Annotated in this window: 102 protein-coding genes, 3 tRNA genes and 1 pseudogene (1 of these 106 running past the window's edge); 75 read left to right on the forward strand and 31 right to left on the reverse strand. The window is 49.4% G+C overall.

Annotation, left to right across the window (positions count from 1 at the left end):
* The coding region (locus ACR0QV_RS03860) for a hypothetical protein (protein ID WP_432634718.1) at positions 1-1291 on the forward strand (1291 nt) is incomplete at its 5' end.
* 251 nt (positions 1292-1542) lie between these two features.
* On the opposite strand, the pseudogene rplS reads toward ACR0QV_RS03860, so the two are convergent.
* From rplS to fmt, 7 genes and pseudogenes are all read right to left on the reverse strand, one after another.
* Positions 1543-1878, reverse strand: a pseudogene (gene rplS / locus ACR0QV_RS03865) (50S ribosomal protein L19); the annotation flags it as partial.
* Between the two features lie 5 nt (positions 1879-1883).
* Positions 1884-2603, reverse strand: coding sequence for a tRNA (guanosine(37)-N1)-methyltransferase TrmD (gene trmD / locus ACR0QV_RS03870; RefSeq protein WP_432634720.1), 720 nt, complete (start codon positions 2601-2603; stop codon positions 1884-1886).
* Positions 2603-2833 carry a KH domain-containing protein gene (locus ACR0QV_RS03875; protein ID WP_428053608.1) on the reverse strand — a complete coding sequence of 77 codons (231 nt, stop codon included), beginning with the start codon at positions 2831-2833 and terminating at the stop codon, positions 2603-2605. The genes trmD and ACR0QV_RS03875 overlap by 1 nt, the downstream gene beginning before the upstream one ends.
* Positions 2834-2848: 15 nt before the next feature.
* Positions 2849-3097, reverse strand: a complete 249-nt coding sequence (gene rpsP, locus ACR0QV_RS03880; protein WP_177745989.1) for a 30S ribosomal protein S16 — start codon at positions 3095-3097, stop codon at positions 2849-2851.
* Positions 3098-3141: 44 nt separating this feature from the next.
* On the reverse strand, positions 3142-3837 hold the full coding sequence (rpe, locus tag ACR0QV_RS03885; RefSeq protein WP_428059663.1) for a ribulose-phosphate 3-epimerase: 696 nt from the start codon (positions 3835-3837) through the stop codon (positions 3142-3144).
* A complete protein-coding gene (locus ACR0QV_RS03890; protein ID WP_432634723.1) occupies positions 3834-4829 on the reverse strand; it encodes a PASTA domain-containing protein in 996 nt (331 codons plus the stop codon). The genes rpe and ACR0QV_RS03890 overlap by 4 nt, the downstream gene beginning before the upstream one ends.
* A gap of 1 nt (position 4830) precedes the next feature.
* Positions 4831-5781, reverse strand: coding sequence for a methionyl-tRNA formyltransferase (fmt, locus tag ACR0QV_RS03895; protein WP_432634724.1), 951 nt, complete (start codon positions 5779-5781; stop codon positions 4831-4833).
* A 37-nt stretch (positions 5782-5818) separates the two neighbouring features.
* On the opposite strand from fmt, the gene ACR0QV_RS03900 reads away from it, so the two are divergent.
* The 5 genes from ACR0QV_RS03900 (at position 5819) to ACR0QV_RS03920 (ending at position 10187) form a co-directional block, all read left to right on the forward strand.
* Positions 5819-6103: a DUF4491 family protein gene (locus ACR0QV_RS03900; RefSeq protein ID WP_432634726.1), complete on the forward strand. Its 285-nt coding sequence runs from the start codon at positions 5819-5821 to the stop codon at positions 6101-6103.
* Between the two features lie 86 nt (positions 6104-6189).
* Positions 6190-7233 carry a tryptophan--tRNA ligase gene (trpS, locus tag ACR0QV_RS03905; protein ID WP_432634728.1) on the forward strand — a complete coding sequence of 348 codons (1044 nt, stop codon included), beginning with the start codon at positions 6190-6192 and terminating at the stop codon, positions 7231-7233.
* 92 nt (positions 7234-7325) lie between these two features.
* Positions 7326-7829, forward strand: a complete 504-nt coding sequence (locus ACR0QV_RS03910; RefSeq protein ID WP_432634729.1) for a methylated-DNA--[protein]-cysteine S-methyltransferase — start codon at positions 7326-7328, stop codon at positions 7827-7829.
* A gap of 95 nt (positions 7830-7924) precedes the next feature.
* The gene (locus ACR0QV_RS03915; protein WP_432634731.1) at positions 7925-9049 is read left to right on the forward strand and encodes a type IV pilin protein; all 1125 of its coding nucleotides are present in this window, start codon (positions 7925-7927) and stop codon (positions 9047-9049) included.
* 175 nt (positions 9050-9224) lie between these two features.
* Complete coding sequence (locus ACR0QV_RS03920; RefSeq protein WP_432634733.1) at positions 9225-10187, forward strand: glycoside hydrolase family 3 N-terminal domain-containing protein; 963 nt, start codon at positions 9225-9227, stop codon at positions 10185-10187.
* Here the strand turns inward: ACR0QV_RS03920 and ACR0QV_RS03925 are convergent.
* On the reverse strand, positions 10181-11752 hold the full coding sequence (locus ACR0QV_RS03925; RefSeq protein ID WP_432634734.1) for a hypothetical protein: 1572 nt from the start codon (positions 11750-11752) through the stop codon (positions 10181-10183). The genes ACR0QV_RS03920 and ACR0QV_RS03925 overlap by 7 nt on opposite strands.
* Before the next feature lie 87 nt (positions 11753-11839).
* Between ACR0QV_RS03925 and ACR0QV_RS03930 the strand changes: the two genes are divergently transcribed.
* Positions 11840-12064 (forward strand): hypothetical protein, encoded by a 225-nt coding sequence (locus ACR0QV_RS03930; RefSeq protein ID WP_432634736.1) that lies wholly within the window; start codon positions 11840-11842, stop codon positions 12062-12064.
* Here the strand turns inward: ACR0QV_RS03930 and ACR0QV_RS03935 are convergent.
* Entirely contained in the window at positions 12061-12306 is a 246-nt protein-coding gene (locus ACR0QV_RS03935; RefSeq protein ID WP_432634738.1) for a lipoprotein, read from the reverse strand. The genes ACR0QV_RS03930 and ACR0QV_RS03935 overlap by 4 nt on opposite strands.
* A gap of 50 nt (positions 12307-12356) precedes the next feature.
* Here ACR0QV_RS03935 and ACR0QV_RS03940 point away from each other — a divergent pair, with 50 nt between their 5' ends.
* The 8 genes from ACR0QV_RS03940 to ACR0QV_RS03975 are packed head-to-tail and all read left to right on the forward strand — an operon-like array spanning position 12357 to position 18983.
* Positions 12357-13100: a hypothetical protein gene (locus ACR0QV_RS03940; protein WP_432634740.1), complete on the forward strand. Its 744-nt coding sequence runs from the start codon at positions 12357-12359 to the stop codon at positions 13098-13100.
* Entirely contained in the window at positions 13097-15646 is a 2550-nt protein-coding gene (locus ACR0QV_RS03945; RefSeq protein ID WP_432634742.1) for a hypothetical protein, read from the forward strand. The genes ACR0QV_RS03940 and ACR0QV_RS03945 overlap by 4 nt, the downstream gene beginning before the upstream one ends.
* A gap of 2 nt (positions 15647-15648) precedes the next feature.
* Positions 15649-17151 carry a hypothetical protein gene (locus ACR0QV_RS03950; protein WP_432634744.1) on the forward strand — a complete coding sequence of 501 codons (1503 nt, stop codon included), beginning with the start codon at positions 15649-15651 and terminating at the stop codon, positions 17149-17151.
* Complete coding sequence (locus ACR0QV_RS03955; RefSeq protein ID WP_432634746.1) at positions 17151-17492, forward strand: hypothetical protein; 342 nt, start codon at positions 17151-17153, stop codon at positions 17490-17492. The genes ACR0QV_RS03950 and ACR0QV_RS03955 overlap by 1 nt, the downstream gene beginning before the upstream one ends.
* Positions 17492-17722, forward strand: coding sequence for a hypothetical protein (locus tag ACR0QV_RS03960; protein ID WP_432634748.1), 231 nt, complete (start codon positions 17492-17494; stop codon positions 17720-17722). Before ACR0QV_RS03955 ends, ACR0QV_RS03960 begins: the two co-directional genes overlap by 1 nt.
* On the forward strand, positions 17722-18138 hold the full coding sequence (locus ACR0QV_RS03965) for a glycoside hydrolase family protein (protein WP_432634750.1): 417 nt from the start codon (positions 17722-17724) through the stop codon (positions 18136-18138). The genes ACR0QV_RS03960 and ACR0QV_RS03965 overlap by 1 nt, the downstream gene beginning before the upstream one ends.
* A gap of 37 nt (positions 18139-18175) precedes the next feature.
* Positions 18176-18481 (forward strand): hypothetical protein, encoded by a 306-nt coding sequence (locus tag ACR0QV_RS03970; RefSeq protein ID WP_432634752.1) that lies wholly within the window; start codon positions 18176-18178, stop codon positions 18479-18481.
* A complete protein-coding gene (locus ACR0QV_RS03975) occupies positions 18465-18983 on the forward strand; it encodes a hypothetical protein (RefSeq protein ID WP_432634754.1) in 519 nt (172 codons plus the stop codon). The genes ACR0QV_RS03970 and ACR0QV_RS03975 overlap by 17 nt, the downstream gene beginning before the upstream one ends.
* Positions 18984-19277: 294 nt before the next feature.
* Here ACR0QV_RS03975 and ACR0QV_RS03980 read toward each other — a convergent pair.
* Both ACR0QV_RS03980 and ACR0QV_RS03985 read right to left on the reverse strand, forming a co-directional pair.
* A tRNA-Thr gene (locus ACR0QV_RS03980) sits at positions 19278-19350 on the reverse strand.
* 66 nt (positions 19351-19416) lie between these two features.
* The gene (locus tag ACR0QV_RS03985) at positions 19417-21663 is read right to left on the reverse strand and encodes an O-antigen ligase family protein (protein WP_432634756.1); all 2247 of its coding nucleotides are present in this window, start codon (positions 21661-21663) and stop codon (positions 19417-19419) included.
* 706 nt (positions 21664-22369) lie between these two features.
* Here ACR0QV_RS03985 and ACR0QV_RS03990 point away from each other — a divergent pair.
* On the forward strand, positions 22370-23617 hold the full coding sequence (locus ACR0QV_RS03990; protein ID WP_432634758.1) for a hypothetical protein: 1248 nt from the start codon (positions 22370-22372) through the stop codon (positions 23615-23617).
* Positions 23618-24210: 593 nt separating this feature from the next.
* Here the strand turns inward: ACR0QV_RS03990 and ACR0QV_RS03995 are convergent.
* The 3 genes from ACR0QV_RS03995 to uvrA all read right to left on the reverse strand — a co-directional run bounded on the left by ACR0QV_RS03995 (position 24211) and on the right by uvrA (position 28537).
* A complete protein-coding gene (locus ACR0QV_RS03995) occupies positions 24211-25047 on the reverse strand; it encodes an RDD family protein (RefSeq protein WP_432634760.1) in 837 nt (278 codons plus the stop codon).
* Between the two features lie 71 nt (positions 25048-25118).
* Complete coding sequence (gene ybaK / locus ACR0QV_RS04000; protein WP_432634762.1) at positions 25119-25601, reverse strand: Cys-tRNA(Pro) deacylase; 483 nt, start codon at positions 25599-25601, stop codon at positions 25119-25121.
* Positions 25598-28537: an excinuclease ABC subunit UvrA gene (gene uvrA, locus ACR0QV_RS04005; RefSeq protein WP_432634764.1), complete on the reverse strand. Its 2940-nt coding sequence runs from the start codon at positions 28535-28537 to the stop codon at positions 25598-25600. Before uvrA ends, ybaK begins: the two co-directional genes overlap by 4 nt.
* A 108-nt stretch (positions 28538-28645) precedes the next feature.
* Here uvrA and ACR0QV_RS04010 point away from each other — a divergent pair, with 108 nt between their 5' ends.
* From ACR0QV_RS04010 to ACR0QV_RS04030, 5 genes are all read left to right on the forward strand, one after another.
* Positions 28646-29698 (forward strand): lysylphosphatidylglycerol synthase transmembrane domain-containing protein, encoded by a 1053-nt coding sequence (locus tag ACR0QV_RS04010; RefSeq protein ID WP_432634766.1) that lies wholly within the window; start codon positions 28646-28648, stop codon positions 29696-29698.
* The gene (locus tag ACR0QV_RS04015) at positions 29695-30210 is read left to right on the forward strand and encodes a gamma carbonic anhydrase family protein (protein WP_428053337.1); all 516 of its coding nucleotides are present in this window, start codon (positions 29695-29697) and stop codon (positions 30208-30210) included. Before ACR0QV_RS04010 ends, ACR0QV_RS04015 begins: the two co-directional genes overlap by 4 nt.
* 1 nt (position 30211) lies before the next feature.
* Positions 30212-30577: a response regulator transcription factor gene (locus tag ACR0QV_RS04020; protein ID WP_428053338.1), complete on the forward strand. Its 366-nt coding sequence runs from the start codon at positions 30212-30214 to the stop codon at positions 30575-30577.
* A 96-nt stretch (positions 30578-30673) separates the two neighbouring features.
* The gene (locus ACR0QV_RS04025; RefSeq protein WP_432634768.1) at positions 30674-30958 is read left to right on the forward strand and encodes a GIY-YIG nuclease family protein; all 285 of its coding nucleotides are present in this window, start codon (positions 30674-30676) and stop codon (positions 30956-30958) included.
* A gap of 71 nt (positions 30959-31029) precedes the next feature.
* Positions 31030-32115, forward strand: a complete 1086-nt coding sequence (locus ACR0QV_RS04030; protein ID WP_432634770.1) for a tetratricopeptide repeat protein — start codon at positions 31030-31032, stop codon at positions 32113-32115.
* 67 nt (positions 32116-32182) lie between these two features.
* Here the strand turns inward: ACR0QV_RS04030 and ACR0QV_RS04035 are convergent, their stop codons facing one another.
* Positions 32183-32599 (reverse strand): FKBP-type peptidyl-prolyl cis-trans isomerase, encoded by a 417-nt coding sequence (locus ACR0QV_RS04035; protein WP_428061509.1) that lies wholly within the window; start codon positions 32597-32599, stop codon positions 32183-32185.
* Between the two features lie 822 nt (positions 32600-33421).
* Between ACR0QV_RS04035 and ACR0QV_RS04040 the strand changes: the two genes are divergently transcribed.
* The gene (locus tag ACR0QV_RS04040; protein WP_432634772.1) at positions 33422-34075 is read left to right on the forward strand and encodes a type IV pilin protein; all 654 of its coding nucleotides are present in this window, start codon (positions 33422-33424) and stop codon (positions 34073-34075) included.
* A gap of 64 nt (positions 34076-34139) precedes the next feature.
* Here the strand turns inward: ACR0QV_RS04040 and ACR0QV_RS04045 are convergent, their stop codons facing one another.
* A complete protein-coding gene (locus ACR0QV_RS04045; RefSeq protein ID WP_432634774.1) occupies positions 34140-35633 on the reverse strand; it encodes an alanine/glycine:cation symporter family protein in 1494 nt (497 codons plus the stop codon).
* 161 nt (positions 35634-35794) lie between these two features.
* On the opposite strand from ACR0QV_RS04045, the gene ACR0QV_RS04050 reads away from it, so the two are divergent.
* The 8 genes from ACR0QV_RS04050 to ACR0QV_RS04085 all read left to right on the forward strand — a co-directional run bounded on the left by ACR0QV_RS04050 (position 35795) and on the right by ACR0QV_RS04085 (position 46252).
* On the forward strand, positions 35795-36256 hold the full coding sequence (locus tag ACR0QV_RS04050; RefSeq protein WP_432634776.1) for a hypothetical protein: 462 nt from the start codon (positions 35795-35797) through the stop codon (positions 36254-36256).
* A 3-nt stretch (positions 36257-36259) separates the two neighbouring features.
* Complete coding sequence (gene nadA / locus ACR0QV_RS04055; protein WP_432634778.1) at positions 36260-37303, forward strand: quinolinate synthase NadA; 1044 nt, start codon at positions 36260-36262, stop codon at positions 37301-37303.
* Entirely contained in the window at positions 37300-38133 is an 834-nt protein-coding gene (nadC, locus tag ACR0QV_RS04060) for a carboxylating nicotinate-nucleotide diphosphorylase (protein ID WP_432634780.1), read from the forward strand. Before nadA ends, nadC begins: the two co-directional genes overlap by 4 nt.
* Before the next feature lie 28 nt (positions 38134-38161).
* A complete protein-coding gene (locus tag ACR0QV_RS04065; RefSeq protein ID WP_432634782.1) occupies positions 38162-39367 on the forward strand; it encodes a PLP-dependent aminotransferase family protein in 1206 nt (401 codons plus the stop codon).
* Between the two features lie 108 nt (positions 39368-39475).
* On the forward strand, positions 39476-40435 hold the full coding sequence (locus ACR0QV_RS04070; protein WP_432634784.1) for a hypothetical protein: 960 nt from the start codon (positions 39476-39478) through the stop codon (positions 40433-40435).
* 886 nt (positions 40436-41321) lie between these two features.
* Positions 41322-42737 (forward strand): prepilin-type N-terminal cleavage/methylation domain-containing protein, encoded by a 1416-nt coding sequence (locus ACR0QV_RS04075; protein ID WP_432634786.1) that lies wholly within the window; start codon positions 41322-41324, stop codon positions 42735-42737.
* Positions 42738-43491: 754 nt separating this feature from the next.
* Entirely contained in the window at positions 43492-44046 is a 555-nt protein-coding gene (locus ACR0QV_RS04080; protein WP_432634788.1) for an epoxyqueuosine reductase QueH, read from the forward strand.
* The gene (locus tag ACR0QV_RS04085; RefSeq protein WP_432634790.1) at positions 44036-46252 is read left to right on the forward strand and encodes an AsmA family protein; all 2217 of its coding nucleotides are present in this window, start codon (positions 44036-44038) and stop codon (positions 46250-46252) included. Before ACR0QV_RS04080 ends, ACR0QV_RS04085 begins: the two co-directional genes overlap by 11 nt.
* 82 nt (positions 46253-46334) lie before the next feature.
* Here ACR0QV_RS04085 and ACR0QV_RS04090 read toward each other — a convergent pair whose 3' ends face one another.
* The 3 genes from ACR0QV_RS04090 to ACR0QV_RS04100 form a co-directional block, all read right to left on the reverse strand.
* Positions 46335-46937, reverse strand: a complete 603-nt coding sequence (locus ACR0QV_RS04090; protein WP_432634792.1) for a type IV pilin protein — start codon at positions 46935-46937, stop codon at positions 46335-46337.
* Positions 46938-47324: 387 nt separating this feature from the next.
* A complete protein-coding gene (locus ACR0QV_RS04095; protein WP_428052228.1) occupies positions 47325-48638 on the reverse strand; it encodes a thymidine phosphorylase in 1314 nt (437 codons plus the stop codon).
* A gap of 129 nt (positions 48639-48767) precedes the next feature.
* Entirely contained in the window at positions 48768-50189 is a 1422-nt protein-coding gene (locus tag ACR0QV_RS04100; protein ID WP_432634794.1) for a hypothetical protein, read from the reverse strand.
* 158 nt (positions 50190-50347) lie between these two features.
* Here ACR0QV_RS04100 and ACR0QV_RS04105 point away from each other — a divergent pair, with 158 nt between their 5' ends.
* The 3 genes from ACR0QV_RS04105 to ACR0QV_RS04115 are packed head-to-tail and all read left to right on the forward strand — an operon-like array spanning position 50348 to position 53947.
* Positions 50348-52372 (forward strand): LTA synthase family protein, encoded by a 2025-nt coding sequence (locus ACR0QV_RS04105; RefSeq protein WP_432634796.1) that lies wholly within the window; start codon positions 50348-50350, stop codon positions 52370-52372.
* A 9-nt stretch (positions 52373-52381) separates the two neighbouring features.
* On the forward strand, positions 52382-52945 hold the full coding sequence (locus ACR0QV_RS04110) for a LemA family protein (protein WP_432634798.1): 564 nt from the start codon (positions 52382-52384) through the stop codon (positions 52943-52945).
* A gap of 12 nt (positions 52946-52957) precedes the next feature.
* Positions 52958-53947 carry a M48 family metallopeptidase gene (locus ACR0QV_RS04115; RefSeq protein WP_432634800.1) on the forward strand — a complete coding sequence of 330 codons (990 nt, stop codon included), beginning with the start codon at positions 52958-52960 and terminating at the stop codon, positions 53945-53947.
* Between the two features lie 36 nt (positions 53948-53983).
* Here the strand turns inward: ACR0QV_RS04115 and ACR0QV_RS04120 are convergent, their stop codons facing one another.
* Positions 53984-54523: a LemA family protein gene (locus ACR0QV_RS04120; RefSeq protein WP_432634802.1), complete on the reverse strand. Its 540-nt coding sequence runs from the start codon at positions 54521-54523 to the stop codon at positions 53984-53986.
* 187 nt (positions 54524-54710) lie between these two features.
* Between ACR0QV_RS04120 and ACR0QV_RS04125 the strand changes: the two genes are divergently transcribed.
* Positions 54711-56309, forward strand: a complete 1599-nt coding sequence (locus tag ACR0QV_RS04125; RefSeq protein WP_432634804.1) for a solute:sodium symporter family transporter — start codon at positions 54711-54713, stop codon at positions 56307-56309.
* 102 nt (positions 56310-56411) lie between these two features.
* On the forward strand, positions 56412-57269 hold the full coding sequence (locus ACR0QV_RS04130; protein ID WP_432634806.1) for an RDD family protein: 858 nt from the start codon (positions 56412-56414) through the stop codon (positions 57267-57269).
* A 64-nt stretch (positions 57270-57333) separates the two neighbouring features.
* Here ACR0QV_RS04130 and ACR0QV_RS04135 read toward each other — a convergent pair whose 3' ends face one another.
* Positions 57334-57711: a TraR/DksA family transcriptional regulator gene (locus ACR0QV_RS04135; protein ID WP_432634808.1), complete on the reverse strand. Its 378-nt coding sequence runs from the start codon at positions 57709-57711 to the stop codon at positions 57334-57336.
* 173 nt (positions 57712-57884) lie between these two features.
* Between ACR0QV_RS04135 and ACR0QV_RS04140 the strand changes: the two genes are divergently transcribed.
* Positions 57885-59678 carry an ABC transporter ATP-binding protein gene (locus ACR0QV_RS04140; protein WP_432634810.1) on the forward strand — a complete coding sequence of 598 codons (1794 nt, stop codon included), beginning with the start codon at positions 57885-57887 and terminating at the stop codon, positions 59676-59678.
* A 636-nt stretch (positions 59679-60314) separates the two neighbouring features.
* On the forward strand, positions 60315-61499 hold the full coding sequence (locus ACR0QV_RS04145; RefSeq protein ID WP_432634812.1) for a hypothetical protein: 1185 nt from the start codon (positions 60315-60317) through the stop codon (positions 61497-61499).
* Positions 61500-61574: 75 nt separating this feature from the next.
* On the opposite strand, the gene ACR0QV_RS04150 is transcribed toward ACR0QV_RS04145, so the two are convergent.
* Positions 61575-62681, reverse strand: coding sequence for a GMP reductase (locus ACR0QV_RS04150; protein WP_432634814.1), 1107 nt, complete (start codon positions 62679-62681; stop codon positions 61575-61577).
* Between the two features lie 172 nt (positions 62682-62853).
* Between ACR0QV_RS04150 and ACR0QV_RS04155 the strand changes: the two genes are divergently transcribed.
* From ACR0QV_RS04155 to ACR0QV_RS04170, 4 genes are all read left to right on the forward strand, one after another.
* Positions 62854-63354, forward strand: coding sequence for a type IV pilin protein (locus ACR0QV_RS04155; protein WP_432634816.1), 501 nt, complete (start codon positions 62854-62856; stop codon positions 63352-63354).
* Positions 63355-63368: 14 nt separating this feature from the next.
* Positions 63369-63845: a type IV pilin protein gene (locus tag ACR0QV_RS04160; RefSeq protein ID WP_432634818.1), complete on the forward strand. Its 477-nt coding sequence runs from the start codon at positions 63369-63371 to the stop codon at positions 63843-63845.
* Positions 63846-63853: 8 nt separating this feature from the next.
* A complete protein-coding gene (locus tag ACR0QV_RS04165; protein ID WP_432634820.1) occupies positions 63854-64402 on the forward strand; it encodes a type IV pilin protein in 549 nt (182 codons plus the stop codon).
* Between the two features lie 606 nt (positions 64403-65008).
* Complete coding sequence (locus ACR0QV_RS04170; protein ID WP_432634822.1) at positions 65009-65515, forward strand: type IV pilin protein; 507 nt, start codon at positions 65009-65011, stop codon at positions 65513-65515.
* 47 nt (positions 65516-65562) lie between these two features.
* Here ACR0QV_RS04170 and ACR0QV_RS04175 read toward each other — a convergent pair whose 3' ends face one another.
* Positions 65563-67404 (reverse strand): DUF885 family protein, encoded by a 1842-nt coding sequence (locus ACR0QV_RS04175; RefSeq protein WP_432634824.1) that lies wholly within the window; start codon positions 67402-67404, stop codon positions 65563-65565.
* Between the two features lie 202 nt (positions 67405-67606).
* On the opposite strand from ACR0QV_RS04175, the gene ACR0QV_RS04180 reads away from it, so the two are divergent.
* From ACR0QV_RS04180 to ACR0QV_RS04285, 22 genes are all read left to right on the forward strand, one after another.
* A tRNA-Lys gene (locus tag ACR0QV_RS04180) sits at positions 67607-67679 on the forward strand.
* 37 nt (positions 67680-67716) lie between these two features.
* Positions 67717-67798 (forward strand) — tRNA-Leu (locus tag ACR0QV_RS04185).
* Between the two features lie 37 nt (positions 67799-67835).
* Complete coding sequence (gene tig, locus ACR0QV_RS04190) at positions 67836-69125, forward strand: trigger factor (protein ID WP_432634826.1); 1290 nt, start codon at positions 67836-67838, stop codon at positions 69123-69125.
* Positions 69126-69645: 520 nt separating this feature from the next.
* A complete protein-coding gene (locus ACR0QV_RS04195) occupies positions 69646-69909 on the forward strand; it encodes a hypothetical protein (RefSeq protein WP_432634828.1) in 264 nt (87 codons plus the stop codon).
* Between the two features lie 54 nt (positions 69910-69963).
* Positions 69964-70602 carry a hypothetical protein gene (locus ACR0QV_RS04200; RefSeq protein WP_432634830.1) on the forward strand — a complete coding sequence of 213 codons (639 nt, stop codon included), beginning with the start codon at positions 69964-69966 and terminating at the stop codon, positions 70600-70602.
* A gap of 790 nt (positions 70603-71392) precedes the next feature.
* Positions 71393-73999, forward strand: a complete 2607-nt coding sequence (locus ACR0QV_RS04205; protein WP_432634832.1) for a tetratricopeptide repeat protein — start codon at positions 71393-71395, stop codon at positions 73997-73999.
* A 120-nt stretch (positions 74000-74119) separates the two neighbouring features.
* Positions 74120-76036, forward strand: a complete 1917-nt coding sequence (locus ACR0QV_RS04210) for a hypothetical protein (RefSeq protein WP_432634834.1) — start codon at positions 74120-74122, stop codon at positions 76034-76036.
* 14 nt (positions 76037-76050) lie between these two features.
* Complete coding sequence (locus ACR0QV_RS04215) at positions 76051-77682, forward strand: hypothetical protein (protein ID WP_432634836.1); 1632 nt, start codon at positions 76051-76053, stop codon at positions 77680-77682.
* Between the two features lie 2 nt (positions 77683-77684).
* On the forward strand, positions 77685-78365 hold the full coding sequence (locus ACR0QV_RS04220) for a hypothetical protein (protein ID WP_432634838.1): 681 nt from the start codon (positions 77685-77687) through the stop codon (positions 78363-78365).
* Positions 78365-79081 carry a hypothetical protein gene (locus ACR0QV_RS04225; RefSeq protein WP_432634840.1) on the forward strand — a complete coding sequence of 239 codons (717 nt, stop codon included), beginning with the start codon at positions 78365-78367 and terminating at the stop codon, positions 79079-79081. The genes ACR0QV_RS04220 and ACR0QV_RS04225 overlap by 1 nt, the downstream gene beginning before the upstream one ends.
* A 36-nt stretch (positions 79082-79117) precedes the next feature.
* Positions 79118-80695: a secretin N-terminal domain-containing protein gene (locus ACR0QV_RS04230; RefSeq protein WP_432634842.1), complete on the forward strand. Its 1578-nt coding sequence runs from the start codon at positions 79118-79120 to the stop codon at positions 80693-80695.
* 76 nt (positions 80696-80771) lie between these two features.
* Positions 80772-82508 carry a GspE/PulE family protein gene (locus ACR0QV_RS04235; RefSeq protein WP_432634844.1) on the forward strand — a complete coding sequence of 579 codons (1737 nt, stop codon included), beginning with the start codon at positions 80772-80774 and terminating at the stop codon, positions 82506-82508.
* A 10-nt stretch (positions 82509-82518) separates the two neighbouring features.
* On the forward strand, positions 82519-83742 hold the full coding sequence (locus tag ACR0QV_RS04240; RefSeq protein WP_432634846.1) for a type II secretion system F family protein: 1224 nt from the start codon (positions 82519-82521) through the stop codon (positions 83740-83742).
* 11 nt (positions 83743-83753) lie between these two features.
* A complete protein-coding gene (locus tag ACR0QV_RS04245; protein ID WP_432634848.1) occupies positions 83754-84278 on the forward strand; it encodes a prepilin-type N-terminal cleavage/methylation domain-containing protein in 525 nt (174 codons plus the stop codon).
* A 49-nt stretch (positions 84279-84327) separates the two neighbouring features.
* Complete coding sequence (locus tag ACR0QV_RS04250; RefSeq protein ID WP_432634850.1) at positions 84328-84756, forward strand: type II secretion system protein; 429 nt, start codon at positions 84328-84330, stop codon at positions 84754-84756.
* A gap of 8 nt (positions 84757-84764) precedes the next feature.
* Positions 84765-85343, forward strand: coding sequence for a prepilin-type N-terminal cleavage/methylation domain-containing protein (locus ACR0QV_RS04255; RefSeq protein ID WP_432634852.1), 579 nt, complete (start codon positions 84765-84767; stop codon positions 85341-85343).
* A 9-nt stretch (positions 85344-85352) separates the two neighbouring features.
* The gene (locus tag ACR0QV_RS04260) at positions 85353-85877 is read left to right on the forward strand and encodes a hypothetical protein (protein ID WP_432634854.1); all 525 of its coding nucleotides are present in this window, start codon (positions 85353-85355) and stop codon (positions 85875-85877) included.
* Positions 85874-86584, forward strand: a complete 711-nt coding sequence (locus ACR0QV_RS04265) for a PulJ/GspJ family protein (RefSeq protein ID WP_432634856.1) — start codon at positions 85874-85876, stop codon at positions 86582-86584. The genes ACR0QV_RS04260 and ACR0QV_RS04265 overlap by 4 nt, the downstream gene beginning before the upstream one ends.
* A 10-nt stretch (positions 86585-86594) precedes the next feature.
* On the forward strand, positions 86595-87029 hold the full coding sequence (locus ACR0QV_RS04270; RefSeq protein ID WP_432634858.1) for a hypothetical protein: 435 nt from the start codon (positions 86595-86597) through the stop codon (positions 87027-87029).
* Positions 87030-87042: 13 nt separating this feature from the next.
* Positions 87043-88677, forward strand: coding sequence for a hypothetical protein (locus tag ACR0QV_RS04275; protein WP_432634860.1), 1635 nt, complete (start codon positions 87043-87045; stop codon positions 88675-88677).
* 116 nt (positions 88678-88793) lie between these two features.
* Positions 88794-89705: a LysR family transcriptional regulator gene (locus ACR0QV_RS04280; protein WP_432634862.1), complete on the forward strand. Its 912-nt coding sequence runs from the start codon at positions 88794-88796 to the stop codon at positions 89703-89705.
* A gap of 616 nt (positions 89706-90321) precedes the next feature.
* Complete coding sequence (locus ACR0QV_RS04285) at positions 90322-91629, forward strand: prepilin-type N-terminal cleavage/methylation domain-containing protein (RefSeq protein WP_432634863.1); 1308 nt, start codon at positions 90322-90324, stop codon at positions 91627-91629.
* A 132-nt stretch (positions 91630-91761) separates the two neighbouring features.
* On the opposite strand, the gene ACR0QV_RS04290 is transcribed toward ACR0QV_RS04285, so the two are convergent.
* Positions 91762-92598, reverse strand: coding sequence for a hypothetical protein (locus tag ACR0QV_RS04290; RefSeq protein ID WP_432634865.1), 837 nt, complete (start codon positions 92596-92598; stop codon positions 91762-91764).
* 195 nt (positions 92599-92793) lie between these two features.
* Positions 92794-93327 carry a hypothetical protein gene (locus ACR0QV_RS04295; protein ID WP_432634867.1) on the reverse strand — a complete coding sequence of 178 codons (534 nt, stop codon included), beginning with the start codon at positions 93325-93327 and terminating at the stop codon, positions 92794-92796.
* Between the two features lie 147 nt (positions 93328-93474).
* Between ACR0QV_RS04295 and ACR0QV_RS04300 the strand changes: the two genes are divergently transcribed.
* From ACR0QV_RS04300 to ACR0QV_RS04325, 6 genes are all read left to right on the forward strand, one after another.
* Positions 93475-94062, forward strand: a complete 588-nt coding sequence (locus tag ACR0QV_RS04300) for an ATP-dependent Clp protease proteolytic subunit (protein ID WP_177746181.1) — start codon at positions 93475-93477, stop codon at positions 94060-94062.
* Positions 94063-94443: 381 nt separating this feature from the next.
* Positions 94444-94968 (forward strand): hypothetical protein, encoded by a 525-nt coding sequence (locus tag ACR0QV_RS04305; RefSeq protein ID WP_432634869.1) that lies wholly within the window; start codon positions 94444-94446, stop codon positions 94966-94968.
* 254 nt (positions 94969-95222) lie between these two features.
* On the forward strand, positions 95223-97745 hold the full coding sequence (gene lon / locus ACR0QV_RS04310) for an endopeptidase La (RefSeq protein ID WP_432634871.1): 2523 nt from the start codon (positions 95223-95225) through the stop codon (positions 97743-97745).
* Positions 97746-97850: 105 nt separating this feature from the next.
* Positions 97851-98360, forward strand: coding sequence for a flavin reductase family protein (locus tag ACR0QV_RS04315; RefSeq protein WP_432634873.1), 510 nt, complete (start codon positions 97851-97853; stop codon positions 98358-98360).
* 44 nt (positions 98361-98404) lie between these two features.
* Positions 98405-99316, forward strand: a complete 912-nt coding sequence (gene era / locus ACR0QV_RS04320; RefSeq protein WP_432634875.1) for a GTPase Era — start codon at positions 98405-98407, stop codon at positions 99314-99316.
* Between the two features lie 592 nt (positions 99317-99908).
* Positions 99909-100601 carry a type IV pilin protein gene (locus tag ACR0QV_RS04325; protein ID WP_432634877.1) on the forward strand — a complete coding sequence of 231 codons (693 nt, stop codon included), beginning with the start codon at positions 99909-99911 and terminating at the stop codon, positions 100599-100601.
* Between the two features lie 91 nt (positions 100602-100692).
* On the opposite strand, the gene ACR0QV_RS04330 is transcribed toward ACR0QV_RS04325, so the two are convergent.
* Positions 100693-101859, reverse strand: a complete 1167-nt coding sequence (locus ACR0QV_RS04330; protein WP_432634879.1) for an aminotransferase class V-fold PLP-dependent enzyme — start codon at positions 101857-101859, stop codon at positions 100693-100695.
* Positions 101860-102188: 329 nt separating this feature from the next.
* On the opposite strand from ACR0QV_RS04330, the gene ACR0QV_RS04335 reads away from it, so the two are divergent.
* The 4 genes from ACR0QV_RS04335 (at position 102189) to ACR0QV_RS04350 (ending at position 106417) form a co-directional block, all read left to right on the forward strand.
* Complete coding sequence (locus tag ACR0QV_RS04335) at positions 102189-103352, forward strand: hypothetical protein (protein ID WP_432634881.1); 1164 nt, start codon at positions 102189-102191, stop codon at positions 103350-103352.
* A 145-nt stretch (positions 103353-103497) separates the two neighbouring features.
* Positions 103498-104199, forward strand: coding sequence for an iron-sulfur cluster assembly scaffold protein (locus tag ACR0QV_RS04340; RefSeq protein ID WP_428052865.1), 702 nt, complete (start codon positions 103498-103500; stop codon positions 104197-104199).
* A gap of 18 nt (positions 104200-104217) precedes the next feature.
* A complete protein-coding gene (locus tag ACR0QV_RS04345) occupies positions 104218-105213 on the forward strand; it encodes a GGGtGRT protein (RefSeq protein ID WP_428052867.1) in 996 nt (331 codons plus the stop codon).
* 577 nt (positions 105214-105790) lie between these two features.
* Positions 105791-106417, forward strand: coding sequence for a hypothetical protein (locus ACR0QV_RS04350; protein ID WP_432634883.1), 627 nt, complete (start codon positions 105791-105793; stop codon positions 106415-106417).
* A gap of 54 nt (positions 106418-106471) precedes the next feature.
* On the opposite strand, the gene ACR0QV_RS04355 is transcribed toward ACR0QV_RS04350, so the two are convergent.
* Entirely contained in the window at positions 106472-107101 is a 630-nt protein-coding gene (locus tag ACR0QV_RS04355) for a hypothetical protein (protein WP_432634885.1), read from the reverse strand.
* 93 nt (positions 107102-107194) lie between these two features.
* Here ACR0QV_RS04355 and typA point away from each other — a divergent pair, with 93 nt between their 5' ends.
* A complete protein-coding gene (gene typA / locus ACR0QV_RS04360; protein ID WP_432634887.1) occupies positions 107195-109030 on the forward strand; it encodes a translational GTPase TypA in 1836 nt (611 codons plus the stop codon).
* Between the two features lie 101 nt (positions 109031-109131).
* Here the strand turns inward: typA and ACR0QV_RS04365 are convergent, their stop codons facing one another.
* Entirely contained in the window at positions 109132-110292 is a 1161-nt protein-coding gene (locus ACR0QV_RS04365) for a hypothetical protein (RefSeq protein ID WP_432634889.1), read from the reverse strand.
* Between the two features lie 870 nt (positions 110293-111162).
* On the opposite strand from ACR0QV_RS04365, the gene ACR0QV_RS04370 reads away from it, so the two are divergent.
* Positions 111163-112131, forward strand: coding sequence for a hypothetical protein (locus tag ACR0QV_RS04370; RefSeq protein ID WP_432634891.1), 969 nt, complete (start codon positions 111163-111165; stop codon positions 112129-112131).
* Between the two features lie 72 nt (positions 112132-112203).
* Here ACR0QV_RS04370 and ACR0QV_RS04375 read toward each other — a convergent pair whose 3' ends face one another.
* The 3 genes from ACR0QV_RS04375 to ACR0QV_RS04385 all read right to left on the reverse strand — a co-directional run.
* Positions 112204-113253, reverse strand: a complete 1050-nt coding sequence (locus ACR0QV_RS04375; RefSeq protein WP_432634893.1) for an inorganic phosphate transporter — start codon at positions 113251-113253, stop codon at positions 112204-112206.
* A gap of 11 nt (positions 113254-113264) precedes the next feature.
* A complete protein-coding gene (locus ACR0QV_RS04380; RefSeq protein WP_432634895.1) occupies positions 113265-113882 on the reverse strand; it encodes a DUF47 domain-containing protein in 618 nt (205 codons plus the stop codon).
* A 144-nt stretch (positions 113883-114026) separates the two neighbouring features.
* Positions 114027-115343 carry the 3' portion of an acetate kinase gene (locus ACR0QV_RS04385; RefSeq protein WP_428060600.1) on the reverse strand. Its footprint extends 48 nt past the window's final position, so 1317 of the gene's 1365 nt are visible here — the last part of the coding sequence; its start codon lies beyond the right edge, outside the window; the stop codon is at positions 114027-114029.

Consider the following 115343-nt stretch of genomic DNA (forward strand, 5'->3'; position numbering starts at 1 on the left):
ATTCCCGACTGCAACACTCGGGAATGACAACAATAATAACGACAGATCCCGTAACCCTGCGGGCCGCCCAACCCTACGGGATGACGGCTTAACAACAAGTGGCCGCACGGCAGGTGCTCTTGTCAAACGGTTGGTTGTCGTATTTATGGGGCTGTTTTCGGCGGTAAACGCCCCGGCGGAAATTATTTCCGCGGTGTCGTATAACCCGTCCCGTATGGGCGATTACGTCTATTTAAAGGTGGCCGATAAGGCTAATTTAAAGGGTGGTATTGAGTCTAATACAATGACGGTCCGCTCCGGCGGGACTGTTACGGCCAGTTCGCCTAATTTAAATTATGACGTTCCCGCTGTGGTGGGCGCGTCCGGCTCCACCTTGGATATGCCGAACACGGCTATCCACGGAAGCGCGGCCAATACTTATAATAATTATCAAGCCGTAAACAGTGGCACGCCAAGCGCCTTGCTTCCCAACGCCTATGTAAACGGCGGGCAAACGACCGTTAAAAACGATTCTTATATTTCCACCTTGGACGCGGTGAATAGACTTAAACAAAAGGCGGCCACCTTGCGCGCGAATAAACTTTCTGTCAGCGGTTCCGAAGACGCAAGCCTTTACGACGGCGCGACAACGGACGGTTTTACCTTGGCGGGGAACGATATCCCGCAACCGACATCTTCGCACGTCAACACGGGCGCGGCACTTAGCAACTGCACCTTAAAATGGGAAGAGCGCACCACGAGCGACAACCAAAAGGTAAAACTTTTGGCCCTTGCAAATTGCGGTGCGGGGGATACAAACAACTGTACGCCTACCAGGAGCGGAAAAGAAGAATATACGGTAACCTGTCCAGGAGATACTAATAACTCGCGGTTGTATCGTTGGAATTATAGCACCTGTAAATATGATTTAATTACCGAGTGCCCGAAAAAGCAATACACTTGCTTAACAGGTGCTGTTTGGAAAACCAAGAGAGTTGGTGGCTCCGGCTTGGGGAGTTGTTCTTCGTGGGTACATAAATATTGGGATGGAAATATGACGTGTGGAAGTGAAACCGTAAATACCAAAGGCCCTATTAATTGTAAGGCTGGGCAAGAGTGTAATTGTACTGTCGGAGAACAGCGGCTGTATATTTTGACTTATAAGTGCGCCGATAGTGGTACTTCTGCTTCTTCTAACTATTTGGGATACTATTGTGTAACGTGTGGCACTACTGATAATTTGTCTAATTGCGTGGGCCCGACCGGGCCGGGTGCCGGTGGTGGCTTCGTAGATATTATAGAAAGGAATTAATAACAATTAGCATTTTAAGGCCCCAAGTATGCAGGTAAACTTAGGGGCCTTTTTTATCATATTATTATCCAAAAACTATACGAAAGAATACGGCTCTATAAAGTATTTCTTATTGCAAAAAGAAAACCCCTGCGGGACTAGTAACCGCAGGGGTATGTTCGGAGTTTGTTATTCCGTTTGGATAACTATTTCGCCTCTTGGGCCGTTTCAGCGGCGGCCGGAGTTTCGGCAGCAGCGTTGGCGGACACCACTTTTTTAACTTCCTGCAAGCGGGCGGCTTTACCGGAGAGTTTGGTGAGGTAGTTGAGTTTGGCTCTTCTTACCTTGCCCACTTTGAGGACTTCAATGCTGTCCACGCGGGGGGAGTGCACCGGGAAAATGCGTTCCACGCCTACGCCGAAAGAGATTTTGCGTACGGTGAACGTTTCGCTGATGCCGCTTCCTCTGCGGGCGATAACCACGCCGTCAAAGGCTTGGAGTCTTTCGTTGTCGCCTTCAACAACTTTTACTTTTACTCTGACGGTGTCGCCGGCTTTGAAAACCGGTACATTGGTTTTAAGATTGTGTTTAATTTCGTTGATATTCATAAAACTTACTTCCTCCGAATCGTTTTTTTCTTTTGGACCTTTTTTGGCTTTTGAGAGGCGGTTTCAAGCAAATCGGGTCTTAACTGTTTTGTAATCTGTAATGCTTGTTCGTGTTTCCACGCTTCAATTTCTTTATGGTTGCCGTTTAACAGCACTGCCGGAACCTTCCGCCCGCGCCATACTTCCGGGCGCGTATATTGCGGGGCTTCCAGCAAATGCCCTTCAAACGACTCCAAAGACGTTACGTCCTCTTTTTTAAAGGTGCCCCGTTGCAATCGGGTAATGGCGTCTATCATCACGCAGGCGGCCAATTCTCCGCCCGTTAAAATGTAGTCGCCAAGCGACACCTCTAAATCCACCTCGGGATATATTCTTGCGTCAATCCCTTCGTAATGCCCGCACACAACAATCAGGTGGCGTTTTTTGGCCAGTTTTTTAGCCAATTCCTGGTTAAAAACTTGCCCGCGCGGACTGGTTAAAATGACGTACGAGGTCTTCTTGCGCAGTTTGGAAATGGCCTGATAAAGCGGTTCCGCTTTCATCAGCATCCCCGGGCCACCGCCGTAGGGCCTGTCGTCTATGGTTTTGTGCTTATCCTCGGCAAATTGCCGGGGGGAAAGCGTACCCAATTTTATTATCCCCGCCTTGCGCGCCCGCCCCACAATACTGTGGGAGAGCGTTTGGTCTATCATTTCTTCAAAAGCGGTGATAACGTCTATTTTCATTAATCTTCCAACTTTAAGGTAACTTTTTTGTTCTGTTTGGCGGCCGCGGCGTTTAAAACGGTTCTCACCGCTTTGATGATGCAGCCGTCTTTCCCAATCACTTTACCTTTGTCGGCGGCGTCCACCTTGGTGGACAGATAAACTTTGTTCTGCTCAACCTTTTCTTCCACCACCACATTATCGGGCGTAGAGGAAAGAGATTTCAAAAGCAGCGTGGCCAATTCTTTCATAATGCCTCGCGGGGATTATTTGGCGCTGGCTTTTTTAATCAAGTTCGCGACGGTTTCAGAGGGTTTAGCACCCACTTTCATCCAATATTCCACTCTGGGCATATTCAGTTTGACTTGTTCGGCAACATTGGGGTTGCAGGGGTGATACTGGCCCAACACTTCTTTGGCTTCCTTGCCCACGGCGGAAGATTTTTCAATCGCCACTACTCTGTACTGGGCTTGGGCTTTTTTGCCGACTCTCTGTAATCTGATAACTACTGCCATTATGACTCTCCTTGTATGCTTTTACACGAGGTAAAAGACTGTAATTAAATGTCCGGGGCCGCCTGTCTGATTTGGTTGAGGGCCAATACAGGGTCCGCGGCTTTAAAAATTGCACTGCCGGCGACGAGCGCATCCGCCCCAGCCTTTATGGCGCGGGGGGCTGTTTGCGCGTTAATGCCGCCATCCACTTCCAGCCAAATTGCCTTGCCGGAAGCGGCGATAATTTGGCGTACCCGTTTGATTTGGTCTTCGCTGCCGGGCAAAAACGCCTGCCCGCCGAAGCCGGGGTACACCGTCATTACTAATACTAAATCCAACAAATCCGTAAGCGGAGCAATAAGTTCCGGGTCGGTGTCGGGCTTAATGGATAAACCCGTTTTTACGCCAAAACTTTTAATCAGTTTAAGCGTTTCTACAATTTCGTCCTTTGCTTCAATATGCACGGTGAGCAGGTCCGCCCCCGCCTTGGCAAAGGGTTCTACAAACAACATCGGGTTTTCTACCATTAAATGGGTATCTAACGGTAAATCTGTTTTTCCTTTCAAAGAACTTACAACGGACGGTCCAAAACTTAAATTGGGTACAAAGTGCCCGTCCATAATATCCACGTGCAACCAATCCGCCCCAGCCTTTTGCACGGCGAGGACGTCTCTACCCAACTGCCACAAATCGGCCGACAGGATAGAGGGCGCAACAGATATTTTACCATTTGCGGAGGGCATTTTGGAAATTTTTATCATTGCAGTTCTCTTTCGCGCACTAAAACACCGTCCACAAACACCCGCAAAGTGGCTCTGTCCGCAAACGGTACTTCCAGGTCAATTTTTGAGCCCGGTTGGCGCGTTTCGTTCAAAATTTCGTTTTCCACGTCGCCCTGTTCCAGCACTACACGCACGCGGCTGGCGTTTTTGCCCTGCGGCATTTCGTAATGCAGGTGGTACGATTTTTCATCGTCGCCCGCTTGGCGGCGGCTGACCGTAACTTCCAGGTTGGCGCCGGGGGCGATTTGGTTATCCGCCGACGGATTTTGTGCGGCAATCGTACCGTTGGGAAAGACGGATTTAGAATCTTCTTTAATAATTAAATTGATGTTTTGCGCACTGGCCCACAGGGTGGCTTCGGAGAGTTTTTTGCTCTTAAAGTTGGGGACCAAAATTACGCTGGCCGGCGGAGCCCCGTTGGAAAGCACGAGGGAAACCTTGTCGCCTTTTTGTACCATACTGTCCGCCTTGGGGGTTTGGGCCACGATGAGGCCCTTTTCGTAAGTAAGCGAATAGGCGTTATCCACTTTATCTACCAAAAGCCCCGCTTGGCGCACGGCCAGTTGGGCGCTTCTTAAATCGGTTCCGACGGTGTTGGGCACGAAAACCATTTCGTCCCCTTGGCTAATCCACACGCGGATGACGCGGCCTTCGCGCACGGTGGAACCCGCAGAGGGCAACTGGCGCAAAACGGAGCCCGGAGCAACCTCCTTGGCAAATTCCACGCCCGCCTGCTTTAAGGCCAAATTATTGGAAGCGAGCAAGCCGAGGGCCTGCGTAACGGATTTTTTGGTTAAATCGGGCACGGTAACCTCTTTGCGGGTGTGCACCAAGGCTCCCAGCACCCAATCCGCCGATATAAAAATCAGCGCAATAAAGAACACCGCAATAAGCCCCGCCACAATCCATTTGGTGCGGTGGTTTTTATTGGTTTTCTTTAAAAAATCGTCAAAATTCTGTTCGTTGCTCACGTTATTCTCTAAACGCCCCGTCGTGCGCTTTCAAACCGCGCCCATTGGCAAAGGCATCGGCTGCCATTGGCTTTTTGCCTGCGGGGTGTACCTCGTTTAACCAAATACTTCCTTCTTTACATTTTACTAAAATTCCCCGGTTTCTTTCAATTAAAAGCACCGTTCCCGCGGGTTCGTTTGCGTCCTTGTCGCCCAGTTCGGTGCGGACAACCTGCAACCACTCCGTTTTGCCGTTGTGCGTAAAGGGCACCTTGGGCTTGGGGCCGCAGGCTAGGCCGCGCGCGCGGTTGTTTAGTTCGGTAGCGGTCAAAAGTTCCGGGCGCAAAAGCGCGTCCTCTTTTTCCAGCATCGGGGCCAAGGTCGGTTCGCCCTCTTGCGGGGTTTGCACCATATGGCCTTTTTCAAGTTGCTCCAAGCACTCCTTTAAACCTTCCAAACCGAGCGGAATTAACTTTTCAAACAGGGTTTGGGCATTGTCTTGCGGCAAAATATTGGCTTCCTTTTGCAGGAAGAGCGGACCGTCGTCCATACCGGGGCGAATCCAAAAAACGGAAATGCCCGTGTGCGTATAACCTTGGATTAAGGCCTGTTGGACGGGCGCCGCGCCGCGCAGTTTGGGCAGGAGTGAAAAGTGCACATTTAAAATGCCCAGTTTCGGCAAAGCCAAAAAATTGGGGCGGAAGATTTTTCCGTACGCCACCGCTACGCCCAAATCAAAGGGCACGGCGGCGATTTTATCAAACTCGTCCTTTAATTTTTCGGGCGACAAAACGGGCAAATTCAGTTCCAGCGCGCGCTGTTTTACCGGGCAGGGGGTAATCACCATCCCGCGCCCGCGGGGCCGGTCGGCCTGCGTAACGACGAGTTGCACATCGGTTAATTGATGCAGTAAATCCAAATACGGCACGGACAAATCGGGCGTGCCAAAGAAAATTGTTTTTAATTTAGCCATATATGTAATAATATCAAATATGGAAAGGAGGCAACAGATGAACTGGCAAAGTTTGGTTATCGGGGCGGCGGCCTTTGTGTTAATTGGTGTGTTTCATCCGCTGGTAATTTGGGGGGAATATTATTTTTCCAAAAGAATTTGGCCCGTTTTTTTGGTGGCGGGCCTCGCCCTATTGGTGGCGGCAATTTTTACAAAGGGGGCAATTCTTTCTCCTTTACTTAGCATAGCGGGGTTTTGTGCGCTGTGGAGCATAAAGGAACTCTTTGAGCAGGAAAAGCGCGTGCAAAAGGGCTGGTTTGCCAAAAATCCCAAGCGCAAATAAAAAAGCACGAATTGGCGGCGAATAGGTAAAAGCGGTATAATAATAAAAAGCGCTTTTGCGCGTAACCCCTTTATAAGGAAGAAACAATGAAACAAGTGATTTTGACCGGAGACCGCCCCACGGGCCGCTTGCACGTCGGGCATTATGTAGGCTCTTTAAAAAGACGCGTCCAACTGCAAAACAGCGGGAAATTTGACCAAATTTTTATTATGATTGCCGACGCGCAGGCGTTGACGGATAACGCCCACCAGCCCCAAAAGGTGCGCGACAACGTCATCCAAGTAGCCCTGGACTATTTGTCCTGCGGCTTGGACCCCGAAAAATCCACCATTTTTATCCAGTCTATGATTCCCGAACTGACGGAACTTACCTTTTATTATATGAACTTGGTAACAGTGGCCCGTGTGGGGCGCAATCCTACCGTCAAGTCGGAAATTAAATTGCGCGATTTTAAGACCAGTATTCCCTTGGGCTTTTTTGCCTACCCCGTCAGCCAGGCGGCGGATATCACGGCCTTCCGCGCTACCGCGGTGCCGGTGGGTGAGGACCAAATGCCGATGTTGGAACAGTGCCGCGAAATCGTGCACAGTTTCAATTCCACCTATGGCGAAACCTTGGTGGAGCCGCAAATTATCCTGCCCGACAATAAGGCCTGCCTGCGCCTGCCTGGTACGGACGGCAAGGCCAAAATGAGCAAATCCCTGGGCAACTGCATTTATTTGTCCGACGACGAGGAAACCGTGCGCAAGAAGGTAATGTCTATGTTTACGGACCCGAATCACGTCCGCGTGGAGGACCCGGGCAAGGTGGAGGGAAACCCCGTATTTGTATATTTGGACGCGTTCAGCCGCCCGGAACATTTTGAAAAATTCTGGCCCGAATACAAAAATTTGGACGAACTCAAAGCGCATTACCAGCGCGGCGGTTTGGGCGACGTAAAGATTAAAAAATTCTTAAACCAAGTGTTGCAGGACGAACTCGCCCCAATCCGCGAGCGCCGCAAACAATGGGAAGCGCGCCTGCCCGAGGTGTATGAAATTTTAAAAAAGGGCACCGAAAAGGCCCGCACCGTGGCCGCGCAAACAATGCACGACGTGCGCGCCGCAATGAAAATCAATTATTTTGAATAATAAAAGTTGATTTTTTGATACCGCACCCCCGCCCAATCCGCGAGGGTGCGTTCATTTAAACCGCTCTTTTCGGCAGATAAAAGGGGAAAATAATGCTTTACAAAACGGTTTATCACTCGCCTATCGGGGCAATAACCTTGGCGGCGGACGAAACGCATTTGGTTGGCCTGTGGTTAGCGGGGCAAAAGTATTTTGGCTCCGCATATAAAGAGCCCTTTACGGACCGTGCGGACCACCCCGTTTTGCAAAAGGCCGTACAATGGTTAAAGGATTATTTTGCGGGTAAACGCCCGGCTATTGCTACCTTGCCCTTAAACCCGCAGGGGAGCCCCTTTCGCCAGCGTGTGTGGCAGATGTTGTGCGAAATCCCTTACGGGCAAGTAGTTACCTATGGGGATATTGCCCGTCGGCTTGCGCAGGAGCAGGGCCAAAAAAGTATGTCTGCCCAGGTCGTGGGCGGCGCGGTGGGGCATAATCCTATTTCGGTTATTATCCCGTGCCACCGCGTAGTGGGGGCGGACGGAAGCCTGACGGGCTATGCGGGCGGATTAGCGGCCAAGGATTGGCTTTTAAGGCACGAGAAAAATCAAAATTAGTATTGACTTGATAATCCCTATTTGATAAGGTTTTGTTATAGTTATTTAGGGGGATACTGTTTTAAGGTATCTTCATATTGTTAGAGGAGGGACTAATGAAGTCCAACAAGAAACGTAAGGCGTTTACGCTTACGGAACTTTTGGTCGTGGTCATCGTGATAGGCATATTATCTGCGGTGGTATTACCAAAATTCAGTAAAGTGATAGAAACGCGCAAAACGACGGAAGCCGAAGAAATGATGGCGGCCGTCCGTACGGAACAAGAAAAACGCTGCGCCCTGGATAAAAACTACACCACGGACGCGGAAATGGTCAATTTGGCCTCATTAAATACCAAAAACTTTAACTACACGTTAAAGAACACGGGTATGGAAGCGGCGAGTAAAGGTAAATACGGCTACACGTTAAAAATGCCGTCTTACCGGGATGGCCGCTTATGCTGTGATAGCGCAGAACAATGCGCAAAACTCAATAAAAATTATCCTTTGTGCAGTGAACTGATTGCCAAGGCGGACTACACGAGCGGTGCAGAGTGCGCGGCGGGTGGGGATGACGGCCCGAAAGTTATCCCTTGTTCGGGCTCTGCTACGCAAGCCTGCGGCTGCAAAAACGGCGGCACGCAAACGAGAACCTGCGATACGACCACGGGCACTTGGAGTGCGTGGGGGGATTGCTCTATTGCGGATACCTGTGAGTGCACCGGAAAGAAACCTAGCACCAGTGAAACTTGTAACAAGTGCGGTACAAGAAAACGCACTGTAACGTGTGATGCTACTACCGGCGAGTGGAAAAAAGGTGATTGGGGTTCTTGTAGTAAAACATCGTCCTCCCAATGTAGCACCCCCTCTGGCCCTACCCCTGGCCCCACGCCAGATCCCTGTCCGGAAGACTTGCGTGCATATTGCACGAATTTAGGCCAGGATGCGTATGAGTGCGGGGCTTGCGCTTCCTGTGATACCGGTAGCGGTGGCAGCGAATGTGGTGGCAGCGAATGTGGTGGTAGCGAAAGTGGTGGTAGCGGTAGCGGTGGCAGCGATTGCGGTGGCTTAGGTGATGGCGACGACATGAATTGCGTCTTATGTACTAACACTGCCGATCTCACTGATAGCGTAGTATGTAGTATCGACTCGGATGGGAAGCATGTAGACGGAAGTTGCAGTCCGATAGAAGGGAGTGGGGGATACCACTGTACTGTCAAACCACACGCTTGTACTAAGTAATATAGTAGTTGCGCTGAAACTTGTATGATACTAAAATGGCCTGTCCTTAAAAGGACAGGCCATTTAGAGGGTTATGATTGTGTTATTATGTAAAAAATTTTTAACCAGTATTGTGTTTGCTTTATCCGTTTTATATTTGATGACAGGGTGCCAACAAAATCCCCGGCAGGATATTATGCCGGTTCTTTTACTTATTCCGCATTATCCGCTTCCACAGGAAGATAAAGATTTTTTTAAGCGGATAAATCCCTATGGTTTTGTATTAAGTATTCCTAAACATCGCGATATGGACCCCAACCAGTTGCGCCGTGAGTTGGAAGATGCGTTGGGAAGAAAAGATTTTCTTTTCTTTTTGGACCAAGAGGGCGGTTCTGTGAACCGTTTGAGAAATTTTGATTCTTCCTTTTACAGCCCCGCCGCCAGCCATTTTGGGGATATTGCCCAAAAAGATTTTGATTTGGCCGTTGCGCAGGCCCTTAAAGAGGGGGGGCGCACTGGCCGGAAATTAAAAAGTTATGGCATAGACGTCGTTTTTGCTCCCGTGGCGGACGTAATTGACCGTGAGGATATTTTTAGACGGAACCGTTATTATTCTGTCAATCCGCAAGTTTCCAAGGCCTTGGCCGATGCTTTTGCACAAGGCTTGGCCGATGCGGGCGTAGTGCCGTGCTATAAACATTTCCCGGGATTTGGCGATAAGGTGGACTCTCATAAAACTATCCCCGTAATAAATGCCAGTCTGGCGGAAATTACAAGCCAAATGAAAACTGCTTTTCAAGAAAGTAAGAAATACGGTTGTTTGCTGACGGGGCACGCCTTATATACGTCGCTTGATGAGCAGAATGTGTCCTCCTATTCGGCTAAACTTTACCATTTGGCACGCAAGACGCTTGGTTTTAAAGGCATTATCATTACAGATGCTTTGAATATGGTGGCGGCAGGTGGCCCTAAAACTAACGACTTGGGAGAGCGGATGAACAAGGCTTTTGCGGCGGGGACAGATGTGGTTATGCCGTTTTTCCGCACTTATGAATCCCCCGAGAAAAAGGAAGAAATTCTCCGGCAGATTGACCCGAAGTATATCAAGCGCTTTCAGCGCCGCGCGCGTTTAATCCAACACCAGGCTATTAGTCATTGAACGGCTTTTTTAACTACGCACAGAAAAAGGGGATATTTTAAGAAATTGGTGTTAAGAACCTGACAGTACTTATTGGAAACATCTATACCGTAGTCATTCCAAAAGTCATTATTCCACACCCAAGGAAGATAAGGCGCTAACAGATAAATATCCCCTTTATGGTTCCTGATTTCCTCCCGTATCGGGAAATTATGTTGGTAATCCAAGGACTGTAAAGGCGCAAGAAAACGGCGTTGCCCCCGTGAAATGGGAAGTTTTTCCGAGTAAAAATTGATGCCTCCTATATAGCGTGCGTTGGGATTTAAAAAGGGGATCAAAAAAGAAAAGTGCCCTCCCATCACCACCAAAGAACCATCTTTAACAAAAACGCGTCGGGAAAATGTGATATTTTTGACGGCAAACTTTTTCCTCGGCCACTTCGGCAGCGGCCGCATAACAGAAAATATCGACAGCCCAACTAACAGCACGCAGAGGATTTTTGTCGGGACAAACCTCCGTAGCAGACAGATAAAAAGTAAGCAAGACAGAATTTCTAAAAAAACGGCATAACGCATATTGCCAAAGAGAATTACCCAAGGAATGTAGGTGCCGATAAATAACCCGAGAAGCAGTATATACGGCTTAACAAGCGGCTGCTTTTTGATATAAAATAACCCTCCCGCACCTAGCAGTATAAAAGAAATCGTTCCCAATATAAGCCGAAAATCCAAGAGGTAGTCCCAGTTCGGGAACTTTATCCTTAACCAAGGCAAAAAGAGCCATTCTTTCCAACCGTGCGGCACATAAGGGCTGTTTGGCAACGCTTTATCCGGAAAGAAAGGGGATTTAAAAATATGGTTGAAATAGGGAAATAACGGGTTGCCCAACGTCTGCCATTTGTGCCACAGAAAATAACCGTCTGCCAGTAAAAAACCCACCAAGGCGGCGCCCAGCACCCCCAAATACGCTTTGTACGAAGATTTGTTCTTGATTAGCAAAAACAGGCAGCAAACGCCTACCCCTATTGCCGCCGGTGCCGCCGTGTATTTAAGTCCCGCCGCAAAGGAAACCAAAAAGGCCGCCCCCGCAAGATATTTTAACTGGAAACGCAGCCGTTCGTCCGTTCCGCAAAATAAAAGATAAGAAGCCAATACGGCAAATAACGCTAACAGAATTTCGTTACTGGAATGTCCCACTTGCAAAAAAGATAGTCCCGTCAATGCAAAACAGACCGTCATTCCGCGCAGCCATTTAACTTCCGCCGTATTTTCCCGCATAATTTGAGTCGTCCACTTAACAAGAGCAAATAACAACAGCCCGTAGTATCCGCCCAATAAAAACCCCGTTAATTTGGGCCAGGCGTTTAAATAAGAAAATATCAAATAGTACGGAATGTCCGGCAGCGGATTAAAAAAGGTATGCACTGGTCCTGCGGCTAACAAATCGACGGCTTCTCTTCCGTGTAAAAAGGCATAGGGAATATATAAGTGATAATTGCGGATATCAAAACCGATGTCCTGCCCGAGCCAAAGGCTGACCGTCCCGCTGATACAAATACAAACAATAAAAAGGAGTACATTTTTCATATTTTGGCCTATCGTTTATCCGACGGTAAAATTTAAAAACATTATAGAAAACTTACCCTATTAGCCGCAATAAAGCGGTGCGGGGAAATGATTTTAAACCGCGCGCAACAGGCAAGACTTTTTGATATTGCCGAGGGAAATACCGAACCTGGCGGAGCCGGCGGTGCGGTTATCAACCAAACGATTAACGTGCAAAACGGCGGCGATTTAACCGCCATTACACAAGCCATTAAACGCGGTACGGTGGAAGCCTTGGAATTTGCCAACGTGGCCTATAAGGCGGGTGCGAAGCGAAACAAGTATGTGGGTTAAAAATAAGAGAAGCAAGTTGTTATTTCGTTCCCGTGGGCGTCAGTAGTGGTTTTCCACTCTTGGCATATTCTGTTTTCCGAGCCATAGGCAGGAGAAAAACAACGGGTTGTTCCCTGTCCGCGTGAATCTGTTGTAGTTCTATAAGAGTGACACGCAGTAGACGAACGCATTCCGCCTTGCCAGGTGGAGGCACAGGCAGATAGAAAGAGCACGGAAACGAACAGAAGAAACATTTTTTTCATAAGAACCTCTCTTATTAGTATAACCCATTTTCAGGGGAAAATATTGCATTATGTTTGAGACTATACAAATTAAAACGCCTATTAAATGCTACGGGCAGAACTTTATTACCAAGCGTTGTACGTTCACAGGCGACGTGCAAAATATGTCCGCCTTGTACGATAACGCCGCCGATACTACGGCCACTTTTTACAATACGGACGTTACCCAGCCTAAAAACTGGCACGTGGCCTTTAAAGATAAGTACGGGCAAATTACGTCCCGCGCCATAGACACGGTTATTTTGGAAAATTCCACCGCGGACAGCGTAACTATTTCTTACTTAAACACACAAGGGGAAACGGTGGCACTGGGCAGTTTTGTGCTTACGCAGAACAATATCCTAAAACTTACGCCTTTTACCGCGCAGGAAATTACGTTTGCGTTTACCTGTTCCAAAAATTACTTTGAAATTGGCGAAGTGCGCTGCTTAAAATACCTGTTTGATTTAAAGGCCACCTCGCAGGTTTCTATTGTTCCCAATACACAAGGGGGCGAATATACCGCGCAGGACGGCAGTTATTACGCTTGGACGGATTACCACCGCCCCGGTGTGGAAATAAAAGTGTCTAACGGCAATTATGCCCAATATAAGGCCTTGCGTGCGCTGGTACAGAACAACGAAAGCATTACCGTTGTTCCGTTTAAAGAACTGGATTTTTTTGTACTGGAAGGTCTGTTAGATAGGGACCTGTCGCCCGATTTAAACCGCTTTTCCGGCTTAGTGGATTATACCTTAAAGGTGGTGAGCAAATGAGGACCGTACCCGAACCGATAAAATTAGCCTTGGCGGATGCGTCGCTACCCATTAAAAAGCGGTTACTTTTGTACCGCCGAAAATGGAACGCGGATACTCTTAAATACGCCTTGGAGACCGAGCCCATAGACGTTACGGATTTGCTGATTGAGGCAGGCTCTATCAAAATGGCCCTTGATACAGACGAGGTGGATAAGTGGGATGCTTCCAACGTTACGCTCACCTTTCATAACGACTTGAACTGCTTTAAAGAGGGCTTAACCGGGGGCCTGTTTGAAAATGCCGTACTGTGGGGCAGTAAAGTGGTTTACAACATAGAAACGGCCGAAAAGGGGGCTCCGTCCGCCAGTATTACGGTTTTTACGGGTTATGTGTATTCCTCGCCTGTCTTCCGGGATAACGGCAACCGCTTGGAACTGACGGTTACATCCAGTTTGGATGCGCTGGAATATGTCAGCGCAGAAACCTTTTGTTTAACCAAAACGGACGAACTTGCCACGGTGGTAACCTCGCAAGATTCCAAGGATCAAGGCAAAGAATTTGCCACCGCCGAAACAGGTGTGGGGTATGTGGACGAAGTGAAGTATGGCCGCACCTTGGAAACCGCCCAGTTATTGCGCAAGGGGGATGATTATACGCTTGAACAAACGAACGTATATGATTCCCCGGCACAACTGAAACTCCGCTTTACGCCCAATACGGAGTATTCCGTTTGGCTTTCATACCGTTATTGGCATAAAGATATGGCGATAGAGGATATCGTCAACGCCCTGCTAGATTTGGCAGGTGTGGAAAAGCGACAGGTAGAAAAAGCCGCCTTTTCGGGCGCTTCCGCCATTAGTTATGAGACGCAGGAGCCTGTGCGCCTGATGGTAGAAAAAGACGAATACGGCGCTTATACCCCGGTCAGCGGGGCTCAGTACGGGGTTAGTTCCAACTTTAACAGCCGAATGATTATCTCTGAACGTATTTTAAGAACTTACGGTGCTTTGCATACTAAATATCCGCTATTCGTTCCTACCACAAATGGATATATTCACGTAGGGGCACTTACGGATGTATATGTATATGCGTCAGGAATAGCGAAGGACTGGGCGTCTTTGGATTTTGTAACCGAGGAAGGCACGGGGTTACGTTTGCAATATAAAGGCGTGAGTTCAGATGCCACCATAGAGGCTTTGCCCATTTTGAAATATGCTTATTTGGCAGATGATGTTCAATGCGGCACACCTATTTACAGCGCCAAAAACCGTTGTTTTGTAGGTTTTGACTTTGACGAAAACGGGAAGGTATCTCTCTATACCAATACGCCACGGGTATCGTCCGGCGCTCTTTTGCAGGGCGGCGGCCCAGTGGAAAAAACAGAGACTGATTTTACACTTTCTGGCACATTTACAAAACTGTACCATAACTTAACTATTTACGATTCAGGTGCTGTTGTAAAGAACAGTTACTTTTTTATCAACCAGTTGGCGTGGCGCGGACAGCCTTTAACGGATTTTCAGCCAGGGCAATACATTAATGCTTTTTATAACAGCATTTTTGCCGGAACAGATTATCCCAAAATATCCCTTACCCCGGGGCTAGTGTACCAAGTTAATTTGGGGCAAGAGGGGAAAAAGTGGAATAAATTGGAGTGCGACACCTCCCCGCTGTATACTGGTGTGGGTTCGGGCACTTGGACGTATCAAGAGGGCCTAACGGACGGCCGCTATGATACGCCTATTAAAATTACCGCGGGCGAACAAATTCTGTCCGCTGCGGGTAGGTTGTGCGTTTCATACAGTTTAACTTCTGCGTCTGGCACTGAAAAACTGGAAAACATCAAAATCAGCAAAGTTATTTCCACTACTGGGATTCCGCTTGTAAACCTAACGGAGTTAAATGTCAAAACGGCACTTGCGCAACTGGCGCAAATGGTCTCTTACGAAATTGGCTTTAATCAAGACGGAGTATTTTTCTTTCGTTCCCGCCAAGGCCGATATACGGATGTCAATTTAACGCCGGACATTCTGATTGAAACGGACAAATTTGATGCTGATATTGAAAAACTAGCAAATAGTGTTACCGTAAATTTTGGTATGTTTCAGGCTAAAATTGACGACTTTACGGAAGACAAACCACGGCCCAACAGCATTGATATTTACGGTGTGCACGATACTGTTATTTCCCAGGGTAACTTTATCCCTGCCGACAATGTAGATATTTCCGGTGCAGTGGCAAAAGCCAATTACGAGGCCTTATCCACGCCGGGATATACTTTGCAAGCGGAGTGCCGCCCTGATTTAAGTTTGGAGTTGGGCGATAAAATTACTGTCTGTGCCGAAAACACCAACATTGCCGCCAAAACTTGGAGCGATTACAACAAGTTCTTAAAATTGCCCGTTTGGAAACGTGTTTTTAAAATTACCGGGCTGGAACTTTCTTTTGCCAAACGCTTAATGACGCTTACGCTTAAAGACGTTACCACGGCCGCAGATGTGCCGACTATGGAATACAATGTGTATCAAACACAATTCCCGACCCCATTAAATTACAAGGAGTAACTATGTACGTTGAAGACAAAGAAGACAAGGTGTTTATCCCGCAAACAAAGCATACTGTTACGGCGAGCGACTACAACCAAATCAAAAATGAAATCCAAAGCGCGATAGAACTGGCCGGTATGGAGCCGGAAAAAGATGTGATACAGTTCCCCGCGGCCATTAAACAGTTGACAGAGCAGAGTGGCGCCGCCGAAATGGAAAAGATTATGGCAGAGGGCACCAAGCAGGTCGGACTTGTTACTGCCGCTGGGACGGCACAAAAGACCGCTCTAGAAACCGCCGCCGCGGAGCAAGTGGCGGCCGTTGAGGCGGCTGGCACGGCACAAGTAAGTAAGGTACAAAATGAGGGGAGCGAACAGGTCTCAGCCGCTAAAAACTGGGCCAGCAAAACAGACGGCCCGGTGGAGGAAGACCTTTATTCGGCCAAAAAGTACGCGCAGGATGCGGCGCAGAGTGCGCAAAATTCCCGTGGGCTTTCTATTGGGCAATTAGTGTGGAGCCAGTCCTCATTAGCCAAAGACAACCCAGGTGCTTTGCCCGGCTGGACTGGGGAGTATTACGAGAACGGTAAGACGCTATTCCCTGACTTGTATAACTTTGTAAAAGCGCATAGTGAACTGCAAGTAACCAAGACAGAATACGATACGGCTCTTACTCTTTTTGGGGCGTGTCCTAAGTATGTGGTGGACGAGGTGGAAGGTTCCTTGCGCCTGCCGAAATATGCCAGTAATAAGCGGCAGTTGGTAAAAAAAGAGGTAATCGGCAATGATTGGTACGCTTTGTATAGCGACGGCTGGCTGGAACAGGGCGGGTATTTTGGCAATCCGTCAACGGTTGGTACAACTGCTATTACAGAGACTTTTTTGAAAAGTTATGCCACGGCGCCCACTGTTTTATTTGGCAATATGTCCCATAGAAAAACCGCCGCATATGATAGCGAGCATTACCCCTATGATGTTACGGCAAACGGGTTCACGCACGAAAACGTGCAACCGCAAGGACAGGGGACCCGCTGGTATGCTTTCGGTTACGCGGCCGATACTCCTATGGAAAACATTATGTATCCGTGGATAGTATCTTTTACCGCGGCTGTCCCAGCGAGTACAGCGCAAGCAGCCGAGTTTACAGGCGCGTTAAGTGGCAAAGCCAATATGGATTTGTCTAATGTGCCGAATGCTGCCAAAGCGGCGTTACTGGATTTATTGGCTATGGATACCAGCACGTGGGCTACTTTGGTAAAAGATACAGACTTTGTCGCGCCCTCCGCCGGGTGGATTAACTATTATCCAAGTAACAATGCAGACGCTACTATTGGCATAAGCACAGGATGGAGCAACTGTTTCATACGATTAGACGGTATCCCAGTTATCAACCAATGTTATTACTCTGGCAAAAATGGAACTAACGCAGACTCGTTTTCTTTTTTTGTTGGCAAAGGGCAAACGGTCAGGGCTACATTTACCGTAGGGACGGTATATTTTTATCCTTGCAAGGGGGCGAAATAATGTTTGCAAAAATTGTTAATCAACAGACCAAAGAAGTACAGGTAGTACAAGGGGCAAAACTCGCCCAGATTTTAGGCGCGGTAGAAATGGACGTAGAACAGGCGTATAATGGGGCGTGGTATGTGAAAGGCTATGCGCCGAGCAAGCCAGAGCCCACGACAGAACAAAAAGTACAAGCCCTAGAAAATGAAACGGGGCTAACCCGCGCCGTGCGGGAACTGGTACTGGCGGACGGCTCCGGCGCCAGCGACTATGTGCGGGCCAAAGCGCAGGAAATTGAGGCTTTGGCCAACCCGTTGCGCAGTGTAGCGAACGAAATCCAAAAAGGGGAGGCGGAGTAATGAACCCGGACAAAGTAAAAGGCTGGGTATGGCTCGCTGGGGTAATCGGTGCGGTGGCCTTTTGGTGCTTTACCATTTACGGGTTACCGCCGCGTGTAGATAAGTTGGAACGCACGGTAGCCGAGCACGAGCGCAAAATGACGGAAACAGGCGTTAAGGTAGATATTATCCTTGACGACGTAAAAACCATTAAAGGGTTTATTTTACAACGCCACAACGGAGGCAACTAATGGATAACGCAAAAGCCGCGGCCTATGTGCGCCGCTACGAGGGTTTTTCCCGTTTACCTTACAAGTGCCCCACAGGCCATTTAACCATTGGCTATGGCCACAATTTGGAGCACGGTATCAGCGCGGCCGCCGCCGAGTTTATCCTGCAAGAGGATTTGGCGCGGGCGGAACGAGCCGTCAAAGACGCGTTCCCTTGGTGGTGGAAACTGGACGACGCGCGGCAATTTGTATTGGTGGATATGGCATTTAATATGGGCCTTGCGGGCTTAAAAGGCTTCAAAAAAATGCTGGCCACCATGGAAAAGGGCGATTATCAAACCGCCGCCAAGGAAATGCTTGACAGCAAATGGGCGGCGCAGGTAGGCCGCCGGGCAATAGAAAACGCCCGTACGATGGAAACGGGACAATGGATTTAATTCCGGCGAATTCGCCGGAATTAGAAAGGAGTGAAAAATGGAACTAGGAATGATTATCTGCCTGGCCGCGGTTGCGTGCGTGGGCTTAATTGAGTGGACGAAAAACTTTGTTGAAAAGTTTTTCAAGGTGCCGGGCTATGTATGGTCCTTGGCGGTATTTGCCGGGGCTATGCTTTGCGGGTTCATTGCCGTTTATGGCGCGGGCATTACGGCCAAAACGCCGCTTATGGCAGTGCTTATCGGGTTGGTAGTATTGGCCTTGGCCCAAATCGGCTATGACGGCATTAAACGCGCGATTATGAGCCGCGCGGAAAAAGCCCTGACCAATGAAAAAACTAACTAGACTGTTAGCCCTGCTGTTACTAGCAGGGCTACTATTCTCAAATTGGCACAAGGCGCGGCAACTGGATAAACTGGCCGCGCAGACAGCCATGTTGCCCGAAAACACCGCTGCCCAAGTGGTTGTAAAAGCCAACAAACTCACGGCCAAGGTGCGCCAGGCGGATGGTTCTGTCAAAGCCACCGTTCAATTTGTGCCGCCGGAGGGCACGGCGGAAATCGTCCGGCACACACAGGGAGCCGAAACAATACGCGTAAAACGCGCAGGCTTCACTTTTCGGCCCGCGGTGCAGGGGTTATTAGGGAACGAGGTAAAAGCCGGGCTAGGCGCGCGTTTGGCCTATTTTGACCGCTATGGAGCCGGAGTAGGCTTGGACCAAAATGCCGCGCCCTACGTGTTTGCAGACCGCCGCCTGGACGATTTAACTGGACTTTTGCGCAACACGACCGCCGGCGTATTTGTAGGCCAAGGCCGCGTAGGTGTGCTGATAGGGGTTTATTTATGAAATGCCCGGATGCGCAATTTGACCGATATTTTAGTGAGTGTATTTGCCGCAAGACCGGCAAGCCTTGCCGGATTATTTGCAAAAAATGTGGTTCTTAAAACTGGTGCTAGAGTGCGCAGAAGCCTTGCCTTTTGAGTTCCAAAAAGATGTCAGAACTCTGACAAAACTCTGACACGCACCCCGCTTTTTGTCGCGCCTGCCGCGCCTTTCGTAACATCGTTTTTACGACGATAAAACCATAAAAAATTGCTTTTTTAGACGTAAAAAAGCCCTCCGTCGGAGGGCTTAAAAAAGAGCCAAGACGGGGGATCGAACCCCGGACCTATCGCTTACGAAGCGATTGCTCTACCAGCTGAGCTATCTTGGCGTTACAAATTGTTTACTTTTAACATATATATTTTACAAAAAAACGGGAAATTTTGCACATACTCTCTTATTTCCCGACGGAAAAGTGCATTTTTTGCACTTGCGCTTCCAGCGCGTTCATCCGCGGGTTATGGCGGTTCTTTTCCAAAAATTCCTCTTCTGTTACGCCCTTGGGTCCACGCTTGTAAGCATCTATCCACGCTTGGGCCTGCACGGGGTTGCGCTCCATTAGGGCGATACTCGTCAAAAAGAGGTAGGTTTCCGCATTTACCGGGTCCAGCACCAGCGAACGGTTAAAGGCGCGCTTGGCCTGCTCCATATTATCCCGTGCATTTTGGCTGTACAGTTGAAATTCGTCCGCACTTTTGGCTTGCGCCGCGCCTTGCGAGGCCCGCAATGCCATTGCATAATACAACTGCCCCGTACTTTGATGCAATGCTGTATGGTTGGGCGCGTATTTCAGCACATACGCAAAATCTTGAAGCGCACGCGCATAATCGTTGGACGGTGCGTCCGTATCACCCCGGGAGGGGGAAAACTGCGTGGTCAAATCCAAGGTAGTGGCAAAGGTGTTGGCGCGGTATTGGTGGTATTCCGTCAAAAGCGGGTTTAGTTTTATGGCTCGCGTAAAATACGGCAGAGCCCCTTCGGCATTACCCATTTGCACCAAACGCACGCCTAAACTGTAATAATGGTTCGCCTGAAAAAGCCCATAGAACCACACCAGCCCCGGCACGGTGGCGGCCAGTAACAGGCCCGTTCGCGCCGCCCGGCTCGTCCACACACTGCGCAAATACACATAGCCCACGCCCAGCACGCAAAATACAAGTACGCCCCAAGCACAGCAAATCAAAAATCCGTCGCCCAGTTTGCGGGCGGACATTGCGCCGGAAATCTCTTTAAATTCGCCTAACACTTGCCACGCTCCGTAGGCCAAGGCCACTGCTAACACCAACTGGGCCACCCACAAAAGCCACGGTGCGGAGAAGCAGATTTTTTCGTCTGCGTTGTCTTCTTTCGGCGGGTTAGATAAGGCGATAATCACCCCGATAAACACCGCAAAAAAGAGTCCGCTGGAAGCAAAGCGCAAACTGATATCCACAAACGCGTGCGCCATTAGGCCCGCTAGTGCCGTCGCGTAGCCCAGCAGGTAAAAAATCCGCTCGCGCTCTTCGGTGGATAATTGGTTTACCGGGCGCAAGTTTTTCCACGCACAAATAAAAACAAAAATGAGCATCCACAAGAAAATTGCCAGCCCAACCGTTCCCGCCGTAGCCCATTGTTCCAAATATTCGTTTTCGGCGTGTTGGGTTTCGGTGTTGTGGGAGTTTTCTATATAAAAAATTTGCGGGCGTTTATAGGCCGGATAAATAATCTTAAAACTGCCCGGCCCGGTGCCCATAATGGGGGAATCTTGCACCATTTCAAAGGTGGAAAGCCACGTAAACGAGCGGAAACTGACCGATTGGAAACGCTTGGCCGTATAGACCCCGGCCAGCGCAAGCGCACAGAGGAGAACTCCCACCGCTATCAGGTTTAACTTTTTGATGTGTTTGGTGGGGAAAAGGCGGTTTGTAAATAAAAAAGTGCCCACCGCGGCGGCCACCCCGTACGCCAGCCACGCGCCCTTGCTCTCCGTGAAAAATAGTTCCACAAGCCCCAGCCCCAAAAGCACCAGCAGGGATTTTTTGCGCGTAGCCAAATATTGCGCCAGCGTTACGCACGAGGCAAATACCACAAACGCGCCAAAGAAGTTCGGGTTAGCGTGCGTGGAGAAGATTCGGCGCGTGAAAAAGCCCCGCCACGGCAGAAAATCCGCCCCCGGCAAAAATCCGTCCACTATTTGCAAGGCCCCGTAGGCGAACGAAATCCAAGCGGCGATAACAATAAATTTAGTAAGCGTGCGGATATCTTTTTGGGTAAATTCGGTAGCGATTAACAGGATTATCCCGCCGTACATCATCAGTCGGATAAATTCCTCGGCGCTTTCCAAATGAAAGGGACCGCATATAAAAGAAAGAATATTCCACCCAAGGTACGCAAAAATCGGGAGCAAAAACGGGAAATTTTGGCGAGTGAAAGGGCTCTTCCATTCGGACACTTTAAGCGCGGTCCATAAGCCTAGCAGAACGATTGCCCCCGTGTGGAGCAGGGTTAATTTTACTTGGGCGGTGTCGTACGTGCCGGTAAAAAAGGAAATACTGACGAGCAGGCTCATCCACCCGGCCACGACGGGCAGGCATTTGCGGATAAACGCCCCGAACGGACTGGTAGGGGCTTTTTTTATGGGAGTGGAAATCTTTTTTGCGGACATAATTTTATTATAGCAATTAAACCGCGCCGGGCCCTAGTCGGCCCGGTAGGGTTCTGGGATCTGTCGTTGCCGTGGTCGTTGTCGTCATACTGAACTTGTTTCAGTATCCAGCCGAGCCTTGACTCTCTTGCGCTGGATTCTGAAAACCCTGCGGGCCGCCAGTTTAGTATGACGGCAAAAAATGTTGTTATTTAAATGAGGGGTCATTCTGAACTTGTTTCAGAATCTACCTGTTGGGTTGTTTGTCTTTTATAAAAATAAAGGTCATACTGGAATGTTTTTGTCCAGTATCTATTGTTTTCCTTTTTTAATAACGACGGATCCTGGACTACAACTTTCCAGGATGACGGCAACGACTAGCGACACAATCGGTAGATCCTGAAAACTATTAATAGACCCCGTACAGAAACACTACGGGGTGCCGCCTAGCGGTATGGGCGGCAATTCAGGATGACCTCCAATTTTTATAACGCCTTTGTTTTATTTATTGATGCCGTTTCGTCGGTGGCGACATTATAAAAACAGTGTGGCGCCATTAATCAAAAGAGGGAAAAAGGTAAGCCGTCCGCAGGACTTATTTTAAAGGGGTTGTTTCGTTTTTTTTTTTGTTAAAATTTTGATAATTCGCAGTGGATATACCCGGATGTATCCGCTGTATAAAAATGCGTATAAAAGGCCGTTTGGGCCGTTTAAACGAGGACAAAAAATGAAAAAACTCACACTTCTCTCCGCCTGTATGCTGTTGTTTACAGCCGTCAATGCGGAACAAATGCAGTTTGTAACCACCTTATCCGCCCCGGTGGGCAACTTCGCCCATTTGGACGCGGCAGACTCCACGCACGTAACCAGTGCGCCGATACTTAACTTTTGTAATACCCGTTCCAATGTGGGGAATATTGTAATCAAAGGCGCCAATGCTTACTTAAAACAAGTAAACATCCAAAACGGAACTACGTTAGGCACCACGAATACACCAGAATACCGTTTGAGTGAAAAATTAACGGTTGAAGACGGCGGTACAGTAACGGCAGGGCGCATAATGGCAAATAACGTAACCTTTAAAGATACGAACTACCACAAAAGCCAAGTAACGAGCACTATTTACGGAAACGACATAGCGGTAATGGGTGGCAAGACGGACAATATGGAAATTTCCGGCACCGCCAAAATAAACAAAAGTGCGCAAAACTCGGCGAACCTTGGGGAAGAACTTTGGTGGGATAACCAATACGCAAGCGATTATGATTCTTCCGGCAATAAAAAGACCAACGGCAAAACCTATACCTCGTTTTTACTCAAAAGCAAAACGGCCGGGTGTAGCAATCCTTCCGGCGAAGCAAATTGCGTACATACTAGCGGTACTTGGGATAGTTCGTCTTGCGAGTGTACTTGTCCCAGCAATATGGTGCTTAGCAAAAACGGAGCCTGCTTGGGCACTTTTAAACCCGAGGTAATTGATATTGGTGTGTTAGTGAATTGTCATTATTGTCCGGGCGATTTTGATAAAAGACTGCCCTGTGGTTCTGCCGGAGCAGATCCAACACACTGTTATATGGGGGGAGATTTTAATCCCCAACAAGGGTGTTGTACAGCCTGTACAGGTATAGGTATAAATTCTTTTGAGTTTTATAAAGGGGGGTATTTAGCCCTATCTCCTAAAACCGATTCGGCGGCCGCCCGGTATTTGTGGTGGACAAATGGAACTTTGATAGGGGGTAAAATGTATCGGTATTCTGGGGGGTCTATGCCTGATTGTTATGGTTCTGATTATCAATCAATTTGTGATAAAAATTGCACCCCTGGCTCTGGTTCCTGCTCCTATAAATGTTTGATTTCTATGTCTCATAATGGATGTTCTAACGGAACTTATAATTATTCTGGCGGAACCTGTGGAAAATCTTGTAACAATGCTTCCGGTACAGGCCAAGTGCTTACTTGTGTAGCCAATAAGTAAAAGTTAGGCATAACTTTCAAAACCCCCGGTTTAGTCCGGGGGTTTTTATGTTAAAAAATTCTTATTGGTGCGGAGCGTTCGGGAAAGACGGGTATTCCACTTTTGTTGTCATCCCCGATGGTTTCTGTCGGGGATCTGTCGTTTCGGAAGAGAACAACCACGGCAAAAACAGATTCCCGACTACGGCACTCGGGAATGACAAAGGGAAAAAGGGCCTCTTATTAAAAAAGTGGTCATCCTGAACTTGTTTCAGGATCTACCGCACAGGTTGTTTGTTGTGTAGTTATTTAAAAAGTCATACGGGAAGGTTTGCCGACGCGGAGCGTTCGGGAATCCGTTGTTTTCCTCTTTTTAATAACAACGGATCCTGGACTACAACTTTCCAGGATGACGACAACGACGAACGACCCAAGTGGTAGGTCCTGAAACGAGTTCAGGACGACGCCCTTGTTTTATTTATTGTTGCCGTTGCGTTGGTTGCAACATTACAAAAACAGTGTTGCTTCGTTAATCAAAAGGGCGCGGACAAGTGGCCGCCCTCAGGGTGCGGCGCGCAGCGTGCCGTCATCCCCGAGGGGCTACCCGCCGTCTTTTTATTTTTTCAGCGTAGAGCAAATTTCTTGCCCTTGGGGCGTGCGCGGGGTGCAGGTTAATGGCCCGCCGCCAAAGGGATAGTAAAGCGTGTATAAAATGTCCATTGCCCCCGTGCGGGCGTTGGCCTTTATGCCGCCGGGTTCCAATACCAAATCAAACCCGCGGCAGGAAAGTTTCTGCGGACCGATTTTTAAACACTCACCCGGCAACACCTGCCACTCGCGCGGGTCCACCCCAGGGCGGGAAGCGGCGGCCAACTGGGCGCGGGCGGCTTCGTCCGTCTCCGCCAGCACGCGCGTAAGTTGCACATACCGCTCGGTATGCTGGTACTGCGGCAGTGCCACGCACCACAAAAGTAAAAGTACAAACACGATTGCGAGCGCCACCGATACGAGCGTTATCCAAGTGAGAGAAGCGTCTTCGTCCTCTTCTTCCTCTATGGCGTCGGGGTCAAACTCGGCGGATTTTAAAATTACGGCGCTGTGGCTGATACGGTCGTGCAGGGTGCGTTTCTTTTTATCCCACGCGGCCACAAAGAAGCCGAAATAAAAGGTTACGTTGGTTACCAGTTTGGAGACAATACGCTCCGTGGCTTGCCAAAAGGAAAGGCGGCGGCCCCGGCGGTCCACTACTTTTATGCCCATTAATATTTTGCCGACGCTGGCTTGCAGGGGGGAACTTTCTAGGAGCGCATAATACAGCCAAATAATGACCAGTAACACCAGCGAAACGGTGGCGTAACTCTTCATCATCTGCCACAACGCCCAATACAACACGGCAAAGACAAGCGCGTCAATTAAAAAGGCAAAGAAGCGTTTTCCTATTCCGGCGTACATAAGACACCTCCTAGAAAGCGTATATATATAGTATAAGGGGTTTAACGCTATTTAACAAGGCAAAAATTGCATTATAAGCACAAAGGCACGGCTTGCGCGTGGGCGGCCTTTAAAAGGTCGTTGGGGTTGATTTTAATTTGCAAACCGCGCAGCCCCGCGCTGACGTATATAAAATCCCACAAAATGCAATCTTCGTGAATAAAAGTAGGAAAGGGTTTCTTCATCCCCAAGGGGGAGCACCCGCCGCGCATATAGCCCGTAACGGGGACTAACTCCTTTACGTGCAGCATTTCGCATGATTTATTGCCGCTTACGCGTGCGGCGGCCTTCATATCCAACTCCGCCCCGCCGGGTATTACGCACACAAAGAAGCCCGTTTTGTCGCCGCGCAAAACCAAGGTTTTATACACTTGGTCAATATTTTGCCCCAAGGTCTGCGCGACGTGCAGGGCGCTTAAATTTTCCTCATCCACCTCGTACGGAATAAGTTCGTAGGGGATGTTTAATTCGTCCAAGTGGCGGGCGGCGTTTGTTTTGTGGATTTTATTCTTCATTTTTTGCTCCCCTTGGCTTTTTTAGCCGGGGCCTTTTTGGCAGATGTTTTGGGCCCGTGCAATTTTTGCTCGGGGTGTTCTGCTAAAAATTTATCCACCGCTTCCAATTCCGGCTTTAAATATCGTCCGGTGTAAGATTCCTTACACGCGGCCACTTGGCGGGGCGTGCCCTCGCAGACAATCGTGCCGCCTTTGTCGCCGCCTTCGGGGCCGAGGTCAATCAGCCAATCGGCGGTTTTGATAACGTCCAAGTTGTGCTCAATAATAAGCACGGTGTTGCCCTTGTCAGCCAAGCCGTGAAGTACGTGGAGGAGTTTATCAATATCCGCAAAGTGCAGGCCGGTGGTGGGTTCGTCCAAAATGTAGAGCGTTTTGCCGGTCCCCTTGCGGGAAAGTTCGTCCGCCAGTTTTACGCGCTGCGCTTCGCCGCCGGAAAGCGTGGTGGCGGCTTGGCCCAGTTTTATGTAGCCGAGGCCCACGTCGTTTAGCGTTTTTAAATAGCGTTTGATTTTGGGGATAGCGTCAAAAAATTCCAACGCCTGCGATACGCTCATATCCAGCACTTCGGCAATGTTTTTGCCCTTGAATTTTACCTGTAACGTATCCTCGTTAAAGCGTTGGCCGTTGCACTCCTCGCACTTTACATAAATATCGGGCAGGAACTGCATTTGGATTTTTAAAATACCGTCGCCTTGGCACTTTTCGCACCGCCCGCCCTTTACGTTAAAGGAGAAGCGGCCCGGCTTGTAGCCGCGGCGTTTGGCTTCGGGCATTTCGGCAAATAAATCGCGTATGTGCGAAAACACACCCGTATAGGTGGCGGGGTTGCTGCGCGGGGTTTTGCCGATAGGGCTTTGGTCCACGATGATGACTTTATCAATGTTTTCCAACCCTTTAATGGCCTTGTGTTTGCCCGGAGCGTCCTTGGCGCCGTAGAACTTTTGGGCAAGTGCTTTGTACAAAATTTGGTGGATGAGCGTGGACTTGCCCGAGCCGGACACGCCCGTTACGCAGATAAATTTGCCCAGCGGAAACTTAACGTCAATATTTTTGAGGTTAAATTGCTGTGCGCCTAAAATTTCCAAATATTTGCCGTTTCCCTTGCGCAGTTCCTCGCGCGGGAGAATCATCCGCCGCCCGTTTAAATAAGAGGCGGTCAGCGACTTTTCATCACGCAAAAAGTCCGCCGTCGGCTCTGCGGCCACGATGTTGCCGCCGTATTCGCCCGCCGCGGGGCCCAGTTCTACCACATAATCGGCGGCTAAAATGGTGTCCTTATCGTGTTCCACGATGATAAGGGTGTTGTCTAAATCGCGCAGGTTTTTAAGCGTTTCAATCAGGCGGTCGTTGTCGCGTGAGTGCAAGCCGATGGTGGGCTCGTCCAACACATACAAAACACCCGTTAAGCCGGAGCCGATTTGCGTAGCCAGGTGGATACGCTGTGCTTCGCCGCCCGACAGGGTTTGGCTCTTGCGCTCCAAGGTTAAATAAGAAAGGCCCACGCTGTTTAAAAAGTCCAAACGCGCGCGGATTTCCTTTAATACATCCTTGGCGATGATTTTTTCCTTGTCCGTTAGTTCAAGGTGTTCAAAAAATTCCTTGGCGGCGGAAACCTGCATCGCTGTAATATCGTTAATATTTTTACCGTTAATACGCACGGCCAAGGCTTCGGGCTTTAAGCGTTTTCCGCCGCAGGTGGGGCAGGTAACCTCGCGCATAAAGCGGTTATACACTTCCTCTTTTACAAAGTCGCTTTCGCTTTCTTGGTAGCGGCGTTTTAAGTTGGTAATTACGCCTTCAAAATCTTGCTCGCCGCCCGAAATGACGGACGTATAACTGGCTCCGCCCGTGCCGTACAAGAGCAGGTCGCGCTGTTCTTTGGGCAAATCCTTCCACGGCGTGTGCAGGCTGATGTGGTTTTGGTGGCAAACTTGGCGCAAAATATCATAATAATACCCGCTCCAAGAATTTTTCCAGCGGTGGGTGCGCGTGGTAACAGGGTTATCCCAAGCGGCAATCGCGCCCTCGTTAATGGAAAGCGTATCGTCCGGCACCACCAGGTCCTCGGCTACTTCTATTTTAAGGCCCAAGCCGTTGCAGTCCGGGCACGCGCCGTAGGGGGAGTTGAACGAGAAAAGGCGCGGTTCCAACTCGCTAAACCCGATACCGCAATGCGCGCAGGCGTTGTTTTCGCTATAAGTAAATTCGCGCGGTTTGTCGCCCTCGGCTTCCACAATGTGCACGAGGCCTTGCGCGTATTTTAGGGCGGCTTCCAAACTTTCCACCAACCGCTCGCGGTCAAATTCCTCTACAAAAATTTCGTCCGTTACCAGTTCAATGGTATGCTTTTTGTAGCGTTCCAAGGTAGGCGTATGGTCCAGCGTGATGACGGTGCCGTCCACGCGGGCTTTTACATAGCCCTCTTTTTTAAACTTGGCAAACAGTTCCTCATACGTTCCCGCACGCCCGCGGACCACGGGGGATAAAATAAAAACGGTTTTTTCGTTAAACTTTTTTAAAATATCCTGCGCAATGCCCTGTACGCTCCAAGATTCCACCTCGCGGCCGCAATGCGGGCAAAAGCGGTGCCCCACGCGGGCGAATAAAAGGCGTAAATAGTCGTAAATTTCCGTAACCGTGGCAACGGTAGAGCGCGGGTTTTTGGACGGGTTGCGCTGTTCAATGGAAATAGCCGGGGAAAGGCCCTCAATATGCTCTACGTCCGGTTTTTCCATTAATTCCAAAAATTGCCGGGCGTAAGCGGACATACTTTCCACATAGCGGCGTTGCCCTTCGGCATAAATGGTATCAAACGCCAAGGAACTTTTGCCCGAGCCGGACAGCCCGGTTACTACGACCATTTTGTCCTTGGGCATTTCTACGGTAACATTTTTTAAATTGTGGCCTTTTGCGCCAATTACTTTAATGCTCTTCATAACTTTAAAAACCCCCGGGCGGCGCGTGCTTTTTATAAGCGCGCAAAACGCCCTTTTTGCTTAAATAAATTATATAATTTATATATCTTTCATACCCGGAGCGCGCGCGTGAAAAAACCGCTTAAATATTTGCTCTATACCTTGGGCATCCTTTTATCCGTCGGCCTGATTGCCTTTATGATTTATCAGGCTAAGGACAGTTTTGTAAAAATTTGGCAGGGCGTAAAAACCAAATACCTCTTTTTATCTTTATTGTCTTCTGTGCTTATCTATGTGGCAATGGGGATGAGCCTGTACGAAGTGTTGCGTATTATGGGGCGGAAAATCTCCAAAAGCGCGGCAATGGGCATTGCGCTCGTTTCCACCACGGTAAACTATATTGTTTCCTCGTTGGGCGTAAGCGGGTTTGCCTTGCGCGCCCACCTGTTAAACCGCCGCCGCGTGCCGTTTGGCACCTGCGTTACGGCCAGCATTGTCATTACGGTGCTTTTGTATTTTGTATTGGCGATTATCATTTTGCAGGGCTCGGTGCTGATGCTTTTTAACTCGTCGGCCACCACAATGCAACTGCTCAAAAACTTTTCGCTTATTATCGTAATGTGCGCGGTATGCGTGGTGATTACGGCGTTTTTATTTAATAACGAACTGCGCTCCAAATGGTTAAGAAAGTGCTTCCGTATGATGAATAAGGTGCTTTACCACGTGTTCCGCGCCTTAATCCCCAAAGGGAAATACGACGATTTTATGGACCAGTTGGACGAGGGTATTGACCTTATCCACCGCAAAAAGAATAAACTCACTATGACGATTGTTTACGTCTGCGCCGATTGGCTGTTTACCATTTTGGTCTTGTATTTTGCCTTCCGCGCGGTGGGCATACACATTACGGCGGGCGTATTGGTCGCCGGGTTTGCCGTCGGTATGGTTACGACACTAATCCCCATTTTGCCGGGTGGTTTGGGCGCAATGGAACTGGCGATGACGGCGGTCTATTCCCAAATGGGTATAGACTGGGATTCCGCCCTTATGGCCTCGCTTATTTACCGCGTGGTGTATTATATTTTGCCGGGCATTGTGAGCATTTTTATTTATTGGGGGCTGCAACTTTCGTCCCCGTCCTCTCCGCGCAAAAATAAAAATTCCAAAGGAGCCCTGCTATGAAAGAACGCATTAACGAACAAGTCCCCAGCGTGCGCCCCAGTTGCTATGTGCACAAAACAGCGGTGTTAATTGGCGATGTTACCATAGGGGAAAATGTATCCATTTGGCCCTGCGCCGTGTTGCGCGGGGATATTGCTTCCATTACGGTGGGGGATAATTCCAATATTCAGGAAAATGCCTGCGTACACGTCAATTACGGTGCGCCCTGCATTATCGGACGCGGCGTAAGCGTGGGCCACGGGGCGATTGTGCACGGCAGTAAAATCGGCGATAACTGCCTAATCGGTATGAACGCCGTGGTAATGGAGAGCGAAATCGGCCCCAACTGCATTATTGGGGCAGGGGCGGTGGTTCCGGCGGGAAAAAATATCCCGGCGGGGTCGCTGGTGATGGGCGTTCCGGCCAAGATCGTGCGCAAACTGGAAGAAGACGAAGTGAACGGTGTTATTAAAAACGCCCGCGAATACGCCGAGGCTATCCGCCTGTACAAAGACCATTGCGAAGAACTGTAATATGAAGAAAGTGGTGCTGATTGAAGATTCCAAGGTCCTGGGCAACGCGCTTTGCGGCGCCTTAAAGGTGGACGGCATTGAGGTCCACTGGGCCGAAAACGGCGTGGCCGGCGTGCAACTGGCCAAGCAGATAAAGCCCGATTTGGTACTATTGGATTTAATGCTTCCTAAATTAAGCGGGTTTGACGTGTGCAAATTGTTAAAGACCGACAATGCCACTTGGCGGATCCCGGTGGTGATAATGTCCACCTTGTCCGACCCCGAATCGCGCGACCGCGCCACGGAAGCGGGGGCTGATTATTTTATTCCCAAGCCCTACGATTTGGCCGCCACCTTAGCCGAAATTAAAAAATTGTTACAGATGTAAAAAGTCGGCTAGAACTGGCTGTTCTTCGTGTGCCGTCACCCTGAACTTGTTTCAGGGTCTAGCGTAAGAAAAGTTTAGTAGCCCAAGCGGAAACGTATGAACGCTTTTGTTTATATCTTAGCCAATAAAAAATATGGTACTTTGTATATCGGTGTTACTTCTGACTTGGCTAAAAGAATTTATGAGCATAAAACAAAGGTGGTTCCGGGCTTCACACAAAAATATGGAGCGGTACGGTTGGTTTATTATGAAGTAAGTGATAATATACTTGCCGCTATTGAAAGGGAAAAGCAGTTAAAACGCTGGCATCGGGATTGGAAACTTAATTTAATTGAAAGTTTTAATCCGAATTGGGACGATTTATTTAGTAGTATATTTTAGTATCGCTGGACCCTGAAACAAGTTCAGGGTGACAAATGATAAAAGTTTCAGCCGTTAAATTAGGAGAGTATATGGCTCAACCCAAAAAGAAACAAACCGCAAAGTTGGATTTAGACGCTTTGGAAAATTTGCTTGACGAAGGCCGTCCGTCGGAAACGCTGGCCGTGTTGGCCGAAGCCAAAAAGAAGGACGCCGCCGCTTGGTTTTTAACGGGCGAGGCACAGCGCCAACTGGGCTCCTTTGAGGACGCTCTAAAAAGTTACGCCAACTGCTTAAAGGTGGCCGACGAAGCCGAACGCCGTATGGATGCGCTCTTGGCGATGGCGGCTTGCTACCGCACCTTGGGACACTCCGCCGCCGCGTATGAACTGGCTGAGGATGCTTTGAAAATGGCGCAAGAATTGGAATACGACGAATTTGTCGTCCGCGCAATGCAGGAAATGGGTATGGCCTTGCGTGCGTGGGGCCGTCTGGAAGAAGCGCTTGATTTGCTGGATGCCGTCTTGTCCGCCTATACGCAGTTAAAGGACTACGCCGGGATGAGTTTTATCCATTGGGCCAAGGGGGGAATCTTCCGCTTGCAAGGCCACTTTGAAGAGGGCGTAGCGCAGTTCAAAAAGGCTATTTCGCTTGCCAAAAAAGCGGGCGATGATATTTCCGTAGCCTATGGGCATTGCGGTTTGGCCGGGATTAGCCGCATTTGCGGAAAAATTGACGAGTGCGTGAAAAACTACAAACTGGCGGAAAAAATCTTCCGCAAGAGCGAGGACGTTTTCGGCAAGGCCTATACCAACTGCGGTATGGCCAACGGCTTGCGCCAACAGGGCAAGTACGACGAAGCCCTGCGCCATTACAATGTGGCCGATAAACTGTATTCGTCTATCCACGATACGGTGGATTTGGGCTTTGTAAAGTGGGGCCGCGCGGATATTTTAAAACGCAAAAACAAAATGGCCGCCGCCTTAAAGGATTTGGAAGAAGCACGCGTTTTGTTTGACAATTCTGACGAAAAACGCGGGCAGATTTTAACCAAACTTTCCTTGGCGCAGGTATTGTACGCCTTGGGCCGCACAGACGAAGCCGAAGAACTCTACGAGGCGGGCGTGTCGCAGGCGCGTGCCGAAGGGTTGCACACATATTTGGAAAGTTACACCTGATTTACAACGAAGCCGATAAAAAACCCCGGGTTATAAAGAACCCGGGGTTTTTGCAAATAAGGGGAAATTAGTTGATTTCTTTAATTTCCACGTCAAAGGTAAGTTCTTTGCCGGCCAACGGGTGGTTAAAGTCCAGCACCACTTCTTTATCGGTAATTTCCTTCACTACCGCGCGGAAGGTGTGCCCTTCGTTGCTGGCGCCCACCATATCGCCTACTTTTAAGTGTTCGGCGCCACCGATGGCTTCTTTCGGCACGCGGCGGATGGCTTCTTCCAAAACCTTGCCGTAGCCTTTTTCCGGAGCGACTTTTACCGTCTTTTTGTCGCCCACTTTCATCCCGGTCAGTTCTTCTTCCAAGCCCGGAATAATGTGCCCTGCCCCGTGGGTGTATTCCAGCGGGCCGCGTCCGGCGGAGGTGTCGGCTACTTTGCCGTCAACCGTAAGGGTGTAGTCAAATTTGACTTTGGAACCTTCTTTAATCATTTGTGTCTCCTTTTGGCGCCGGGTGTCCCGGGCAAATATAATATATTGTAACAGTTTTTTAGCCCGCGCGGGAAAAACGCGGCGCGGCAAAGTGAATCTGGTAAAACAAAAGCCCCCGCCCGGGTGCGGGCGGGGTTACCAATATATTGGTTGGGGGGAAGTAATGCGGACCGTCCCCCACGGGTCCCCTTACGGCGGCTTTGCCTGCAATGCACCGTTAGAAAAGGTTTACCACTTTTAGTATGGCTTATTATCCGCCCTTTCACAAGCGCAAAAAGGGGTTAGATAGGCAAAAAGTTTCCAATTTTTATAATGGCCTTGCGGCATCGCTTTTTGTCGTCATTCCCGAGTGTTGTAGTCGGGAATCTGTCGTTATTTAAAAAAAGGCAACGGCAACAACGGATCCCCGACTAAATTCCTCGGGGATGACGACTGTATGAAAAAAAGAGGTCATTCTGAACTTGTTTCAGAATCTACCTTATGGGTTGTTAAAAACAGCAGAAACAACCAACTACCCAATCAGTAGATCCTGAAATAAATTCAGGATGACTTTTATTTTATAACAGCCTTACTTTTTTATTGTTGCCGTTTCGTTGCTTGCGGCATTACAAAAAGAGTGTTGCCAAATAAATCAAACGAGCGCGGAAAGTTTGCCGCCTGCAAGGCGCTTTTCCGTCGTTCTTTTTAAAGGGGTTGTTTCGTTTTTTTTTTTTGTTAAAATTTTGATAAATTGCGGTGGTCGTACCCGGATGTATCCGCCGTATAAAAACGCGTATAAAAGGCCGTTTTGCTCAAATATAAAGGCCTTGACAAGGAGAAAAAATGAAAGGATTTAGTGATGTTAGCCGTGTGGCCACTTGCGCTGGTGGCGTCATTCTGGAAAGTTGTAGTCCAGAATCTGTTGTTGCGAAACGGCGAGATTCCGTACAGAAACCTTACGGAATGACGTCTGTTTGGGGAGGCCGCACGGCACACAGTGGCTTTACACTAATAGAATTATTAGTCGTCGTTCTCATTATTGGCATTTTGGCGGCGGTGGCGGTGCCACAGTATCAGTTGGCGGTGATGAAGAGCAGGTTAGCGGCAATAATGCCTTTGCTACGTTCTATTAGTGATGCGGAAGATTCATTTTATTTGGCCAATGGCTATTATACCCATATTAAAAATTTGGATATAGCACTGCCGCAGGATTATATACATCAATATGCAGATAGAGATTTCTTTTGGGCAGATGGAACATATGTTACGCAGTGTGGAAAGGGATGTGGTGGAGAAAAGGGGCCTACCGTAATCGGCGGGCTGTATTCTTCCGTAGGAAATACAGGGTGGCCCAAGGTGGCGATTACGTTTTACGGACAGTATTCTGCCGAATATCAAAATAAGAGAGTATGTTTGGCTAATAATCCTTTGGGCGCAAAAGTATGTAAAAGTTTAGGCGGAGAAGCCATATCTAGCAACCGCTGGCTGCTCCCTTAATCTGGTAAGAAATAAATAACTATCCCCTGATTATATCGGGGGATAGTTATTTAGTAACGGGTGATTAGTTGGCCTTGGGTTGTTTGCCCACGATGTTTTTAATGTTCTTGCGCGTGGTTTTAATAATCACTTTGCGGAAGCACCATAACGCCCAAATGTTGGGCACGGTCATCATCGTCATCGTGAAGATTACAAGCGCCCACATAAAGCGCGTGGAACCGTTGGCTTCGGCAGTGCGCAAGAGCGAGTCTGAAATCGTCCAATCCAGCGAAAAACTGGTGCCAATCCAGCCGCCCACAAAGGTTAAAATAATAAACAGCACTCGCACGGGTTTTATGAGCACATTGGAGCCCTTGCACAAAAATTGCAAAGCCTTTTCCACATAATAGCCCCAGCCGATAATGGTGGTGAACGAAAATACCACCAGCGAGAAAATCAAAATCGGCGTACCGATATACGGCACGGTTTTAAACGCGCTGTTGCACAGGTTGGCCGCATATACGTTGGGGTTCTGCCAGTCGCCCGCCAGTACAATGACCATACCCGTCAGCGAGCAAATAAAAATTGCCCAAAATACGGAAGTGGCCGAAATAATCGCCATTTGTGTAGCGCTGCGGGTTTTGGCCGCGGCGGCCGCAATAGAGGCGCTTCCCAGCCCGGCTTCGGTAGCCAGTACGGCGCGGGTAACGCCTGCGCTTAACGCGGGCACCATTGCCTGCACAATCGCCATAATCCCCACGCCAGCGGCTCCGCCCAAGGCGGCCTTGCCCGTGAAGGCGCTTTTAATCACCATTACCACGGCCGCGGGAATTTCGGTAAAGTGCATACAAAGCACGATAACGGCAAGCAGTAAATAAAGCCCGCCCATAATCGGCACCAGCCACTCGGAATACGCGGCAATACGCTTTACCCCGCCGATAATCACTACGCCCGTGGCTATCGCCACAAAGAGCCCCACATACCACGGATTTAAATTGTACCCTTCGCGCAAGGCGTCAGCAATAGAGTTGGATTGCAATGCGCTTCCGGCGGTTAAGGCCATTAACACCGTACCCACGGCAAAAATAATACCGAGCCATTTGAACTTTAAAATGCGGGAAAGGTAATACATCGGCCCGCCCACGTATTCGCCGTCCGGCAGGCGCACGCGGTACTTGTAGGCTACCATACACTCGCTGTATTTAATGGCAAAGTTGAAAAATCCGGCTATTACCATCCAAAATAAGGCGCCCGGTCCGCCTTCGGATACGGCGGTGGTTACACCGATAATGCTCCCCGTACCCACGGTGGCGCCAATCATTACGGCAAGGGAGCCAAAACTGCTGACCATCCCTTCGGATTCCACTTTTTTTACCGACAGTTTCATCGCCGGCCAAGTGTATTTTTGTAGAAAGTGCAAGCGGATAGTAAAGTAAATACCTAAAAAAAGCAGGATAATAATCATCGGCGGACCCCATACCAAGGTATTGAATCCGTTCATTACGTCGTACATATGTTGCAAGGTCGGCGCCGAGGCAAACGCGCACACCGCCGTCCATAATTGTTGCAGGCTTTCCATCGTGTTTTTTTCTTCCTCCCAAACGGTACAACCTTTTTATTATACTAAAATATAAGGGGAAACCTGTAAAAAATTCTATGGGAAAATCTTTCCAAATCCGCGCAATATGATATATAATTTAGTAACGCGCGGGTTTTCCCGCATTAATAAGGAGACGGGTTATGAAGAAACTTTTACTCGCGGCCTTTATCGCCGCTTTCGGCGCCGCCGCTTGCTCTTCCGGCAACGCCAACACCAAAACTGCGGATTCCCGCAATAAAGCATCCGCCAAAGATGCTAAATACCAAATTATTGACCAAGAATTTGATAACCTTTTGGCGCCGGAGGCCGATTACGACACCTTGCCCGCCTACGAATTGCAGGCTTGCGGGGATTCCTATTTGCCGCCTGCCGAACAAACGGTAAGAGGGGCCAAAAAGCCCGCCGCCAAAGTGGTCAAGAAAGCGGCCAAAAAGACGACTGCCAAAAGCACCTCTAAATCCACAACGACCAATAAAAAGGTCATCAACAATACCAATATTTACTATTTAGACGGTTCCGCGCCGAATACGTCCACCTCGTCCACCAGCACGACGACTACCACCTACACGAGCGACGAAATTGCGCCGGATACCCTGCAATAATTTATGCTTACGCCGTTAGATAAAGAAGCACAACTTACACAAGAAGCCCATAGATTATATGGGCTTCTTAAATCTGTATCTAAAACTAAGGCCGCCAAGTGGACGTTTGAGGACTGCCTGGCCGCCGCGCCGTATGTACTGGCGATTAACCGCTTTAAAAAAGAGCAGAACGCCGTTATTCTCGCCCACTCCTACACCACGCCCGATTTGGTTTACGGCGTGGCCGATTTTAGGGGGGACTCGTATGAATTGGCGTTAAAGGCGCGCTCCTCTACCGCCGATATCATTGTTTTTGCGGGGGTGTGGTTTATGGCGGAAACGGCCAAAATCATTAACCCGGGCAAAAAGGTGGTTATCCCGGCGGGCCGTGCGGGGTGCACGCTGGCCGATTCTATGACGGGGGAAGATGTAAAAAAACTGCGCGAAAAACACCCCGGCGTACCGGCCCTGTGCTATATCAACAGTTCAGCGGACGTAAAAGCCGTGTGTGATTCGTGTGTAACGTCGGGCAATGTGTTTGATATTGCGCAGAAAATCCCCGGCAATGAACTTATTTTTGTGCCCGATATGTTAATGGCGCAAAATATTGACGCCGAACTCAAACGCCGCGGCACGCCCAAAAAGATTATTTCTTCCGGCGGGTCCTGCTGCGTGCACGACAAATACCGCCCGGAAATTGTAGATAAACTGCGCGCTGAACATCCCGGTATAAAAGTGTTGGCGCACCCGGAGTGCCCCATTGAAGTTTGCCAAAAGTGCGATTACGTGGGAAGCACCAAGGGGATGGCCGCGTATGTGGCCGCGTCGCCGGATAAGACGTTTGGGATGCTTACGGAGTTTGGCCTTGTCAACCGTTTGGAAGCCGAACACCCGGACAAAACCTTCATCTGGCCCTACGGTGTTTGCAGTTATATGAAGAAGAACAGTTTGATTAATACCCTGGAAGCCCTGATTGACCCTCGCCCCGACCAAGTGGTTACGGTGGACGAAAACATAGCGGCCCAGGCCAAAAAAGCCATTGAAAAAATGTTTGAACTTGCCAAATGATACTAGATAAAATTATTGAACTTGCCTTACTGGAAGATTTAAGTTTGGGGGATATCACCTCGGACACTATTTTTACGCCCGAAAACCGGGCCAAGGCCGCTATCCGCGCCAAGGAAGACTTAGTGCTGTGCGGTATGGACGTAGCCAAAACCGTGTTCCACGCGGTGGACCCGGAGGTCGTTTTTACGCCGCTTAAAAAGGACGGCGACGACGTGAAGAAGGGCGAAATCGTGCTGGAACTGACGGGGCGCACCTTGTCTATTTTAAAGGCCGAACGGACCGCGCTTAACTTTATGCAGCGGATGAGCGGGATTGCCACCGCCTCGCGCGAGTATGCGGCCATCGGCAAAAAATACGGCGTAATGATTGTAGATACGCGTAAAACCCAGCCCGGCTTGCGGCGCTTGGATAAATACGCGGTACGCATTGGCGGCGCGCGCAACCACCGCATTAGCCTGGCCGACAGCGTGATGATTAAGGATAACCACATTGCGGCGGCGGGCTCCATTACGGCGGCCGTCAAAAAGATTAAGGACGTTATCGGCCACACGCCCAAGGTAGAGGTGGAAACCACGAACTTGGACGAGGTAAAGGAAGCCTTAAACGCCGGGGCGGATATCATTATGCTGGATAATATGACGCCTGAGCAAATTGCCGTGTGCAAAAAAGAAATTGCCGGACGCGCGATTATTGAGGTTTCCGGCGGCGTGAATAAAACCAATTTAGAGGCCTACTGCGCAGTTCGCCCAGATGTAATTTCTATGGGGGCGCTTACGCACTCGGTTCCGGCGAAAGATTTGAGCCTAAAAATTGTACAATATATTAGTTAAGCGATTATTATAAGATTGGGAGTAGCAGATGAATTACAATAAGTTGTTTTCCCAAGTGGTAAGCCGCTCCAAGGCTTCTGCCATTAGAGAACTTTTGAAAGTGATTGCCCGCCCGGATATTATTTCGTTCGCGGGGGGGTTACCGGCCCCGGAATTGTTCCCCACGCACGAAATTGCCAACATTATGCAAGATGTATTGACAAAGACCCCCAAACAGGCGTTGCAGTACGGCACGACCGAAGGGCAAATGGAACTGCGCACGGAACTGGTAAAACTCTTAAAAGAGACCGAAAATATTGACGTAACCACCGACCAAATGATGGTGGTGTCTGCCTCCCAGCAGGCGTTGGATATGACGGCGCGCCTGTTCGTAAACCCCGGCGACAGCATTATTACCGCTTGCCCCACCTATTTGGGCGCGTTGCAGGCGTTCCACGTGGCGGGTGCGGACATTACGGGCGCGGAAAGCGACGCATACGGCATTTTGCCCGAAGATTTGGAAGCCAAACTGGCCGCGTTAAAGGCCCAGGGCAAACAGTGCAAATTTATTTACTTGGTGCCCGATTTCCAAAACCCCACGGGTACGACTATTCCCGAAGACCGCCGCATACAAATTTTGGAAATCGCCCAAAAATATAACACCTTTATTTTGGAAGACTCCCCGTACCGCCAGGTACGCTTTGAAGGTACTTCCCCGCGTACCTTTTACGCGTTGGATAACGGACGCGGCAACGTGATTACGATGTTCACGTTCTCCAAGGTGTTTGTGCCGGGCTTCCGCCTAGGCTATATCATCGGGCCGGAAGACGTCATCCGTAAATATGTTATTTTAAAACAGGCGATGGACTTGTGCACCTCGCCTATTTTGCAGTTGGCTACGGGCGAATACCTGCGCAGCGGGATGCTGATGCAGCACGTCAAAGAAATCATTGCGGCCTACCGCGAAAAACGCGACTTGATGTTGGAAACCTTGGCAAAATATATGCCGAAAAATGTTTCTTGGACGCGCCCCGAGGGTGGCCTCTTCCTGTGGCTTACCTTGCCCAAACATATGAACGCCACGGACCTGCTTCCTAAGGCTATTGAAAATAAAGTAGCCTATGTGGCGGGGGTGGATTTCTATCCGCAGGCCAATGTGTTTAACGATATGCGCTTAAACTTTTCTTACCCTACTAAGGAACAAATGGTAGAAGGTTTAAAGCGCCTCGCGCAAACCATTAAAGACAATCTGTAACCAACGGGGGAACCTTACCGGGTTCCCTCTTTTTTAGGTCCTTTGCCCTATATAAAAATGGGTCCAAGGGCCCTGTTATTTTGTGTGTGAGTTTTGCAAAATATAGGTATGGGTAAAAAATTATTTATTTTATTTTTAGCAGGGTTGTTCGTTCCTACGGCGGCTTTTGCGCAAAAAAATCCGCTTAAATCCTTTAAAGGCGTGAGGAAGATTTTGGCCCGCACGCCCAGGGTTACTGTTCCGGCGGAGGATGCGGCTTTACAGCATTTAGTGGAGGGTACGCCCGAGCACCAAATTTTAGCGCGTTTTTCTTCCCTTTTGCCTAAGCGCGAAGCCTTGGCCCCGCTTTTAAAGGACGCTAGAATCAACTCGGAAGAGATTTCCAATGTCCTTACGCGGGAAGTATCCAGAGCCCTTTATAAAATGCAGGACCAAAACACCAATAGATTAAGCCCGTGTATGTTGGTGCTTTCCCAGCGTATCCGCTCGGGGATGAAACTCAGCCATACTTATTTGCTCGCGTTGGAATACGAACTGCGTATTGCGCAAAACCAAGCGGAACAGGAATTTCGTAAACGCTACCAATATTCCGCGGGGATGAAGCCCACGGACGATAACCCCAACTTCCGCGCGCTGTTGGGCGAAGCCACGGCCCAGCGGCTAAACGACCACTTTTTGCCCCTTTTGCCGTCTGCGGACAGAGTCCGTTTTTTAACGATTTTAATGCAAGGCGTATTTTCGCCTACGGTTAATATGCACGAGTTTTATACGGCGCTTTTGGCCCGCGAGGTCCGCACCGGCCTGCGCGATATGGGTGGTGCTATCGGCACGGACGAAGTGAAATATTACGGACAGATTAAAGAAACGCTTTTGTACTGTGCCCGCGTATCGGCCGAGGAAGCGGCTTACAACAGTTTGCAGTCTCCTCGCCAAGTGCGGGAACTGTTTGTGGGTAAGTTGGAGGATATGGCTCCCCGGTTGGCGGATAAGCCGGAGGTTCGTGCGGTGTGGGATAAGTTTGTAGCGTATTACAAACACCGCTTTGACCCGCATACCCCGCAAAAATAAACTGTTATATTGGATAATTTCTCACCCCGGCGGATTTTTCCCCCGGGGTTTTTGTTGCTTGGTGTTATGTCGTTATCCCCGTGGAATTGGCGGCCCGCAGGGTTTTCAGAATCTGCCTTATGGGTTGTTGGTTGTTTATAAAAATAAAGGTCATACTGGAAGGTTTCTGTCCAGTATCTACTCCTTATTTTATAACAACGGATCCTGGACTACGGCTTTCCAGGATGACGGCAACGACGAACACCACAAGCGGTAGATCCTGAAACCTATTAATGGACCCCGTACAGAAACCTTACGGGGTGCCGCCTAGCGGTAAGGGCGACAATTCAGGATGACTGCCCATAAATAACGGCTTTGTCTTGTTGTGTTGTTATGCCGTCATCCCGGAGTGTTTTTATCCGGGATCTGTCGTTTCGTAAGGTAACAACAACAGCAAAAACAGATTCCCGACTACAACCTTCGGGAATGACGACTTTACGAAAAAAAGTGGTCATCCTGAACTGGTTTCAGGATCTACCGATTGAGTTGTTGGGCGTTTTTGCCGTTGTTTTTCCCGTTCGTTTGCGTCATTGCAAAATAGTGTGGCAAACAAAATAAAAAACGGGTCAAGCCAATTTCCAAATGGCGCAATATTATCCCAAAAGTTCATAAAATAACGGAAAATCGTATCCAAGTTGGCAACCTTGCACAGAGGCTTGACTCCGTTTTTTTTTTTTGGTAAATTTTTGCTAGCGGCAAGTTTATGAGGGGGGACGTATGCGGCAGTTGAAAGCCGTTAAAAAGGGTGTTTTTGCTCGTTCTTTCTGTCCCTCCTCTAACAAGACAGAAAGCCACGGGGCGTACGAATAATAGTCCGTACGTCCCCCAATTTTAAGGTGAGGGAAAAATGAACAATAACCGAAGGAAGAAAGCGTTTACGCTTACGGAACTTTTGGTAGTGGTCATCGTGATAGGTGTATTGTCTGCGGTGGTATTACCAAAATTCAGTAAAGTGGTAGAAACGCGCAAAACGACGGAAGCCGAAGAAATGATGGCGGCCGTCAGAACAGAACAAGAAAAACGCTGTGCCTTGGATAAAGCCTATACCATGGACGCAGCCACGGTCAATTTGGCCTCGTTAAATACGAAAAACTTTAACTATACGTTAAAGAACACGGGTATAGAAGCGGCGAGCAAGGGTAAATACGGCTACACGTTAAAAATGCCGTCTTACCGGGACGGCCGTTTATGCTGTGATAACGCGGAACAATGCGCGAAACTGAATAAAAATTATCCTTTGTGCTCGGAATTAACGGCGAAAGCGGACTATACGAGCGGCGCGGAGTGCGCGTCCGGGGATGACGGCCCGAAAGTTATCCCTTGTTCGGGTTCTTCTACGCAAGCCTGCGGGTGCAACAACGGCGGGACGCAAACGAGAACCTGCGATACGACTACTGGCACTTGGAGTGCTTGGAGCGTCTGCTCTATCTCGGACGCCTGCGAGTGCACCGAACCGCAAGAGGTGACCAGCCAAATTTGTAACACCTGCGGTACGCAAACCCGCACGGCAACCTGCAACACGTCCACCGGTAAATGGAATTACAGTTCTTGGGGCACTTGCAGTAAAACGCAACGCGAGTGTGACTGCCAAAATCCGCCCGCCGGAGAAGCCTCTTCGCGCGACTGCCCAGAGGGCTCTACGGGTACGCAAACGAGAACTTGGAACGCCACGGCTTGCGCTTGGAGCGCTTGGTCTGACACCTGCACGGCTTCCTGCGAAGACAGTTACAGCGAGCCAACGAAGACATCGGATTCCGAAGGTGATACTTGTGATGGCAATGCAACCAGTAAATTTTCTTGCTCGGATATGCCTTCCTTTAAGGGCACCTGTACTGATGTTTTTACCGCCCAAATTCTTATCGGTGGAGGAAGCAGTTCTGGTGGTACGACAATTTTACCGCCGACTACAATCACGGGTGAAGTTGGCACGATTACGTTGCCGACTACTTCCAGCACAGGTACTATAAAGGGCTGGGGTAGTAGCCTTAAAGGGGCCAAAATGGCAAACGGCTTGCCGGCTCCTACTTTCTATTATGCTGTTACCATAGGCCCAAACGGTCCTGATTTATCCACGCCAATGGAGCCGATTGATAACGGACCGTGCCCGGATAATGCACACGGAAATTGCTGCTGCGGTACGGACGCGTGCCACGCAAAATGGCCGGGACTTAAATTGTGTCCGGGTTATACACCTTCCACTCCTGATATTGGAAACATAAAAACTTATACTTACAAACGCGAAGTAACCTGCTGTGGCCAGTAAAAATAACTCTACACATAGGGGCGCTCTAAACGGGCGCCCTTTTTGTTGTCCCGGGGAGTGCCGTATTGTTTGGCGTTCACTCGGGGGCCCGCAGGGTTTTCAGAATCTACTGTTTGGTGGGGTGCTGTGGCCGTCATCCTGGAAAGTTGTAGTCCAGGATCTGTTGTTATTAAAATAAGGATTAGCTTCTGGACAGAAACCTTCCAGAATGACTTTTTAGATAACAACTAACCACACAAGCAGTAGATCGTGAACCCTATTAATAGACCCCGTACAGAAACATTACGGGGTGCCGCCTAGCGGTAAGGGCGGCAATTCAGGATGACCTCTTTTTTAATAAGAGGCCTTTTTGCCGTCATCCCGGAAGGTTTTTATCCGGGATCTCATCGTTTCTGTTGTCATTCCCGAGTGTCGTAGTCGGGAATCTGTTTTTGCCGAGGTTGTTCTCTTCCGAAACGACAGATCCCCGACTAAATTCCTCGGGGATGACGACTTTATTAAAAAGGGAGGTCATCCTGAACTTGATTCAGGATCTACTGCTTGGGATGTTTGTTGTGGGCGTTATTTAACAAAGTCATTCTGGAAGGTTTCTGTCCAGAAGCTAATCCTTATTTTAATAACAACAGATCCTGGACTACGACTTTCCAGGATGACGGCAATGACTAGCGACACAATCGGTAGGTTCTGAAACCCTGCTGCCTGCAAGGCGCGGCCCGCTAGGGTGCGGGCTCCTATTTTGGTAAAATTAATATATATGTATTTTCCTAAATTACTTATCCTTTCCTGCTGTGCGCCTTGTTCGTGCGCGGCTATTAAAAAATTAGCGGATGAGGGTGTAGATGCTACCGTTTTGTTTTATAACCCGAATATCTATCCGTCCGCCGAGTACGAAAAGCGGCGCGACGAACAGAAGCGCGTGTGCGAGCATTTTGGTTTAAAATTTGTGGAACTGCCTTATGAGCCCGAAGCGTGGGATAAGGCCGTAGCCGGGTTGGAAAACGAGCCCGAGCGCGGCAAGCGGTGTTCGGCCTGTTTTTATATGCGCTTAAAAAGGGCGCAAGAGTACGCGCTGGAACACAAATTCACCGCGCTAACCTCGGTATTGGGGGTATCCCGCTATAAAAATTTGGACCAAGTAAACGAGGCCGCCCGCCGTGCGTGGTATGCGGTAGGCAAGCCTTATGCGGCTATCAACTGGCGCAAAAACGGATTGGAAGAGTTGCGCCAAGCGCTTATAAAGGAATTACAATTATACAAGCAAGATTATTGCGGATGTAAATACAGTATGAGGGGTAAAAATGACAAATAAGGTGTTGCGGCGGCTGGCCGCGGTGGCGGTGTGCGCGCTGATTTTATTTTTTGGGGCGGACCTCACTTTGCGGTGGGTATCGTCAAGCGAGTGGATGAAAAATTACACCGTGCAAAAGGTGCAGGAGGCCACCGGGCGCGAGGTGCGTTTGGAAAAAATGTCCGCCAGTTTTATGGGCGTAAAGGCCGATAAATTCGCCTTGTCCGAAGCCGGGGGATTTCAACAGGGAACCTTTTTATCGGTGGACCGCTTGCGCGTGCGGGTGTCCCTTATCCATTTAATCCACGGGCATATCAAATTAAAATCCCTTACCGTTAATGGATTGGAAGCATATTTGCGCCGAGGGGCGGACGGACAGTTCAACTGGGCGGATTTGTCGTCCGGCGAAGCGCCCCAAGAAAGCGAACCCGCGCAAACGGATACGCTTTCTCTGCCGTATTTGACCTTAACGGATTTATCGCTAAAAAATATCAATGTGTTTTATACGGATGAGCAAAGCCATATACAGGCCGCGCTAAAAAATATTACCTTGCAGGGCAAGCGGCTGGTGGTGCGGGATTTGATTAACCTCGGTTTTGCGGCGGACGGATTCTACCAAGAGGGGGAAAAACAGTACGAATTCCCCGTGTCGTTTAATGTGCATCTTAATTTAGCGGGGGGAGATTTATCCCGCGCGCAGGTGCAAATGCCCGACTTTTTGCTCTCGTATAACGGGGCCAAGGCCAAGATAAATTTCCAAGCGCAGGATTTTACCGCCCCGCGCGTAAAATTGGGCGTTACGTTGGAAAATTTAACCACGGACACCTTAAAAAATATCGCGCCGGAACAGCCGCATTTTGAAGTGCCGCAAGTAAACTTTAAAACGGATGTGCTGGCCAATTTGCCCGGGGAAAAACTGACCATCAACCAAGCGGTTTTGTCTCTTCCCGGGGCGAAACTCTCGGCCAAGGGCGGCGTGGATTATGGCGCGGCTTTAAAGTACGAGGCGCAGGCCGATTGGCAACTGAATTTTAAGGACCTTTTGGCCCAACTGCCCCAACTGGCGCAAGAGTACCAAGCCGCCGGAACCGCCAGCGGTACGGCGCATTTGACCCAGCAGAATTGGCAGGCCAGCCTTAAAGCCGCCGATATGGGCGCAAATGTCGGCTACGCGGGCCGTTTGGAGCAAGGCGCGCTAGATATAGCGGCCCAGGGCACTATGGACTTTAAAACGGCGGTTTCCAGCGTTACGGCGTCGGGGCTGTTAAATAAAGAGCCCTTTTCCGTGGACGCAACTTGGAACCAATCGCCCCAGGATTTGGTCGTTTCGCTAAACGCACTAGCCAAGAATTTGATTTTGCCGCCGTTGCCGGAAAGTGCACAAATGGCCCCGGCCGAAAAAACCGCTCCGGCGGATAAAAATCAGCCCGCCGCGTGGCCCCTGCCACACGCCAAGGTTACTAGCCGGATACAAATAGACGCGCTGGACGCGCCGTATATTTCGGGCCAGCAAATTTTGCTCAAAGCGGATTTGAGCAACCTCACCCCGGATATGAAGCGCGCGCACGGCGAACTCAATTTGTCTATGGGTAACGGCGAGATTAAGGATTTATATAAACTGACCGACGCCAACGCCTTAACCAAGGTATTGTTTATGTCCGTTAATATCGTGGGCAAGGTGTTTAATTCGCTAAATGTATTTTCCGTGTTAAACGGTATCGGCAGCGGGTTGGTATCCGCCGTCAGCACGAACGACAAAGAGGAAGACACGGTTCTGCAAACCGTTACCGGGCCCGACGGTCAGCCGATGCAAATCCGCGTGCCCAAGAGTCAGCAGAAAATAGAGGGCCGTATGGCGTTTGACAAGTTCGCCACCGATGTAACATTTACCAAGGGAACGGCCGCCGTAAAGGACGGGAGTTTTGTGTCCGATATGGTATCGTTTAGTTTAAACGGCACGACCGATTTTAACAGCGGCAAAATTGATATGATGGTGCAGGCCGCCCCGGGTAAACACGAGGTGGACGGCATTATGCCGCTGAAACTAAACATTGGCGGCACGGTGGACGACCCCAAGGGCAGTATGAGTATGCTGGGGTCGGTGTCGTCGCTCGTTACGCAAGGCATTGGCAACAACTTTGCAAGCCGCTCCGTAAAAAAAGGCCTTGGCGGGCTGTTTGGCATTTTCAAAAAAAAGGAAAAAGCCCCCGCTGACTCCGCAGAGTAATTGGTTTACGCCCAGAGGACTAAGTTTTGAAGGACCCTAGAAAAAATTTAAGCCCCCGCTACAAAAGCGGGGGCTGTTTACCTTATAGTTTTACCAAATCCCACCCGGTTGACGCTTGCTCAAAAAGCGTGCCCCCAAAAATTTCACAGCCTTTGTTTGCAGAATCCATTGGGGAACAATAAAATTCTCCGTCTTCCGGTCCGTAACCTTTCATATAAAAAATGACGTAATCTTTGTTGGGCAGTTCGGCTCCCAAGGCATAGGTGCCTGCGCCTATGTTTTCCTCTAACCAATACGACCATTTCCCCGAATTGGGTATTGTAATGTCTAGTTGTGAAAAGTCATCGGTTGGCCCTCCGTCTGGGCTGGCTAACATATACGCGTCTTGCGCTTGGGCGATTGCTTTTAAGACGGTTTTGGCTTCCGCTACGCGGCTTTTTTCCACGGCGCGGGTGTATTGCGGCAGAGCCACCGCTGATAAAATTCCGATAATGAGGACAACCACCAATAATTCAATGAGGGTAAAGCCCGGGGATAGTCTGCCAAAATTATTGTCATTCCCGAGTGTTGTAGTCGGGAATCTGTTGTTTGATGTTGATGTTTTTTTCCGCGCCGCCCACGTCCCGAGCCCTGCGGTCCGTCCCACCTTTGCGGATGACACAAGAGAGGTAAAATCTTTTTTCATAGTTTTCTCCTAGTTCTGCCTTTGGAGAAAACCGCCCATAAAAAACGGCTGTTATTATTGAGCCATTCAGCCTAACCCAAACAATAACAGCCGCGGCCTTCTGCCATATAAAAATATGGCAGAAAGCACTCGGCACAGCACCCCCGAAGGATCAGTTCGGAGGCATTGTGCCTAAAACGACTGCTTTTGGAGGCTGAATGTGCCGCTTGTAAGCAGCGCACCGTATTCTTCATACGGTTCCAAAAACAGAATTAAATTGTACTGGGCGTTTGGCCCGTTTTGCAACAAATTTATTATAACAACTTTGGGCCTTTTTTGTCCGCAGTTGTTAAATAAAACACCCCGGGCGTTTTGATAGCCCGGGGTGTTTCGTGAAGCGTTTGTAACTTATTTGATAACTTCTTTGATGATTTTGTAGGCGGCCGGTTTCTTTTTGCCCGTTTTGAGCGCTTTCTTAAAGAGTTCGGCGCCGTCTTCCAAGCGTTTCTTGTCGGACGCGTAGAGCGTGGCAATTACGTCGCCTTTTTTGACGGCATCGCCCGATTTCTTGGAGAGCCAAATGCCCGCACCGTAGTCAATCACGTCTTCCATTGTGTTGCGGCCCGCGCCAAGCAGTACGCCCGCCATACCGGCGGTTTTGGCGTCAATATGCTGTACATATCCGTCCGCATCGGCCTTGATTTCTACTTTCAGTTTGGCGTCTTTAAAGTAGCCTTCGGGATCGTCCACGGCTTTGGGGTCGCCACCCTGCCATTTAACCATTTCGCGCAGTTTGGCGGCGGCTTCGCCGTTTTCAATCTTTTCTTCCATTAACGCGCGGGCTTTTTTGATGTCTTTGATTTTGCCGCTGATAACGAGCATATTGGCGGCTTCTTCAATTAACAGTTCGTAAAAGTCGGGCGCGAGGTTTTTGTCGCCTTTTAAAATTTGGATGGCCTGGCGCATTTCGTTGGCGTTGCCGATAGCGCGGCCCAACGGCTGGTCCATATACGTAATAAGCGCGCGGCATTTAAGCCCCAAGAGTTTGGCGGTGCTGACGAGCGCGCGGGCCAATTTGCGGCTGTCTTCCAGTTTCTGCATAAACGCGCCGGAGCCGTATTTCACGTCCATTAACAGGCTGTCCACGCCTTCGGCATATTTTTTGGAAAGAATACTCGCCACGATGAGCGGGCGGCTTTCCACGGTACCGGTGGCGTCGCGCAGGGAGTAGAGTTTTTTATCGGCCGGAGCGAGGTCCTTGGTTTGTCCGAACATACAAACATTTAATTTTTGGATTTGGCGGTAAATCAGTTTGACGGGTACGCGCACTTCAAAATTCTTCATAGATTCCAACTTATCAAGCGTACCGCCCGTGTGGCCCAAACCGCGGCCGGACATCATCGGCACGGCTACGCCACCGCAAGCCACCAGCGGGGCCAACGCCATAGAAATACCGTCGCCCACGCCGCCCGTGGAGTGTTTATCTACCTTGGGGAGTTTGGTGGAAGAAAAATCAAGCCGTCCGCCCGAGTGGGCCATTGCCTTGGTAAAAAGGGCAGTTTCTTTATCGGAAAGGGGATTTAAAAAGCAGGCCATTAAGAAGGCGGAAAGTTGGTAATCGGGCACGGTGCCTTTTGCCGCGCCTTGTGCAACAAAGTTAAATTCTTCTTGGGTTAGGGCTTTACCTCCGCGTTTTTTGATAATTACATCAATCATTCTCATAGGGTGCTGCCTCCTTGTATTTAAATGCTACCGTCTGAAATTCCAGCATAGCATTTTATTTATTTAAAGAAAAGGGTTTTTTGTATAGATAAAAAATTCCCGGCACAAAAAACTCCGGCCGGGAAGGCGTTATTTCAGTAAATCTATTTCCTCTTCCACCTCGCCCAGGCGGTCCAATACTTGGGTTTTAAGGCGGTTTAAGCGTTCCCGCTGTGCGGCAAAGGAAGCCTGCGTGGCGGCTTGCCACAGTTGGTGCTCTGTGTCGGCGGGGGAGGCTTTTGCTTTGGCTTGTTTTAACAAACTGGGCGCGCGCAGGTCCAAAAAGTCCTCGCGCTCCATCAGTTTGCCGAGTAAGCCTTCTAACTTTTTCTGTTGGGCGTCTAAAACCGCCAAGCGGTTCTTTTTAAATTGTTCGGTGGCGGCGTCAAAGGGTATCTTATACGCCATATTTCCGTTGGGCCACAAGGCATCCTTTTCCGCACGGGCGGCTTGTACGGCTTGCGCAATTTTCTTTACGCCAGCCACGTCCTGCGGGTGTTCCAACAAATACAGGGCGGCGGACGGGTCCAAGTATGTTACGGCCCCTAAAATAAGTTTGGCGCGGTCCGTGGGGAAAAGGGCGGATACGTCCGCAAAGTGTTCAAAATCTTCTTCCGTCCAGAATCCCTTTTGCTGTAACTTTTTGACGAGGGCTATTTGTACGCGCTCCGCGTAGTTTAACGCGGCGGGGGCGGACTGAAAAGGCGTACCTGCGGGGTCTAAAAGCAGTTGCGGAATTTCCCGGAAGGTGCCCATATATTCTTGGACGAAATAAAACGATAAACCTTGCGAAGCGTTCGCCACCGTCATCATCATTTCCGTCTTGGTGGCGGGTAAAATATCCGGGTCGTGCAAAATGTTGTCTAACAGTTGGGGAAGTGTGTCCGCCTTGCTGTCCACAATGCGCTCAATTACATCGCGCCCGTTTAAGGCGGCGGCAGTCAGCCCGACGTGGTCCGGCTCCGGCATCGGAATCACCCATACTTCGTCTAATCCCGGGGTGCCCCAATGCAGTTCCGGCGTTTCGCTATCCAAAACATCGTATTGGTCCGAGGCGTTTTTCGCGCGGTCCAAGGCGGCAGACTGGCGGTTCCTCTTTACGCGGCTTACCGGGGCGGTGGAAGAAGTTTTTGTATCCAAAAGTTGCCCGAGGGCTTTCCGTTCCTGCTCTAAGGTTTTTACCGTTTGTTGCAAAAAGCGGGTTCTGTCGGCGGTGGTGGCGCGGGCAGCGGGCACTTGCGGCAAGGGGAGCCCCAAGGCTTCTAAATGGCTGCGTGAGGCGTTAAACTCCGGCGTAAAGGCCCAGTTGGGATTTTTGATTAAGGCCTTGCGTGTTTGGTCTATGGCGTAGAGATTAGAGGACAATAAATGAAATTCCGATTCCGATAAAATTTTGGTTGGGTGAACGATTTTAGCGGCGGTAAAAGATTTTAAAATACCCTTTTGGGCTTGCAAAGGGGTAACTCCCACGAAACAGACGGCAAGTAATAAAGTAAAAAAACGTAAGTTCATTGTAATCTCCTATATGATAAGAATAAAAAATATCGGCTGGGGGAACAAGAGTCCAAGGACCTATTTTTAGGGCGGGCCCTTTGGCCCTTATTTCTGGGCCCTCCGCGCGCGAAGCAGATTTGATATCATATATATAAGCAGTCTAATTTGGAGGAATTATGAAGAAACTCGCCGTACCGGGGTGGATTAAGTCTTACGCTTGGTTCATCTTGGCTAACTGGGTGGTGTTTACCCTTTTCCGCGGAATCTTTTTGTTTGTGTTTCACGCGGCGCTTGTACCGCAGTCTTACCACGAACTGTGGCAGACTTTTTATATCGGTGCCAAGTTTGATGCCCGCCTTGCCTGTGCGTTGGCAATTCCCTTGGGCTTATACTTTACCGTTTGTGCTTTTTGGCACGGGGCGCGCGTTATCCGCAAGGGTATTTCTGCGTTGTACGCCGTGCTGGAAGCCGCGGTACTGCTGATTTATTTTGCCGATTTTGCGCACTATGCCTATATCGCAATGCGCATTAACTACTCCATTTTTAAATATTCCGAAAACGCCCTCATTTCCTTACAAATGGCTTGGGAAACATATCCCTTGGTGTGGGCGGTTATCGGTCTAGTTGTCTGGGGCGTGCTAGGGTTTTGGTTTGTAAACCGCTTGCAGAAAAAAGCCTTTGCGCAGACCGACAATTACCGCTGGAAGGGTAACTTGGGCTGGTTCTTTGTAGGGCTGCTTGTTACGGGCGGGCTGATGTTTGGCCAACTCAGCCAGTATCCGCTCCGTTGGAGCAATGCCTATCACTCTACCAACAACTTTATTTGCAATTTGACGTTAAACCCGGTGCTTAATATTTACGATACGGCCCGCTTTGTAAAGGCGGACAGTTTTGATAAAGCCAAAACGCAGGAATATTACGACACCGTAGCCGCTTACTTGGGCGTGCAACACCCCGATAAGGATACGCTTAATTTTGAGCGCACGGTGGCGGCCAAGCCCAAAGCCGAACAGCACGATTACAACGTGGTGGTTATCTTTATGGAATCCTTGGCCTGGAATAAAATTTCTATGACCAACCCGGACATTGACCCCACGCCGTTTATCAAGAGTTTGGCGGATAAATCCATTTTGTTCACGCATTTTTATTCGCCTACCTCCGCTACGGCCCGCGCCGTGTTCGCCACGGTTACAAGCATTCCGGACGTAACGTCCTTTAAAACCAGTTCCCGCAACCCCTTGATTGTGGACCAACACGTGGTGGTAAACGCCTTGCGCGATTACGAAAAATATTATTTCATCGGTGGTAGTGCCAGTTGGGGTAACATCCGCGGTATTTTGGAACACAACTTGGGCGACGTGCATATGTACGAGGAAGGCAAGTTTGAACACGAACACCGCAACGACGTGTGGGGCATTTCGGACTTGGACTTGTTCCGAGAGGCCAACCGCGTGTTAAACGAGGAGCAAAAGGATAACAACGGCAAGCCGTTCTTTGCCTTTATCCAAACCTCCGGCTATCACCGCCCTTACACGATTCCCGACGACAACGCGGGCTTTGAAGTCAAAGATATCGGCGAGGACTTGGCCCACAAACGCAGTTTTGTAAGTGTGGCGGAATACAATTCGCTGCGCTTTTCCGACCACGCCTTGCACGAGTTCTTTAAATTGGCGGAAAAATCGGACTATTACAAAAATACGATTTTCCTGATTTTCGGCGACCACGGTTTGGCGGCTCCGCAGTCCGAAAATATGCCGCGCGGCTATGTGGACTTGAACCTGATTAACCACCAAATCCCGCTGATTATTGCGGGTGGCCCGGTCAAAAAACCGCAGGTCATCAGCAAAACCGCCAGCCAAGTGGATATTTTGCCCACGGTAATGGGTATTTTGGGCCGCCCGTACTTTACGCGTGCTATCGGCCGCGATGTGCTGACTGACCCCACGCCCGAACCGGGTGCGCTTATCTACGGCTGGGCTGTATCGCCTGCTACCATTGGCTTTGTGCAGGGGGATTACTACTACCACAGCCAAGGCGAAAAGGAAGGCCTTTACAAGTACGCCGCAGATAATTACAATGAAGATATCTCTAAAAAAGAACCGCAGCGCTTTGAACATATGAAGGCGCTTGCCAAGGGACTGTATGAAGCGTCCCGCTACCAGTTCTATCACAACCAAAAACGTGATGAACGCGACGATTAAGGAGCAGAAATGAACGGACTTTGGATTATTGTTATTTTGGCGGTGGTGTTTGTCATTTACGCCGTCAGCGTGTACAACGGGTTTGTACTTTTAAAGAACCGCGCCACCGAGGCTTGGAGCGATATTGAAGTGCAAATGAAACGCCGCTACGATTTAATCCCCAACTTGGTGGAAACCGTAAAGGGCTATGCCCAGCACGAAAGCGGCACCTTGGAAAAGGTCATCCAAGCGCGCAATATGGCTATGGCCGCGCAGGGGAATATGAAGGAAATTTCCCAAAGCGAAAATATGCTCACGGGTGCGTTAAAATCCGTGTTTGCCCTGTCCGAAAACTACCCGGACTTAAAGGCCAACGCCAACTTTATGGAATTGCAGCGTGAACTGCGCGACACCGAGGATAAAATCCAGGCCGCGCGCCGTTTTTACAACGGCAATGTGCTTGCACTTAATACGAAAATTGAAATGTTCCCCAGCAACATTGTGGCTTCTATGTTCCACTTTGAAAAACGGGAATTTTTTGAATTGGCGGAAGGCGAACAAGCGGCCCGCCAACCCGTAAAAGTGCAATTCTGACGGGAGCCGTAAATGGCTACCACTTATGACTTTATAAAACAAAACAAGCGGCGCACCGTGCTGCTTGTTTTGTTATTTCCTATCCTGTTTGCGCTCTTAACGTGGGGCGTGTTTGCCCTTGTCTTTTTTGTGATAGGGGGCGACCCGTATGCCACGGTAAGCGAATTTCAGGCCACCGACCAAATGGCACAACTTAACCAACTGATGATGTATGTGTTGCCCATTTGCTGGGGGCTTGCAATGGTGTGGATAGCCGTTTCGTACTTTACGGGCGACCACATTATTTTAAATAGCGTAAACGCTATCCCGGTAACGGCCTACGACCAGCCGGAAATCTACCGTCTGGTGGAAAACCTGTGCATTACGCGCGGATTACCTCCTCCCAAAATCTATATTTTAAACGATAACGCGCTAAACGCCTTTGCCACCGGGCGGGACCCGGAGCACGCTTCCTTGGCGCTTACCAAGGGAATTGTAAAGAGACTGGACCGCGCAGAATTGGAGGGCGTGATTGCGCACGAACTCGCGCACATAGAAAACCGCGATATCCGCCTGATGTTAATTACCGTGGCGGGCATTTCGTTTTTTACGCTGGCGGGCGAGATTTGTTTTAGGATGGGGCTAAGCCGCGGGCGCAGTAAAGAGAGCGGAAAGGCGAATTTGCTATTTTTTGTACTGGGTATTATCTGTATGATTTACGGCTATATTATTGCACCGCTACTGCGTTTGGCGGTGTCCCGCACGCGCGAATACCAGGCGGACGCTACGGCGGCTTTAACCACGCGTAACCCGCGGGCCTTGGCCAGTGCGCTCAAAAAAATATCCGCTTGTCCGTATGTGGAGGATATCCAAGAACACTCCGCTATGGCGGCAATGTGTATTGAAAGCCCTATGGGGCCTATGGGTATGGGGCTGTTTGGCTCGCTATCCGGCCTGTTGGCTACGCACCCGCCCATTGAAAAGCGTATCCAAGTGCTTTTGGAAATGGACCGCGGCGTTTAATTTGTTCATAAAAAAGGCCCCGAAAAGGGGCCTTTTCTATTCCATTACTTTATCTAAACTGGGGTCAAAGTCAAAATATTCGTAGGGTTCAAACTCAAACATTTTGGCAATCAGGTTAAGCGGAATAATAGCGGCAATGGTGTTAAAATCACGCGCCGCGCTGTTGTATTTCTTTTTTGCACTTTGCACCTTTCCTTCGGCGTAAATAATGCTTTTTTGCAACTTTAAAAAGTGTTCGTCCGTCTTTAATTCGGGGTGCTTCATTGCGGCGGTAAAGACCTTTTTAAATTTTTGGGTGATTTCATTTTCCTTGGCTACGCGCTCTTGCAGGGTTTGCGCGGTGCGGCAGGCTTCCTTCATATGGGAAAGTTCATAAATAAATTCGCGGTCCAATTCGTTAAACGACGCGGCAGACAGCGCCAGCACCGGGATTAGTTCCGCGCGGTTCTTCATATTGTTATCTAATTTTTGCCAGGCGGCTTGGGCGGCCTTGTTAAGCAACACGAATTTCCAATACGCTAACCCAAACAGCACTACTCCCATACACATTGCCCCGAACAAGAACCAAATCAGCATATATAAAAACCTCCCATTGACGAACAGCCGGATTATCATTACAATTAAAGTATCGGTCCTGATATACTACAAAGTATAACGATTAACCCGCCAGAAATCAAGGACCGGGCGGGAAAATCGGTCAGTTTGCAGTTTCTTGTCGGGCCGGCTTACGCCGGAACTTTTACGGATTATCTACGGAGGGAATATGTTGCTTACGCTGTCGTCGTTTGCAGGTTTTACGGCGCTTGTGTTGGGCCTGTCGTATTACCTGACACGCAAGAAAGACGTATCATCCTCGGAAGGCTACTTTTTAGCCGGAAGAGGGCTTACCGGGTGGGTGATTGCCGCCTCACTCTTGCTTACGAACCTATCTACCGAACAAATGGTGGGCTTAAACGGCCAAGGATATATGTTTAATATGTCCGGTATAGGGTACGAAATCGGGGCGTCTTTGGCGCTTATTATCGTGGCGTTTTTCTTTCTGCCGCGCTACTTAAAAAAGGGTTACGCCACTATCCCGGATTTCGTGGGCGACCGTTACGACGGCGCCACCAAGCAGTTTGTAAACTTTTTGTTCTTGGCGGGGTATGTGCTGATTCTGCTCCCGACGGTGCTGTATTCCGGCGCGATTGGTATGGGCGGTATCTTTGACATTATGGGCACGTTCCACCTCTCGCCGATGATGGCTATCGTGGTGGTTGTGGTGGCGATTGGCGTGCTGGGGTGCTTATATACCATTTTCGGCGGGCTTCGCATTATGGCCATTGCCGATACGCTTAACGGGGTCGGGCTCATTATCGGCGGGATGATGGTGCCGCTGTTTGCCCTTGCCTATGTGGGCGACGGCAATATTTTAGCCGGCCTTACCGAGGTGGTAAAGGCCCACCCGGAAAAATTTAATGCTATCGGCTCCGCCACCGACCCGGTTCCCTTTGCTACGATGTTTACGGGGATGTTCCTCGTAAACCTGTTCTATTGGGGCTGCAACCAGACGATTATCCAGCGCGCCTTGGCGGCCAAGAACTTAAAGGAAGGGCAAAAGGGCCTTTTGCTGTGCGCTATTTTTAAACTGATTGGGCCTATTTACTTAATTATCCCGGGCATTGTGGCGTTCCACATCTTCCAAAGCACGCCTTTGGAAGTGGGGGATATGGCGTACCCGATGCTGGTTAATAAAGTATTGCCGTTCTATTTAATCGGTTTCTTTGCGGCAGTGCTGTTCGGGGCGATTTTAAGTTCGTTTAACGCGGCATTGAACTCCACTTCTACCTTGTTTATGCTTAACGTCTATAAGCCGCTTATCAAGCCGACGGCCACGGACGAAGAACTTGTCCATAAGGGCAAATATGTGGGTATTTTATTGGCGGTGTTTTCTATGATTGTGGCACCGCTGATTGCCAAGGCTCCCTCGGGCCTGTTTAACTATTTGCAAATGGTAAACGGTTTTTACAACGTGCCGATTTTCACGCTGATTATCTTCGGTATGCTCAATAAAACGGCCCCGGCGTGGTCGGCCAAGGTTACGCTGGTGTTCTTTATGGTGGGCTACGGCCTTACGCAGTTGGGTGTGATTAAGACGGATTTGCACTTCCTGCATATCTTGGCTATTTTGTTTGTGGTGTCCATTGTGTTTATGTACATTACGGGCAAACTGTGGCCGGCCAAAAACCGCTACGACGACGGAAAAGACCTCAACATAGTGGACAATACGCCGTGGAATTTGGGCGTAACCGTCAGCGTGGCGATTGTGCTGTGCGTGTTTGGCGTGTATATCTTATTTTCCAAATTGGGTATTGCCGCATAAACAAGCGTTTTATAAAAAGAGGGCGGAGCGAAAGTTCCGCTCTCTTTTTTTGTTTGGGCGGGGGAAAACTTGTTATAATAAACTAGACGAAAGGAGAATTTTATGACAGAAACCCGCATTAATATTATGGACCCGCAGCCCGCCCCTGTTCAGCCCGCGGCGGTGGACGAAACGCCCAAAGTGGTGTATGCTTCGGTAACCGAAAGGTTTGTAGCCTTGCTGATTGATTACGGCGTCATTTTTATCCCGGGGCAGTTTATCGGGCTTGCCATTTTAAAGATTTTAGGGCCGTATGCCCAAATGTGGCAGATTGCGGCGGTACTGGTGGGCATTAATGCCCTGTTTGTGCTGTACGAAGCCATTTTCTCGTGTGGAGACCGCGTAACCCTTGGTAAAGCCTTGGTGGGCATTGCGGTAGTCAAACAGGATTTGAGCGGCCCCGTGTCGTTCCCGCGTGCGTTTATGCGTGCGGTCGGCTATTACATTAGCGGTGCGCTTTTAATGTGTGGCTTTTTATTTGCGTTTTTTGATGACAGACACCGCGCCCTGCACGATTTTTTAGGCGGTAGTGTGGTCGTGCAAATCCGCCAAAAGGCCTGGTGGGAGCGGTTGCTTGTGCGCCTGCTCGGCACCTTGCTGCTGGTGGGCTTTGTGTGGGTGATGTACCAACAATGTTTGGGCGGCGGCTCCGTGGTGCAGCAGTATTATGTAAACCAGGCCAAGGCGCAACTGCAAAATGTGGCACTGCTGGAAGAAGCCCATTACGCGCGCTACGGTTACTACACCAACGATTTACTGCGCTTGTCGCTCCTGTCCGGCGACCCGGTGCAATTCCAGCGCGATACGCAAAAGGTCCTTTCGCCCAAAGGGTTTAGAATTGGCGTGCAGAAGGATTCTTATAAAATTATGGCGTACGCCAAAGATACCAACAAAACGCCTGTGTATTTTTCTAACAAATAGCACAGTATTCAGACCGAAAAAAAGGGAGCCCGTTTAAGGCTCCCTTTTTAGTGCTCAAAAAGCGTTAATCGTGGCTTTTTTCGGTGGAGTGCTGGCAGTTTACGCAGTAGCGCGCAAACGGCATTGCTTTAATGCGTTTTTTGGGGATAGGCTGGCGGCAATATTCGCAATAGCCGTAAATCCCTTTGTCAATTTTGCGCAAGGCGGCTTCAATCTGCCCGATGGTATTGTGCGCGTTGCCGGAGAGTTCAAACAAAATTTCTTTATCCAAACTTTTGGAAGCATCGTCAATCGGGTCGCCTACTTCCGCTTCCGGCATATCCATATTCTTTTTATCTTTCAGGCGGGCGGCGGCGTCCTCTTTCAATTCCTCTAAATGTTTTTTAATTTCCTTTAATTCAGCGGCGGTGAGTGCTTCTTTGTTTGCTTTCTTAATAACCATACAACAAGTCCTTTCTATACAAAAATTTGCGTCCGAACGGGATATTCCCGTTTGGATAACTGTTTGATTAGTTTAGCAAAGTAAAAATAACTTTGCAACCCCCGCCGGTTCTGCGGACAAACGCGCCGGGGAATTGTTATAATAAAATAAGCCGTTTTATACCGGAGATTTCTATGAAAAATTTTTTAACCCGCCCCGTGGGGGAATTAATCGTTTCCAACCCCTTTGTGGATAATTACAAAAAAATGTGGCCCTTTGTTAAGCCGTATCTCTTCCGGGCCATTTTGGGCTTGCTCCTGGCGTTGCCCGTCGGCGCGCTGGATGCCACCGTCGCCCTGTTTATGAAGTATTACACCGATGACGTGCTCGTCGCCAAAAATGCCGTTTTTGCCGCTTGGATTCCGCTTTTGATTATCGGCTTTGTGCTGGCGCAAAGCATTTTAACGTATTTGGTTAAATATTTAAATACGTGGGTGGGCAACAAAATTACCTTGGACGTGCGCAAAAAACTCTTCCATAAACTGTTGGGTATGCACAGCGGATATTTTGACACGACCGACTCCGGCTATATTATGATGCGCTACAACGGCGATGCCGACACCGCGTGCAATGGCCTTATCAATAACCTGCGTATGGTGGTTACGCGCGTGTTTTCGTCCATTACCTTGGTGTTTGTGCTACTTTACAACTCTTGGCAGTTGACGTTTATCGCCATCGGCGCGTTTGCCGCGGCGGGTGCGCTTATTTATGTAGTGCGCAAAAAATTGGAAGAACTCGTGCGCAATACGGTGGTGATTTCCTCTATCGCTATGCGCGCCTATAACGAAACCTTTAACGGCAACCGCACCATTGCCGCCTACAACCTGCAAGAGGACCAGGAGGCCCGCTTTAACCACTTAATGGACGAGGTGTTCAGCCTTAATATGGGTATGGTGAAACATACGGGCTGGCTGTCCCCGGTGATGCACTTTATTGTGTCCTTGGGCTTGGCCTTGGTGTTCTGGCAGAGCAGTTCAATGATTGTAAAGGGCACCATTACCAGCGGTAACTTTACATCGTTTGTTACGGCGCTATTAATGCTCTACACGCCTGTTAAAACAATGGGCGATAACTATGTGGATATCAAAAAGGCCTTTTTGGCGATTGACCGTATTTTTGAAATCTTTGCACTTAAAACGGATATTTACGACCAGCCGGACTCGGTGGAAATGGACGGCCTTAAAAAGGAAATCCGCTTTAAAGATGTATCCTTTGCCTACAAGCCCGGCGTAGAGGTGTTAAAGGACATCAATTTGACCGTTCCCGCAGGCTCCACGGTGGCCTTGGTGGGGAACTCCGGCGGCGGGAAATCTACCGTTGTCAGCCTGCTCCCGCGTTTTTACAACGTAACCAAAGGGAAAATTACGATTGACGGCGTGAATATTCAGGATTTTACTTTAAAATCCTTACGCAGCCATATTTCGGTGGTGTTTCAGGATAACTTCCTGTTTACGGGCACGATTCGCGACAATATTTTGATTGGCCGCCCCGGCGCCACGGAAGAAGATTTGCAGGAAGCCGTCAAAAACGCCCACTTGGACGATTTTATCCATACCTTAAAGGACGGTTTGGATACGGTGCTGGGAGAACGCGGAATGACGCTTTCCGGCGGTCAGCGCCAGCGCGTAGCCATTGCGCGCGCCTTTATCCGCCGCGCGCCGATCGTCATTTTGGACGAAGCCACCAGCGCCTTGGACAATAAGTCCGAAGCCGTGGTGCAAAAGGCGCTTGATAACCTGATGAAGAACCGCACGGTATTTGTGATTGCGCACCGTTTATCCACGGTGGTAAACGCAGATAAAATTGTGGTGCTTAACGAGGGGCGCATCGTGGAGGAAGGCACGCACGAAACCTTGTTAAAAGTGCCCAACGGCGCGTATGCTTCGCTCTACAACGCGCAATTTAAAAAGAAGGAATCTCACCAGTAGCATAGAGCCTGTTTATAATCAGCCTCGGGTTCGGTTTTTTACCGCCCGGGGCTTTTTTATGCGCTTTTTGCGTGCGGAAAGTGTTTTGCCGTTAGCCCTTATCGTCATCCTGGACTACAACTTTCCAGGATAACGACAACAACTAACTACCCAAGATGTAGATTCTGAAAACCCTGCGGGCCGCCAGTTCAGGAGGACTAACTTGTTTTATTGTTTTTCGCCGTCATCCCGTAGTGTTTTTATACGGGATCTGTCGTTTCGTAAGAGAACAACAACGACAAAAACAGATTCCCGACTACGACCTTCGGGAATGACAAGGGAGAAAGGCCTCTTATAAAAAACAGAGGTCATCCTGAACTTGTTTCAGGATCTACCTGTTGGGTTGTGTTTTTTATTGTTGTTTTTTCGTTTACTTGCGACATTACAAAAAGAGTGTTGCTTTATTAATCAAACGAGCGCGGATAATCTGCGGCCCGCAGGGTGCGGCGCGCAGCGCTTTTTAAAGGGGTTGTTTCGTTTTTTTTTTTTGTTAAAATTGGATAATCCGTGATGACCGTACCCGGATGTATCCGCTGTATGAAAACGCGTATAAAAGGCCGTTTTGCTCAAATATAAAGGCCTTAACAAGGAGAGAAAATGAAAGGATTTACCTCTGTTTTGTCATCCCCGAAGGTTTCTGTCGGGGATCCGTTTTTATTAAACAAGGAAAACGACAGATCCCGTAACCCTGCGGGCCGCCAGACTCTACGGGATGACGGCTTAACAACAACTGGCCGCACGGCAGGTGTTCTTGTCAAACGGTTGGTTGTCGTATTTATGGGGCTGTTTGCGGCGGTAAATGCCCCGGCGGAAATTATTTCCGCGGTGTCGTATAACCCGTCCCGTATGGGCGATTGCGTCTATTTAAAGGTAGCCGATAAGGCCAATTTAAAGGGCGGTATTGAAAGTAATACAATGACGGTCCGCTCCGGCGGAACTGTTACGGCAACTTCGCCTGATTTAAATTATGACGTTCCCGCTGTGGTGGGTGCTTCGGGCTCTACCTTGGATATGCCGAACACGGTTATCCACGGGAGCAATGCCAATACGTATAATAATTACCAAGCCGTAAATACGGGCACGCCTAGCGCGCTTTTAAATAACGTAAATGTAAACGGTGGTACAACCACGGTTAAAAGCGATTCGTATATTTCCACATTGGACGCGGTGAATAGACTTAAACAAAAGGCGGCCACCTTGCGCGCGAATAAACTTTCTGTCAGCGGCTCCGAGGACGCAAGCCTTTACGACGGTGCGACGACGGACGGGTTTACGTTAGCGGGAAATGATATCCCGCAACCTACATCCTCTCACGTTAATACGGGTTCTGCTTTAAGCAACTGTACCTTAAAATGGGAAGAGCGCGTAACGAGCGACAACCAAAAGGTAAAACTCTTGGCGCTCACAAATTGCGGGGGGAGCACTCCCAGTACGCCGGACACCCAAACTTGTTCCAACGCTACTTACAAGGCAAGCCACAAGAGTGAGTGCTGTCCGTCCGCCCTTAAAACCGATACGGTGTGCTGGACCAGTAAACAAGAGACGGTGGCGGGGCCTGTCCCGGATGTCTGTTCTTGCAGACCGTGCGCTATGGCCGCTCTTCCGATAGACGAAAACATACAAGCCCAAATGTGCCAGTATGGGGGAGACCGTTGCCATTGTATTCTTACTTGGTATGTTTCAGGTGGCTTAAACAGCGATTTGGGTGGTTCATCCAGTAAAGCTTGTAGTGTCGCCAGGTGGCAGAGTTGCAAGACCACTTATACCAAAAACGGCTGGTAAAAAGTTTTCCATATATAAAAACCGCCCCGGATTTTTCGTAACCCGGGGCGTTTTACTTTCGGCTGAAATTTGCCTTTATTGTTCGTTGCCGAAAATGGTGTTTAGTTGGCGGTTCACTCGGTAGAAGGTGGCGCATTTGGGCATATCTTTTAAGCGTTTGGCGCCGATGTACGTCATACAACTGCGCATCCCGCCCAAAAGCGATAGCAGGGTGGGCTCAATCGGCCCGCGGAACGGCAGTTCCACCACTTTGCCTTCACTCGCGCGGTATTTCTTCATCCCGCCGTAGTGCTTGTCCTGCGCGTATTGGGAACTCATCCCGTAGAAAATTTTGTATTGCTTTTCCTCAATTTTCATAGCGCAGGTTTTGTCGTCAATCATATTCACTTCACCCGTTTGAAAGGCCTTGGTGTGCATTTCGCCGCCGCTTTCGGCGTGCCCGGCCAGCATACCGCCCAGCATTACAAAGTCCGCCCCGGCGCAAAAACTCTTGCATACATCACCGGGAACCGTGCAACCGCCGTCGGCGCAAATCATCCCGCCTACACCGTGGGCCGCGTCGGCGCACTCAATCACCGTGGAAAATTGCGGGCGGCCTACGCCCGTTAATTTGCGTGTCGTACATACAGAGCCCGGCCCGATACCTACTTTAACAATATCGGCTCCGTTTAAAATTAAATCCTCGCACATATCACCCGTAACCACATTTCCGGACATAATCAGGGCTTGCGGCCAGGCCTTGCGCACCTTGCGGATGTAGTTAATCAAATAGGGCGAATAGCCGTTGGCCACGTCCACACAGATGTTGGCGCAGAGTTTTTCGTTCATTACGCGGGTTAATTTTTCAAAGTCCGCATCCGATACGCCGGAACTGACAAAGAGCAAATCGTTGGAGCCGAATTCCTTGGCGTTATCCTTTAAAAATTGGATTAACTCTTCGGCGGAGTAATGCTTGTGCAGGGCGCTCATTAAATGCTGTTTTTGCATTTCGCGGGCGATTTCAAAGGTGCCGGTGGTGGCCATATTGGCCGCAACAATGCCCGTGGCGTTTATCGTGCGCGGGCACCATTTAAAGGTGTAGTTGCGCGTAACGTCCACTTCCGAGCGGGAAGCCAAGGTGGAGCGTTTGGGGCGCAGGAGTACGTCGCAATAGTCTAATTGGATATCGTCGTAAATTCTCATAAAATTCTCCCGGTTGGGGGAAAAACGGCTCTTCCGCCCAAACCGTTTTATATCATACAAAATTTAAGTGCCCAAAACGCTAAAAAACCTTTTGCCAGACGGCGGTTTTTTAGATATAATGGGTATTGTATTTAGCCTAAATACAACTATACTTTTTGTTAATGGAGCCGATATGAAAAAAGGGTTTACCTTAATTGAATTGTTGGCGGCTGTGCTGATTATGGGTATTTTGACGGCTGTTGCCTTGCCCCAGTACCGCCGCAGTTTGGAGCGCACCCGCGTGGCCGAAGCCTTGCAAATGCTGCCCAGCATTTATGACGCCCGGGAAAGATTGGTAACGGAAAACGGGTGGAGTTGGGGGAGCGGCGGTACTGCATCAAGTAATGTGTCTTTCAAAAAGTTGGATATGGAAATGAAGGGCCAGCAGGGGACTAAGGCGACTACTTGGGTAACGGATAATTTTACCTATAACTTGGCTGATAATTGCCTCGGAATTTTGTGTATCATAAATGCCGAACCAAATGTGTCGGCCAATATGTTGCGCGGGACCTACAAAGGGACGACTATTTATTATACCGGTAATGACTTTTTATGCTGCCCCGGGTCAGTGAGCGATTCTTGCGAACGTTTGAACGTAACTCAGGCAAGTAATTGCACTTTAAATCGTTTTTAAAAGGATAAAATAAAATGAATAAAAAAGGTTTTACGTTAGTTGAATTATTGGCAGTAGTGCTGATTGTGGCTATTTTGTCCGGCGTGGCTTTGCCCCAATACCGCAAGGTGGTGGAAAAGGCGCGCCTGTCGGAAGCGGAAAGTATGATGCGCGTGATTTACGATTCCAGCGAACGGTTAGCCGGGGAATTTGGTTACCGCAACTTTGTGGAAATGTATCAAAACAACGCGTCCAAGGCGGTTTTAAGCCGTATGGATATGTTTGATTCGTCCAATTTGCCCAAGGGGTGCTCTCTTTCGGGCAATACGCTTACCTGCTCCAAATTTATTTTTACGCCTTATGTGGTTAAAAACGGGCGCTATTTTGTGCAGGCGAAAAAGCGGGACAATCCCTATAAAGATACGTTAATTTTGTTTGACCGCGGCAATCAGCAACTTTATTGCTCGCCGGACGGCGACGCTTGCGATACCTATGGGTTGGATGTGTTATAGAGGCGATTATGAAGAAAAACTTGTTTAACGGCGGTTTTACGCTGGTGGAAATTTTGGTAGTGATTATGATTGTGGCGCTGCTCGTTACAATGGCAATGCCGATGTACGAAAAAACGGTGGAAAAAAGCCGTATGACCGAATCTCGCACGATGCTAAAAAAGATTTTGGAATCCAAACTGCGCACTTTGGATAATATGGACCGAACCAATTATTCAAGCGGCCTCTTTGGCTTTGAAAATTTGGACGTCAGCGTGCCGTGTATTAAGACTGATACGGGGGAGAAACTTTCCCGTTGTTCAGGGGCTGTCGTGTCCACGAAAGACTTTACCTATAAGTTGCTGCCGTCTGGCTCTATCCCGGGCGGTTCTACGGCTAATATTGTCAACGCGGTTTGCGCGGTGCGCCGCACAGGCGATTACGCGGGCGTGAACTTTTTGTTCTTGGGCGAGTTGGAAACGGACGCGAGCAAGAGCAAATTCTTTTGTAATAATGGTGGTGTAACCGATGGCTGTAATGTATATGGCTTGGACTCCACAGGTTCCGCTTGGTGCCGGTAAAGTAAAAATTATTTGTGCATATAAAAACCCCGGGTTTATTTAACCCGGGGTTTTTGCGTGTATTGGGGGAAAAAGGTCTGCTAGTGTGCGCCGCGCCGGGGGGCGTCATTCCCGAGTGTGTGCCGACGCGGAGCGTTCGGGAATCTGTTTTTGTTAAAAAAGGAAAACGACAGATTCCCGACTACGACCTTCGGGAATGACAACTTTCTAAAAAAAGGAAGTCATTCTGAACTTGTTTCAGAATCTACCTTATGGGTTGTTAGAAATAACAGCAACTACCAACGACCCAATCGGTAGATCCTGAACTAAATTCAGGATGACTTTTATTTTATAACAGCCTGTTTTATGGTGCTGTTGTGTCGTCATCCCGTAGTGTCTTTATACGGGATCTGTCGTTTGCCTTTGTCGTCATTCCCGAGTGTAGTAGTCGGGAATCTGTCGTTTCCGTTGTCGTCATACTGAACTTGTTTCAGTATCCAGCGCAAGAGAGTCGAGGCTCGGCTGGACCCTGAAACTATTAATAGACCCCGTACAGAAACACTACGGGGTGCCGCCTAGCGGAAAGGGCGGCAATTAAGGGTGACGGCAAAAAATGTTGTTATTTAAATGAGGGGGCATCCTGAACTTGTTTCAGGATCTACCGATTGTGTCGTTAGCCGTGGCTTTACCCTCATAGAACTTTTAGTTGTTATTCTCATCATCGGCATTTTGGCGGCAATGGCGTTGCCGGATTACCAGCGTGCCGTAGAAGTCAGCCGTGTGGGCGCGGCATTGGCATATAGCAAGGCATTTAGGGATTCGGTGGACCGTTATTATATGGCACATAACCGCTTCCCTACCAGCCCGGATGTGTTGGATATTGGGCTAAAAAATTGTCCTAAGAATTTTGGATGTTTTTATGGGCAGATGTCGGAGGGAAAACTTAGTGTTTACCGGCAAAACGGGCCCTTCTATTATGAAATTATTACCCGCTCTTCCGTTTCTCCCTATTTGCCTAATACTATTTATTGTGCGGCACACCGCAGTAACACAAAGGGCGTGGCGTTTTGCCAACATTGGGGGGACGACCAAACGCCGACGGCTCCTGATTATTTCCGTTCATTTGTACAATAAAAAATCCCCGGAGCAATATAAAGCCCCGGGGATTTTTTTTCTACATTTTATTTGTAAAGTCTTTCCAACTCTTCGGCCAATTCGTCGGGCGATACATTGCCGATTTTTAATACTTTATTGTGGAAGTCCGCCAGCGAGAACTTTTTGCCCAGTTTCTTGGCGTATTTGGCGCGCGCGCTTTCCAGCGCATCCAAGCCCGCCGCATAGCCCACGGCTTTTCCAGGGTTCAACGCAGATTCTTTAATAAGGGCTTCGGCGTCCTCTTGGGTGAATCCGTTTTCGCCTACCAAAAAGTCCATTGCGTCATTATAGGAATACTGGCGGCTTTGCAGGCGCATATCTACCAAGGCCGCGGCGGCCTGGCGGTAATTGTGCCACGCTAAAAACAGCAGTTCGTCGTCGGTTACGATATATCCGGCTTCGCTTGCCAGTTTGAGCGCGTATTCGTTCCAGCCGTCCGCCATACTTTGCGCCGGATAAAAGCGGCGCGCGGCGGATAAGCCCGCCGTTTTGGCGGTTTGGTAAAAGCGGCCCGGCACCAATTCCTTCGCGGTTAAAAGTTTGCGCGTCGGCGTGTTGTAATCACGCACGAGTTGCTCGGCTTTGGCGCGGCGGTTGCCGAAGGGAAGCCTAATGAAAAAGTCGCTCCGGCCGTTGTTGCCAAAGGGGGGCAAGAACAAATTGGCCTGCGTATAGGCATAATATTGCGGAAGCGGCTTGACCGCAAACGATACCTGACCCGCGGGCAGAACGCCGTTATCCGCCAAAAGGGCCGATACCTGGTTGGCCTCTTGCGTGAGCAAGGCGGGCAAATCGGTTTCCTCAGGCGCTTGGGCAATGCGTTTGGCTACCGTGTAAAAATCTTGCGCGGTCGGCGGAACAAATTTACCTTTTTTTGCCTTTTTTTCTTTTTTGACCGGTTCTTGTTTTTGTTCCTCTATGTTTAAACCGTCAATCACCGTTACTTCGGCTTCGTCTGCCGTTACGCCCTGCGCAAAGGGTTCCAAAGCCTTGGCCAGTTGCTTTTGCGAAGCCAAAAAATCTTGCGCAAAACGCTTTTCCAGTTTAGCCAAGGGTTCCGTGGTTTGATAGCGGTTCTTTAAAATTTTGGCGTAGGTTTCCTTGCCCAAGCGGAAATCGGCGGCCGATTCCTGCTGGGATTGTTCCTTAAATAAATCAAACATTTTTTTAATGGAGCGCTTGGCTTCGTTCGCTTGGTTTTTAATTTGTGCGGCGGCGATGTCGTCCTCGGCGTCCTGCACTAAAATATCCACCAGTTCATCAAAGGAAATATACGCGTAATACGTTTTTTCCATCGCCAGGCGCGCCAAAAAAGCGGAGGGGTTTACCAAATTTTTTTCCGCTTGGTCCGCTACATTTTTTAAATCGTTGAGCCGCGCGGTTAAATCGGCGCGTTGGCGGCGGGGGGAAGAAGCGGGTTTTAATACCACGTCATACACCGCATCTAACGCATCGGCGTAATACAGCGGGTCGCTCTGGGCGCGGTGCTGCTGCAAGGCAAAAATATCGTCGTCCATCGCCTGCTTTAAAAGGGTAAAATCGGCCCGTTTGGAAGGGGATAACTGCTTGGCGGAAATCTCGTCCAAGGTGTTGCGTACCGCACGCAAGGCGGCCAGTTGCGCGGCCTGTGCGCGGGGGGAGCGGTCGTTCAATTTGGCATTGGCCGAAGCGTAGCCTAACCGCCCGGCGCGTTCAGGTTCGGACGTAAGCGTTACGGAGGCGTAGCGGTTGGCCGCATCATCCAGGGCATTGTCCGTTAAAAGGAAATCAATATTTCCAAAGTCAAAGCCCGTTTGGGCGTTGGCGGCGGAAAAAGCAAAAAATCCGCAGGCACAGCCCAATACAGCAAAAAATACATTTTTTTTCATAAGTTCCTGTTTGGTAGTAAGGTAAACGCTCCCGGGGAGCGGACAAAGATATTGTATTTTTTGCGTGCGCGCTTTGTCAATTTAAAAAGGTTTGCTAAACGCGGTGAAATTTGTTACAATAAATTATCTTCAAACGGCCGTACATTTAATAAAGGTTTACCCGCAAGGCCGTTTTTGCTATAATCTAGTTATAACCCTTTCCGGGCCATTAGCTCAGTTGGTAGAGCAGACGCCTCTTAAGCGTAAGGTCGTGAGTTCGAGCCTCACATGGCCCACTTTGGATTTTCAAACATAAAAGAAGTGAAAAATATAGGACGGGTGGCGGAACCGGTAGACGCGTACGCCTTAGGAGCGTATGGAGCAATCCGTGAGGGTTCAAGTCCCTCTCCGTCCAGATTTTCGGCTATGCCGATACAACAGGAGTGAGTACGATGTCCATCTTCAAAACTGCCCAGGCCGGGGAAGTAAAAACCAAACAATTAGGCAAAGAAGGCTGCCGCGTTACGTTATCCGTGGAAGCCGCCCCCGAACTGGTAACTAAATGCTTTCAAAACGCCGCCGTGCAGGTGCAATCCCGCGCGCAAATGCAAGGTTTCCGCGCCGGTAGAGTGCCGCTTGACCTCGTTAAACAAAATTTTGCCGGACATATTAAAGAACGCGCCTTGGACTTGACCGTTAAAGCCGCTATCAATGCCGCTATTGCCGATGCCAAGTTGGATGCGGTGGCCGTTCCTACCCTCACCAAGGCAGATTTCGCCAATTTCAACGAAGGCAAAGCCTTCCCGTTTGAAATTGCGGTAGATGTCGCCCCGGAATTTGACGTAAAAGATTACAAAGGCATTGAAATTGCCAAAAAGCCCGAAACCGCTACGGACGCTGACGTAAACGAAAACCTCGCCCGCGTGCAGGATGCCAACGCCCGCTTGGAAAGCGCCAAAGACGGCGCCGTTATTGACGATAAATGCTATGCGGTTGTGCATTACAAAGGCCAGCGCAACGGCAAAGACGATTACAAATTGAGCGCCGACAGCGAATTGGTGGATATGTCCGCCCCGCAAACGATGCCCGGCTTGGCCGAAGCCATTAAGGGCCTCAAAAAAGGCGACGAAAAAGATTTTGAGTCCAAAGATGGCAAGGATACGATTTCCTTCCACGTCGTGGTGGACGATATTAAAAACAAACTCGTGCCCGCGTTGGACGACAGTTTCGCCAAAGATATGGGCTTTGACACCTTGGCCGCTTTGAAAGCCAAAGTAAAAGAAAGCCTGGACGAAGAAGCCAAACAAAACGCCCGCCGCGACGAAATCGCCCAAATTGAAAACCACTTGGTTAAAGCCAACGATTTTGCCTTGCCGCAAAGCCTGGTGGAAGAATATACGGAATCTTCCCTCAACAACTTTGTGCGCAGTATGACGCAAATGAAGCCCGAACAGTTAAACGCTGAACAGCGCAAAGCGTTTGAAGAACGCATCCGCCCCAGCGTGGAAAAGGACTTGCGCATTGGCTACATCGTGCACGCCATTGCCAAAAAGGAAAACTTGGAAGCCACCGAGGCCGACTGGAAAGCCGAATTGGATAAGAGCCTTGCTTCCAACACGCAAAATAAGGCCGACGAAAAGAAAATTAAATCTTTCTTTGACGAACGCAAAGCCCACATTTTGGCTACGCTTTCCGAACGCAAAGTATTTGATTTCTTGAAAGCCGAAGCGAAATATAAATAATTTTGCTAAAAACTGAAAATTGAAACTACCGCCCCGCTTGGATTTTTCCCCGCGGGGCGGTGCTTTTTATATAGGGTATGCTGTTGTTACTATTGCCGTGTGTCGTTGTCGTCATCCTGGAAAGTCAGCCGGCGCGTAGCGTTCCCAGATCTGTTGTTATTAAATAAGGAGTAGATTCTGGACAGAAACCTTCCAGAATGACTTTTTATATAACGGCAAACTACCCGAGTGGTAGATTCTGAAAACCCTGCGGGCCGCCAGTTCAGAATGACGCTCTTGTTTTATTGTGCGGTTTTGTCGTCAGCCCGTAGTGTTTTTATACGGGATCTGTTGTTATAAAAATTGGGGTCATCCTGAACTGGTGGCCCGCAGGGTTTTCAGGATCTACTGCTTGGGCTGTTGGTCGTGGTCGTCATCCTAGAAAGTCCGTCAGCGCGGAGCGCTGTCGTTTTTCCTCTTGTTTTTGGAAAAAAATAAATTATAATATAAATGTATCTCTGTTTTTTAACGGGAGTATTTTATGAAAAAAACCTTATTTTTATTTACCCTTTTGTTGGCGCCGTTGGCTGCGTCTGCCGCCAGCGCGAACAAAATGACGATGGTAACCTATTTCCCTGTGCCTTACGTGGCGTACAGCCAGGTGGACGTAACCAAGCAAATGGATATCGGCCTGACGAGCGCCTGCCAAATGAACTTGGGCTGTACAGCGGACGAGGGGTTCAGCACGGGCAAATCCTTACGCGTGAACAACGCGCTGAACATCGCAGGGGGCAAATTGGATTGAAACGATGCTCCTGCTATTGCCGGGGCGACAGCCTTCATTGGTAGTGGCAACGGTGTGGCGGATTTTGATTTTGACACTAATCTGCGCGTAGCCAACTACAAGCAGGGCTATACAATGCAGGCGGACAATATGTATTTGAGCGAACTGACTTTGTTCGGCTATAAATTCCCGGCTTGCATTGGTGAAACGATGAGTTGGCAAAAGTTAAAACTCAAAAACAAGGAAGAAGTTTACTTGGTTTGTGGGGAGGCTGAAAAGGGTTCCTGCGACCCCCCGGCAGGGGAGCCGACTTCGGAACCTTGTGATTCTCCTGCGACGGGAACCAAAACAAGGACTTGGAACTACGACACTTGCCAATGGAACGCGTGGAATTTACTGAACTGTCGTTTAGATTTAGATAAAGATAAAACTTATACCTGTACACTGACGAATGAGGGCTATACTGCTATTATGCCATATAATACGACTTGTCCGGCTACTTGTGCTATAAATGCTACCACAACAACGGCTGACAACAGAAGCCCTTTCTTGTCTAGTGGGGGAAAATTGGTTACGACCACTAATGTAATTGTGTCGCAATGTAATAGTTCTACCGTTGGGAACACTTGTAAAGTCGGAGCAGTAAAGGCAAAGCCTGATGCTCCATCGGATCGCTCCTACTATTGTCCGACTTATACTTGTCAAGAAAAATAGTTTTAAAAAATACCGGGGGCGGTTTTATAATCCCCGGTATTTTTTTGCCTTTTTATGGGGTAGGGTCTGCATATAAACAAACTGGATCCCGGGTCCACGCCCGGGATGACATCTTTTTTGCGGCGTTGTTTGCCTTTTGCCGTCATCCTGCAGCGTTTGTTAGCACAATAGGGTTAAAATAAAGCCGTCGTCCTGAACTTGTTTCAGGACCTACTGCTTGGGCCGTGGCCGTTACCGTCATCCCGTAGAGTCTTTATACGAGATCTGCTGTTGTCGTTGTTGTCATTCCCAAAGAGTGGGCGGCCCGCAGGGTGTCGTCATTCCCGAGTGTCGTAGTCGGGAATCTGTTGTTGGTCGTTGCTCTCCCCTTACAAAACGACAGATCCCCGACAGAAACCTTCGGGGATGACGACTAAGAGAGAAAGGTCATCCTGGATAGTTAGCCGGCGTGGAGCGTCCCAGGATCTGTTGTTATTAAAAAAGAGGAATACGACAGATACTGGACAGAAACCTTCCAGTATGACTATTATTTTTATAAACGGCAAACAACACAATCGGTAGATTCTTGAGCCCTGCGATTTGCCAGTTCAGGACGACGCCCTTGTTTGTTTTTTGTCGTCATCCCGTAGAGTCTTTATACGGGATCTGTTGTTGTCGTTTTCTTTTTTAAATAACGACGGATTCCCGACTACAACACTCGGGAATGACAACCTTTTCTAATCTAATTCTGCCCCTTTACCTTGCACGCGGTAAAAAACTACAATATAATAAACCTTTTTATGGACTTTTTATGCTAAATTTAATCAAACCCGAAAAAGAAACTATCTATATGAAGATTATCCGCGTGCTGCTGGCGATGTGCTTCCTCGTCGTGCCGCTCGTGTTTTTTACCGACCTTACCGCCAACCCGTTTTTTGTGCAAAATACGCTGTTGTATGTGCTGTTGGCCCTTATTTACGGCACCTTGGCGTTCCGCTTTCTGCGCTTAAAGGATATTGATTTTACCAAAACGTTTTTTGATTTGGCCTTTTTTGTCTATGTGATTGCGTGCGTGGTGGGGTGGCTTTCCGCCGTTTCGTCCGCTCCGCAGGCCCTGCGCCAAACAATGTTTTACGGCCTCCTAAACTACGGCACTTTGCTCGGCATTGTGGCCTTGGGGGCGTATGTAATCAGCAAAAACGTGGTCTTTTCGGGGGTGATTGAAAGCAAAACCAATTATATTTTGCTGTTTTTGGCGTGGGGAGCGTTGTGGTACTTTTTGCCGATGCTCAAAACGCACATCGCTTCCGATGGTCTTTTTGCGCAAATGTTTGACTGGTACGCGCTTGTGTTGTGGGGGTTGGGTGTTTATTTGGGCGTGCGCGTGCTAAAAAAACTCACGCAGGAAAATATTTTGGTACTGATGTTTGTCGCCGTGTTTTTGGCCTGCTGTTACGGCGTATTGCAAGCACTTGGGCTTGAATTTTTATGGCCGTTTGAAATCAACCAATTTGCCACCAAGGCCTTTTCCACCTTTGGCAATCCGAACTTTTTGTCCTCGGCAGTGGTAATGCTGTTGCCGTCGCTATTGGTGTACTATATGCGCACGGACAGCAAAAAGGATTTTGTCGTCTATGGTCTGTTGGTCCTCGTGTATATTTTGTTCTTGTCCTTTGGCGTGGCGCGTTCGTGTTGGTTGGGGGCCTTGTGCGGGCTTATTATGATGTGGATGTTCGGTACGCTCCGCTCGCTGATTTGGCAGCGCAAAGGCCGCGTGTTTCTGCTGGCCCTGCTTGCCGTAGGCGTAGGCTGGGGCTCCGTGTATATAGACGGCGCTTCGGCTAACCGCCCGGTGGCCACGCGCGCCAAGGAACTCGCGCTCGTTACGCCGTCTAACATTACGCTAAACATTGATAAGGACCATATCTTCCAGTCGCTCCACCAGCGTTTGTTTATGTGGGATGTTTCAAAGGAAATCTTTTTGGATCGCCCCGTAATGGGTAGCGGGCTGGGTAATTTCCAAATGGCCTTTGAGCAAAACCAGCCCAAAACCTTGCTCCATTATCCCAATTTGCGCGAACTTAAAACCATTACCAATGCGCCGCACAACGAACTGTTCTTCCAACTGGCGCAGGGGGGAATTGTCGGTTTAGGCTTGTTCCTCTTTATGTTTATGGTGCTTTTTTTGGAAGTACGCGACTTTGCCGCCCATAAAAAAGAGGGCGATAAAAAGCAACTTTTGCAGGCCTTATTTTGCGGCATTTTGGGGATGCTGGCGGACAATATGTTTAACATTTCCTTGCACGCGGTGGTGCCGGCGTTTATCTTTTGGTGGATTGTAGGGGCCGAAGTCAGCGGCGTAGGCAAGGAAGAGCGCAGTGTGGTGATTACCGTCAACCCGGTTACCAAAACCGTTGCCTTGGCCGTTTTAGGCTTTTCTGTGGCCGTTATTGCGTGGCAGGGCCTGTGGCTGGCAAGCGAGTACCGCGCGTTTTTAGGCCAAAAGGCCGTGGCGGTTAAAAATTATCCCGCCGCCGTGGAAAACCTTTCCCGCGCGTTAAAATTGTACCCGGCCAATACCGAGGCAGGCTTCCGCTTGGGCAATGTTCTTTTGGCGCAGGGCAAGTATAAGGATTCCTTGGCCGCCTTTGAAAAAACGATTTCCGCGGCTTCGTATTACGAGGAAGTCTATTTCCACGCCGCCTTGGCCGCCTTGGGCACGCACGATAACAAAAAGGCCGTGCATTATTTAATGGATAATTTAAAACTCCACCCGTACAATTTGCAGGCATATCTAATGCTTTCGCAACTGCTGGATGAAGATGTTATCTACGCCGATGAAAATGCCTTGTCGTTGGTGGAACGCGGGTTAAAACTCTTCCCGTATGAGCCTGTGCTGTGGCGCTTGGCGGGGGAAATCCACCAAAAACTGGGCGATACCGAATACGCCAAAAACGTCTATAAGCGCGGCCTTACCGTGGATACATTAGATAAGGAACTCTTGGCGCGCTTGGACGCCTTGTACGGCAAAAGCAAGGATAAACCCGCCATTTTGGCGCAGGCGCGGCAGTTGCAACGCTACCAGGAAAAGGCGGACAAATTTGAAAAAATGTCCGAATTTTACCAGCACCGCTTGCGCAGTGATGTAGAGGCGTATATCAAAGAGTACCCCGAGGATACCAACGGGCCGATTTTACTGGCGCGCATTTTGTCTCTTTCCGGCAACGATATCAAATCCAAAGAAGTTTTGGACCAGTTGCTCGCCGAACACCCGGACGATTTGTGGGCCAATATCGCGCTTTCTACCCTCTACCGAAAGGCGGAGGATGTAAAAAACGCCAAACGCTGTTTGATGGATGCGCTGTTTTATTATCCGCAAAACGCGGTGGCTACGGCGCGTTTAAAAGCGCTTGAATAAGGGCAATTTTCCGCGTTTATAAAAAATGCGCTTTACAAACCGCGCTAAATTGCTATAATTCTATTATCTGTGTGTTGCAGGGTGAACCCATTATTATCGCAAGGGACAGGAAAATCAATAATGAAAACAAATAAAATATTCAGTTATTTGACCGTTTCTTTCTTATGCTTTTTATTGACGGGGGGAACGCTGGTTTATGCGGCCTCGCCCGCCAAGCAGTTGGCAAAAGGTATCTCGCTGTATGAAAAAAATAAAGACAGCGAAGCAATGGACTATTTTATTGACGTGATGGTTCACGGCGATAAAGACCAAGTAGCCGAAGCCAATAAATATGTGGAATTAATCCATAACCGTATCGGCGGTATTCAAACCCCGGTGGAAGTGGATGTTAATTTTAAAGAAGGCGAGGTAAAAACGCTGGACGACGTAGCCACCGACGCTGTGGCCGAAGCCCAACAGCAGGCGCAAGCCGCCGCGGCCGAAGCGCAAGCCAAGGCCCAAGAGGTCCAAGAACAAGCCGCCGCCGCCAAAGCCGGTTTAGTAAACGACGTGAACGCCCAACAACAGGCGTTGACGGACCGCATTGAAGCGCAGCGCTTAGCCGCCCAAGAAGCCGCCGATACGGCGCGCCAAAACGCTTTGCAGGCCGCCGCGGACGTGAACGAAGCCGCTGTGGAAGCCACCACCGTGGCCGGGGCCGCTGCTGCCGCCGGAACGGCTGTTCAAAATGCGGATGAGCAGGCTATCGCCAACCAAACCCAGGCGGTAACGGATGCCGCCCGCCAGGAAGGCACGCTGACCTCGTCGGCTGATTCCACCTTTACCGATTTAACGTCCCCCGAAGCGGTGGAAGCGCGCGATTTATATACCAACCAAAAGTTGGATTCTATGACCGCAGCCGCCATTGAAAAAATCAATGCCGCCAAGGGTGTGCACCTCTATTTCCGCGACAATATGCCCGATGCCTTGGACATTGACGCCGATGTGCTTTTTGACGGAAATAAATTCCGCCCCGAAGCCTTGCCTCTCTTAAACAGCATTTACGAAATGTTGGCCTTGGTGCAGGGCGCGGGCTACGTTATTTTGCCGCCCGGCTCTTACACCGACGACGTAACCCTTTCCGGTATCCGCCAGGCGATGGCGCTTAACTCTTATTTTGTCAACCGCGGTATTTCCCAAGGCAAATTGCATTACAACTTGGGCCTTGCCGACCAAGAACCGCCGGCCCGCTTTGCTAATTTGAACGGGCTTGCTATCGTGTTTGACTACACCGCCAAATTGCCGACCCGTATGGAAAAGAACGAAGGCAACGAAAAAGCCCCTCTGCTCAGTATGGCGATTGTGCCCCAATGCCACGCCATTGACCGCGCGTTGGGCGAAGCGTACGCGGTGGATTTCTCCGTATTGGAAACGGTAAACCCGATTGACAACTGGCTCTTGCAGGTCGTCCAGCACGGACGCGACGGCAACTATTACGTCGTCCGCCAGTTGGAAGGCTTTACGCCCGTTTATCACCAGATTTTGTGGAACGGACGCAAAGGTATTATCGGGCCGGAACTCCCCTGCGGCAAATACACCTTGGTATTGACCGCTACGGATTTGAAGGGCCAAAAACAAACCTTGCGCCGCCGCGTGATTGTTAAATGCTCGGCGCAAAAGAAAACCGCTTCCGCTTCTTGCGGCACCTCTGCCTGCCAGACGGCGGTAACGGGCGATGAACTTTGCCCCTCTTGCAATTATAAAACGGAACGCTTGTGGACCAAACCGACCCGCACGATGGGTGCTTCCCACGCAACGGCGGAACAGCCGGTAGAAACGCAAGCCCAAACGGCGGCCCCCGCCGCGGACGTAACCGCGCCCGCCCCGGTGGATACGCCCGATACGCTCGGTACGGCTTATCCGTCTGCCCAGCAGTCCTATTCTCCGTATGATACCCCGGCGGATGCGCAAGCCTATGGCACGCAGCCGTCCACCGCTCCGGTAAATAATCCGTACGATATGCCGTACGAAGATTACGGCACCGGAAGCGCTAACTAATCCCCGAGGTGAGTATGAGCAGCAGTCTTGCTAGTATTACGGAAGCGTTAATCGGCCAAAATATGAATGCCCACCCGGATTGTTTGGGTATCTATATTGGCATTGACGAAATGTATGTGGCGCAAACCACCAAAAAAGACAGCGGAACCGTGCTGGAATCTTTGGTGCGCGTGCCGATTAATTCCGTAGATAAAACTTTATTAAAACCGTTAGATTTGAACGAAACGTTCTTTTCTATGGACAGTTGGTTGGAATCCCTCAAAAAAGTAACGTCTAAAAAGAAATGGAAAACCAACCGTGTGGTGGTCAGTTTGGCTTCGTCTTTCTGCTTACTGCGCCACTTTGTTATCCCGGCCGCTATTGAGCGCAAAATGTGGAAGAGTTCCATCCCGCTCCAAGCGCGCAAGTATATTCATTTCCCGTTTGAAAAAGCGGAATATGCGTATCACGTCTATGAATTTGAAACCGCCGCGACCAAGCAAAAACGCCTGGGCGTGGTGTTTGCGATGACCACCAAACTGATTATTGAACGCCTGCGCAAGGGGTTGAAATCGGTGGGGTTGGAACTCGTATCTGTGGAACCGTCCAGCCTTTCTTTGGGCCGCGCATTTAATGACAGCGACAAAGAAGCCGTGGGCAACGGCGGACGCATTTATTCCTTCTTCGGCAAAGACTTGGCGAGTTTCGTTTTCTTAAACGAAAACGCCCCAGTCCTCTTGCGCGAAGTGGAAATTTCGGGTTCTCTGCCGGCGGAACGCCGCCGTTTTGAAATCACCAACTGCACGGAATTTGTGGCCAAACAGTTGGAAAAGGACCCGTTTGAAGAAGCCGTTATTGTGGGTACGGATGTGGACCCGTGGATTCCCGCGCTGGAAGCCGACTCCAAAAAGCCGGTGCGCAAATGGAATTTAAGCGAGGTTTACGGCATTGAAACGCGCTCGGCGGGGGAAATTGCCGCCATTGGCGCGAGCATCAAATTTCACGACCATAAAACCCCGGATTTGGACTTTACCAAAGGCAACCGTTTGAGCGATTACGAATTTAACGCCAGCCTGACCGCTTGGAAAGTGGCCGCGGTGCTGATTGTTATTTTGTTGCTCCTTATCGGCAAAGGCTATTTGGGTGTAAAGAGCGCCGAGAAAAATCTCCGCCAAACCAAGGCTTCCGCCACGCAGACGATTGCCGATTTTGACGGCTTAACAGCCAGCCAAATCCAAAGCAATTTGAGCAAAATGAAGAGCCAAAACTCCAACTTAGAGCAAATGTTGCAGTTTGACCATATTATTACGCCCGTCATTATGGAAGTGGTGGACACGATTCCGCAGGAAATGTGGATTACCAAATTTTCCTATACGGACCCGTTCCCGGCCAAGGGCGGCGAAGCCCGCAGCATTGTGCTGGAAGGGGCTATTAAAACCGGTAAAGACGGCCGCGCCGATTTGGCCTTGGGCAACCAGTTTAGAGATAACCTCGTACAACAGCCCAATTTCAAAAAAATCTGCGGCGAAAAAGCCAACATCCGCTATCCGAACGTAGCGGGTACGGCGGGCGGTAACTCGTCCAGAGGCGATTCCTCTGCCGCTACCGGCACGGAAACCAGTTTCGTATTCACCTGCGGACGTCAGCAGCAGGAAGGAGGTCGCTAATTATGGCAGCAGATATGAAGGAAAAAGCGGCTAAAATGCAGGAAAACCTGAAAAAAGGTTTCCAAGACATCCAAACGGTGGCGCAGGAAGGGAACGTAAAACTCTTCGTCAAACAGTTTGTAGCGGTGCTCGTGGTGTTTTTGCTGTTGCGCTATGCCAACGGTAAATTTGACGAGAAAATCCGCAATTTCAACGGACAGGTTGATGCTATCCGCGTCCAGCAGACCAGCGAACAGGAATACCAGGCCAACAAGACGAAACTTTTGTCCTTGGAGCCGAAATTCCCGGACATTGAGTCTAAAAATGAGTGGTTGCTCAGCCAGATTTTGGGTATTTTTAAGGCCGCTAATGTAACGCCCCAAATTGAGGGCCAGCAGACCGAAGATACCAGCAATTCCACCTTTGTGGCCGCTTCTTTGCGGGTGAACAGCGAAATGGGTTTCACTCCGTTTGCCGAGTTCTTGGCGGGCATTGAAAACTTGGATGAATACATTAAAGTTACCGAGTTTGCCATTGCCAAACAGCAGGAATCCAGCAAATTGGGTGTCAATAAAGTGTCTATGCGCTTTAACACCATTTTCCCGAAGGAAAAAATTGCTAAGGGTCTCTTTAAAGATTATGATAAAATAGTCAAAGAGCAACAGGCCCAAAAAGCCTCCAAGAGAAAGGGAGGTAAAAAATAATGAAGAAACTCATTTGTTTATTTACGCTTTTGGCTTTTGTCTGTGTGCCGTTTGCACAGGCGCAAAAAAACGCCCGCAAAGGCCGCCGTGCCGCCGCCAAGAAGGATATGACGGGTACGGTCGCCCCGCAAGCGCAAAAGGCCTTGGCTGCGCAGGCGGATGTGTCCGTGGAGGCCTTGCCGCAAGAGGCTCCCGTCGCCGTGCCTACGGCAATGCCGGAAGGCGCACAACCTGTGCCGCCGGCTGTGGGTGAAGCCCCGGTGGCTCCGGCCCAAGAAGGGGAAGGCTTTGTGGCTCCGCGTGAGGAAGTGGCCGAACAACCCGAAGAAGCCGTGGCCCCGCGCGTGGTGTATAACCCCAAATCCCGCCGCGACCCGACCTTGTCGCCCGACGACTTTTTGCTTTTGCAATACCGCGAGCAACAGCGCTTGGCCGCTTTGGAAGCGGAACGCCAGCGCAAATTGGCCGAAGAAAGACGCAAACGCGAGGAAGAAGAACGATTGCGCCAGTTGGAACTCGCCCGCATTAAAGACCCGACCCGCGAGGTGAGAAACCGCATTAAAATCGGCGGTATTATCGGCCAAGAAGTATTTATCGGCAGTAAGATTTACACCGTAGGCAAGAGCATTTACGGCGCGCGGATTGTGGAAGTCCGCCCCGATTCCGTAGTGTTTTCTTACAAGGGTCATAAATTTGTTCGTAAAATGCAGTTGTAATAATCAAATCATTTAGGAAAAATTATAGGAGGATAGATGACAAATCGTTTAGCAGTTGCGCTGGCGTGTGTGGCGGCTGTGAGTTTGGGCGGCAATGCTTTTGCCCAGAAATCCCGGCAATCCCTGCCTAGCGACAACACTATCGCTGTAACAGAAGATACGACGGTAAAGTTGAATGGCGAAAGCGATCTGTACAAAGAAACCGAAGAGTCCTCGCCTTTGGACCGCAAAGTGTCTATTCGCGTTTCTAACGTACCGATAGCGGCGTTCTTGAACAGTATCACGACGCAAGCCAAAATCAACTTTATTATGAGCGAGGAATTCGCCAATAAAAAAGTAACGGCTTCGCTGACGCGCGTAACGGTGCGTGAAGCGTTGGATACGCTTCTGCGCGTGCAAGGGTTGGCTTATCAGCGCATCGGCAAGAGCGACAGTTACGTTGTAACCAAACGCTCCAATGATGCCCCGGATACGATTACTAAGATTTATACCCTTAGTTATATTTCCCTGCAAGGCGTTGGTTCCGCGCAAAGCGAACTCAACAGCATTATGCCGCAGGACGTATCTTCCAGCAGTTCTTCCAGTTCGTCCGATTCTACCGGGTTGAACTTGGGCGGCTCCTCCTCCGGTACGGGTTCCGACTCTTACAGCGGCGGTGCTGAAATTACGGCGATTGTAAAGAGTATGCTCTCCCCTGTGGGTAAAATTGCCGTGGACCCCCGCACGAATAAGTTGATTATTACCGACGTGGCCGAAGTCTTCCCGCAAGTGGAAAACATCTTGGCCGAGTTGGATATTAAACCCCCGCAGATTTTGATTGAAGCGCAAATCGTGGAAGTCAGCAAGACGAGCGGTTTGAGCCTCGGCTTTGAATATGGCGGAAGCGATGGCGCGATGGTTTCTATGACCGGTCCCAAACGCAAAGTGGACTTGGAATATATTAAAGGCCAAGGCGTGAAAGGGTGGAATTATATCTTCCCGAGCAAGGACCAGTTGAATAGCGATTCTTCCTCCGGCTCCGGATCTGGGTCTAGTTCTTCTTCTTCCAGCGACGAAGGCGAAGATGAAGGCGGTTTGTTGGACTTCTCGGCCTTTAACATTGTGCTGAAAAGTTTGTTGACCCGCGGTGAAGCCAAATATTTGGGTAAACCGAAAGTGGTAACCTTGAACAACAAAACGGCCACCATCACTACCTCTACGGACGCCACCGTCGGCCAGACGATGAGCCAATCCGGCAGCAGTTCCGGTGAAGGGATGACCACCACCTCTGCGGAAAGAAAACGCGTCGGTCTTACCTTGCAGGTTACCCCGCAGGTAAACCGCGAAGGCTATGTAACGCTCTATGTTCAGCCCTCGTATTCCGACTTGGTGAGTTCCGGCTTTGACTTCTCCAAAGATACCACCACCCGCGCGGCCTCTACCTTGGTCCGCGTGAAGAACGGCCAAACGGTCGTTATCGGCGGTCTGCTCACCTCGCGTGAAACGGACCAGACCCGCAAAGTACCGCTCTTGGGCGATATCCCGTTGTTGGGCTGGCTGTTTACGAGCAAGACCAAATCTAAAAGCACCACCGACTTGGTCATCTTCATCACCCCGACCATTTTGGCGGAATAGTTAATATCTTTAACCTGCCCCCGGTTTGCGCCGGGGGCGGGCAGTATCAAAAGCAACCAATACAGAGGATTAGGAAATGGCAAAACAGTTAAGTGAGATTTTGGTAGAACAGGGCACGTTAAACGAAGAACAAGTAAAGCGTGCGATGTTGTTCTCCAAACAAAACAACGTAACGTTCGCGGAGGCCGTGATTAAATTCGGCTTTGCGTCCGAAGAAAAAGTAACGGCGGCGCTCTCCAAACATTTTGCGGTTCCCTACGCTTCTAAGGAAAACGGCATTTTGGTGCCGGAAAAAGAGCAGAATTTGCAGGAAATCATCCCTGAAAAATTTGCCCGCGAAAATATGGTTATCCCGCTGTTCGTGGAGGACGACTCCCTCGCCGTAGCGGTGCTGGATCCGACGAACGTGTTCTTGCTGGAAAACATCAAAATGATGTCCGGCAAGCAAGTTCAACCCTTTTTAGCCAGCAAAAGCCAACTTTTAAACGTAATTGATTCTTTCTATTCCAACAAAAACCTATTGGAAGAAGTAATGAACGAAGCCGCCAAACCGCAGGTAGAAGTTTCCGGCGAAGACAGCGACGACGATGTGGATGTGTCCGGCTTCTTGGACTTGGATAAGGTTTCGCCAAACGCTTCACAGTATGTAAAGCAGGTAAACGCTATTTTGCGCCAGGCCATTACGGAACGTACGTCTGATATTCACTTGGAACTGTTTGATGCGCGCGTGAGTTTGCGCTTCCGTATTGACGGTTCCTTGTACGAACGCACGGCCCCGGCCAAAGAATCCGTAAACGCGATTATTTCCCGTATTAAAATTTTGTCCAAATTGGACATCGCGGAAAAACGCTTGCCGCAGGACGGCAGTTTTACTATCCGCTACCAAAACCGCTCCATTGAAGTCCGTGTATCTGTCTGTCCGACGGTATATGGCGAAAAACTGGTGCTTCGTATCTTGGATAAAGGTACGAGTGAAATGAACGTGGATAAACTGGGCTTTGAACCGGACCAGAAGAAAGCGTTCTTGGACGCGGCCAACTTGCCCCACGGGCTGATTTTCTTGACGGGTCCTACGGGTTCCGGTAAATCTACTACGTTAAACGCGGTACTGACCACGATCCGCACACCCGAGTTAAACTTTATGACGCTGGAAGACCCTGTGGAATACAAACTGGCGGGTATCAGCCAGGTGCAGGTTAAGCCGGCCATTGGCCTTACGTTTGCGGCGGGTTTGCGTTCGTTCTTGCGTCAGGACCCGGACGTTATTCTGGTGGGGGAAGTCCGCGATAACGAAACCGCCGAAGCCTGCCTGAAAGCGGCCTTAACCGGCCACTTGGTGCTTTCCACGCTCCACACCAACGAAGCCTTGGGCGCCGTGCCCCGTTTGATTGATATGGGTATGGAACCGTTCTTGCTCGCGTCCTCTTTGGCGTTGGTGGCGGCGCAGCGCTTGGTGCGTATCCTGTGCCCGTACTGCAAGGTACCGCACAGCCCCGATCCGGCCACTTTACAGCGCATTATTAAGGAAGGCCATTTGAATCCCAAGGACCAAAACTCTTGGACGTTCTTTAAATCGGTCGGCTGTCCCAAGTGCTTTGGCACCGGGTTTATGGGCCGCCGTGCAATTTACGAAGTATATCGTATGACGGAGGAAATGCGTAACATTATTTACAAAACGCAGGACCTCGTGGAATTAAAACGGGCGGCGGAACGCTCCGGCTCGCTCAACCTGCGTGCAAACGGGTGGCATAAAGTTATCCGCGGGCAGACGACAGTAGATGAAATTTTGAGTATTACCACATCAGACGAATAATAGAGGGTTTATGCAAAAATATACTTATACAGTTAGAGATGGCAACGGCAAAACCATTAAAGGTTCCGTTTCTGCGGATAACCGCGAAAAAGTAATTCTCGCCCTTCAAAACAAAGGGTATTTGGTTTTGGACGTACAGGAAGGCGGCGGTGGCCTGTTTGGCGGAGGCGGTTCGTCCAAAAAGAAGGGCGGCAAAGTTCCCGGCCACGTTTTGGCGTTCTTCGCAGAACAGTTGTCCACGCTGATTGCCGGCGGTGTGCCGCTGGTGCGCGCCGTGTCGCTATTGGGTGAATACGCTTCTAACCCCACCTTGGGCTATGTGCTTACGCAGGTAGCCAAGGATATTGCAGGCGGTCAGTCCTTGCACTCGGCCCTTGCCCAACACCCCAAAACGTTCAGCCACATTTGGCTGTCCTTGGTGCAGGCGGGCGAAGTGGGTGGTCAGTTGGCCGATACCTTGATGCAGATTTCGCTCTATACCAAAACGCAGGAAGGGATGAAGAGCAAAATCATCACGGCTGTAACGTATCCGGCTATCTTGATGTTGGCCTCTGTCGGCGTGCTTATTTACTTTATTTTGGGTATCGTGCCGACGTTCGCGCAAATCTTTAAGGACTTTAACATTGATTTGCCGATGATTACGGTCGTCGTCTTAAATGTTTCCAGTTTGCTGATTAACAACGGTATTTTGATTATCGTGTCCGCGATTGCCCTGTTTGTGGCGTTCCGCTTCTACATCAAAACCGTGGACGGCAAAAAACGCTGGCACGCATTTTTGATTTCTATGCCGCTGTTCGGTAACTTCCTTAAAAACATTTATTACGACCGGATGCTTTCCACGCTTTGCACCTTGCTCAAAAGCGGTGTAACCATTTTGAACGCTATCTTGGTATTGGAAGAATCCTTTGACGGTAACGTCATCATCCAAAACGCCTTAAAGCACGTCCGCACGGAAGTAGCGGCCGGTAAAGCCATTTCCGAATCGTTCCGCGCCACGGGCGTTTTCCCAGGCTTGATGACGGAAATGATGCTGATGGGTGAAGAATCCGGTAAACTGCCCAGCATTATCGGCACGCTTTCCAAATTCTATGCTGATAACGTGGACCAGTTTATTGCCCGTTTCTCCGCGGTGATTGACCCTATCTTAATCTGCGGCGTCGGTGCGCTGATTGGTATCATTGTAGCCTCTATTTTCTTGCCTATCTTTAAATTGTCCCAAATCGGCGGCAACTAAGGGGGGAGAAAATGAAGAAAGGTTTTACATTGCTTGAAGTGCTCATTGTAGTGGTGATTGCGGTGTCCGTTGCGGTGTTTGCCGTGCCGGCCTATAAAAAAACGCAAGATAAAAACCGCTACTTGGCGGCCCAAGGCGTACTGATGGACTTGGGCAACGGCTTGCGCACCTTACAGGCGGAAGGATATGCCTTCCCTACCTCGGCCCAGCAGGTAACTTCCTCTAATATGAGCGGTACGCTGGGGGCGGATGTGGCGGTAACCAATACCAACTATCAAAAGGCCTTGGCGGTGCGCAAATATATGTCGCCGATTCCGTTTGATAACACCTCTACCAGCGTTTATAAGGGCTACAAATTTTACGCTTGCCCCGTGAACGCGGCTTCCTCTACCGCTTGTTGCAACAGCAACGCGGGGGTAGTGGCCTGTATGGAAGACAGCACCTTTAAATCTGTGGCGGACAGCCCGACGGCGGGTCAATATTACCGGGCCACTTTCTTGCGTAGCGGCTCTATCAAGCGTATTCCCAAAAACTAAACTTGACAAAGGTACAAAACTGCGCAATACTGTATTTATGGGGAGTTTTATGAAGAGAAATGGTTTTACCTTAATTGAACTTTTAATTGCGGCCACGATTATCGGCATTTTGGCGGTGTTTGCTACGGTGGCTTACCGTAACAGCGCCTCGGATGCGCGTGCGGCAAGTGCCAAGGCATACGCCAATGCCCTCGCTCAGGCGGCCCAGCGCTATTTGCTGGACCCGTCGGCCTGCTATTCGTCCAATGTGGCGATAACCTCTACCCCGACGGTGGGCGCCTTGGTGCAATGTGGGCTGTTGGAAACGGACCGTTCGGGCGACAGTTCGGAATATTTTTCCTATGCGTTGAATCCGTCCGATTCCTCTTGTTTTGTAAAAATGACCCCCAAATCTGCCTATTTAGGCAAACTGTCGGACCGCTATAAAAAATATTCTTACTGTGTGTCCGATGCCGGGGTAGGTGTGGAAAGTTTTTAGGAGCCTTTATGACGAATAAAAAAGGTTTTACGTTAATGGAAATTTTGGCGGTGTTGCTGGTAATTGCCGTAGTGGTCTCTATGGCGGTGCCGGTGCTGCGCTCCGTCCGTTACGAGGTAAAAAACGGACAAGCCAAAACTGCCGCCCATAAACTGGCCCAAGCCGTGCGCGCTTATTACCAAGTCAGCCGCGGCGGCGTGCCCAGAGGGCAATCCTTCACGCCCACGGTGGCTGCCGATAAAACAAATGTCGTTTTGGCCGCCGCTTCTGCCTGTGTGGCTCCGTCCGAAACGGGGATTCCGCTCCAAAAAACAAACGGCACGGTGGAAATTAAACAGTTGTTTGCGTGCGGTTATTTGTCGTTTAAAGATTTTATTAGTTTACCTTATACCTTTATGGTGTGCGACCCGCGCCCCGGCGAGGTGCCCAATGAAACTTGCCGTTTAACCGAAGCCACGGGCACCAATACGCCTATTGTGGTGGTACTCGGGGCGGACGGTTCCGGCGATAAATATGATGCAAGCAAAAATGCGGCTTACCATATTTATGTGGACCAGTCTATGAAGGTAAAGGATTCCTCCAAGTAGGAGTATAGTATGGTGCAATTTTTAAAACGTGTTTTAACTAAAAAGAAAGGTGTAACCATTTTGGAAGGGCTGATTGCCTTGGGGCTCCTGGCGCTGGTAGCGGCGGGAACCTTTGGCGTATTGCTTTCTGTGGCGCGCAAATCGGGTGCGCCGGACATCCGCGAGGAAATGGTGCTTGCGGTGGAACGCGCCAATGACCAGTTGCAAATGTACCCGTCGGGTATGGTAAGCGGTATGAGCAACAGCAAACTTTATGAACAATACGCTAACGGTATGTGCGGGGGAAGTTTGATTCCGTCGGATGTGCGCGTTTTTGACAGTTCCCCTATGTCGCTGGGTACGCATAACATTAAATGTATGTTGCCGCCCCTGTGCGATTACAGCAATTCCAAGTTTACTTATACGGTGGTGGAATCCAGTTTCACCACGCACACTTACGGCACGGCCAATATGGTAACGGATTATGCTTCTGCTTTTCCGACCAAGGGCCGCCAAGTTACCTTTGAAATTACGTGCAACGGGTTTACGTTATGATGAATAAAAAGGGTTTTACCTTAACTGAAATTTTGTTAGCGGTGATGATTGTGGGCATCATCGGCGTGGCGCTTGCCTCTTTGACGACGGCTGCCTCGCGCGAATCGGGCGTAGGCCGCAGTAAAGTAATGTTGCGTAACAACTTGTCTATTGCCTTGCGCCAACTGCGCCTAGACGTGCAGGATTCCACGCGCGTGCTTTATGTCCGCGGTAGAATTGACAGCGCTTCGGCCGGAACGAAAATTCCCCTTTTGGCTTTGGCTAAAAACGAGGATATTGACGGCAACGCCATTGGCTCGGGCAATTCTTATGTTACCTATTGTTTTGTGCCGGGCAGTAAAACGGCCGCGCCGGACAAAAAAGCCCTTTCGGGCGGAACGATTTACCGCCACGAAGGAACGGTATCTTGGAGCGGGAGCGCGCCGTCTTGCAGTTATGATACCAATACGGATGTATTCCTTTATAACGTAAAATTTATCCCGCCGATTGGTTCGTCCGGTTCGGACAACTATTACCCGGTGCCGTTCTTTGGGCCGGAAACGTATAGCATAAAGGATAACAGCGCGTCGGCTGTTTCCGTGCGCCGCAAGGATTTGGGCAGTATTTTACAGGTGCGTTTGATTACCGAGTTGGACAGTACCCCGGTGGTAAACGACGCCGTAGAACAAATTTTTATGTTGCCTAACGGTTACAGAGTAAAGGCATAAGGGGTCTTATATGAATTTTAAAAACAAAAAAGGTGCGGCTTTATTGCAAGTTTTGTTGGTTACCGTTATTTTGGCGGGTATGGCTACTATGCTCCTGCGCGCCAGTTTGTCCCGCACGACCGCCGCGCGCAAAACGCGCCGCACGGTTTCTGCGCAGATGCTGGTAAACTCTTGTATGGCGCAAATAAACAGTATGTGGGCCGCCAAAAGCCCCGAAATGTTCGCGCGCGATATGAACCAGTGCATTATGTATTGCAAGGACGCTTCCACGGGTAACTGCCCTACCGCCCAAGTAGAAAAAACGTACAAATGCAATATTTCGCTCAACGGTCAAACCTATACCGTTACCGCAGCGTTTGACTCTACGGGTACCGATGCCGTCATCAATGCGGATAACAAGTGCAAACTGACCTATACGATTGATTCCAGCGTGGACGTAATGTAAGCGGTGGCGGGGTATGAGAGCGATTTTTATTTTACTGGCGGCTTGCCTTTTAGCGGCTCCGGCGTATGCACAGCGGGTTTCGGTGCAGAACCAGCCTGCCCCTGTAATAGTGGACGAGCCGGACTCCAATATAGACTTATTAAAGCAATCTATTGAGGCTTCCCAGCCAACGGTTGCGGTCCCTAAAACGGCGGCTCCTGCGGCAAAAACGCCCGCCCCGGCAGTAACTACTGCGAATACCCCGGCTTCGTCTGCTCCGGCTAATTCCGCCAATACCTTGGATATGCCACTTTCTATGGGCGGTACGGTAACGTCGGTGCAAACTTCGGTGGCTCCGGCTAAAAAAACGCTTTCCCCGTCCGCGGCTAAGCGCGTGCAGGCCGCTAAATCCAAACGCCGCACCGCGGCCCAAACCAACACGGCTAAAAAAGCCGCTTCCCCGCAAAAGGCCGTAAAACCCACGCAACTAGAAAAAGATATTGAAAAAAATAACGCCCTTTTGCCGCCCGGCGAACAGGCCGAAAACGAAGCCGAAGCGGAAAACACCGAAGAGGAATCCAGCGAAGAAGCCGCCGCCGACGCGGAACTGGAATACGCGGTGCGTATGTTGGAAAAATCCAAAGAGGCCGCCGAATCCGCCGGACGGAAAATCCCGGCGCCCGCCTCCCAAAACCGCCCGAACAAGGTTCCCGCGCCCAATAAAAAATTTAACCCCAATGCCTTCCGCCCCGGCGTAACGTGGGTGCCTTCGCAAAGTACGCACTTTGAAATTTACACCCAAAAACGCACGGGCAGCGGGATTAGTTCATCCAATATGTCTATGACGTTTGAAAACGCCTACCAAACCTTGCGCCGCTTTATCCCGTGGATGATGTCCGGTAAGGTGCGCGTGTTTGTGTATCAGGACCACCAATCCTACTTGCGCTACGAACCCAACGCCAAGGCGTGGTCCGGCGCGCTTGCGTACCCGACGCGCGGGGAAATCATAGTCTATGACACGCCCGGCAACAAACAGGGCCAAAATTTAAAGGAAAGTTTTACCCACGAACTGACCCATATTTTTACCCAGCAATTTTTTGACAGCCATAAAACGGGCCGCATTATGACGCCCACCTGGCTGGATGAGGGCTTGGCTGTTTTGTTGGAAGACCAGTCCTATGCAGGCGGGAACGGGCCGTGGAATAACGATTTTAAAACGCTTAATTTCCAGCGAGACCCCGCCAATAAACCGGGCTTCGGCAGTTTTTCCTCGTCCAGTTCCTTTGGCAAGACCTTAACCGCCAAACGCCAAGGCCCGCCGCAATATTTGGTGCCGTTTGACCAGTTTATGGAAGAGGGCTCCTTGGAAATGGCGGAAAGCCGCAACAAAACGCAGGACTGGTATTTCCAAGCCTATGCGATGGTGCGCTTTTTGTTAAATCCGGCGGGGGGAACATCACCCTCTAACCGTATGCAATTTGAACAGTTTACGCGCCTTTTGGCGCAAGGGGAAGCCGTGCGCGACCCAGCGACGGGATTTTTGCAAAAGGATTCCCGCGGCAAAACCGTTTACCAGCCCTACTCGGTGGAAAAGGCCTTGGGCCGTTCGTACCGCTACGCTACCGCATCCGCGTTTGAAGATGCCTTTTGGCGGTGGGCTAACCGGTAAATTTTAGCGGAAAAAGGATTGCGTTTTCCGTTAGATGTGATATAATTTAGTTATAGTAAATCGTGCAGTTTGATACCATTTATTTATAAAAATTAAATAAATACATAGAGTGGCTTATGGAATTGACAGAACTGGTATATTTTACAACGATTGCGCACACGGGCAATATGTCCCGTGCGGCTGCCAAATTAAAAGTATCTCAGCCCGCATTGAGCGTGGCTATTAGAAAATTGGAGCGGGATTTGGATATGCCGCTCTTCGTCCGTGCAAATAACACCATTATGTTAAATGCGGCCGGAAAGAGAGCCGTGGTATTTGCGGACAATATTTTGAACCAAGTAAACGAAATGCGGCAATTCTACCGTGCTTATGGGGAACGCAACACGGCGGCGACGCTGGCGTTTACGGACCCGGGGCCGATGCGTTTGGTGGTGCCTTTCTTCCAGAAGTATTGCACCCAAACTAAGATTTCTTCCTTACAACTGCACTCGGATAGCGAGGTGGGGCAAACCTTGGAGGAAAAGAAGGCCGATGGCGTCGTGTGTTTAGCGGGCCCGCGTAAAAACAAAAAAGATTTTGAAAAAACTTCCGTAGCCAAAGAAGGTTTATATTTGGCGGTGCCGAAAGACCACTACTTGGCCAAACGGAAATATATCCGTTTGGATAAAGAAAAGAATTTGGACTTGGCCGTGTTGGCGGAAGACGGCGCATATGCGCAATATTTGGTGCCGTTTTGGGAGAAATTTTCTAAACGCCATAAAATCACTATTTACAAGGATTACGAAGCGTTTAAGAAAGCGGCTTTGGAAAACCCTCATCAGGCCTTGGTGCTTAGCCGTTTGGCCCGCCGCTATTATCAGGAAGATTACGGCCGTGTGATTATGCCCATTAACGATAAAGGGTTGAGCGTGCTGTATTATTTGGTATATCTTAAAAATAATGCAGAGTGCTTGTTCCCTATTTTGCATTGGGCAAAAACACGGGAAAACACCTTGTTAAATGTTATCCGCCCGTATTCCAATATGTAATGTAATTCTAAAACCTAAACAAAAACCCCGCTGGGTGCATCCCCGGCGGGGTTTTTTGTCGTTTATAAAAATAAAGGTCATCCTGGAATGTTTCTGTCCAGTATCTGTTGTTTTCCTCTTTTTTTATAACGACAGATCCTGGAACACTCCGCGCCGGCTAACCTTCCAGGATGACGACAGCAACAATGCAAAAGACCAACAACTCAATCGGTAGATCCTGAAACAAGTTCAGGATGACCTCTTTTTTAATAAGAGGCCTTTTTCTCTTTTGTCATTCCCGAGTGTCGTAGTCGGGAATCTGTTTTGCCGTTGTTATGCCCTTCCGAAACGACGGATCTCCGAACCCTGCGGGCGGTCAATTTCTCGGGGATGACGGCTAAACAATGTTGTTTTTGCCGTTGTTTTTTCGCTGTTTATCGTAGGGGGCTTGACCCGTTTTTTTTTTTTGGTAAATTTTGATTAGCGGCAAGTTTATGAGGGGGGACGTATGCGGCAGTTAAAAGCCGCTAAAAAGGCCGTTTTTGCTGATTCTTTCTGTCCCTCCTCTAACAAGACAGAAAGCCACGGGACGTACGAATAATAGCCCGTACGTCCCCTATTTTAAGGGGAGGGAAAAATGAAAAATAACCGAAAGAAGAAAGCGTTTACGCTTACGGAACTTTTGGTAGTAGTCATCGTGATAGGCGTATTATCCGCGGTGGTGCTTCCAAAATTCAGTAAAGTGATAGAAACGCGCAAAACGACGGAAGCCGAAGAAATGATGGCTGCCGTTCGTACTGAACAGGAAAAACGCTGCGCCTTGGATAAAGCCTACACAACAGACGCGGCTACGGTCAATTTGGCCTCGTTAAATACCAAAAACTTTAACTATACGTTAAAGAATACGGGTATAGAGGCGGCGAGCACGGGTAAATACGGCTACACTTTGAAAATGCCGTCTTACCGGGACGGTCGCCTGTGCTGTGATAGCGCGGAACAATGCGCGAAACTCAATAAAAATTATCCCTTGTGTAGCGAATTGACCGCGAAAGCGGACTACACGAGCGGCACGGAGTGCGCGGTGGGGACGCCTGAACCTCCACAGCCGAAAACTTGCGAAGGTTCTTCTACGCAAGCCTGCGGGTGTAAAAACGGCGGGACGCAAACGAGAACCTGCGACACAACCACGGGCACTTGGAGTGCTTGGAGTACCTGCTCTATTGCGGACACCTGCGAGTGCACTGGCACGCAACCTACTTCCAGCCAAACTTGTAATAGTTGCGGCACCCAAACGCGTACGATAACCTGTAACTCGGCCACCGGTGAGTGGGCTACGGGCGAGTGGGGGTCTTGCAGTAAAACGGAGGCAGAGTGCAATCAAACGGATTGCCCTGATGGAAAAGAGTGGAACGCTGAAAAGCAAAAATGCGTGTGCCAATTTGAGGATTTGCATAAAAGTATGTGTGAGCAAGATGTACAAAATATTTTATGTGAAGATGGCTTTTCCCACCCCACTTGGAGCCGTTGGAACGAGGACACGTGTGAGTGCGAAGATGATTGTGGTAAACAAGATGATAATTGTGTGGCGAGCGTAAGTGTGATACCTTATTCGGAAATAGACGGAGACCCAGCGGATGAGTGCGATGGAGACGGCACACACTCTTATTCCTGTCCCACATTATTAAGTCGGAAATTTGAGTGTTTTGATAGGTATTTGGTTGGGGGCAGTTCCGGCGGAAGTAGTGCTAGTTGCGGGGATGCCTTGATAACGTGTACAGGAAATACCGTTAGAAGATGTATTAATGGCCGTTGGCAATGCCAAGACCCAACTTATGATAATTGCCCTGGGGGTAAATGCAACGAAGTAGATACCAGTATGGGGCAAGTGGGTATGGAGCGTATTGAATATGCCCGAGTGGTTTGTTGCCCGACGCTAGATTATTAATATCCGTAATTGTTTAAAAAGGCCCTGCTTCGGCGGGGCCTTTTTGCGTGGGACGATTGCTTGTTTGAGCGTCTGGTTAATAAACGAAAACCCCCGGGTTTGGAGCCCGGGGGACCTTATAAACTGCTTAAATTATTTTTCGGCAGGATGATATTTTACCGGTTTTTCGGCTTTCTCGCAGCGGTGCTGCATACCGTGGTAGAGTACGTCAATATCGTATTTTTCGCCGCATTTGGGGCAATAGTTATCGTCTTTGGCGGTGGACACCGTTTTGCCCGTGTTGGGTTGAACGCCTACGGCGCTGCCCGTTTCCGGGGCCGGGGTGCAAGTGTTGTTCGGATCTGCCGAGCAGGGACTGTACATAGAGTGCATTACTTTACCACAACGACGGCATTTTACAGGTGCTGCTTCGGCAACTGGCGCGTTGCGTTGAGCATCTAATTGTTGGTAATAGTATTCAAAAGAGTGTTCCGGGTAACCGTTGTGGTCATCGCGGTCTTTTTGCAGCAAGGCTTCGGCTCTGTGTACCAAAACGGGATCCAATTCATAGAGTTCGTTCACACCTAAAGCTTGCATACTGGCTCTGTAAGCGGCTTGCTCTTCCGGTGTAAATTGCGCATTGGCTTCGGCTTCGCAGCGGTGCTGCATACCGTGGTAAAGTACGTCAATATCGTATTCTTCGCCACATTTGGGGCAGCGGGTTTCCCGCGGTTCAGTCTTGGCAGCGGGTTTGGCCTTTTCTGCTTTCGGGGCGGGGAGGCAGACTAAATCCGGGTCCGCCGGGCATCTGCCGGATGCTTCGGTAATTTCCTGCCCGCACCAGCGGCATTTTTCGCTATGGTGTTTCTTTTGCTGGCGTTGAATTTGGCGCTGAATTTTAGCACCCAAATCCTTGTTATTCTGCGCCATAAGCGGCGTACAGACGGCAACGGCTAACAATGCGGCTAACATCCATTTGAAACTTTTCATAGAATCTCCTTTTGATAGGTACAGCCTTGGAACTTTTTGTATATTTCCTTACTTGTAGTCTAACTGTTTTTGGGTGCGGCGTAAAGGGCCGTTAGACCTAGGACCCAATAAAAAAAAGGCCTATATTCTTTTGGGCCCTTTCCCATAAAAAAGCCCCGCTGTTTGGCGGGGCTTTTAAAAACATATCCAGTTTTTTTATTCGCCTTGGGGCAGCATACCCTGCAACATAATGGCTTGCAATTCCCCGTTCAGTACGGCGGCCGCCGTTTCGTTCAGCAGGCCTTTGCCCTGCGTATAAGTAATGGCCGTAATGAAAGTGATAAATGTGGCGGTTTCTTCGTCAACAGCCGTTTTGGGGTAGGCGGGCTGATTGGCGATTAACTGGCTGCTCAATTTGCGCAAAAGGGGTTCCACTTCGTCGGCGACCTCATCGGAAGTCGTTTTGATTTTATTGAAGGCCGCGGGGATATCTTTTTCCAGAGCTTTTTCAATGGCTTTGTCGGTATCCGTCATTTGTTTTAAGTCGCGGTGCGCATCAAAAATTAACAAACCCAACTGCAAGGCTTGCTGGGTGTTTTTTAAAGTTTGTTGGTCCACCTCGCCTTCTTGGGCGGCTTGGGCTCCGGCGGCAACGGATTCTTCAATCAGCGCGCTGTTGCTGGATGCGTTGGCGGCAAAAGCGGCGGTAGAAAGCATTAAGGCGGTGAATAGTACGAACAGTTTTTTCATAAATCCTCCTAAATTTTTACTTCTATACTAATAAGATAGTAAATAAACGGCAAAAAAACTAGGGGGATTTTAGACCTATTCCACCGGCCCAAAGGACCTATAAAAATGCTGGGCCCGTCAGCCGGAAAATATACTACAATATACAATATGATTATACCTACTATTATTGAAAAAAATGTCGGTTATGATATCTTTTCCCGCTTGCTCAAAGACCGTATTATCTTTGTCGGCGGGCGCGAAGGCGAGGTGGACACCGCCAGCGCCAATATGATAATCGCCCAGTTGCTGTATTTGGATGCGGACGATTCCAGCCGGGAAATTAACCTTTACATCAATTCCCCCGGCGGTATGGTAACGGCCGGTTTGGCTATCTATGATACGATGCAATTTATCAAGGCCCCGATTACCACTATTTGTATGGGGCAGGCGATGAGTTTCGGCGCGGTGTTGCTGGCGGCGGGCTCCAAGGGCAAACGCTATGCTTTGCCGCACGCGCGCATTATGATTCACCAGCCGTTAATTTGGGGCGGCGGCATTTCCGGGCAGGTAACGGATATTGAAATTGAATCCAAGGAATTGCGCGACAATAAAGAGCATTTGTTGGATATTTTAGCCAAGCACACGGGGCAAGATAAAGAAAAAATCCGCCGCGACAGCGAACGCAACTATTATATGTCGGCGCAAGAGGCCAAGGAGTATGGGCTGATTGACGAGGTATTGCCCCTTAAAAAGTAACGGCTTTTTCAGTTGCGGGGATATACGCACGAAGCGTCAAACGTAAAGTTTGGCGCTTCGTTGCTTATAAGGGCCAACTATTTGCCAAATTCGTTGCATTTGGGCGTCTTTCGGGGCTTATGTGGCATACAGCCACACCGCGCCCCGACTACATCCGCCCAACTGCTTAGAATTTGACAAATCAGGCAATCGTCTAAAAAATTTTCAGTTGGTACGGACGGCGCTTGTAGGACGACTTTTTCAGTTGGTTCGTTACCGCACAGGACGCAAAACGTAAAGTTTTGCGTCCTGTTGCTTATTAGGATAAACAATTTTCCACCTTTGGGCAATTTTGCACCGACTTTGCCCTTGGAGCCCTCGCAGGCTACCGCGGGCAAACTTATGGTGCAAACTTGCCACAAAGTTGAAAAATCATATAATCTTCTAGTTAATTTTCAGTTGGTTGCGGACAGCATTTGTAGGACGGCTTTTTCAGTTGTTGCGAATGGCGTACGAGGAACAAAGAGTAAATCTTTGTTCCCCGTTACTTATCAGGGCCAATCATTTGCCAAATTCGTTGCATTTGGGCGTCCGTTTATTTACTTTTTGTGCCGACAAAAAGTAAGCAAAAAACTCGTCGCCCAACGCGTTATAAAAGGCAGGCTTAAACGGGTATTTTTACAACTCGCCCGATTGGCTCAAACAAGTAAAAATACTTTTCCGTTTAAACCGCCTTTTAAAGGCAACGCAAAAGGGCGACAAGTGTTGTTTGCCTGTTGTATTGTAGTGGTCGTCATCCTGGAAAGTTGTAGTCCAGGATCTGTCGTTACTCAAAAAGAGGAAAACAACAGATACTGGAACGCTCCGCGCCGGCAAACCTTCCAGTATGACCTTTATTTTTATAAACAACCACTACCCAATCGGTAGATCCTGAAACCTATTAATGGACCCCGTACAGAAACACTACGGGGTGCCGCTAAGTGGTAAGAGCGGCAATTCAGGATGACTTTTTATAGTAACTTTTATTGTTGCCTTTTGCCCCACTTTATCAAAATTAGCAACCAAATAACACATTTGCTAATTTTAGCCTAATTTGCTACAATCTATAAGAGCCAAAAGCGGGGGTTTTTATATAAGACGCTTTTGGGAAACCTTTTATCCGTTACAGAGAGGGAAAAATTATGGCAGAAGAAATTAAAAAACAAACGCTTTCGTTACCGACGGTAGTGCCGGCTGTTGCCATACGCGATGTGGTGATGTTCCCGGGGATGTCGCTCCCGTTGTCGGTGGACCGCGAAAAGTCCGTTTCCGCGGTGGAACTTGCGCTGGGGGAACAGGGCAAATATATTTTGGCCGTATCGCAGAAAAATGCGGAAATTGAGGACCCCAAAGAGTCCGATATTTACCATTTCGGCGTGATTGCGCAAATTACGCAGAATTTAAAGATGCCCGACGGCTCTATGAAGATTTTTCTGCAAGGCTTGGCCCGTGCGCGCGTAACCAAATTGGAAATGAACGACGTGGCCGGGGCTTGGTTCGCTACGGTGGATTATATTGAGGAAGAAGACGATAATTCCCCGGTAGTGCAGGCCTTAATGCGCAAGGTGTTGGACGAGTTTGACCACTATGCCCGCGTGTCGCACCGGATTGCGGTGGAGGGGGTTTCCTTCCTGCGCCAAATCAACGACGCTTCCAAACTGGCCGATACAGTGGCTTCCAATATGCTCGTAAAAACCGAGCAGCGCCAAGAAATTTTGGAAGCGGTGCATATTAAAGACCGCTTGGAAAAAATCTTAAAACTCATTACCAGCGAAGTGGAAATTTTGGGTTTGGAGGAAAAAATTCACTCCAAGGTCCGCGCGCAAATTGAAAAAAACCAAAAAGAATATTATTTGAACGAGCAAATGAAGGCCATCCAAAAGGAACTCAGCCAAAAGGATGATTTCCAGAAGGAATTGGACTCTTTACGCGCGAAAATCAAAAAGAACGGGCTGCCTCCGCAGGCCAAAGAAGCGGCGGAAAAGGAAATTGACCGTTTGTCCAAAATGGCGCCTTTCTCGCCGGAAGCGACGGTCTCGCGCACGTATTTGGATTGGCTCGTCAATATGCCTTGGAACCAAACGACCGAGGATGTGTTGGATTTAAAAGAAGCCAAAAAGATTTTGGACGAGGACCACTTTGGGCTGGAAAAACCCAAAGAACGTATTTTGGAATATTTGGCGGTGAGCAAGTTAAATAATTCCTTGCGCGGCCCGGTTCTCTGCTTTGCGGGTGCGCCCGGCGTAGGGAAAACGTCCTTGGCTAAATCTATTGCGCGCGCTATCGGCCGCAAATTTGTGCGGATGTCCTTGGGTGGCGTACGCGACGAGAGCGAAATCCGCGGCCACCGCAGAACGTATATCGGTTCTATGCCGGGGCGCATTATTCAGGGTATCAGCAAGGCCAAAAGTATGAATCCGGTCTTTCTGCTGGACGAAATTGATAAAATGGGCAGCGACTGGCGCGGCGACCCTGCGGCGGCGCTACTTGAACTGTTGGACCCGGAGCAAAACAAAGAGTTTACCGACCACTTTTTGGACGTGCCGTTTGACGTATCCAAGGTAATGTTTATTACCACGGCGAACTCCTTGGCCAATATTCCGTCCACCTTGCGCGACCGCTTGGAAATTATTGATTTTGACGGATACACCGAGTACGAAAAACACGATATCGTGGATAAATATCTCTTGCCCAAACAAATGAAGATGCACGGGTTGAAGGAAGGCCAGTTAGAGGTTACGCACGAGGCTGTGGCCCTGTTAATGCGCGATTATGTGCGCGAAGCGGGCGTGCGCAACTTGGACCGCGAAATCGGCTCCCTGTGCCGCAAAGCCGCCAAAAAAATTGTGGAAGGCGCTAAAAAGGTAGTTGTTACCAAGGAAAACCTGCACGAGTTTTTGGGCGTGCCGCGCTATTCCAACTTTGCTACCGAGGAAAACGGCGTAGGTATTGCTACGGGCCTTGCGTGGACGAGTGTAGGCGGCGAAACGCTGTCTATTGAAGCCACCAAAATCCCGGGCAAAGGCCAACTGATTTTGACGGGTATGCTGGGCAACGTGATGAAGGAATCTGTCCGCGCCGCGCTGACGTACGCCAGAAGTCGCGGCTATGGCAAAGATGTAGATTTTGACAAGACGGACTTTCACGTCCACTTCCCCGAAGGGGCCGTACCGAAAGACGGACCGTCCGCCGGCAGTGTAATTACGACTGCCTTAACCAGCCTTTTGACGGGCTTGCCCGTTAAAAAGCACTTGGCGATGACGGGCGAGGTAACCATTACGGGCCGTGTGCTCCCCGTCGGAGGCATTAAGGAAAAATTCCTGGCCGCTTACCGCGAAGGGGTCAAAACGATTCTCTACCCGCACACCAACGAAAAAGACGTGTCCGAAATTCCGGAACGGGTCCGCAAGGAACTTACCTTAATCCCGGTGAAGCATATGGACGAAGTCTTGCCGCTGGCGTTGGAAGGGTGGAAAGAGTTTGAAGCCAAATTAAACAAAAAACGCGGCTCCAAAAAATCTGCCAAGGCACATAAAAAATCGGCCCCGGCGCGTGTAACGCCCGCCAAAAAGACGGCTAAAAAAACCGCTCCCAAAGCCAAGAAAGCCGCTAAAAAGGCGCCCGCGCGCAAGGCTGTTAAAGCCAAAGCCAAAAAACGCAAATAAGCAGTTTTTAAAAGCCCGGTCTTTTAAAAGGCCGGGCTTTCTAATCTAATAAATCCCTTGCCCTGCGCTATGGGGCCCGCTATACTTTAAAGAGGGGGAAAACATATGATTAAAAGAGTACCGTATAATTTTAACGCACAAAAGAATTTGGATATTCTTTCCAAGGCCGCCTTTTTAACCACTAAATCCGGCAATAAAATTAACACAATGGTTATTGGCTGGGGGACGATAGGCGTTTTGTGGCGGATTCCCGTGTTTAACACGGTGGTGCGCCAGAACCGCTTTACTTACGAACAAATTGAAAAATCGCACGAATTTACCGTTACAATTCCGTATGTGGATTTGCCGCAGGCGGTGGCTGTGTGTGGCACCAAGTCCGGGCGGAATATGGATAAATTAGCCGCGTGCGGATTAAAAACCGTCAAGGGGCAGAAAATTGCCACCCCGGTTTTAGATGTGCCCGGTATGCACTTTGAGTGCAAGGTGGCTTATGCGCGCTTAATGGGCGCGGAAAATTTGAACAAGGCGCTTAATGAACTGTGGTACAACAAGGAGCCGAACGATTACCATATGTTCTACTTCGGCGAAATTGTGGACAGTTATATCACCGAGTAGCGCGGAGCGTTGGCGAACGGACAAAAAATAAGTACAATACATCTATGGACGAAAAAAATTTTAAAAGCGGTTTTGCCGTATTAGCCGGCCTGCCCAACGCGGGCAAATCTACCTTGCTTAACAACCTGGCGGGCGGACTTTTGTCGCCCGTTACCAACAAACCCCAAACCACGCGCCAAAACATTTTGGCTATTGCGGACGGGGACGATTACCAAGTGGTGTTTGTGGATACGCCCGGGTTTTTAAAGGCGCAATACAAATTGCAGCAAACAATGGTGGGCTGCATTGACCGCGCCGTGCGCGAGGATGCCGATTTGGTGATTTTTTTGGTGGATGCAATGGCGGATTATGCGTTAAACGCGCCGCTGGTGGAAAAGTTAAAAACCGTTTTTTGTCCTATCTTTTTGGCGATTAATAAAATTGACCTCGTGCAAGATGCTTCTGCGCTGGACGCATTGGAAGCGCGCGTGAAGGCCGATTTAAAGATTGAAAAAACCTTCCGCATTTCCGCCGCCAACGGAACAGGGACGGACTTTTTAAAACAGGCGGTTATCGCCGCAATGCCTAATAGCCCGGCCTACTTTCCGCCCGGCCAATGGACGGACCGCTGGGAACGCTTTTACGCGGCGGAATTTATCCGCGAGCAGATTTTTAAACTCTATCAAAAGGAAGTGCCATACAGCACCTTTGTAGAGATTGAAAAATTTACCGAGGACCTCGGCCCCAAGAACTACATCCGCGCCAATATCCACGTGGAGCGAGAGAGCCAAAAGCCTATTTTAATTGGCAAGGGCGGCAGTGCGATTGCCGAACTGCGCAAGCGGGCGCAAAAGCGCATTGAAGAGTTTTTAGGGCGCAAGTACCGCCTGGAACTTAATGTAGTGGTATCGCCCAACTGGCGCAACGACACAAAGGCCTTGGAAGAATTTGGCTACATCGTGCGCGACGAAAAATAATTTAAGTTGCTTTGATATGAAAACCCCCGGAGCGCGTTGTTTGCCCCGGGAGTTTTTATAAATGGAGGGTTGGCCCGCTGGGTTTTCAGAATCTACATCTTGGGTTGTTGGTTGTTTATAAAAATAAAGGTCATACTGGAAGGTTTCTGTCCAGTATCTGTTGTTTTCCTCTTTTTGAGCAACGACAGATCCTGGACTACGACTTTCCAGGATGACGGCAAAACGCCCCAATCAGCAGGGGCTGAAAAACCTGTGGCCTGCAAGATGCGGCCCTCAGGGTGCTGTCATCCCGTAGTGTTCTTATACGGGCTCTGTCGTTGTTTGTGTTGTTGCCGTCATACTGAACTTGTTTCAGTATCCAGCGCAAGAGAGTCAAGGCTCGGCTGGACCCTGAAATAAATTCAGGGTGACGGCAAAAAATGTTGTTTGTAGTGGCCGTTTAGAGCAGTTGTTCATAAAGGGGTTGTTCCGTTTTTTTTTTTTGTTAAAATTTAGAGATTGCAGAACGCCTATACCCCGATGTGCCCGCTTTGTGAAGACTTGTATAAAAGGCCGTTTTGCTCAAATATAAAGGTCTTAAAAAGGAGAAAACATGAAAGAATTTACCTCTATTTTGTCATTCCCGAGCGTTGTAGTCGGGAATCTGTCGTTATTTAATAAAGGCAACAGAAATAACGGAGCCCCGAACCTTGCGGGCCATCTCACACTCGGGGATGACGACAATAACAACAGATCCCGTATAAAGACACTACGGGATGACGGCTTAACAACAAGCGGCCGCAAAACAAGGGCGGGTTTTACGCTGATTGAACTGTTGGTTGTTGTGCTCATCATCGGTATTTTGGCTTCGGTTGCCTTGCCGCAATACACCAAGGCGGTGGAAAAAAGCCGCTGGATGGAGGCTATCACCAACACTAAGACCATTGGATTAGCGTTAGAGCGGTATTTGCTTGCCAATCCCGGCGATTACACGACGGATATGTCCGCCCTGGATATTTCGGTCGGAACGCCGATAGATTCCAGCCGCGTACTGGCGGGTAAATTCCGCTATACATTATTCGGTGCACCGGGCGTATGTGCCAACTGGGAAGGCCGGGGCCAAAGCGAAAGCAATTATATGAATATTTTTTACGACCCGCGCGAGCACTATATGTATTGCAAAATTGCCAGCAAAACCACCAATGCCACCGCTTGGGCGTTATGCAAACAATGGAGCAATAATTGCGCCGAACAAGTCAAGCCGGCGGATACAAACTGCGGTTCCTATATTTGTTGCAAAATGTAAATAAAACCCCCGGAGCCAAAAACTCCGGGGCATTTTATAAATATTGCTCACAATAAACCCTGGGCGTGAGCCCGGGAGTTTCATTTATACCTTATTTGCGCTGGGCCTTTAATTGGCGGACAATGTCGTCCACCGTGTCGGCCAGTTTTTTGTATTCGCCCGTGCCGTGGATATCCACAAACGGGAAGCAGGCAATGCGCAGGGAGTTCTGCTTGACCGAGGAGTATTTTTTGATCCCGTCGGCCAAATTGGCGCGGCCCGTGGCCTTTAAGGCGGCGGAAATATCCGCATCCTTTATAGCGGGGTCGGTTACTTCCAGCGTAAGCGTGGTGTAGGAGCGCAATTTTTCGTCCTCAATCAGCGGGGCCAAATAGTCGGTCTTTTTTGCCCAGTCCAGCAAAAATTGCGCGTGCCGGCGGCATAGCGCGTCCATTGCCTTTAAACCGCCGTTGGCGTTCATCCATTTGCAGGCTTCGTTGAACATCCAAATATTGGTGGTGGAGGGGGTATTGACCGTTTGGCATTTTTCTTGTGCCTTGGTAATGGCTTCGGTTAAATCAAGCGCGTAGGGTACGGTGCGGTATTTTTTTACCTCTTCGGCGCGTTTGACGGCGGCCGGGCTCAAAATAATCACGCTGGATCCACCACCTACGCCAAAGCATTTTTGCATAGAAAAAACCATAATATCATATTTGTTTTTTGGCAAATCGCGCCCGCCCGCGCAGGAAGTGCAGTCCCAAGCGATTAAGGTGTCGGGGCCCTTCTCTTTCCAGGCCTGCTCTAAATATTCATCCGGGATTTGTACGCCCGTAGAGGTTTCGTTCGGCGTTAGAAAGACAAGGCTGGCGTTATAGTCGGGTTTTTCTTTGGGGAAAAACTCGCCCTCTGCCGCGTCGCGTATGGAGCGGATGACGTTCGGCTCCAAGCGGGAGAGCATTTCGTGTCCCCATCGTTTGGAAAATGCGCCAAATGATAAGCCGGAAACGGAATTTTTGACTAAACTCCACATTACCGCATCCATAGCCGCCGACGCTCCGCCCATAAAAAAGATAACGGTGTAATCGTCCGGCAGGGAAAAAAGTTCGCGCAAATTCTGCACGGCTTCTTTATATAAACCGTCGGTGGAAATATCTTTGGCGCGGTGGCTGCGTTCAAATAAAGTTTTGTAAATCGGCGTTTCGCGGATGACGGGATGCCCCTGCCCCGGCCCGCAGGCAAAGGTGGAGGAGGGGAGTTTGGTAAAGTCCAATTTTATCATTTCATACGCTCCTTAATTTTTTTATTGTAGCAAAGTTTACAAGTGCTGGAACACAATTTTTTGCCTTGTGGGCTGTCAGGGTGGCGCGTCCTACTGTTGGCTTTGCTATTGTTTTTTGCCGTCATCCCCGAGGAATTTAGTCGGGGATCTGTTGTTTGCCATTTTCCACTCCACCCCTTGCATTGCGGGCGTTTGTTCATTATACTAATAGAAAATCTTGTATTTGGTTGTATTTTATGATACATTGGATATATTCAGGCCTGTGTCTAATGCCTGAAACCGATGTGTCACGGGCCCTTGAAAGGGTACTTAACTGTAAGGGATATAGTATGAAGAAACTTATGTTACTTTCCGCTTGTTTGCTGGCTGTGCCTGCCTTGCACGCGGAACAAATGCAATTTGTAACCACCTTGTCCGCCCCGGTGGGCAACTTTGCCCAGTTGGACGCGGCTGACCCCACGCACGTTACCAGCGCGCCGCTCTTAAACTTTTGCAATACGCGCTCGGGCGTGGGAAAAATCATTATTAAAGGGGCTAATGCGTATTTAGCCCAAGCCAATATTTTAAACGGCGCTACCTTGGGCAGTACCAATACGCCCGAATACCGTTTGAGCGATAAACTGACCGTTGAAAACGGCGGCACGGTAACGGCGGGGCGCGTAATGGCCAGCAATGTTACGTTTAAAGATACGAACTTCCACAAGAGTAATGTAACGGGCACCTTGTACGGCAGTGATATTGCCGCAATGGGGGGTAAAGCCGACAATATGGAAATTGCTTCCACCGCCAAAATTACCAAGGGCGCGCAAGCCGCCGCCAACTTGGGGCAGACAATGGAGTGGAGCAACCAATATTCTAATGATTACGATTCTTCCGGCAATGCTAAATTGTCTGGTAAAATCTATACTTCCTTTTTGCTCAAAAGTAAAGGAGCGGATAGTTGCACTCCTACAAAAAATGGACAAGAAAGTTACAGCGTCAAATGCCCGGGGAAAGATAATATTTATGCGGAGTATCGGTGGAATTATACAAGTTGCCGGTATGTTCAGTTTTCTAAGTGCCCAGATTCCTCCGACGAAGGCAAATACACTTGCTTTACGAGTAGCACTTGGAAAACCAAAAATTTAGACTTGCCCGCTTATGTGGATACCACGGGTTATCGGTGGCGTTTCATTCAATATTGGGCTGATATGGTTTGCGGCGACGAAACTGCACACCATAGCGGTTATGTTACACCTAAAAAAGGACAAGAATTTGATTGTATTCCTGGGCAATATTACTTATACAATGAAACATATGGTTGTGGCGAAGGCATTGCCGGTAGTTCTTACTCTAAACTTGGTTGGTCTTGTTTGAAATGTGCTAAAACAAATGATTTATCTAAGTGCATTGTGCCTAATAGTTTTAACGGGCAAAATTGTAGTTCTGGTTCTAGTTCTGGACCGTTGGACTTTAAAGAAAATACAGACTTAGATGTATCTGCTAAGCCATAAGATGTTTTTGATGTAAATGCGCCCCCGGGAGAGAAAAATAACTCCCGGGGTTTTTCTTTTTAAAAAGTCTTTTTTCTGTGTGTTTTTGAACGGCGTTTTTTGGTAAAATATATTAGAAAGATTTACTTTTAGACAGGAGACCTAAATGAGTTGCGAAAAATGCACCCCCGAAGTACAGAATATGTGCTGCGTTTGCAAAGGCGCTAAGCACGAACCGGCCCCGATTCCCGAAGAAGGTAAATGGGTCAAAGCCAAACAAATTACCGACATCAGCGGTCTTACGCACGGTATTGGCTGGTGCGCTCCCCAACAGGGCGCTTGCAAACTGACGCTCAACGTCAAAAATGGCGTAATTAAAGAAGCGTTGGTGGAAACCATTGGCTGCTCCGGTATGACTCACTCCGCCGCTATGGCCGCGGAAATCTTGCCCGGCAAAACCATTTTGGAAGCCTTAAACTCCGACCTCGTTTGCGATGCTATCAATACTGCTATGCGCGAACTCTTCTTGCAAATTGTCTATGGCCGCACCCAGAGCGCTTTCTCCGACGACGGTCTGCCGGTTGGCGCCGGTATGGAAGATTTGGGTAAAGGTCATCGTTCCCAAATCGGTACGATGTACGGCACCCAGGCCAAAGGCCCCCGCTACCTGGAAATGGCCGAAGGGTATGTGTTGGAAATTGGTTTGGATGCCAACAACGAGATTATCGGTTACAAATTTGTCAACCTGGGCAAAATGATGGACGCCATTAAGAAAGGCGAAGAACCGAAAGTGGCGTTTGAAAAGAACGTCAGCCAGTACGGCCGCTTTGACGAAGCCGTCAAAAAGATTGACCCCCGCAAAGAGTAAGCCCAGGAGAAAATGAATATGATTACGTTTGAAGGATACGAAAGAAGAATTGATAAAATCAACTCCGTTTTGAAGGAAAACGGCATTGCCTCCTTGGAAGAAGCCAAGGAAATCTGCACCAAAAAAGGTGTGGATGTGGAAAAAATCGTCCGCGGCATCCAGCCCATCGCTTTTGATAACGCCGTGTGGGCCTACACCGTAGGCGCCGCCATCGCTTTGAAGAACGGCGTAAAAACCGCTGCCGAAGCCGCCGAAAAAATCGGCGTAGGCTTGCAGAGTTTCTGCATCCCCGGCTCCGTAGCCGACCAGCGCGCCGTAGGCCTCGGCCACGGTAACTTGGGTGCTATGCTTTTGAGCGAAAACACCAAATGCTTCTGCTTCTTGGCCGGGCACGAAAGTTTCGCCGCCGCCGAAGGCGCTATCGGTATTGCCCGCACCGCCAACAAAGTGCGCAAAACGCCGCTTCGCGTTATTTTGAACGGCTTGGGCAAAGACGCCGCTTATATTATTTCCCGCGTAAACGGTTTTACCTCTGTGGAAACTGAATACAACTATAAAACGGGCGAACTCAAAATCGTAAGCGAAAAAGCCTTCTCCAACGGCGACCGCGCCAAAGTGCGCTGCTATGGCGCCGATGACGTAAACGAAGGCGTGGCCATTATGAAGCACGAAGGTGTGGACGTGTCCATCACCGGTAACTCCACCAACCCGACCCGCTTCCAGCACCCCGTAGCCGGTACCTATAAGAAATGGGCCACCGAAAACGGCAAAAAATATTTCTCCGTGGCGTCTGGCGGCGGTACTGGCCGCACCTTGCACCCGGACAATATGGCTGCGGGTCCTGCCTCTTACGGTATGACCGACACGATGGGCCGTATGCACAGCGATGCGCAGTTTGCGGGTTCCTCTTCCGTGCCGGCTCACGTGGAAATGATGGGCCTTATCGGTATGGGTAACAACCCGATGGTAGGCGCGACGGTGGCGGTAGCCGTAGCCGTGGCCGAAGCCAAATAAGAGAACAACGGCTTTTACAGTTGCTTCTTTAACGCACAGGACACAAAACGTAAAGTTTTGTGTCCTGTTGCTTATTAGGATAAACAATTTTCCATCTTTGGACAATTTTGCACCGACTTTGCCCTTGGAGCCCTTGCAGGCTACTGCTTTATTTACTTTTTGTGCCGACAAAAAGTAAACAAAAAACTCGTCGCCCAACGCGTTATAAAAGGCAGGCTTAAACGGGTATTTTTACAACTCGCCCTATTGGCTCAAACAAGTAAAAATACTTTTCCGTTTAAACCGCCTTTTAAAGGCAACACAAAAGGGCGACAAGAACAACAAATGCCTTTGCCGTCATCCCGGAAGGTTTTTATCCGGGATCTGTTGTTCGTTGTTTGTTTTTTTATAACGACAGATTCCCGACTACGACGCTCGGGAATGACACGGGAAAGGGCCTTAATAAAATAACAAAGTCATCCTGGAAAGTCGTAGTCCAGGATCCGTTGTTGTCGTCTGCCGTTGCCGTTTTCTTTCCACCCTTAAAAGCCCTTGAAAAAATGCCGTTTCCACGCATACTTATAGTAAGGGGGCGCCTATGAAAAACCTTTTTAAAGCCTATGGCTGGCTAACCGTGCTTATCCTAACGATTGGCCTCTTTTTTGCATCCGGCTGGGAGTTCGCCTCTGCGGAGGAGGAATCCTTGGAAGCCTTGCGCGGGCAAATTCCTGCGCAGTTGGATGCGCTTCGCGCGCGTGTTAATCAGGCGGGGGGAGAGGACATTAGTTTGGCCCTTTTGCTGGGCGCGCAAAACGAGGACGCCCGTATGGTGGGGGCGACGGTACTCGTCTATCAAGCGTATCCGCGCGAGCGGAAACTGGGCATTTTGCTGGCGGCTTCGGTCAAATTTAATAAAGAATTTTACCGCCTGCAAGAGGTAAAGGAGGACTCGCTAAAATTGGCGTTATCCCAGGCTCCTGTGGAAATGTACGGCGTGGGCGAGACGTTTCAAACGGTGCGGGAGTTGTTGGAAATGCCGTCTGAACAGTTGCGTGCCACCGTTGCACAAGCCAAAAATTTGGCGGACAAAAACAAGAGGGAAAGCGTCTTGGCGGAAACCCAAAAAACTTTAAAGGCTCGCCAAAAAGCAGAAGCCCGCTTAAAACGCGAACAGGCGCAAGCCAACCGGGTAATTAACGCGGTGAGCAAAGAAATCAAAAAGTGATTTTGTTAGAGGAGGGGAAATCTTAAAACGGAGCGGATAAAAACCGCTCCGTTTTTAACGGATAAAAGTGCGGATAGCGGCCGCCGCGCCCAGCAAGCACACCAGGCCGAAAACGGCAAAGGCCAGTTCGCCGGGCTTTGGTTTGGCGGATAATGTTTGCTCCGGGAGCGCATTTAAACGGCGTTGCAGGGCCGCCGGTGCTCCCACCCACAGCGCGTAACAGCAGGCCCGCCAAAAGATCGGCTTTACCAAAATTGCGCCAATTAAACCGCCCAGCCACAGCGTGCCCCACACCCACGGCGGCAGGGGGGATTTTTTGCGCATATATTCGCAGGTGCGGCAGATGATAGCGTTTAACTCAAAAAATGTAATCGCGCCGCCCAAGGTGCGCACAAAGGCCCCGCCCGAAAGCGGTTGGCCGGACAGGCGGCGGAAGCCCACCAACACGGCCTTCCATTGGCGGAAGAGCCAATAAGCCGCAAACAGCCCGCCGCTGACGGCGTTTAAAATAAACAGGGTTCCGGCGTGGATAAAATAAAACGTATTGGAAAGCCCCAATTCTTTTAATTGGGTGCGGCGTTCGGTGCGCTTGGCCTCGCTGGCGTAGTCCCACTTTTTGAGGGTAAGCGCATAGGCGATATAGAGGGCCGCCAAAACGGCGACCATTTGCAAAAATTGTTCCATAGGGTTATTATAAAAAATTTTTCCCCGCTTGTGGAAAAGCCCCCTTAAATACTAAAATATATATATCTTAATATTAGGACTATATAAACATATATGAATAACACCCGCGAGGACGTACGCAACGTAGCCATTATCGCCCACGTTGACCACGGCAAGACCACGATTGTGGATTCCCTGTTAAAATTTGCCGGAGAATTTAAAGTAAAAGAAGACCAAGCCCAAGACACCGTTTTAGACTCTAACCCGCTTGAAAGAGAGCGCGGTATTACGATTTTGGCCAAGTGTACTTCTATCGGTTACAAAGGCCATACCATTAACATTGTAGATACCCCCGGCCACGCCGACTTCGGCAGCGAAGTGGAACGCGTTTTGCGTATGGTGGACGGCGCTATCTTGATGGTGGACGCCGTGGAAGGGCCGATGCCGCAGACCCGCTTTGTACTGCGCAAGGCGTTGGCGTTAGGCTTAAAGCCGATTGTGGTTATTAACAAAATGGACCGCGAACACGTCCGCCCCAGCGAAGTAGTGGACGAAGTGTTTAACCTTTTTATGGAACTGGGCGCCACGGACGAACAGTTGGACTTCCCGATTATTTACGCCTCTGGCCGCGCCGGTTGGGCAAGCCTGAAAATGGAAGAAAAAGGCAAAGACATTGCCCCCATTTTGGATACGATTTTGTCCCACGTTCCCGCGCCGGAAGCAAGGCCGGATGCGCCCCTGCAAATGCAGGTTACGATGTTGGACTACAACAACTTTTTGGGCCACGTGGGTATTGGCCGTATTTTGGCGGGAAGCATTACCAAAGGCCAACCTGTTACCCTTATTCACCCGGACGGTTCTACTACCAACGCCAAGGCCGCCAAAATTGAACGCTTTGTCGGTTTAGGCAAGGCCGAAGTGGAAAGCGCCACGGCGGGCGATATCGTTTCTATCGCCGGGTTGGAAGGCGTGGACGTAGGCGATACGATTTGCCGCCCCGACGCCTTAAAGCCGCTTCCGCCCCTGGCTATTGACGCACCGACGATGTCTATGGACTTTATGGTCAACGACAGCCCGTTCTCCGGCCGCGAAGGTAAATTTGTTACCAGCCGCCACCTGAAAAACCGCTTGGAAAAAGAAGCCCAAACTAACGTGGGTTTGAAAGTGGAACAGTTGGAAGGCGAAGGCAAATTTAAAGTATATGGCCGCGGGGAATTGCACTTAACCATTTTGATTGAAAATATGCGTCGCGAAGGTTTTGAACTGGCAGTTTCTTCCCCGGAAGTAATTTACAAGGAAGAAAACGGGCAGATTTTAGAGCCTATGGAATACTTGATTTTGGATATCAAGTCCGAATACCAAGGTGCGGTGTTTACCTCGTTGGGTACGCGCGCCGCGAAACTGGAAAATATGGTGGCGGAAGGCGAGGACCGCTTGCGCTTGGAATATTTGATTCCGTCCCGCGCGCTTATCGGCTTTAAAAACGAACTTTTAACCAATACCCGCGGTACGGGTATTATGCACCACAGTTTTAAGGGCTACTATCCCAAAGTGAACCTGCCGGACTTGCGCCGCAACGGGGTGTTAATTGCCAAGGAAGACGGCGAAACCACGCCCTATGCCTTGTACGCGCTGGAAAACAACGGCGAACTCTTTTTGGGCCCGGGCGTAAAGGTGTATGCGGGCGAAATCGTGGGGCAGAACTCCCGCTCCAACGACCTCGTGGTAAACCCCTGCAAGGCCAAACATTTAAGCAATATGCGCAGTAAAGCCAGCGACGAATCCTATGTGCTGACCCCGCCGCGCGTGATGAGTTTGGAACAGGCGGTGGAATACATTGCGCCGGATGAACTGGTGGAAATTACGCCCCAATCCTTGCGTTTGAGAAAGAAAATCTTGTCGCACCTGTTGCGCAAACGCACGGAACGCGCCGAGGAAGAAGAAGCCTAATTTCGGCGTTTAAAAAAATATTTAAAGAGCCACACCCCTTTCGGTGCGGCTCTTTTTTGCACAAAAAAAGCCGCAAGCCTAAAAACTTGCGGCGTTTTGCATTAATGTTCAAACAGTTGGCCCAACTTGTCCAAAAAGCCCGTAAACAGCCCGGATTGCTTGGTTTGCACTACGCTCTCCGTTTGGTTCTGCTCGCGGTCTAATGCGTGGCGGAGCAGGGATAACGCGCCCGTATAAGCCGGGTTATCGGTGGGACAATCGGTTATCAGGTGGTCCACTATGCCCAGGCGCGCTTTTTTGGCGTTAAAAATGGTTTTGGCGGATTTAATTATTTGTTTGGTGGCTCCGCTTCCGCACAAAATTAAATTGGTGGCGGGGCGCTTTAAATGCAGGCAGAACGCCTGTAAAATTTCTTTGTTAATGCCGCGCAGCATTTGGGTTTCGGCGTCTTCTACCACTTCGTCCATAATTTCGTCCGCGCCCGGTTCATAATCTTTCAGCACTTCTTGCGCGGTTTCCACATCGTTTTGCAATAGGTCAGCCACAAACTCAGCGCGGCGGTTTAAGCCGTAAGGCAGTTCCAGCCCGTCCAGCAAAATGCCTTTGTTGTATAGCAGTACGGAAACGGACTCTTCCCCCAGGTCCACAAGCAGGGCTCCTGAGCGTTTTTCGCCCTCGGTTACCAAGGTTTCGCCCAACGCCAGCGAGGACGGCAACAACAGGTATTCCGGGCAGCGGCAGGCGGCCAATACATTGTTTAAATTGTTTAAGTGTGTTACCAGCGCGTAGGATAAAAAGGTACCGATTTCCAGGTTAAAACCCGCCATCCCTTTGGGGTCCAAAATTCCCTCATTGCCGTCAATCATATACGACTGGGGGAGAATATCTACCACTTCTAACGTGTCGCTTAAATTAATCGGCACGGAGTTGCGGATCGCCTCGTTTATTTCCTTATCGCCAATAATGCGGTTGGGGGTATCAATAGATTTAAAACCGCTGGAACTCTTAAAGGATAGAAAATTGCCGCGCAGACCAACTACGACGGACGGCTCCCCGTTGATGTATTCGTTCATTTCCTCAAATACTTTGCTGACTCCTTCCTCGGCTCCGGCCATATCGCGCACGAACGCACCGGAGAACGAGCGGCAGGTCCGCCGCAGAATATGGCGTATGCGCAGGGTGCGAGTGTCGTCATCCAGCGAGGCCAAGGCGGCGGTAATGGTTGAGCCGTAGAAATCAAGCGATAAAATATTGCGGGGCATAGTAAATCCTTTATCCCATTTTATCAAATTTGGACCAATGTCAAATTTGTAGAGGGGGAGCGTTTTGGGTGCGTTTGGTGATTTGTTAAATCCCCGTCGGGGGGAAAAAATGTTGCCGGTAAGTGTTCAGTAGGATGTTTATTTTATAACGGCCTTGTGGTAATGTCTTTTGTCGTCATCCCGGAAGGTTTTTATCCGGGATCTGTCGTGGTTGTCATTCAGGGGACAGAAAGCCACCCGCAGGGTGTCGGAATCCAGAATAAAATAAGGTCTTTTCTAATAAACAGACTGGATCCCGGGTCCACGCCCGGGATGACAAATAGGAATACCTTTTTTTTATAAACGACAAAACTACCCAATCGGTAGATCCTGAACTAAATTCAGGATGACCCCCCATTTTTGTAACGGTCTGTTTTGTGGTGCTGTTGGGCCGTCATCCCGGAAGGTTTTTATCCGGGATCTGTCGTTGCCGTGGTTGTCATTCCCGAGTGTCGTAGTCGGGAATCTGTTTTTGCGGTTGTTGTTCTCTTCCGAAACAACAGATCCCCGACAGAAACCCTCGGGGATGACGACTAAACAATGTAGTTTTTGTTGTTGTCGTGGTTGTTGCCGTCATACTGAACTTGTTTCAGTATCCAGCGCAAGAGAGTCAAGGCTCGGCTGGACCCTGAAATAAATTCAGGGTGACGGCAAGGAATACTGTTTTTTGCCGTTGTTGTTGGGTAGTTGTTCATAAAGGGGTTGTTTCGTTTTTTTTTTTTGTTAAAATTTTGATAAATTGCGGTGGTCGTACCCGGATGTATCCGCCGTATAAAAACGCGTGTAAAAGGCCGTTTTGCTCAAATATAAAGGCCTTAACAAGGAGAAAAAATGAAGAAACTGCTTTCCGTATTAAGTGCACTGTTGCTTACAAATGTGTTGTTTGCCGCAGGTGCCAATAAAATGACAATGGTAACATATTTCCCCGTCAAATATGTGGCATACAGCCAAGTAGATGTAATGAAACAAATGGACGTTGGCTTAACATCAGCCTGCCAAATGAATTTGGGTTGTACAACAGACGAAGGATTTAATACGGGTAAATCCTTGCGCGTAAATAATTTGTTAAAAATAGCGGGGGGAAAACTTGAACTTAATGACGCACCCGCGATTGTAGGCTCCACGGCTATTATGGGTAGCGGAAATGGAACGGCGGACTTTGACTTTGAAACTAACTTGCGCGTGGCCAATTACAAGCAAGGTTACACACTGCAAGCGGACAATATGTATTTGAGCGAACTTAATTTATTCGGCTATAAATTCCCGGCTTGCAGTGGGGAAACGATGAGTTGGCAAAAATTAATACTCAAAAATAAGGACGAAGTGTATTTGGTCTGCGGGGAAGCGGAACAGGGGACAAATAGTTGCGATATGACCTCTGATGATGTCTTATACCGTGCGCAAAGTTGTGAAATGGGGGGGCATAACCCAAATTGGAAAAAGGGCGTTTGGAGTACCGAAACTTGCTCCTGCACCTGTCCGGCGGGCACTACTATGGACGAGGATGGCGCGTGCATTGTTGCAAGTTCGTGCGGCGATGCTACTTACAAGGCCAGCCATAAGAGTGAGTGTTGTCCGTCAGCACCTACTAGCGATACAATATGTTATGGATATTATTGGACTCCAACTGGTTGGAATGGTGGAAACGAGGTGGATTGTGCCGGCGAGGGCCGTGGAAACTATGATGGTTGCGGCGAGACGTGTAGTGAAGAGGGAAAGACTTGTGAAATTGTACTTTGCCAAGACTACATATTTGAGGTTCGTTATTTTACTTGTGAGTATGGCAAAAATGGTTGGTAAAAGAGTGCTTCTAACATAAAAAACCGCCCCGGGAGATGTAAAACCCCGGGGCGGTTCTTTTCACAAATTTCCTTATTTAATAAGCCACGTTTTTAATAGGTAGCAGGCGGCGGAAATCAGGGCCGCGGCGGGAATCGTAATAAACCAAGCCCACACAATGCGGTTGGCTACGCCCCAGCGTACACACGACAAGCGGCGCAGAGAGCCGATACCCACAATCGCACCCGTAATCGTATGCGTGGTGCTGACGGGAATCCCCAGTATAGAGGCCACAAAGAGGGAAATAGACGAGCCCGACTCGGCGCAAAATCCGTCCACCGGGCGTAATCGCGTAATCTTTTGGCCCATTGTTTTGACAATTTTCCACCCGCCGGAAAGCGTACCGAGAGCAATAGAGCCTTGGCACAAAAGTACGACAGAAAGCGGCACAATAAATGTGCCTTGCGCTACTTGGTGCATTTCCTCGTGCGTGAGCAGAAAGTCCCGGATTGGGGCCGCTTCCTGCCCGGCAAGCCCGCCCAAAAGGAGCATACTGATAATACCCATTGTCTTTTGCGCGTCGTTACCGCCGTGGCCCAAGGAATAGGCCGCCGCAGAAAGCAACTGCCCTTTGCGGAAGAAATGGTCCACTTTATAAGGGTTAAACGGGCGGCAAATGTTAAAGACTATCGTGCCGATAATAATGCTGAGCAAAAAGCCCAAGAGGGGGGATAAAAAGATAAACAAAATCGTTTTTAAAATCCCGCCTGCCACGAGGGCATTTAGTCCGCCCTTTACAAACCCCGCGCCGATAAGCCCGCCGATAAGCGCGTGCGAGGAACTGGACGGCAAGCCCCACCACCAGGTAAGGATGTTCCAGCCGCAGGCTCCCATTAACGCGCCAAAGACCAAGTTTGCGTCCACAAAGTGGATATCCACAATGCCCGCGCCGATGGTTTTGGCTACTTCGGTATGAAAGACCAAAAAGGCCACAAAGTTAAAGAACCCCGCCCACGCAACCGCCACTTTGGGCGATAATACGCGAGTGGAAACCACCGTAGCCACCGAGTTGGCCGCATCGTGGAAACCGTTTAAATAATCAAAGAATAACGCCAAAATAATCAGGAATAATATCCACAGCATAGCGGGCTCCGTTAATTATTTTTAACCAAAATAGATTCCACCATATTGGCGGCATATTCGCAAAAGTCGGTTACCGTTTCGCCCAGTTCGTAGAGTTCCTTTTGTTTCAAAATCATAATGGGGTCTTTTTCGTTTTCAAACAAATAGGTAATGGCTTCGTCGCGCAGGACGTCGCCCTCGTTTTCCAAGCGGTTGATTTCCACGCATTGGATAAGGGTTTCCTTCATATTTTTGTTGCTGCGCAGAGAGGCAAGTGCCTTTTGCAGAGCCTTAGAGGTCTGTGCAATGGTGTGCCCCATTTTTTTGCTGTATTCGGTCGGCTTTTGGATTTTGTACATACAAAAGCGGTTCGCCAGCAGGTAAATGCTATCTACAATATCGTCCAAGCGGTTGGCCAAGGCCAAAATGTCCTCGCGGTCAAACGGGGTGATAAAGGTTTCGTTTAACGTGTTAATGGTGGTGTGGGTGAGTTCGTCGCCATAGTGTTCAATTTCGTGCATTTCGCGGATGTTTTCGGGGGTAAATTCGCCGCTGTCAACGAGTTTTTTGTAAAACTCCGCCGCGCGGACGATATTTTCGCCCTGCTTATCAAACAAATCAAAAAACTTTACTTCTTTGGGTAAGAACATAAGTATGCTCCAATTAATTTTTTTCGTTCATCTTGCATCTTGCGGACCCGGTGCGAACCTGCTTCGGCCGGGAGGGTTACGGCTGTACTGCTTTTTGCTTTAAAAAAACGCCCGTTTGAATAACCAAACGGGCGCACATCAAAACTACTTGTTTAACTCCTGCTTTAACTGCTCGGGCAAATTAACGGCTGCCTTTAACAGGAAGGGGCGTTTTTTAACCTCTTCTATAAAGGCCGCATCGCGCAGTTTGTTGCGGTAGTCTTTCTCTTGGAAGATATAGCGGAACTTGGTATATACGTCATACGTTCCGGCCAAGAGGGCCACAATGTCTTGCACGCCGACGATTTCTTCGTCCGTCGGGATGACAAAGATTTTCACCGGCGAATTGTCGGCGGAAATGCGGCACTCGGCCTTGTTGGTGTCGGCGGCGTTGTTGCGCTCTTCGTCCAAGATAATGCCAAAGTTTTCAAGGCCTTTTAAAATCATTTCGCGGATGTTGGTTGCTCTTTCGCCCACCCCGGCGGTAAAGACAATGCTGTCCAACCGGCCCAAGGCGGCCATATACGCGCCAATGTACTTTTTAACGCGGTAGGATTCCACTTCCAAGGCCAGTTTGCACAGTTCGTCGCCGTTGGCGGCACCCTTGCGCACGTCGCGCTGGTCGGCAAAGCGGTCCCCGGTCAGGGCGTACATACCGCTCTTTTTATTCAAAATGGTGTACATTTCGTCCGGGCTCATATTGAGTTTCTTCATCATATGGAAGCAGATAGACGGATCCATATCGCCCGAGCGCGTGCCCATTACAAGGCCTTCTAACGGGGTTAAGCCCATAGAGGTATCCAAGCATTGGCCGTTCTTTACGGCGGTTACGCTGGCGCCTGCGCCAATGTGGCAGACGATAGTGTTTACCTCATCCACGTTTTTGCCTAATAATACGGCGGCGCGGCGGGAGGTATATAAAACGGAAGAACCGTGGAAACCATAGCGGCGGATTTGGTAATCGGTGTACCATTTGCGCGGCAACGCATACATATAGGAGGCCGCAGGCATCGTCTGGTGGAAGGCGGTATCCATTACGCAAACGTGCGTAACGTTGGGCAGCAGGGCGCGGGCGGCTTCAATACCCATAATGTGCGCCGGGTTGTGCAAGGGGGCCAAGTCGGAAATATTTTTCAGTTCCGCTACTACGCTGTCGTCCACGATGACGGATTTGGCAAATTTACCGCCGTGCACGATGCGGTGGCCTACCGCGCTGATGACGTTTACGTTTTCAATTACGCCGTGTTCCTTATCGGTCAGCGTTTCAATTACCAAGTTAATGGCGTCTTTGTGGTCTTTGCAATTTCTTTTTAATTCAAAGGAGGGGTAGCCGTTGCGGTCCTGGGAAATGAAGGAACCGTCAATGCCGATGCGTTCTACCGCGCCGGCGCAAAGGCTTTTCTTCTGGTCCCAGTCGTACAC

It is taken from the genome of Candidatus Avelusimicrobium sp., from assembly GCF_050873505.1.
Classification (GTDB): Bacteria; Elusimicrobiota; Elusimicrobia; order Elusimicrobiales; family Elusimicrobiaceae; genus Avelusimicrobium.

Coding starts and splice junctions, on each gene's coding strand:
- ACR0QV_RS04025 (WP_432634768.1), top strand. CDS start 30,674: ATGAACGCTTTTGTTTATATCTTAGCCAATAAAAAATATGGTACTTTG.
- ACR0QV_RS04285 (WP_432634863.1), top strand. CDS start 90,322: ATGAAAAATAACCGAAAGAAGAAAGCGTTTACGCTTACGGAACTTTTG.
- ACR0QV_RS03960 (WP_432634748.1), top strand. CDS start 17,492: ATGAACCCGGACAAAGTAAAAGGCTGGGTATGGCTCGCTGGGGTAATC.
- ACR0QV_RS04115 (WP_432634800.1), top strand. CDS start 52,958: ATGGCTACCACTTATGACTTTATAAAACAAAACAAGCGGCGCACCGTG.
- ACR0QV_RS04340 (WP_428052865.1), top strand. CDS start 103,498: ATGAGTTGCGAAAAATGCACCCCCGAAGTACAGAATATGTGCTGCGTT.
- ACR0QV_RS03975 (WP_432634754.1), top strand. CDS start 18,465: ATGAAAAAACTAACTAGACTGTTAGCCCTGCTGTTACTAGCAGGGCTA.
- ACR0QV_RS04175 (WP_432634824.1), bottom strand. CDS start 67,404: ATGAAAAAAAATGTATTTTTTGCTGTATTGGGCTGTGCCTGCGGATTT.
- ACR0QV_RS04260 (WP_432634854.1), top strand. CDS start 85,353: ATGGTGCAATTTTTAAAACGTGTTTTAACTAAAAAGAAAGGTGTAACC.
- ACR0QV_RS03950 (WP_432634744.1), top strand. CDS start 15,649: ATGTACGTTGAAGACAAAGAAGACAAGGTGTTTATCCCGCAAACAAAG.
- ACR0QV_RS03955 (WP_432634746.1), top strand. CDS start 17,151: ATGTTTGCAAAAATTGTTAATCAACAGACCAAAGAAGTACAGGTAGTA.
- ACR0QV_RS04365 (WP_432634889.1), bottom strand. CDS start 110,292: ATGCCCCGCAATATTTTATCGCTTGATTTCTACGGCTCAACCATTACC.
- ACR0QV_RS03915 (WP_432634731.1), top strand. CDS start 7,925: ATGAAGTCCAACAAGAAACGTAAGGCGTTTACGCTTACGGAACTTTTG.
- ACR0QV_RS03875 (WP_428053608.1), bottom strand. CDS start 2,833: ATGAAAGAATTGGCCACGCTGCTTTTGAAATCTCTTTCCTCTACGCCC.
- ACR0QV_RS03900 (WP_432634726.1), top strand. CDS start 5,819: ATGAACTGGCAAAGTTTGGTTATCGGGGCGGCGGCCTTTGTGTTAATT.
- nadA (WP_432634778.1), top strand. CDS start 36,260: ATGCTTACGCCGTTAGATAAAGAAGCACAACTTACACAAGAAGCCCAT.
- ACR0QV_RS04015 (WP_428053337.1), top strand. CDS start 29,695: ATGAAAGAACGCATTAACGAACAAGTCCCCAGCGTGCGCCCCAGTTGC.
- ACR0QV_RS04380 (WP_432634895.1), bottom strand. CDS start 113,882: ATGTTCTTACCCAAAGAAGTAAAGTTTTTTGATTTGTTTGATAAGCAG.
- trpS (WP_432634728.1), top strand. CDS start 6,190: ATGAAACAAGTGATTTTGACCGGAGACCGCCCCACGGGCCGCTTGCAC.
- ACR0QV_RS04250 (WP_432634850.1), top strand. CDS start 84,328: ATGAAGAGAAATGGTTTTACCTTAATTGAACTTTTAATTGCGGCCACG.
- ACR0QV_RS04255 (WP_432634852.1), top strand. CDS start 84,765: ATGACGAATAAAAAAGGTTTTACGTTAATGGAAATTTTGGCGGTGTTG.
- ACR0QV_RS04355 (WP_432634885.1), bottom strand. CDS start 107,101: ATGGAACAATTTTTGCAAATGGTCGCCGTTTTGGCGGCCCTCTATATC.
- ACR0QV_RS04335 (WP_432634881.1), top strand. CDS start 102,189: ATGAAGAAACTTATGTTACTTTCCGCTTGTTTGCTGGCTGTGCCTGCC.
- ACR0QV_RS04275 (WP_432634860.1), top strand. CDS start 87,043: ATGAGAGCGATTTTTATTTTACTGGCGGCTTGCCTTTTAGCGGCTCCG.
- ACR0QV_RS04240 (WP_432634846.1), top strand. CDS start 82,519: ATGCAAAAATATACTTATACAGTTAGAGATGGCAACGGCAAAACCATT.
- ACR0QV_RS03925 (WP_432634734.1), bottom strand. CDS start 11,752: ATGAAAAATGTACTCCTTTTTATTGTTTGTATTTGTATCAGCGGGACG.
- ACR0QV_RS04120 (WP_432634802.1), bottom strand. CDS start 54,523: ATGCTGATTTGGTTCTTGTTCGGGGCAATGTGTATGGGAGTAGTGCTG.
- ACR0QV_RS04090 (WP_432634792.1), bottom strand. CDS start 46,937: ATGAAAAAAGATTTTACCTCTCTTGTGTCATCCGCAAAGGTGGGACGG.
- ACR0QV_RS04030 (WP_432634770.1), top strand. CDS start 31,030: ATGGCTCAACCCAAAAAGAAACAAACCGCAAAGTTGGATTTAGACGCT.
- ACR0QV_RS04100 (WP_432634794.1), bottom strand. CDS start 50,189: ATGAACTTACGTTTTTTTACTTTATTACTTGCCGTCTGTTTCGTGGGA.
- nadC (WP_432634780.1), top strand. CDS start 37,300: ATGATACTAGATAAAATTATTGAACTTGCCTTACTGGAAGATTTAAGT.
- fmt (WP_432634724.1), bottom strand. CDS start 5,781: ATGGCTAAATTAAAAACAATTTTCTTTGGCACGCCCGATTTGTCCGTG.
- ACR0QV_RS03990 (WP_432634758.1), top strand. CDS start 22,370: ATGAAAAAACTCACACTTCTCTCCGCCTGTATGCTGTTGTTTACAGCC.
- ACR0QV_RS04045 (WP_432634774.1), bottom strand. CDS start 35,633: ATGGAAAGCCTGCAACAATTATGGACGGCGGTGTGCGCGTTTGCCTCG.
- typA (WP_432634887.1), top strand. CDS start 107,195: ATGAATAACACCCGCGAGGACGTACGCAACGTAGCCATTATCGCCCAC.
- ACR0QV_RS04140 (WP_432634810.1), top strand. CDS start 57,885: ATGAAAAATTTTTTAACCCGCCCCGTGGGGGAATTAATCGTTTCCAAC.
- ACR0QV_RS04125 (WP_432634804.1), top strand. CDS start 54,711: ATGTTGCTTACGCTGTCGTCGTTTGCAGGTTTTACGGCGCTTGTGTTG.
- ACR0QV_RS04300 (WP_177746181.1), top strand. CDS start 93,475: ATGATTATACCTACTATTATTGAAAAAAATGTCGGTTATGATATCTTT.
- ACR0QV_RS04050 (WP_432634776.1), top strand. CDS start 35,795: ATGAAGAAACTTTTACTCGCGGCCTTTATCGCCGCTTTCGGCGCCGCC.
- ACR0QV_RS04235 (WP_432634844.1), top strand. CDS start 80,772: ATGGCAAAACAGTTAAGTGAGATTTTGGTAGAACAGGGCACGTTAAAC.
- ACR0QV_RS04205 (WP_432634832.1), top strand. CDS start 71,393: ATGCTAAATTTAATCAAACCCGAAAAAGAAACTATCTATATGAAGATT.
- ACR0QV_RS03920 (WP_432634733.1), top strand. CDS start 9,225: ATGCCGGTTCTTTTACTTATTCCGCATTATCCGCTTCCACAGGAAGAT.
- ACR0QV_RS04215 (WP_432634836.1), top strand. CDS start 76,051: ATGAGCAGCAGTCTTGCTAGTATTACGGAAGCGTTAATCGGCCAAAAT.
- ACR0QV_RS03945 (WP_432634742.1), top strand. CDS start 13,097: ATGAGGACCGTACCCGAACCGATAAAATTAGCCTTGGCGGATGCGTCG.
- ACR0QV_RS03935 (WP_432634738.1), bottom strand. CDS start 12,306: ATGAAAAAAATGTTTCTTCTGTTCGTTTCCGTGCTCTTTCTATCTGCC.
- ACR0QV_RS04035 (WP_428061509.1), bottom strand. CDS start 32,599: ATGATTAAAGAAGGTTCCAAAGTCAAATTTGACTACACCCTTACGGTT.
- lon (WP_432634871.1), top strand. CDS start 95,223: ATGGCAGAAGAAATTAAAAAACAAACGCTTTCGTTACCGACGGTAGTG.
- ACR0QV_RS04195 (WP_432634828.1), top strand. CDS start 69,646: ATGAAAAAAACCTTATTTTTATTTACCCTTTTGTTGGCGCCGTTGGCT.
- ACR0QV_RS04225 (WP_432634840.1), top strand. CDS start 78,365: ATGAAGAAACTCATTTGTTTATTTACGCTTTTGGCTTTTGTCTGTGTG.
- ACR0QV_RS04305 (WP_432634869.1), top strand. CDS start 94,444: ATGGTGCAAACTTGCCACAAAGTTGAAAAATCATATAATCTTCTAGTT.
- ACR0QV_RS03965 (WP_432634750.1), top strand. CDS start 17,722: ATGGATAACGCAAAAGCCGCGGCCTATGTGCGCCGCTACGAGGGTTTT.
- ACR0QV_RS04220 (WP_432634838.1), top strand. CDS start 77,685: ATGGCAGCAGATATGAAGGAAAAAGCGGCTAAAATGCAGGAAAACCTG.
- ACR0QV_RS04165 (WP_432634820.1), top strand. CDS start 63,854: ATGAAGAAAAACTTGTTTAACGGCGGTTTTACGCTGGTGGAAATTTTG.
- ACR0QV_RS04150 (WP_432634814.1), bottom strand. CDS start 62,681: ATGAGAATTTACGACGATATCCAATTAGACTATTGCGACGTACTCCTG.
- ACR0QV_RS04325 (WP_432634877.1), top strand. CDS start 99,909: ATGAAAGAATTTACCTCTATTTTGTCATTCCCGAGCGTTGTAGTCGGG.
- ACR0QV_RS04270 (WP_432634858.1), top strand. CDS start 86,595: ATGAATTTTAAAAACAAAAAAGGTGCGGCTTTATTGCAAGTTTTGTTG.
- ACR0QV_RS03995 (WP_432634760.1), bottom strand. CDS start 25,047: ATGTACGCCGGAATAGGAAAACGCTTCTTTGCCTTTTTAATTGACGCG.
- ACR0QV_RS04110 (WP_432634798.1), top strand. CDS start 52,382: ATGAACGGACTTTGGATTATTGTTATTTTGGCGGTGGTGTTTGTCATT.
- ACR0QV_RS04210 (WP_432634834.1), top strand. CDS start 74,120: ATGAAAACAAATAAAATATTCAGTTATTTGACCGTTTCTTTCTTATGC.
- ACR0QV_RS04245 (WP_432634848.1), top strand. CDS start 83,754: ATGAAGAAAGGTTTTACATTGCTTGAAGTGCTCATTGTAGTGGTGATT.
- ACR0QV_RS04330 (WP_432634879.1), bottom strand. CDS start 101,859: ATGATAAAATTGGACTTTACCAAACTCCCCTCCTCCACCTTTGCCTGC.
- ACR0QV_RS04135 (WP_432634808.1), bottom strand. CDS start 57,711: ATGGTTATTAAGAAAGCAAACAAAGAAGCACTCACCGCCGCTGAATTA.
- trmD (WP_432634720.1), bottom strand. CDS start 2,603: ATGAAAATAGACGTTATCACCGCTTTTGAAGAAATGATAGACCAAACG.
- ACR0QV_RS04075 (WP_432634786.1), top strand. CDS start 41,322: ATGAACAATAACCGAAGGAAGAAAGCGTTTACGCTTACGGAACTTTTG.
- ACR0QV_RS03930 (WP_432634736.1), top strand. CDS start 11,840: ATGATTTTAAACCGCGCGCAACAGGCAAGACTTTTTGATATTGCCGAG.
- ACR0QV_RS04375 (WP_432634893.1), bottom strand. CDS start 113,253: ATGCTGTGGATATTATTCCTGATTATTTTGGCGTTATTCTTTGATTAT.
- ACR0QV_RS04145 (WP_432634812.1), top strand. CDS start 60,315: ATGAAAGGATTTACCTCTGTTTTGTCATCCCCGAAGGTTTCTGTCGGG.
- uvrA (WP_432634764.1), bottom strand. CDS start 28,537: ATGAAGAGCATTAAAGTAATTGGCGCAAAAGGCCACAATTTAAAAAAT.
- era (WP_432634875.1), top strand. CDS start 98,405: ATGGACGAAAAAAATTTTAAAAGCGGTTTTGCCGTATTAGCCGGCCTG.
- ACR0QV_RS04265 (WP_432634856.1), top strand. CDS start 85,874: ATGATGAATAAAAAGGGTTTTACCTTAACTGAAATTTTGTTAGCGGTG.
- ACR0QV_RS04315 (WP_432634873.1), top strand. CDS start 97,851: ATGATTAAAAGAGTACCGTATAATTTTAACGCACAAAAGAATTTGGAT.
- tig (WP_432634826.1), top strand. CDS start 67,836: ATGTCCATCTTCAAAACTGCCCAGGCCGGGGAAGTAAAAACCAAACAA.
- ACR0QV_RS04130 (WP_432634806.1), top strand. CDS start 56,412: ATGACAGAAACCCGCATTAATATTATGGACCCGCAGCCCGCCCCTGTT.
- ACR0QV_RS04350 (WP_432634883.1), top strand. CDS start 105,791: ATGAAAAACCTTTTTAAAGCCTATGGCTGGCTAACCGTGCTTATCCTA.
- ACR0QV_RS04295 (WP_432634867.1), bottom strand. CDS start 93,327: ATGAAAAAACTGTTCGTACTATTCACCGCCTTAATGCTTTCTACCGCC.
- ACR0QV_RS04085 (WP_432634790.1), top strand. CDS start 44,036: ATGACAAATAAGGTGTTGCGGCGGCTGGCCGCGGTGGCGGTGTGCGCG.
- ACR0QV_RS04155 (WP_432634816.1), top strand. CDS start 62,854: ATGAAAAAAGGGTTTACCTTAATTGAATTGTTGGCGGCTGTGCTGATT.
- ACR0QV_RS04040 (WP_432634772.1), top strand. CDS start 33,422: ATGAAAGGATTTAGTGATGTTAGCCGTGTGGCCACTTGCGCTGGTGGC.
- ACR0QV_RS04345 (WP_428052867.1), top strand. CDS start 104,218: ATGATTACGTTTGAAGGATACGAAAGAAGAATTGATAAAATCAACTCC.
- ACR0QV_RS04230 (WP_432634842.1), top strand. CDS start 79,118: ATGACAAATCGTTTAGCAGTTGCGCTGGCGTGTGTGGCGGCTGTGAGT.
- rpsP (WP_177745989.1), bottom strand. CDS start 3,097: ATGGCAGTAGTTATCAGATTACAGAGAGTCGGCAAAAAAGCCCAAGCC.
- ACR0QV_RS04065 (WP_432634782.1), top strand. CDS start 38,162: ATGAATTACAATAAGTTGTTTTCCCAAGTGGTAAGCCGCTCCAAGGCT.
- ACR0QV_RS04105 (WP_432634796.1), top strand. CDS start 50,348: ATGAAGAAACTCGCCGTACCGGGGTGGATTAAGTCTTACGCTTGGTTC.
- ybaK (WP_432634762.1), bottom strand. CDS start 25,601: ATGAAGAATAAAATCCACAAAACAAACGCCGCCCGCCACTTGGACGAA.
- ACR0QV_RS04280 (WP_432634862.1), top strand. CDS start 88,794: ATGGAATTGACAGAACTGGTATATTTTACAACGATTGCGCACACGGGC.
- ACR0QV_RS04080 (WP_432634788.1), top strand. CDS start 43,492: ATGTATTTTCCTAAATTACTTATCCTTTCCTGCTGTGCGCCTTGTTCG.
- ACR0QV_RS03985 (WP_432634756.1), bottom strand. CDS start 21,663: ATGTCCGCAAAAAAGATTTCCACTCCCATAAAAAAAGCCCCTACCAGT.
- ACR0QV_RS04170 (WP_432634822.1), top strand. CDS start 65,009: ATGAGGGGGCATCCTGAACTTGTTTCAGGATCTACCGATTGTGTCGTT.
- ACR0QV_RS04290 (WP_432634865.1), bottom strand. CDS start 92,598: ATGAAAAGTTTCAAATGGATGTTAGCCGCATTGTTAGCCGTTGCCGTC.
- rpe (WP_428059663.1), bottom strand. CDS start 3,837: ATGATAAAAATTTCCAAAATGCCCTCCGCAAATGGTAAAATATCTGTT.
- ACR0QV_RS04070 (WP_432634784.1), top strand. CDS start 39,476: ATGGGTAAAAAATTATTTATTTTATTTTTAGCAGGGTTGTTCGTTCCT.
- ACR0QV_RS04020 (WP_428053338.1), top strand. CDS start 30,212: ATGAAGAAAGTGGTGCTGATTGAAGATTCCAAGGTCCTGGGCAACGCG.
- ACR0QV_RS03940 (WP_432634740.1), top strand. CDS start 12,357: ATGTTTGAGACTATACAAATTAAAACGCCTATTAAATGCTACGGGCAG.
- ACR0QV_RS04160 (WP_432634818.1), top strand. CDS start 63,369: ATGAATAAAAAAGGTTTTACGTTAGTTGAATTATTGGCAGTAGTGCTG.
- ACR0QV_RS03910 (WP_432634729.1), top strand. CDS start 7,326: ATGCTTTACAAAACGGTTTATCACTCGCCTATCGGGGCAATAACCTTG.
- ACR0QV_RS04370 (WP_432634891.1), top strand. CDS start 111,163: ATGAAGAAACTGCTTTCCGTATTAAGTGCACTGTTGCTTACAAATGTG.
- ACR0QV_RS04095 (WP_428052228.1), bottom strand. CDS start 48,638: ATGAGAATGATTGATGTAATTATCAAAAAACGCGGAGGTAAAGCCCTA.
- ACR0QV_RS03970 (WP_432634752.1), top strand. CDS start 18,176: ATGGAACTAGGAATGATTATCTGCCTGGCCGCGGTTGCGTGCGTGGGC.